103 protein-coding genes, 1 tRNA gene, 3 pseudogenes and 1 CRISPR repeat array (2 of these 108 running past the window's edge) are annotated in these 115,343 nt (G+C 52.9%); of the genes and pseudogenes, 75 read left to right on the top strand and 32 right to left on the bottom strand.

The features are described 5' to 3' along the window. From RI501_RS11260 to guaB, 3 genes are all read left to right on the top strand, one after another. A protein-coding gene (locus RI501_RS11260; protein WP_313822641.1) for an ArnT family glycosyltransferase crosses the window boundary here: on the top strand, window positions 1–1,581 show its 3' portion. Its footprint begins 81 nt before the window's first position; only the last 1,581 of its 1,662 coding nucleotides appear in the window; its start codon lies beyond the left edge, outside the window; the stop codon is at window positions 1,579–1,581. Beyond that, window positions 1,578–3,260: a 6-pyruvoyl-tetrahydropterin synthase-related protein gene (locus RI501_RS11255; protein ID WP_313822640.1), complete on the top strand. Its 1,683-nt coding sequence runs from the start codon at window positions 1,578–1,580 to the stop codon at window positions 3,258–3,260. Before RI501_RS11260 ends, RI501_RS11255 begins: the two co-directional genes overlap by 4 nt. A gap of 216 nt (window positions 3,261–3,476) precedes the next feature. Beyond that, entirely contained in the window at window positions 3,477–4,616 is a 1,140-nt protein-coding gene (gene guaB, locus RI501_RS11250) for an IMP dehydrogenase (RefSeq protein ID WP_313822639.1), read from the top strand. 145 nt (window positions 4,617–4,761) lie between these two features. Here the strand turns inward: guaB and RI501_RS11245 are convergent, their stop codons facing one another. Beyond that, window positions 4,762–5,328 carry a matrixin family metalloprotease gene (locus RI501_RS11245; protein ID WP_313822637.1) on the bottom strand — a complete coding sequence of 189 codons (567 nt, stop codon included), beginning with the start codon at window positions 5,326–5,328 and terminating at the stop codon, window positions 4,762–4,764. Between the two features lie 708 nt (window positions 5,329–6,036). Here RI501_RS11245 and croR point away from each other — a divergent pair. The 6 genes from croR (at window position 6,037) to RI501_RS11215 (ending at window position 14,390) form a co-directional block, all read left to right on the top strand. Next, complete coding sequence (gene croR / locus RI501_RS11240; RefSeq protein WP_313822634.1) at window positions 6,037–6,726, top strand: response regulator transcription factor CroR; 690 nt, start codon at window positions 6,037–6,039, stop codon at window positions 6,724–6,726. A gap of 10 nt (window positions 6,727–6,736) precedes the next feature. Beyond that, window positions 6,737–7,912, top strand: coding sequence for a sensor histidine kinase (locus RI501_RS11235; RefSeq protein WP_313823234.1), 1,176 nt, complete (start codon window positions 6,737–6,739; stop codon window positions 7,910–7,912). 62 nt (window positions 7,913–7,974) lie between these two features. Next, on the top strand, window positions 7,975–9,306 hold the full coding sequence (locus RI501_RS11230; protein WP_313822632.1) for a D-alanyl-D-alanine carboxypeptidase family protein: 1,332 nt from the start codon (window positions 7,975–7,977) through the stop codon (window positions 9,304–9,306). A gap of 433 nt (window positions 9,307–9,739) precedes the next feature. Then, on the top strand, window positions 9,740–12,982 hold the full coding sequence (locus tag RI501_RS11225; RefSeq protein ID WP_313823232.1) for a YhgE/Pip domain-containing protein: 3,243 nt from the start codon (window positions 9,740–9,742) through the stop codon (window positions 12,980–12,982). A 241-nt stretch (window positions 12,983–13,223) separates the two neighbouring features. Further along, window positions 13,224–14,027, top strand: coding sequence for an AzlC family ABC transporter permease (locus tag RI501_RS11220; RefSeq protein ID WP_396442525.1), 804 nt, complete (start codon window positions 13,224–13,226; stop codon window positions 14,025–14,027). 18 nt (window positions 14,028–14,045) lie between these two features. After that, a complete protein-coding gene (locus RI501_RS11215) occupies window positions 14,046–14,390 on the top strand; it encodes an AzlD domain-containing protein (RefSeq protein WP_313822630.1) in 345 nt (114 codons plus the stop codon). A 201-nt stretch (window positions 14,391–14,591) separates the two neighbouring features. After that, a CRISPR array of direct repeats spans window positions 14,592–15,412; the repeat unit is 28 nt; unit sequence GTATTCCCCACACGTGTGGGGGTGATTC. 157 nt (window positions 15,413–15,569) lie between these two features. On the opposite strand, the gene RI501_RS11210 is transcribed toward RI501_RS11215, so the two are convergent. Then, window positions 15,570–16,763, bottom strand: a complete 1,194-nt coding sequence (locus tag RI501_RS11210) for a class I SAM-dependent methyltransferase (protein ID WP_313822629.1) — start codon at window positions 16,761–16,763, stop codon at window positions 15,570–15,572. Between the two features lie 194 nt (window positions 16,764–16,957). Here RI501_RS11210 and RI501_RS11205 point away from each other — a divergent pair, with 194 nt between their 5' ends. The 8 genes from RI501_RS11205 (at window position 16,958) to RI501_RS11170 (ending at window position 24,607) form a co-directional block, all read left to right on the top strand. Continuing rightward, window positions 16,958–17,875 (top strand): hypothetical protein, encoded by a 918-nt coding sequence (locus tag RI501_RS11205; protein WP_313822626.1) that lies wholly within the window; start codon window positions 16,958–16,960, stop codon window positions 17,873–17,875. A 547-nt stretch (window positions 17,876–18,422) separates the two neighbouring features. Further along, a complete protein-coding gene (locus RI501_RS11200) occupies window positions 18,423–19,559 on the top strand; it encodes an ROK family protein (RefSeq protein WP_313822623.1) in 1,137 nt (378 codons plus the stop codon). Between the two features lie 179 nt (window positions 19,560–19,738). Beyond that, window positions 19,739–20,839, top strand: a complete 1,101-nt coding sequence (locus tag RI501_RS11195; RefSeq protein ID WP_313822621.1) for an AI-2E family transporter — start codon at window positions 19,739–19,741, stop codon at window positions 20,837–20,839. Between the two features lie 240 nt (window positions 20,840–21,079). Further along, window positions 21,080–22,540 carry a collagen binding domain-containing protein gene (locus RI501_RS11190; protein WP_313822619.1) on the top strand — a complete coding sequence of 487 codons (1,461 nt, stop codon included), beginning with the start codon at window positions 21,080–21,082 and terminating at the stop codon, window positions 22,538–22,540. Between the two features lie 166 nt (window positions 22,541–22,706). Next, window positions 22,707–23,399, top strand: a complete 693-nt coding sequence (locus RI501_RS11185) for a 2,3-diphosphoglycerate-dependent phosphoglycerate mutase (protein ID WP_057733565.1) — start codon at window positions 22,707–22,709, stop codon at window positions 23,397–23,399. A 261-nt stretch (window positions 23,400–23,660) separates the two neighbouring features. Next, entirely contained in the window at window positions 23,661–23,879 is a 219-nt protein-coding gene (locus RI501_RS11180) for a hypothetical protein (RefSeq protein WP_313822616.1), read from the top strand. 48 nt (window positions 23,880–23,927) lie between these two features. Continuing rightward, window positions 23,928–24,179: a hypothetical protein gene (locus RI501_RS11175; protein ID WP_045808046.1), complete on the top strand. Its 252-nt coding sequence runs from the start codon at window positions 23,928–23,930 to the stop codon at window positions 24,177–24,179. 218 nt (window positions 24,180–24,397) lie between these two features. Beyond that, complete coding sequence (locus tag RI501_RS11170) at window positions 24,398–24,607, top strand: DUF262 domain-containing protein (protein ID WP_313822612.1); 210 nt, start codon at window positions 24,398–24,400, stop codon at window positions 24,605–24,607. Between the two features lie 101 nt (window positions 24,608–24,708). Here the strand turns inward: RI501_RS11170 and RI501_RS11165 are convergent, their stop codons facing one another. Both RI501_RS11165 and RI501_RS11160 read right to left on the bottom strand, forming a co-directional pair. Beyond that, window positions 24,709–25,587 carry an IS3 family transposase gene (locus tag RI501_RS11165; protein ID WP_313823228.1) on the bottom strand — a complete coding sequence of 293 codons (879 nt, stop codon included), beginning with the start codon at window positions 25,585–25,587 and terminating at the stop codon, window positions 24,709–24,711. A 17-nt stretch (window positions 25,588–25,604) separates the two neighbouring features. Beyond that, window positions 25,605–25,856, bottom strand: coding sequence for an IS3 family transposase (locus RI501_RS11160; protein WP_002816285.1), 252 nt, complete (start codon window positions 25,854–25,856; stop codon window positions 25,605–25,607). Window positions 25,857–26,212: 356 nt separating this feature from the next. On the opposite strand from RI501_RS11160, the pseudogene RI501_RS11155 reads away from it, so the two are divergent. Beyond that, a pseudogene (locus RI501_RS11155) lies at window positions 26,213–27,560 on the top strand (APC family permease). Between the two features lie 548 nt (window positions 27,561–28,108). Here the strand turns inward: RI501_RS11155 and RI501_RS11150 are convergent. Both RI501_RS11150 and RI501_RS11145 read right to left on the bottom strand, forming a co-directional pair. Next, entirely contained in the window at window positions 28,109–28,510 is a 402-nt protein-coding gene (locus tag RI501_RS11150) for an aggregation-promoting factor C-terminal-like domain-containing protein (protein ID WP_313822609.1), read from the bottom strand. Window positions 28,511–28,839: 329 nt separating this feature from the next. Beyond that, window positions 28,840–29,373 carry a LysM peptidoglycan-binding domain-containing protein gene (locus RI501_RS11145; RefSeq protein ID WP_313822607.1) on the bottom strand — a complete coding sequence of 178 codons (534 nt, stop codon included), beginning with the start codon at window positions 29,371–29,373 and terminating at the stop codon, window positions 28,840–28,842. A gap of 441 nt (window positions 29,374–29,814) precedes the next feature. Here RI501_RS11145 and RI501_RS11140 point away from each other — a divergent pair, with 441 nt between their 5' ends. From RI501_RS11140 to RI501_RS11115, 6 genes are all read left to right on the top strand, one after another. Beyond that, window positions 29,815–30,993 (top strand): SpaA isopeptide-forming pilin-related protein, encoded by a 1,179-nt coding sequence (locus RI501_RS11140; protein ID WP_313822605.1) that lies wholly within the window; start codon window positions 29,815–29,817, stop codon window positions 30,991–30,993. After that, window positions 30,950–31,672 carry an LPXTG cell wall anchor domain-containing protein gene (locus tag RI501_RS11135; protein WP_313822603.1) on the top strand — a complete coding sequence of 241 codons (723 nt, stop codon included), beginning with the start codon at window positions 30,950–30,952 and terminating at the stop codon, window positions 31,670–31,672. Before RI501_RS11140 ends, RI501_RS11135 begins: the two co-directional genes overlap by 44 nt. Window positions 31,673–32,075: 403 nt before the next feature. Further along, window positions 32,076–33,308, top strand: coding sequence for an NAD(P) transhydrogenase subunit alpha (locus RI501_RS11130; protein WP_313822601.1), 1,233 nt, complete (start codon window positions 32,076–32,078; stop codon window positions 33,306–33,308). Between the two features lie 2 nt (window positions 33,309–33,310). After that, on the top strand, window positions 33,311–33,625 hold the full coding sequence (locus tag RI501_RS11125; RefSeq protein WP_313822599.1) for an NAD(P) transhydrogenase subunit alpha part 2: 315 nt from the start codon (window positions 33,311–33,313) through the stop codon (window positions 33,623–33,625). After that, on the top strand, window positions 33,622–35,037 hold the full coding sequence (locus tag RI501_RS11120; protein ID WP_313822597.1) for an NAD(P)(+) transhydrogenase (Re/Si-specific) subunit beta: 1,416 nt from the start codon (window positions 33,622–33,624) through the stop codon (window positions 35,035–35,037). The genes RI501_RS11125 and RI501_RS11120 overlap by 4 nt, the downstream gene beginning before the upstream one ends. A gap of 187 nt (window positions 35,038–35,224) precedes the next feature. Next, window positions 35,225–35,998, top strand: a complete 774-nt coding sequence (locus RI501_RS11115) for a hypothetical protein (RefSeq protein ID WP_313822595.1) — start codon at window positions 35,225–35,227, stop codon at window positions 35,996–35,998. Between the two features lie 198 nt (window positions 35,999–36,196). On the opposite strand, the gene RI501_RS11110 is transcribed toward RI501_RS11115, so the two are convergent. From RI501_RS11110 to RI501_RS11100, 3 genes are all read right to left on the bottom strand, one after another. Continuing rightward, complete coding sequence (locus tag RI501_RS11110; protein ID WP_313822593.1) at window positions 36,197–36,946, bottom strand: DUF4811 domain-containing protein; 750 nt, start codon at window positions 36,944–36,946, stop codon at window positions 36,197–36,199. A gap of 289 nt (window positions 36,947–37,235) precedes the next feature. After that, the gene (locus tag RI501_RS11105; RefSeq protein ID WP_313822591.1) at window positions 37,236–38,105 is read right to left on the bottom strand and encodes a DegV family protein; all 870 of its coding nucleotides are present in this window, start codon (window positions 38,103–38,105) and stop codon (window positions 37,236–37,238) included. A gap of 117 nt (window positions 38,106–38,222) precedes the next feature. Then, window positions 38,223–38,870, bottom strand: coding sequence for a DNA-3-methyladenine glycosylase family protein (locus RI501_RS11100; protein WP_313822589.1), 648 nt, complete (start codon window positions 38,868–38,870; stop codon window positions 38,223–38,225). Window positions 38,871–39,275: 405 nt separating this feature from the next. Between RI501_RS11100 and RI501_RS11095 the strand changes: the two genes are divergently transcribed. After that, entirely contained in the window at window positions 39,276–40,607 is a 1,332-nt protein-coding gene (locus RI501_RS11095; RefSeq protein WP_313822588.1) for an LPXTG cell wall anchor domain-containing protein, read from the top strand. 71 nt (window positions 40,608–40,678) lie between these two features. On the opposite strand, the gene RI501_RS11090 is transcribed toward RI501_RS11095, so the two are convergent. Beyond that, window positions 40,679–41,785: an ROK family transcriptional regulator gene (locus tag RI501_RS11090; protein ID WP_313822586.1), complete on the bottom strand. Its 1,107-nt coding sequence runs from the start codon at window positions 41,783–41,785 to the stop codon at window positions 40,679–40,681. 222 nt (window positions 41,786–42,007) lie between these two features. On the opposite strand from RI501_RS11090, the gene RI501_RS11085 reads away from it, so the two are divergent. Both RI501_RS11085 and RI501_RS11080 read left to right on the top strand, forming a co-directional pair. After that, on the top strand, window positions 42,008–42,784 hold the full coding sequence (locus tag RI501_RS11085; RefSeq protein ID WP_313822584.1) for an SDR family oxidoreductase: 777 nt from the start codon (window positions 42,008–42,010) through the stop codon (window positions 42,782–42,784). A 157-nt stretch (window positions 42,785–42,941) separates the two neighbouring features. Then, the gene (locus RI501_RS11080) at window positions 42,942–44,522 is read left to right on the top strand and encodes an FGGY-family carbohydrate kinase (protein WP_313822582.1); all 1,581 of its coding nucleotides are present in this window, start codon (window positions 42,942–42,944) and stop codon (window positions 44,520–44,522) included. 599 nt (window positions 44,523–45,121) lie between these two features. Here RI501_RS11080 and RI501_RS11075 read toward each other — a convergent pair. The 4 genes from RI501_RS11075 to RI501_RS11060 all read right to left on the bottom strand — a co-directional run bounded on the left by RI501_RS11075 (window position 45,122) and on the right by RI501_RS11060 (window position 49,808). Then, the gene (locus tag RI501_RS11075) at window positions 45,122–46,603 is read right to left on the bottom strand and encodes a glycoside-pentoside-hexuronide (GPH):cation symporter (RefSeq protein WP_313822580.1); all 1,482 of its coding nucleotides are present in this window, start codon (window positions 46,601–46,603) and stop codon (window positions 45,122–45,124) included. Between the two features lie 327 nt (window positions 46,604–46,930). After that, window positions 46,931–47,251, bottom strand: coding sequence for an ArsR/SmtB family transcription factor (locus RI501_RS11070; protein WP_313822578.1), 321 nt, complete (start codon window positions 47,249–47,251; stop codon window positions 46,931–46,933). Between the two features lie 36 nt (window positions 47,252–47,287). Then, on the bottom strand, window positions 47,288–49,141 hold the full coding sequence (locus RI501_RS11065) for a heavy metal translocating P-type ATPase (protein WP_313822576.1): 1,854 nt from the start codon (window positions 49,139–49,141) through the stop codon (window positions 47,288–47,290). Window positions 49,142–49,268: 127 nt separating this feature from the next. Beyond that, the gene (locus tag RI501_RS11060; protein WP_313822574.1) at window positions 49,269–49,808 is read right to left on the bottom strand and encodes a hypothetical protein; all 540 of its coding nucleotides are present in this window, start codon (window positions 49,806–49,808) and stop codon (window positions 49,269–49,271) included. A 216-nt stretch (window positions 49,809–50,024) separates the two neighbouring features. On the opposite strand from RI501_RS11060, the gene RI501_RS11055 reads away from it, so the two are divergent. The 6 genes from RI501_RS11055 to RI501_RS11030 all read left to right on the top strand — a co-directional run bounded on the left by RI501_RS11055 (window position 50,025) and on the right by RI501_RS11030 (window position 56,774). After that, window positions 50,025–50,936, top strand: coding sequence for an FAD:protein FMN transferase (locus RI501_RS11055; protein ID WP_313822572.1), 912 nt, complete (start codon window positions 50,025–50,027; stop codon window positions 50,934–50,936). Window positions 50,937–51,023: 87 nt separating this feature from the next. Next, the gene (locus tag RI501_RS11050) at window positions 51,024–51,632 is read left to right on the top strand and encodes an NADPH-dependent FMN reductase (RefSeq protein ID WP_313822570.1); all 609 of its coding nucleotides are present in this window, start codon (window positions 51,024–51,026) and stop codon (window positions 51,630–51,632) included. Window positions 51,633–51,648: 16 nt separating this feature from the next. Next, the gene (locus RI501_RS11045) at window positions 51,649–52,911 is read left to right on the top strand and encodes an NAD(P)H-dependent oxidoreductase (RefSeq protein WP_313822568.1); all 1,263 of its coding nucleotides are present in this window, start codon (window positions 51,649–51,651) and stop codon (window positions 52,909–52,911) included. 556 nt (window positions 52,912–53,467) lie between these two features. Continuing rightward, window positions 53,468–54,739 carry a serine--tRNA ligase gene (gene serS, locus RI501_RS11040; RefSeq protein WP_313822566.1) on the top strand — a complete coding sequence of 424 codons (1,272 nt, stop codon included), beginning with the start codon at window positions 53,468–53,470 and terminating at the stop codon, window positions 54,737–54,739. A 152-nt stretch (window positions 54,740–54,891) separates the two neighbouring features. Beyond that, entirely contained in the window at window positions 54,892–55,551 is a 660-nt protein-coding gene (locus tag RI501_RS11035) for a hypothetical protein (protein WP_313822564.1), read from the top strand. An 83-nt stretch (window positions 55,552–55,634) separates the two neighbouring features. Further along, window positions 55,635–56,774, top strand: a complete 1,140-nt coding sequence (locus RI501_RS11030; protein WP_313822562.1) for a glycosyl hydrolase family 8 — start codon at window positions 55,635–55,637, stop codon at window positions 56,772–56,774. Between the two features lie 159 nt (window positions 56,775–56,933). Here RI501_RS11030 and RI501_RS11025 read toward each other — a convergent pair whose 3' ends face one another. Both RI501_RS11025 and RI501_RS11020 read right to left on the bottom strand, forming a co-directional pair. Beyond that, window positions 56,934–57,884: a GH25 family lysozyme gene (locus RI501_RS11025; protein WP_313822560.1), complete on the bottom strand. Its 951-nt coding sequence runs from the start codon at window positions 57,882–57,884 to the stop codon at window positions 56,934–56,936. 140 nt (window positions 57,885–58,024) lie between these two features. After that, entirely contained in the window at window positions 58,025–58,957 is a 933-nt protein-coding gene (locus RI501_RS11020) for a reprolysin-like metallopeptidase (RefSeq protein WP_313822558.1), read from the bottom strand. Window positions 58,958–59,175: 218 nt separating this feature from the next. Between RI501_RS11020 and RI501_RS11015 the strand changes: the two genes are divergently transcribed. From RI501_RS11015 to RI501_RS10990, 6 genes are all read left to right on the top strand, one after another. Further along, window positions 59,176–59,745: a DNA-3-methyladenine glycosylase I gene (locus tag RI501_RS11015; RefSeq protein ID WP_313822556.1), complete on the top strand. Its 570-nt coding sequence runs from the start codon at window positions 59,176–59,178 to the stop codon at window positions 59,743–59,745. 3 nt (window positions 59,746–59,748) lie between these two features. Beyond that, window positions 59,749–60,879, top strand: a complete 1,131-nt coding sequence (locus RI501_RS11010; protein WP_313822554.1) for an exonuclease SbcCD subunit D — start codon at window positions 59,749–59,751, stop codon at window positions 60,877–60,879. Beyond that, window positions 60,880–64,047, top strand: a complete 3,168-nt coding sequence (locus RI501_RS11005) for an SMC family ATPase (RefSeq protein ID WP_313822552.1) — start codon at window positions 60,880–60,882, stop codon at window positions 64,045–64,047. Window positions 64,048–64,210: 163 nt separating this feature from the next. Continuing rightward, entirely contained in the window at window positions 64,211–65,194 is a 984-nt protein-coding gene (locus RI501_RS11000) for a choloylglycine hydrolase family protein (RefSeq protein WP_313822550.1), read from the top strand. A 13-nt stretch (window positions 65,195–65,207) separates the two neighbouring features. Beyond that, on the top strand, window positions 65,208–65,663 hold the full coding sequence (locus RI501_RS10995) for a GNAT family N-acetyltransferase (protein WP_313822548.1): 456 nt from the start codon (window positions 65,208–65,210) through the stop codon (window positions 65,661–65,663). Between the two features lie 186 nt (window positions 65,664–65,849). Next, window positions 65,850–66,779 carry an IS30-like element ISLpl1 family transposase gene (locus RI501_RS10990; RefSeq protein WP_313819825.1) on the top strand — a complete coding sequence of 310 codons (930 nt, stop codon included), beginning with the start codon at window positions 65,850–65,852 and terminating at the stop codon, window positions 66,777–66,779. Between the two features lie 97 nt (window positions 66,780–66,876). Here the strand turns inward: RI501_RS10990 and RI501_RS10985 are convergent, their stop codons facing one another. Next, on the bottom strand, window positions 66,877–69,129 hold the full coding sequence (locus RI501_RS10985) for a glycoside hydrolase family 3 C-terminal domain-containing protein (protein ID WP_313822546.1): 2,253 nt from the start codon (window positions 69,127–69,129) through the stop codon (window positions 66,877–66,879). A 411-nt stretch (window positions 69,130–69,540) separates the two neighbouring features. Here RI501_RS10985 and RI501_RS10980 point away from each other — a divergent pair, with 411 nt between their 5' ends. The 10 genes and pseudogenes from RI501_RS10980 to RI501_RS10935 all read left to right on the top strand — a co-directional run bounded on the left by RI501_RS10980 (window position 69,541) and on the right by RI501_RS10935 (window position 80,273). After that, window positions 69,541–71,181: a peptide ABC transporter substrate-binding protein gene (locus RI501_RS10980; protein ID WP_313822544.1), complete on the top strand. Its 1,641-nt coding sequence runs from the start codon at window positions 69,541–69,543 to the stop codon at window positions 71,179–71,181. Between the two features lie 114 nt (window positions 71,182–71,295). Then, window positions 71,296–71,844 carry a DNA-3-methyladenine glycosylase I gene (locus RI501_RS10975; protein ID WP_313822543.1) on the top strand — a complete coding sequence of 183 codons (549 nt, stop codon included), beginning with the start codon at window positions 71,296–71,298 and terminating at the stop codon, window positions 71,842–71,844. Between the two features lie 697 nt (window positions 71,845–72,541). Beyond that, the gene (locus tag RI501_RS10970) at window positions 72,542–73,345 is read left to right on the top strand and encodes a MetQ/NlpA family ABC transporter substrate-binding protein (protein WP_313822540.1); all 804 of its coding nucleotides are present in this window, start codon (window positions 72,542–72,544) and stop codon (window positions 73,343–73,345) included. Window positions 73,346–73,404: 59 nt separating this feature from the next. After that, window positions 73,405–74,458: pseudogene (locus tag RI501_RS10965) on the top strand (methionine ABC transporter ATP-binding protein). Beyond that, entirely contained in the window at window positions 74,459–75,142 is a 684-nt protein-coding gene (locus RI501_RS10960; RefSeq protein WP_313822538.1) for a methionine ABC transporter permease, read from the top strand. A gap of 499 nt (window positions 75,143–75,641) precedes the next feature. Continuing rightward, window positions 75,642–76,556: a DMT family transporter gene (locus RI501_RS10955; protein ID WP_313823227.1), complete on the top strand. Its 915-nt coding sequence runs from the start codon at window positions 75,642–75,644 to the stop codon at window positions 76,554–76,556. Between the two features lie 16 nt (window positions 76,557–76,572). Further along, on the top strand, window positions 76,573–77,202 hold the full coding sequence (locus RI501_RS10950) for a histidine phosphatase family protein (RefSeq protein ID WP_313822536.1): 630 nt from the start codon (window positions 76,573–76,575) through the stop codon (window positions 77,200–77,202). Between the two features lie 150 nt (window positions 77,203–77,352). Continuing rightward, window positions 77,353–78,042 carry a response regulator transcription factor gene (locus RI501_RS10945; RefSeq protein ID WP_313822534.1) on the top strand — a complete coding sequence of 230 codons (690 nt, stop codon included), beginning with the start codon at window positions 77,353–77,355 and terminating at the stop codon, window positions 78,040–78,042. Window positions 78,043–78,053: 11 nt separating this feature from the next. Continuing rightward, window positions 78,054–79,433 (top strand): sensor histidine kinase, encoded by a 1,380-nt coding sequence (locus RI501_RS10940; protein ID WP_313822532.1) that lies wholly within the window; start codon window positions 78,054–78,056, stop codon window positions 79,431–79,433. Window positions 79,434–79,601: 168 nt separating this feature from the next. Beyond that, complete coding sequence (locus tag RI501_RS10935) at window positions 79,602–80,273, top strand: phosphatase PAP2 family protein (RefSeq protein WP_313822530.1); 672 nt, start codon at window positions 79,602–79,604, stop codon at window positions 80,271–80,273. 159 nt (window positions 80,274–80,432) lie between these two features. Here RI501_RS10935 and RI501_RS10930 read toward each other — a convergent pair whose 3' ends face one another. Continuing rightward, window positions 80,433–80,648 (bottom strand): P8 family protein, encoded by a 216-nt coding sequence (locus RI501_RS10930; protein WP_313822528.1) that lies wholly within the window; start codon window positions 80,646–80,648, stop codon window positions 80,433–80,435. Between the two features lie 133 nt (window positions 80,649–80,781). Continuing rightward, window positions 80,782–81,165, bottom strand: coding sequence for a glycine cleavage system H family protein (locus RI501_RS10925; RefSeq protein WP_313822526.1), 384 nt, complete (start codon window positions 81,163–81,165; stop codon window positions 80,782–80,784). Between the two features lie 173 nt (window positions 81,166–81,338). On the opposite strand from RI501_RS10925, the gene RI501_RS10920 reads away from it, so the two are divergent. After that, a complete protein-coding gene (locus RI501_RS10920; protein WP_313822524.1) occupies window positions 81,339–82,373 on the top strand; it encodes a lipoyl protein ligase domain-containing protein in 1,035 nt (344 codons plus the stop codon). A 3-nt stretch (window positions 82,374–82,376) separates the two neighbouring features. Then, window positions 82,377–82,697, top strand: a complete 321-nt coding sequence (locus tag RI501_RS10915; protein ID WP_313822522.1) for a DUF7671 family protein — start codon at window positions 82,377–82,379, stop codon at window positions 82,695–82,697. Window positions 82,698–82,795: 98 nt separating this feature from the next. Here RI501_RS10915 and RI501_RS10910 read toward each other — a convergent pair whose 3' ends face one another. Further along, a complete protein-coding gene (locus tag RI501_RS10910; protein WP_313822520.1) occupies window positions 82,796–84,442 on the bottom strand; it encodes a peptide ABC transporter substrate-binding protein in 1,647 nt (548 codons plus the stop codon). A gap of 251 nt (window positions 84,443–84,693) precedes the next feature. Here RI501_RS10910 and mutY point away from each other — a divergent pair, with 251 nt between their 5' ends. The 5 genes from mutY (at window position 84,694) to RI501_RS10885 (ending at window position 88,606) form a co-directional block, all read left to right on the top strand. Further along, the gene (gene mutY / locus RI501_RS10905; protein ID WP_313822518.1) at window positions 84,694–85,824 is read left to right on the top strand and encodes an A/G-specific adenine glycosylase; all 1,131 of its coding nucleotides are present in this window, start codon (window positions 84,694–84,696) and stop codon (window positions 85,822–85,824) included. Window positions 85,825–85,837: 13 nt separating this feature from the next. Further along, a complete protein-coding gene (locus tag RI501_RS10900; protein WP_313822516.1) occupies window positions 85,838–86,158 on the top strand; it encodes a hypothetical protein in 321 nt (106 codons plus the stop codon). 16 nt (window positions 86,159–86,174) lie between these two features. Continuing rightward, window positions 86,175–86,780 carry an alpha/beta hydrolase gene (locus tag RI501_RS10895; protein ID WP_313822514.1) on the top strand — a complete coding sequence of 202 codons (606 nt, stop codon included), beginning with the start codon at window positions 86,175–86,177 and terminating at the stop codon, window positions 86,778–86,780. A 191-nt stretch (window positions 86,781–86,971) separates the two neighbouring features. Further along, on the top strand, window positions 86,972–87,175 hold the full coding sequence (locus RI501_RS10890; RefSeq protein WP_024746588.1) for a cold-shock protein: 204 nt from the start codon (window positions 86,972–86,974) through the stop codon (window positions 87,173–87,175). Window positions 87,176–87,400: 225 nt separating this feature from the next. Next, window positions 87,401–88,606 carry a metal-dependent hydrolase family protein gene (locus tag RI501_RS10885; protein ID WP_057730434.1) on the top strand — a complete coding sequence of 402 codons (1,206 nt, stop codon included), beginning with the start codon at window positions 87,401–87,403 and terminating at the stop codon, window positions 88,604–88,606. 106 nt (window positions 88,607–88,712) lie between these two features. Here the strand turns inward: RI501_RS10885 and RI501_RS10880 are convergent, their stop codons facing one another. Continuing rightward, window positions 88,713–89,129 carry a hypothetical protein gene (locus RI501_RS10880; protein ID WP_313822511.1) on the bottom strand — a complete coding sequence of 139 codons (417 nt, stop codon included), beginning with the start codon at window positions 89,127–89,129 and terminating at the stop codon, window positions 88,713–88,715. A 180-nt stretch (window positions 89,130–89,309) separates the two neighbouring features. Further along, window positions 89,310–91,100: pseudogene (locus RI501_RS10875) on the bottom strand (heavy metal translocating P-type ATPase). 169 nt (window positions 91,101–91,269) lie between these two features. On the opposite strand from RI501_RS10875, the gene RI501_RS10870 reads away from it, so the two are divergent. After that, the gene (locus RI501_RS10870) at window positions 91,270–91,851 is read left to right on the top strand and encodes a TetR/AcrR family transcriptional regulator (protein ID WP_313822509.1); all 582 of its coding nucleotides are present in this window, start codon (window positions 91,270–91,272) and stop codon (window positions 91,849–91,851) included. A 72-nt stretch (window positions 91,852–91,923) separates the two neighbouring features. Here the strand turns inward: RI501_RS10870 and RI501_RS10865 are convergent. Further along, window positions 91,924–91,997, bottom strand: a tRNA-Arg gene (locus tag RI501_RS10865). A gap of 107 nt (window positions 91,998–92,104) precedes the next feature. Here RI501_RS10865 and RI501_RS10860 point away from each other — a divergent pair. The 4 genes from RI501_RS10860 (at window position 92,105) to RI501_RS10845 (ending at window position 93,618) form a co-directional block, all read left to right on the top strand. Next, entirely contained in the window at window positions 92,105–92,410 is a 306-nt protein-coding gene (locus tag RI501_RS10860; protein WP_313822508.1) for a hypothetical protein, read from the top strand. A 99-nt stretch (window positions 92,411–92,509) separates the two neighbouring features. Then, complete coding sequence (locus RI501_RS10855; RefSeq protein WP_313822506.1) at window positions 92,510–92,659, top strand: hypothetical protein; 150 nt, start codon at window positions 92,510–92,512, stop codon at window positions 92,657–92,659. Window positions 92,660–92,756: 97 nt separating this feature from the next. Next, window positions 92,757–93,446, top strand: a complete 690-nt coding sequence (locus tag RI501_RS10850; RefSeq protein WP_313822504.1) for an NAD(P)H-dependent oxidoreductase — start codon at window positions 92,757–92,759, stop codon at window positions 93,444–93,446. After that, complete coding sequence (locus tag RI501_RS10845) at window positions 93,439–93,618, top strand: hypothetical protein (RefSeq protein ID WP_313822502.1); 180 nt, start codon at window positions 93,439–93,441, stop codon at window positions 93,616–93,618. The genes RI501_RS10850 and RI501_RS10845 overlap by 8 nt, the downstream gene beginning before the upstream one ends. A gap of 197 nt (window positions 93,619–93,815) precedes the next feature. On the opposite strand, the gene thiD is transcribed toward RI501_RS10845, so the two are convergent. Then, window positions 93,816–94,634 carry a bifunctional hydroxymethylpyrimidine kinase/phosphomethylpyrimidine kinase gene (gene thiD, locus RI501_RS10840; protein ID WP_313822500.1) on the bottom strand — a complete coding sequence of 273 codons (819 nt, stop codon included), beginning with the start codon at window positions 94,632–94,634 and terminating at the stop codon, window positions 93,816–93,818. Window positions 94,635–94,739: 105 nt separating this feature from the next. On the opposite strand from thiD, the gene RI501_RS10835 reads away from it, so the two are divergent. Both RI501_RS10835 and codA read left to right on the top strand, forming a co-directional pair. After that, window positions 94,740–95,036, top strand: a complete 297-nt coding sequence (locus RI501_RS10835) for a hypothetical protein (protein ID WP_313822498.1) — start codon at window positions 94,740–94,742, stop codon at window positions 95,034–95,036. Window positions 95,037–95,101: 65 nt separating this feature from the next. Next, on the top strand, window positions 95,102–96,343 hold the full coding sequence (gene codA, locus RI501_RS10830) for a cytosine deaminase (RefSeq protein ID WP_313822496.1): 1,242 nt from the start codon (window positions 95,102–95,104) through the stop codon (window positions 96,341–96,343). A gap of 102 nt (window positions 96,344–96,445) precedes the next feature. Here the strand turns inward: codA and RI501_RS10825 are convergent, their stop codons facing one another. After that, window positions 96,446–96,919 carry a hypothetical protein gene (locus tag RI501_RS10825; protein ID WP_313822494.1) on the bottom strand — a complete coding sequence of 158 codons (474 nt, stop codon included), beginning with the start codon at window positions 96,917–96,919 and terminating at the stop codon, window positions 96,446–96,448. Window positions 96,920–97,202: 283 nt separating this feature from the next. Here RI501_RS10825 and RI501_RS10820 point away from each other — a divergent pair, with 283 nt between their 5' ends. Then, complete coding sequence (locus RI501_RS10820) at window positions 97,203–98,084, top strand: ribonuclease H family protein (RefSeq protein WP_313822492.1); 882 nt, start codon at window positions 97,203–97,205, stop codon at window positions 98,082–98,084. 36 nt (window positions 98,085–98,120) lie between these two features. Then, window positions 98,121–98,585, top strand: a complete 465-nt coding sequence (locus RI501_RS10815; RefSeq protein WP_313822490.1) for a VOC family protein — start codon at window positions 98,121–98,123, stop codon at window positions 98,583–98,585. A gap of 64 nt (window positions 98,586–98,649) precedes the next feature. Here the strand turns inward: RI501_RS10815 and RI501_RS10810 are convergent, their stop codons facing one another. Further along, a complete protein-coding gene (locus RI501_RS10810; RefSeq protein WP_313822488.1) occupies window positions 98,650–99,690 on the bottom strand; it encodes a CdaR family transcriptional regulator in 1,041 nt (346 codons plus the stop codon). Window positions 99,691–99,958: 268 nt separating this feature from the next. Here RI501_RS10810 and RI501_RS10805 point away from each other — a divergent pair, with 268 nt between their 5' ends. The 6 genes from RI501_RS10805 (at window position 99,959) to RI501_RS10780 (ending at window position 106,929) form a co-directional block, all read left to right on the top strand. Further along, complete coding sequence (locus RI501_RS10805) at window positions 99,959–101,257, top strand: GntP family permease (RefSeq protein ID WP_313822486.1); 1,299 nt, start codon at window positions 99,959–99,961, stop codon at window positions 101,255–101,257. Between the two features lie 15 nt (window positions 101,258–101,272). Beyond that, complete coding sequence (locus tag RI501_RS10800; protein WP_313822484.1) at window positions 101,273–102,403, top strand: glycerate kinase family protein; 1,131 nt, start codon at window positions 101,273–101,275, stop codon at window positions 102,401–102,403. A gap of 75 nt (window positions 102,404–102,478) precedes the next feature. Next, on the top strand, window positions 102,479–103,084 hold the full coding sequence (locus tag RI501_RS10795) for a sugar O-acetyltransferase (protein WP_313823225.1): 606 nt from the start codon (window positions 102,479–102,481) through the stop codon (window positions 103,082–103,084). Between the two features lie 926 nt (window positions 103,085–104,010). Continuing rightward, the gene (locus RI501_RS10790; RefSeq protein WP_313822482.1) at window positions 104,011–105,600 is read left to right on the top strand and encodes a BCCT family transporter; all 1,590 of its coding nucleotides are present in this window, start codon (window positions 104,011–104,013) and stop codon (window positions 105,598–105,600) included. Window positions 105,601–105,763: 163 nt separating this feature from the next. Continuing rightward, on the top strand, window positions 105,764–106,222 hold the full coding sequence (locus RI501_RS10785; RefSeq protein WP_313822480.1) for a universal stress protein: 459 nt from the start codon (window positions 105,764–105,766) through the stop codon (window positions 106,220–106,222). Between the two features lie 122 nt (window positions 106,223–106,344). Next, on the top strand, window positions 106,345–106,929 hold the full coding sequence (locus RI501_RS10780) for an HAD family hydrolase (protein ID WP_313822478.1): 585 nt from the start codon (window positions 106,345–106,347) through the stop codon (window positions 106,927–106,929). Here the strand turns inward: RI501_RS10780 and RI501_RS10775 are convergent. Then, window positions 106,868–107,260 carry a DUF488 domain-containing protein gene (locus RI501_RS10775; RefSeq protein ID WP_313822476.1) on the bottom strand — a complete coding sequence of 131 codons (393 nt, stop codon included), beginning with the start codon at window positions 107,258–107,260 and terminating at the stop codon, window positions 106,868–106,870. The genes RI501_RS10780 and RI501_RS10775 overlap by 62 nt on opposite strands. A gap of 150 nt (window positions 107,261–107,410) precedes the next feature. Between RI501_RS10775 and RI501_RS10770 the strand changes: the two genes are divergently transcribed. Continuing rightward, a complete protein-coding gene (locus RI501_RS10770) occupies window positions 107,411–108,055 on the top strand; it encodes a DNA-3-methyladenine glycosylase (RefSeq protein WP_313822474.1) in 645 nt (214 codons plus the stop codon). Between the two features lie 43 nt (window positions 108,056–108,098). After that, window positions 108,099–108,956, top strand: coding sequence for a helix-turn-helix transcriptional regulator (locus RI501_RS10765; RefSeq protein WP_313822472.1), 858 nt, complete (start codon window positions 108,099–108,101; stop codon window positions 108,954–108,956). Window positions 108,957–109,027: 71 nt separating this feature from the next. On the opposite strand, the gene RI501_RS10760 is transcribed toward RI501_RS10765, so the two are convergent. The 3 genes from RI501_RS10760 to RI501_RS10750 form a co-directional block, all read right to left on the bottom strand. Beyond that, entirely contained in the window at window positions 109,028–109,822 is a 795-nt protein-coding gene (locus RI501_RS10760; protein ID WP_313822470.1) for a demethylmenaquinone methyltransferase, read from the bottom strand. 16 nt (window positions 109,823–109,838) lie between these two features. Further along, entirely contained in the window at window positions 109,839–110,630 is a 792-nt protein-coding gene (gene map, locus RI501_RS10755; protein ID WP_313822468.1) for a type I methionyl aminopeptidase, read from the bottom strand. Window positions 110,631–110,764: 134 nt separating this feature from the next. After that, window positions 110,765–110,944 (bottom strand): hypothetical protein, encoded by a 180-nt coding sequence (locus RI501_RS10750; protein WP_313822466.1) that lies wholly within the window; start codon window positions 110,942–110,944, stop codon window positions 110,765–110,767. A 350-nt stretch (window positions 110,945–111,294) separates the two neighbouring features. Between RI501_RS10750 and RI501_RS10745 the strand changes: the two genes are divergently transcribed. Both RI501_RS10745 and RI501_RS10740 read left to right on the top strand, forming a co-directional pair. Beyond that, a complete protein-coding gene (locus tag RI501_RS10745; RefSeq protein ID WP_313822465.1) occupies window positions 111,295–112,716 on the top strand; it encodes an MFS transporter in 1,422 nt (473 codons plus the stop codon). A gap of 197 nt (window positions 112,717–112,913) precedes the next feature. Beyond that, the gene (locus tag RI501_RS10740; protein WP_011373852.1) at window positions 112,914–113,834 is read left to right on the top strand and encodes an IS30-like element ISLsa1 family transposase; all 921 of its coding nucleotides are present in this window, start codon (window positions 112,914–112,916) and stop codon (window positions 113,832–113,834) included. A 79-nt stretch (window positions 113,835–113,913) separates the two neighbouring features. Here RI501_RS10740 and RI501_RS10735 read toward each other — a convergent pair whose 3' ends face one another. Further along, on the bottom strand, window positions 113,914–114,708 hold the full coding sequence (locus tag RI501_RS10735) for a hypothetical protein (RefSeq protein ID WP_313822463.1): 795 nt from the start codon (window positions 114,706–114,708) through the stop codon (window positions 113,914–113,916). 128 nt (window positions 114,709–114,836) lie between these two features. Continuing rightward, window positions 114,837–115,343 carry the 3' portion of a hypothetical protein gene (locus RI501_RS10730; protein WP_313822461.1) on the bottom strand. 348 nt of this gene lie beyond the right edge of the window, so 507 of the gene's 855 nt are visible here — the last part of the coding sequence; its start codon lies off the right edge, out of view; it ends in the stop codon at window positions 114,837–114,839.

Raw genomic sequence — 115,343 nt, 5'->3', positions numbered from 1 at the left:
GCGTTTTGTTCCTACACGTCACCGGCCTATTACTTTGACGTTTCACCCGACAACAACGCCTTCTTCACGGTCGGTAAGGCCATGATGCACGGCATCGTCCCATACAAAGACATTTTCGAGCAAAAGGGACCCTACGTGTACTTCTGGCACGGGTTAGCCTACCTGGTCTCGAACCGCAGTTTTCTACTCATTTTTGTGGGGGAAATTCTCACCTTAGCCGCGGCCATGATCTTGGTGCATCACTTGGCCCTCCGCTTACGAATGACGCCGCTAACGGCGTTTTTGACGGCGCTATTATCGCCGGTCCTTTTCCTCTACCACCCGTACTTTGACTACGGCGATACCGTGGAATTCTTTACGATCCCGTTGTTATTGTCTCTGGTCTACTTGATCGTGTTACTCGATCGCAAGGGCGCACGGGTGTCGCCCGTCTGGTTCGCCCTCCAAGGGGCCTTCGTGGGTCTGGTCTTCCTCTCGAAATACACGTTATTGGGGGGCTGGATCGCCTTTTACCTGATTTTAGGCGGGTATCTGCTAGCACATCGGCAGTGGCGTCACTTGGGGAGACTGGTTCTCTGGAGTGGTGGCGGCTTTTTGCTGACCACGGTGCCCTGGCTGGTGTACTTCCTGGCCCACGGGGCGTTAGGCGACTTCATTAACGTTTACATCCTGTTTAACACGCACGTCTACCTCACGTCGTCGGTCTCGGTCTTCTCCAATCTCATTCAGTCGGTGGTCTTATTGGCCCAGTTTTACATGGGCGACGTCCTCTTCTTCATCTTGGGCATCCTGGGAACCTTCGTGCTGATTTTTCAGACGGACTTACTCCAACAGCCCTTCACCAAGGCCCTCTATCTACTGGTCTTCGTGACGACCGATTTGCTAGCGCTGTACGGCTATCAGACGGACACGGTCTACCAATACTACCAATTAATCTACTTTGCGTTCTTCGTGCTGCCGCTGATTTACTTCGCCAAACTATTTTTTGATCGGGTTCAACTTCCTCGCTTGGAGGACCCGTTTAGCATCGTGGCCGTGATGATTCTCAGCCTGTTTCTGGTGTTGGGGGTGAACGGTAACGTCACCAAGTCGCGGCTCTTTCCCAATAATTCGTCGATTACCGAACGTCAAACGAAGGTCCCACAACAGCCCGCACAGGTTGAATTTGGGCGTCTAATGCGTGCCCGGACTCCGCAGCACCACCGGTTAACCCTACTGAATTACGGGTCGATCGACATGGGCTTTTATACGGCGGCGGGGGCTGTGCCTTCGTTGTATTATTTCCAAAACTACAACATTCCGCAGGCCGCCGCGCCCCAAATCTTACGGGAGCAGGTCAGTGCCATCAAGCACCAGCGCGTGGGGTGGGTGGTCCTGAACACGCCGCACGGGCGCTCCGTCCGGAATTGGCGGGGGTACGTGGGTAACGACGGTCGGATCACGGCGGGGAACCTCAATCCGGGGACGGCGACGTTGGCCGGTCCCTTGTACCGCCATTACCGCTTAGTGGCCAAGCACAGTCAAATCTTTGAGAGCACTAACGTGACGTACTGGCTCTTCCAGCGCAAGGTGGACCAATGAGCCGCTGGGGAGCGCGACACTGGCGGCTGCTAGAAAGCTTGGCGTTTCTAGGACTCAGCCTAATCTGGTTACTGCCCTGGGCCTTCTCCGGTCGGCTGTATCTTGGCGACGACCTGCAATTTCACTTGAACCGCCTGCAGGGGTTAACCCACTACATCGCGACGACCGGTCGGTGGTGGGCGGTGCCGCCGGTGACCACCGGGGCCTTTAGCGAGTGGGGGTATCCCATCAACCTGTTCTACCCGGCCGTGACGTTACTGCCGGCCGCCTGGCTCCACTTGGTGGTGAACGGGGTGACCGCCTACTACCTCTTCTTAGGACTGGTGACCGACTTGACGCTGGAACTCACGGCCTGGGTCGGTCGGCGGTTGTTGGACAGTCGGCTGGCCGGGGCCGTGTTAGCCGTCATCTATGGGTTTGCCCAGTACCGGCTATTGGACTTCTTCGTGCGGGGCGCGTTAGCCGAGGGGCTGGTGCTCGCGGTACTGCCCTTGGTGATTTATGGGGCCTACTGCCTGATTGCCGGGGATGATCGGCAATGGTTCTGGTTGGCCATTGGCATGGCGTTAGTGGCTTTAACCCACGTGCTGTCGGTGGTCCTGTGCAGCTTGGCCATCTTGGGCATGTTGGGCTTGTGGGGCCTGCGCCGCGACCGCTTAAAGGCCCGACTGGGGCACCTCGTCCTGGCTGGTGGGGCGACGGTCCTCCTGGCGGCGACGTTTCTGGTCCCGTTGGCTGAACAGCTCTACCGGTCGCCGTCCTTAGGCGTCATGCGCTATCAGTTGGCTCAAAGTGCGCTCCAACCGGGGCAATTCTTACGCGATACGCTTCAAAATCGGGTCACGTCGGACCATGTGGGCTTAGGACTAAGTCTCCTGTTGGCCAGTCTGGTGGCCGTGTTGGCTTGGCGCCGACTGCGCAGCATCGATCGCTATTTCCTGATTCTGGGCTGGGTCAACGTCTGGTTGGCGACCCGATGGTTCCCCTGGCGGCTCCTACAAGGTCCACTGGGAATGCTGCAATTTCCCTGGCGCTGCTTGACCCTGGCAACCTTCTTCATCGCCTTAGCGGGCGCACAGGGCATGGTGCAACTGGGACGTCCTAGCCGGTTACGAGAACAACTAGGGCTTCTGGTTGGGGTGACGGTCATCGTGGTGAGCCTTAGTCTGACCGCTAATCAACGGCTCTATCGACAAGTCGCGACCGGCCCGAAAATCGTCACGGCCACGACCTATCACGCGGCAACCCAACAAGCTGTTGACCAGGATGCCGATTACCTACCGGCCGCGGCCACGCCAACCATGGCGGCCATTCGTACCAAGTCCGTGGCGGTTATGAACACCCAGCCGAACGGTCAACGACCAAGTGGACTGCACGTGGTGTCGCGGCGGGTGCAACCGTTGGGTGTGAGCTACCGTATCCGGAGTCGCACGGCGCGCATCGTGAGATTACCGGTGATTTACTTTTACGATGACCGCGTGTGGGTGAACGGCCGTCCCCAGGATTTCTGGTTAGACGCCACCCGGGTCATCGCCGTGCAGCTGCGGCGGGGGATTAACCGGGTGACTTACCGCTACCACCCGACGGTCAGCCAACGGGTAAGCGGCTGGGTATCGTTGGTGGTCTGGCTCGGCGGACTCGGACTCGTCATCCGCTGGAGACGCCGACCTGAGCGTTAGTGCCCAACTACCGAAGCGACGCGGGGAAGCTGGTCAGGCCAAAGGTGGGGGAACTTCCAGTGAAAATATGGAGAACTGCCCCATTTTCATGAAAAACCATGAAAGTTCGATGAGAAACCTTGACCGACCAAGGTTTGGCTGGTACATTAGAGAACAATATCTCCCAGGATTCCTAACCGAGCCTGAGACTAAATCACAGAGGAGCGATCAACTATTATGTCTAATTGGGACACGAAGTTTGCTAAAGAAGGAATCACGTTTGATGATGTACTGTTAATTCCCGCGGAAAGTCACGTTTTGCCGGACGAAGTCGATTTGAGTGTCCAATTAGCCCCGAATTTAAAGTTGAATATCCCGTTCTTAAGTGCCTCGATGGATACGGTCACCGAGACCAAGATGGCCACGGCCATGGCCTACAACGGTGGGTTGGGAGTCATTCACAAGAACATGACCACCGCGAAGCAGGCCCAGATGGTCGCTGACGTTAAGGCCATCGAAAACGATGCCGCTCAGCACCCTAACGCCGCCGTGGACGCCAACAACCACTTGCTGGTGGCCGCTGCCGTGGGGGTCACGTCCGATACGTTCGAACGGGCTCACGCGCTGCTAGACGCCGGGGCCGACGCGATTATCATCGATACGGCCCACGGTCACTCCGCCGGGGTGCTGCGGAAGGTCGCTCAGATTCGTGAAGAGTTACCGGACGCCACGTTAATCGCGGGGAACGTCGCTACGGGTGAAGGGACCCGGGCACTGTTCGAAGCCGGCGTCGACGTGGTTAAGGTCGGTATCGGCCCTGGTTCTATCTGCACCACGCGGGTGGTTGCCGGTGTCGGGGTGCCGCAAATTACGGCCGTTTACGATGCCGCTAACGTCGCTCGTGAATTTGGCAAACCCATCATCGCTGACGGGGGCATGAAGTACTCCGGCGACATCGTCAAGGCCATGGCCGCCGGCGGAAACGCCGTGATGTTTGGGTCCATGTTTGCCGGGACCGATGAAGCGCCTGGCGACGTCATCGAAGATGGTGGGAAGAAGTACAAGTCCTACCGGGGCATGGGCAGTTTAGCCGCCATGGAAAAGGGCTCCAAAGACCGCTACTTCCAAGGTAGTGTCAATGAAGCCAACAAGTTGGTGCCCGAAGGTATCGAAGCCCGCGTGGCTTACAAGGGGAGCGTTAACGACATCATCTTCCAGATGATCGGGGGTCTACGTTCCGGGATGGGCTACACGGGCAGTGCGAACATTCAAGCGCTGATCGATAACGCCCAATTCGTTAAGATTTCTAACGCCGGCTTACGGGAATCTCACCCGCACGACGTTCAGATCACCAAGGCCGCACCTAACTACAAATAAAACTAACTACCAGCACCAGCTCACGGGTTTAGCCCGGAGCTGGTGCTTTTTTGCATTTTTGAAAAAATAGGTAAATTAAAACCCCCGGCAGGCATTCGGTCCTGACGGGGGTTCACATTCGGGATTTTAGAAAGTGGGAAGAAGCTTAGTTGTTGTAGGCTTGTTGTAAGGCAACCTTGTCTTGTTGTTCAATGGATGCGTACCGTTCGCTGGCGTACATCACACTGGCTTCGGACTTGGAGTGGCTTAAGCCTAAGGCGTGGCCAATTTCGTGAGTTGCCACGTTGGTCCGTTGAGTCTTGGTGTAGTTGTACTTGTTCAGTAACTTCTTGTTTAACGTCGAGGTAGCGGAAACAATCTGGTTGCTATCGCTCTTCTGGTAGTAAGCGTAGTTGGTGTAACCGGCTAAATCATCACCCTTAGTCTTCAAGCTGTTGGAGGAAGTCAACGTAATGTCGGCCTTTTCACCGCTCTTGGCAGGAACTAATTCAACAACGCCAACCTTGTTCCAGGACTTCACAGCGTTCTTCCAAACACCCTTGTAGTACTTGGAGGAAACATCGGTCTTGTAGGTGATCGTCGTGGTCTTCCAAGCACCCCAGGTAGGCGTCTTGGCATTTTCAGCGGCGTTAACCGACCCACCTAACGTGGTGAAGGCTAAAGCAAAGGTTGCGGAGACGATAGCGATTTGTTTGATGATTTGCTTAAACATGATGTTTAACCCACTTTCTAAAATTCCGAATGTTTTGATTTTCTAAATTCCTTATCCCTTTGAACAATGCTAGTATGCCTTGAAATCGAATTGATTTGTTCACACACCTAGTTGACTGTAGATAGTTTCGAGGGGACAATTTTTATGAAGTGGGTATAAACCATTAAAAATGACCCTTTAGACCCTTAGAAATAGTTACAGATAAGGGTTTGTGGTCAAAACCAAAAACCGGTTGTTTGCTATACAAATTTAGATTGTTTAAAATCCAATCCAAACCAGACTCCCCCAAAAGGTTTAGGGGAGTCTTGAATTTAAGGATCACCATAAAAAAGACGATTAAAAAAATAACGAACGTTTTGCGGTGGTTTATCGCCAGATAAGGGTAAATTGGTCCAAGGAGTGTGCGATTTTTCGTCCGGTTGTGACCGGCGGGTGACGGTTTTGGCCGGGGGCCGGTTTAGGGGGCTAAAGATTTTTTGACCAGTTTTGACGATTGATAGCGCCCCCGAACAAGTGCTGGGTCAGAAAAGGGGCGGCGGTGGCTAGACGGGGGTAATTAGTGTAAAATTAAGAACTGTTAAATTGCCTTACGCCTGAGTAAAGGTTCCGGGCCAAGCCGGATTGCCGGAAGAATTTTTGGTACACTAAGCTTAAATGCCGAAACTGACTGCTCGTAAGTGGGCGGTTATTGTGAAGGAGAACGTGAAGATGAAAATTTTAGTTGTCGACGACGATAAAGAAATCGCCCAATTACTCGAAATCTACATTAAAAACGAAGGCTACGAGCCCTTGACCGCATATAATGGTAAGGAAGCCCTCACCAAGTTACACACCACGCCCGATATTGCACTAATGATCTTAGACGTGATGATGCCCGAGATGAGTGGGATTGAAGTCATCAAGGAAGTCCGAAAAGACTCGCAGATCCCGATTCTGATCTTGTCGGCCAAGACCGGCGACATGGATAAGATTCAGGGCCTGATCACCGGGGCGGACGATTACGTCACCAAGCCGTTCAACCCGCTGGAAGTCATGGCCCGGGTCAAGTCGCTGTTGCGGCGGAGCCAGGACCAAGTGACCGACGATAGTCCCGACGTCTTAGACATTGGGACGCTGACCATTAACAAGGACTCCCACGAGGTCAAGACAATCACCGGTAAGACCGTCTCGTTGACCGCGTTGGAATTTGGAATTCTCTACCTATTAGCGAGTCACCCCAACCGGGTTTTCTCGGCCGATGAGATCTTCGAGCGGGTCTGGCGTCAAGAAAGTATCGTGTCCGCCAAGACCGTGATGGTTCACGTGAGTCACTTGCGCGATAAGATCGAAGAGGCCACGAACGGCGAAAAGGTAATTCAAACGGTCTGGGGCGTGGGGTACAAGATTGAATCCCACTAACCCCACCAGCATGAAGCTCACGACCCGTGAGAAAAGCGCCCTCTTTATGGAAGGCGTCGTCACGGTAATTCTGCTGCTCATGCTGAATTTGGCGCTCTTAGTTTTGATCGTTCAGGCCATCGAGAGTAATCCCGGACTGCGCGACGGGATCTTCATCATTAAACGCTCCGTGGTGTTAGGTCCCCATCACTACCAATTGTGGAGTTGGGAGAACCTCTTCATTGGCCTGATGATGATTGGTGATGCGTTGGTGGTGTGGTGGCGCTTGATTCGCCGCTACAAGCAAATGCAGTTGCACCATATTATTGAAGAGTTGCACTACATCGCCAACGGGCACTTCGACCACCGCATCCCGTTTCGGGTCAGTGGGGACGTGCAACGGGTGGTCGATTCGGTTAACGCGTTGGTCGATTCGGTCATTCATTCGATGGACGAGGAACGGGCGATCGAGAAGTCCAAGGACGAGTTGATTACCAACGTCAGCCACGATATTCGCACGCCGCTGACCTCGATCATCGGGTACCTCGGCTTGATTGAGGACAAGCAGTACAATTCGGAGACCGACCTGCTTAAGTACACCCACACGGCCTTTCTCAAGTCCAAGCAGATGAAGTCGCTGGTCGACGATCTGTTCGAGTACACCAAGGTACGTCAGACCGATACGCCCCTGAGTCTGACTAAGATCGACTTGGGCGCCATGCTGGAACAGCTGGCGGCCAGCTTCGAACTGGAGGCCCAGAAGAAGGGCATGGCGATCGGTGCCGATGTGGGCGAGACGCCATTGATGATGGAGGCCGATCCCGAGAAGTTGGTCCGCATCTTCAACAACTTGGTCAGTAACGCCCTGAAGTACGGGGATGGTGGTAAGCACATCAATCTGGTGGCGCGCCGCGTCTCCGAGGCCGAGCTGGAGGTCCGCGTGACCAACGATGGGCCGAAGATCCCCAAGGAATCCTTAGCCCTGATTTTCGAGCGGTTCTACCGCGTCGAGGAATCGCGGTCCAAGGAAACTGGCGGGACGGGGTTAGGCTTAGCGATTGCGCAAAGCATCGTGGCCCTACACGGTGGGTATATTTACGTCGAATCCGACGATGCCCTCACCAGTTTTGTGATTCATCTACCAACAGAACACGCGCACCCTTTGGCGGTGCCCCAGCGGTTAAAAACGGCGGGACCCACTGCTTAAGTGTGACTAAAAAATCAATCGCGGCAGCAGTCGCGATTACATAAGAACGGGAGAGTTTTGCTTTGAAACGTTTACGTCAATTCATGGTTGGGGTCGTCGCGGCCGTAACCTTACTTACGGGTGGCCTGAGTACCGGCGCAGTAACGCCTACGGTAACGGCTCACGCTGCGACAACGAGTACCACCAGTTCCACGGTAAACCTGAAGGCGAAGGCCGGGATTGCCGTGGACGCCACGACCGGCCAGATTTTGTACGAGAAGAACGGTGACCAGTCCTTGCCGGTGGCCTCGATGTCTAAACTGTTATCGATTTATTTGGTGTTACAGGCGGTTCACGCCGGCAAGCTGAAGTGGGACCAGAAGATCACCATCAGTAAGCCGATCGCCAAGATCGCTGAAGACACCGATTTGTCCAACGTGCCGCTGCGCGCGGGACACAGTTACACGGTCAAGGCCCTCTACCAGGCGTCTCTGATTTACTCCGCTAACGGGGCCATCGAGGCCTTAGGGAGCGCCGTGGCGGGTTCACCACACGCCTTTGTGACCCAGATGAAGGCCCAAGCCAAGAAGCTGGGGATGACCAACGTCAAGATTTACAACGCCTGTGGGTTGACCAACAAGCAAGTGGGCGATCTGGGCTACAGCAACGTTGCTGGTAAGGCCGAAAACGAATGGTCGGCCGCCGACCAGGCCAAGCTCGCCGTGGCGTTACTGGACAAGTATCCTGAAGTTCTACAGACCACCAAGATTACCAAGATGTGGTTTGAAAAGGGCACTAAGGATGCCACCAAGATGGAAAACTGGAACTGGATGTTGAAGGGCCTGACCGCGTCGTACACCAAGTTACACGTGGACGGGTTAAAGACCGGGACGTCGGATGCCGCCGGGGCTAACTTCACCGGGACGGCACACAACAACGGCAATCGGATCATCACGGTGGTCTTACACGCCGCGCACAAGTCCGAAACGGACCCGTCACGGTTCCAACAGACCCAAAAGATGATGTCGTACGTCTACAACAACTTCAAGACGGTGACGTACCACGCCGGCCAATCGATCACCGGGGCCAAGTCGATCACGACTCACGATGCCAAGGCCAAGACCGCGCAGACGGCGCTGGCCAGTGACGTGAAGCTCTGGATTCGTAACGACCAGGTGGCCAGCAACATCACGGCCAAGCCGCAATTGAAGGCGAGTCTGACCAAGGATAACGCCCTGGAGGCCCCGGTCGCCAAGAACCAGCAAATCGGGACTGCCAACCTTTCCTTGAAGGGGGACCAACTCGGCTTTTTGGGCAACACCAAGACGGTCAAGGTACCGCTGAAGGTGACCCAATCCGTAGAAAGGGCCAACGTCTTTGTGCGGATGTGGCGCTGGGTTGTGGCCTTGTTCTAAACGATTAGTGTTTCAACCATTGTTAAAATAAGTTAGGGGACCCCATTCAGGCGAAGGGGGTCCTTTTTTGTAGGCCTTTTTCCCAAGCGGGGACCCCCTGCGCCTAAAAGTTATGGTGCTAAGTTGATTAATATCAAGTTAATCACGAGGAGGATTCGGCATAATAGCATTAATGGCGGAGACATTCGGGCTGGTGTCCCGCGCCCACCGCGGCTTGAAGGCGACGCGCCAGGCAACGGTGTCTTTTTTTATAATTGGGTAAATTACCCGAAAACGTTGGTGTACCAAGTGTTTACAGTAATTAAAAGATAGTTGACGACCTGTTGCTTTTTTGACAAGTCAAGTATTAATGTGCGAATATACCTTATGATTAGCTGAAAACGCGCAATTTTTAAGGAAATTTTGAGGATAAAGGGAGTTGGAACTTTTGAAAATGGTGAAAGGCGAATGGAGCTATATTCGGCATAATCGGTTGATTTTGATTTCCGTTTTAGCAATTATGTTTATTCCATTCCTCTATAGTATTTTCTTCCTGCGGTCCGTTTGGGATCCGTACGGAGAAACCAGTAAACTGCCGGTAGCGGTGGTTAACCTGGATAAACCGGTGACTTATCAGGGGCAGACGTTAAACGTGGGTGACCAGACCGTCACCAACCTGAAGAAGAATCACCAACTGGGCTGGAAGTTTGTGTCTAAGCAACAAGCTGCCCAGGGGCTAAAGGACCGTAAGTACTACACGGTCATCACAATTCCCAAGAACTTCTCGGCCCACGCGGCCACGGCGTTAGACAAGCATCCCAAGAAGATGACGTTGACGTACAACACCAATGCATCGGCCAACTATATCGCCGAAGTCATGAGTGAAGTCGGCGCTTCTAAGCTGCAAAGCGAGATCAGTGCGAAGGTCACCAAGGCTTACGCTCAGGCGACCTTTAAGCTGGTCTACCAGGTCGGCAAGGGGATGGACAAGGCGGCCACGGGTTCCGCTCAATTGAAGGACGGGACCACGACCCTGACGGATGGGCTAAACACCTACACGACGGGGGTTAAGACGTTAAACAATGGGTTACAAACCATGAAGACGTCCGTGAAACCGTTAGCCACGGGGATTCAACAGTTAAACGATGGGGCCGCGACGTTGAAGTCCGGCCTGACCCAATACACTTCTGGTGTGGGCCAATATACGTCTGGGGTCAACCAATATACAGCCGGTGTGGGTCAATACACCTCTGGCGTGAACAAGTACACGGCCGGAGTGGGTCAGTATACTTCTGGCGTGAACACGCTGGCCAGTGGGATTAACACGCTGGGTGCCGGAATGCCTAAGTTGATTGACGGCACTAATCTGTTAAATTCTGGGGCACAGACGTTAAAGGATGGCACTTATAGGTATGTCGATGGCGTTTACACGTTGAACTCAGGGGTTAAACAACTGGGGAGTGGCGTGGGACCATTGGCAGATGGTGTTTCCAAGCTGTACACCGGGAGTAGCACGCTCAATTCTGGATTGTCGGAATTAAGTGGTAACTCTAGTGCGTTGAATAGTGGCGCTAGCGAGTTAGCCGCTGGGGCTTCAAAGTTTAATAGCGGTGTCGCTACGTTACGTTCAACTATCGAATCATATGTGGCGTCGGGAGCAACGCAGTTAAATCAAGTAAATTCCTTAATTGATGAAGTTAAGGCGTTAGAGGCAGCTGCTCCAGCTGGTGCTTCTGATCAGCTAAAAACATCTGTAAGTAACGTGGTTGCGGCTAAATCCGCTGTTGATGAAGCATCTAGCAGTGTGACCGCAGCAACATCACAGTTGAAGCAGGATGCAACAAAGTCGGGTTCAACCACGACTACGACGAACGCGACAACTGGTTCCGATTCTAGTTCAAGTGCCATTTCTAGTGCACGAGCTTTAATTAAAGAAGCTGAAGGTACGGATGATGCGACTAAATCCAAGGAGTTGTTGAGTAAGGCGGATGCGTTACTGGCTAATGCCGGCTCGTCACAAAGTGGGTCTACGACTAAGCAAGTGACGACTTCGTCAGCTAGCTCGGCAATTACAGCGGATGTGGCAGCTATTAGTTCAGCTCAACAAAAATTGAACGAAGCAACGCAGACGTTAGCCGCTCAGGTAGCAGGACTTTCTCAAAGCATCAGTACCGGGTCTTTGGGAACCGGTGGCAACTATGCCTTGGCTAAAGTCATTGCCGATGCGCAAACGACGAAAAACAACCTGACGCCAATGCTGGCTCAACTCAATGAATTAGCGTCTGCCAGTGGTCAAGCCAAATTGAAGGAACAACTGGATACATTGACAAACGGTGCTAATGGTCTCAGCACGGGTGCTTCCACGTTAAGCGGTAGCGTTAGTCAATACACGTCAGGCGTGGATAAGGCCTTCGCGGGGTCAACCTCACTGAAGAGTGGGCTCGGTAGCTTAAACGCTCAGGTGCCAACGCTTCAAAATGGGATTACCAAGATTATGAACGGGACGGCAGAGTTGGCCAAGAATGGTAAGACGTTGAAGTCTGGTTCTAGCCAACTTGCAAGCGGAACGGCTGAATTAAGCAGTAAAGCCTCTACCGTGGTTGCTGGGGTGAGTCAGTTGACGTCTGGCGCTGCCAAGCTCACGGCTGCCGGCAACACCCTTAACGCCAATACCGGTCAATTAACGGCCGCCGGCAACAAGCTGAACGCCAGCACCGGTAAACTGACGGCTGCGGGTAACCAGCTGAACCAAGCTTCACCGCAACTAAACAGTGGGGCCAGCCAATTAGCCGCTGGGACCGCGCAACTGAACAGCAAGGTGCCAACGCTGACCAGTGGGGTGAACCAGTTAGCTGCTGGCTCAGCACAATTGAACGCCAACAGTCCGAAGTTAGTTGCCGGGGCCAAGAAGCTGAACGCCGGGAGCGGTAAGCTGGCCAAGTCCCTGAAGTCTGGGGCCGACCAGATCAATAACCAACCACTGACTAGCAAGACGGCGGATATGTTCTCGTCGCCAACCAAGTTAGCCCACAAGAACTACAGTTACGTGCCGAACTACGGGCACGCCTTAGCACCTTACGTGCTGTCTGTGGCTCTTTACGTGGGGGCACTGGTCTTCAACTTCGCCTTCCCAATTCGGAAGGTGTCGATGGAAGGCGGCAGCGCAACGGGCTGGTTCTTCAGTAAGGTCTCGATTGGGGCCGTTGAAGCCTTAGCCATGGCCGTGATCGAACCATCCCTGATGATGTTAGGGGGCTTGTCGGTTGCCCACCCAGGACAACTGATCATCCTCTCAATTGCGTTCTCGGAGGCGTCGATGTTCATTGTCATGTTCCTGTCGATGCTCCTGGACAACCCAGGGCGGTTTATCGCCATGGTTCTCTTGATGCTGCAATTAGGGGGCTCCGGTGGGACCTTCCCAATGGAAGTCACGAACCACTTCTACAACGTCGTTCATCCGTTCTTACCAATGACTTACTCAATCCTCGGATTCCGGCAAGCCATTACGGACGGTATGGGCAGTGGTGTTGAGTGGCAAGCGGTCTTTGTCTTAGCGCTCTTCGTCATTATCAGTTTGGCACTCCTGTTCCCAACCATGCATTGGTTACAGAAGAAGCACCTGATGGGCGTTTCACAGTTAGACGATAACCAGAAGCTGCAGGCGGTTGAAGATCCAACCAGTAAGCGGCACTCCTAAACAATTAGCTTAATTAAAACGGCGGTGGACCTCTGGGGTCTGCCGCCGTTTTTGCATGATAGAGCGATGAAAAGTCACCGCAAATTTTCACAAAGATGGGGAACCAGGAGCGAAAAAGCCGTTTTGCCCCTTGATAATGTTCGGGTTACGGTATGAAAATCTTGTGAAACATGGTAAAATATCCTCGTGTGGTTTTATAACGCATTTCATATCTCAGAGTATTCGACGGAGGCAAACATTCTTGAATAAACGAAGGCCCAACCCCAAGCAAGTGCCTGATCCCAACGAACCCTTATGGCGGTCGACACTGCGGGTAGCCATGCCCCTTAACTTGAGTTACATTCCTATCGGGCTGGCTTGTGGGATTTTGCTCCACGCGGCAGGGTTCAATACCCTATTGACCGGATTAGTTTCCTTATTGATTTTCTCCGGTGGGGCACAATTTTTAATTGCCACGATGTTGACCATTAATTCCCCATTACTTTCAATTGTCTTGATGCTGTTTTTCTTGGAATTACGGTATGCCCTTTTAAGTTCGAGTCTTTCTCCATATTTAAAGGGTCAATCCAACCGCTTCTTATTTATCTTTGCAATTTCACTAAACGATGAAAACTACGCCATCAACTACCTTAAATTCGCCACGGATAAGAAGTGGACGGGTAAGGAAGCCCTAATGGTAGAACACTACTCGTTGCTGTTCTGGGCGATGAGTAACGTCATCGGGAGTTTGATCGGGAGCGCACTTAAAATCGATCTCGGCATCGTTAATTTCGCGCTGACGGCCCTGTTCCTCTACATGATCGTGATGCAGATCAAGAACCGGCTAACGGTGGTGATCTGCCTGATTTCCGGGGTGCTCGCCGCGGTCTGCATGATGATTACCAAATCAACGCTGGGGCTGGTGATTTCGACCATCATCTCCTCATTGATTGGGTTTGGGTTGGAGACGACGCTACGGAAGCGTCTGCCGGATAGTCACTGGTTTTGGAAGTTACGCAGCCCTGGGGCTAAGCAATCGGCGGTAGAAGGTTCGGATGGAAAATAAGGATGCAGGGAGAAGTTTATGAGTACAGTTAATACGTGGACCAGTACGCAGCATTTTTGGTTAATTATTCTCGGCTTTTTCGTTGCCTTCCTGCCGCGATATATCCCGCTGATGCTGTTTACCAAGCGTGAGATTCCAGAGTGGTTTAACGAATGGATGAAGTTTGTCCCCGTGTCGCTTTTTACGGCTCTGGTGGTTAAAGATGTGTTTATCGACAGTAAAAGTTACCAGCTGATCTTCACCCAGGTGCCAGAAATGTTGGCGGCGGTGATCGTCATCATCATCGCGTACCGCACGCGCTCAATGGCCATTTCCGTGATTACGGGACTGATTGGCGTGTTTCTGCTGTCGATGGTGATATAAAAAATAGTAAATCGTTATATCGGCATTATCCGCTTCTCAAGAGAAGTGGGTGATGCCTTTTTTATTAAAAATATAATTAATAGGGTATTCGTATCTTTGATTGAAAATAGAGCGCATTGTAGGTACAATTAATGAAAACAAGTTAATGTAAAACTGCAATAGACGAGATTTAGAATGCTGCTATGACGGCTTTTGTTTAGTGTATTCCCCACACGTGTGGGGGTGATTCTCTCCGGATTTTATTTTTCTACTAACGCTTGCTGTATTCCCCACACGTGTGGGGGTGATTCTATTAACGGGGTATACCCCCCACACCCTATATGGTATTCCCCACACGTGTGGGGGTGATTCTAACCGTCCCAGTAAGGCTATCAGGCTTTAATGGTATTCCCCACACGTGTGGGGGTGATTCTGAAGACCAGTGGGATAAGGTCGGTGTCATTGAGTATTCCCCACACGTGTGGGGGTGATTCTCAAGACGCCGTACGCCATCGTTAAACTGTCAGGTATTCCCCACACGTGTGGGGGTGATTCCGGCTACAGCCTCATCATTAATGGTCGCCAAGGGTATTCCCCACACGTGTGGGGGTGATTCCATGATTGTTGCCAAACTCATCAGGGTTACCGTGTATTCCCCACACGTGTGGGGGTGATTCCACTAGTAATTAGCACTAGCGTCTTGGAACCACGTATTCCCCACACGTGTGGGGGTGATTCTAATTGAAGCAGCACTCGCGGCTAGTCCAACAAGTATTCCCCACACGTGTGGGGGTGATTCTAGTAAGTTACCCCGTCAAAGGGATTATCGAACGTATTCCCCACACGTGTGGGGGTGATTCCCGCTAGGACGTGATTATGGGCACCCTTGGGACGTATTCCCCACACGTGTGGGGGTGATTCTACGCGACATGCCTGAATCCTTGACTTCAACTAGTATTCCCCACACGTGTGGGGGTGATTCCTAAAAAAGCTTACCCATTACGCTGATCAGACGGTATTCCCCACACGTGTGGGGGTGAGGAGATTGCACTAGCCGAAATTATCATTGGCCTATGTCTATTGTATATGGTCTTTTCTGTACTAACTGGTCATTAAAAAGCTTACCCATTACGTTGATCAGACGTAGTGGGTAAGCTTTTAGGTTGGATTACGGTCCGCGGCCGCAACCATTGACTCAATTTAGTCAGTTACTTTATCCGTTTCGGCGTACATGTAGTCCCGCGTCATCGGTAACATCCGGGCGGAAGGCCCCTTGGAAATCAGATACTGAATCACGTCGATATTACCGGATTTGAAGGATGCCGCACAGGCCTGTAAGTACAAGTCCCACATACGAACAAACTTATCGTCGAACATCTTGGCAACTTCTTCGCGGTGTTGGTTGAAGTTTTGATCCCAGATTTCCACGGTCTTTTGATAGTGCCGGCGCAGGGGTTCCATGTCATCGATTTGTAAGCCGTTTTCGATGATGTGGGTCGTGTTTTCCACCAGACCAGGCACGTAGCCACCGGGGAAGATCCACTTGTTTAGCCAGCCGTTGTTAGCGCCACCCTGTTGCCGGGTGATTCCGTGAATTAGGGCCACACCGTCGTTCATCAGGTACTTCTGAACGCAGTTGAAGTATTCGCCTAAGTTTTCGGCGCCGACGTGTTCGAACATCCCCACGGAGGTGATGTAGTCCCACTGTTCGTGGCCTAATTCTCGGTAGTCTTCCAACCGAACTTCGGCGACGTCTTGGAGACCCTCGTCGTTAATCCGTTGAGTCACGTAGTCGTATTGTTCCTGACTTAAGGTGATTCCCGTGACGTGTAAGCCGTATTCCTTAGCGGCCGTAAGCATCAACGTACCCCAGCCACAACCGATATCCAGGAGCGTTTTACCCGGTTGGGGGTTGAGCTTCTTGATGATGTGGTGGACCTTGTTGACTTGAGCGGTCTCCAGGTCATCGTCGGGCGTCTCGAAGTAGGCACACGAGTAGGTCATGGTGCTGTCCAACCAAAGTTGGTAGAAGTTGTTCCCGATGTCGTAATGGTTCTGAACGTCGGCCTTACTTTCCTTTTCGGTGTGCTTTTGCTTCGGTAAGAAGTGAATGTACTTCTTATTATGGAAGAAGCTGTCCGCATTTTCGTAGGCGGCCGTCAGCAGGTCTTCGATACTGCCGTCGATTTCAATCGTGCCGTCCATGATGGCTTCCCCCAACGCGATGGACGCGTTACGAGAGATTTCCTTGACCGGAATCGCCTGGTGGATGGTGATCGTGTTAGCGGGCGTGCCGGCCCCGTAGACGTCACTGGTACCGTCCCAGTAATTTACGCGGACGGGGATGTTGAAGGTGTGACTAAGAAACGTTTTGTAAAAAGTCTTTTCAAGCATGTCAAGGGTCCTTTCTGATTTGTCTTCCGATAAGGAAAACAGATTTACCACGCCATTATACGCCACTTCCCCTGGCTAACGTAAGGGGGAGGCTCAGTGTAACCGCTTAACCGCCAGCGAAGTTTGCAAATTTACCGGATTTACTAAACGGACATGGTATAATGAAACTACAAAAACCAGCGGAGGTCTTCACTTTGAAAAAATGGGTATGGGTCGTCGCGACAATCGTGGTCGCATTGCTCATCGGTGGCTATGCTTACTCTAACCACCACGCGACCGCGAAGGAATACCAAGCGGCAATGACTAACGGGCGGACAGCCTTAAAGAATAAAGATTATACGCAAGCCGAAAGCTACTTTCAGAACGCCTTGAAGCGGCGGCTGAACGATCGGACCGCGCAAACGTACTTAACGCAGACGCAACGGTTTGTGTCCGGGGAAAATGCCATGGACGCGCGTAAGTTTGGGCACGCCCAAACGCACTACCAGACGGTCAAGACCACCAAGAATGGCTCGGCGGTCCTGGTAAACCGCGCCACCAAGCGGCTCAAGCAGGTTAAGGTGATTCGGGCCAACGTCACACAGTTCAAACAGGTGTTGAGTAAGGCGCAAGACCAGAACCAGGCGTTAAATTATGGCGCATCGAACACCACGCTTGATGAATTGTTCAACAACCGTAAGTTCCAACAGGTCTACTACAAGAACCTGTACGCGCAAGCCTTAGCCTTACGGAAAGCTAACAATGCGGGACAGACCAGCGTGGTCACGAATAGTAGTAGTGCGGCCACCACGTCTTCGAGCACGGCGACCAGTTCGGCTAGCGACAGTAGTCAGGCAGCGAACAGCGGCAGTAACGGAGCGTCGCTGACGTCGTCGGAATCCGCGGCCGCCCAGAACTATCAGGGGTCGAACGAATACACGGTAACCAAGAAGCAGCAAGAATTAAACGGAAAGGTCATCACGGCCGGTCAGATTAGTTCCGCCCGGCAAACGATTAACGCTGCCGGTGGGCAAGCTGACGCCATGAGCGATCAGGACGTCCGGGTAGCCTTACAGCAGGCGAATAAGAAGGGCCTGTCGTTGACTAAGTACACGCAACAATATTTAAAATAAACAGCTAACGTCACTTGCGGGTGGCGTTTTTTGATGGGTGACTTAATTAACTAGGTGATTGGCGACGGCTTCTAATTAATCGTATGATAAACTAACCAGCGATTCAGCAGGAAACTGGACTATTTACGACTAAGTATTTACTTCCGGTTAATCAATTGATGGGTAATGTAGTTTGTAAGGATAGCTTACCAGCAGTTTGAAAGTTTTCTGACGGCACTTAACGTGATTTGACGCACAAAACGTCAATATTACCAGCGGTTTGGTGGGTATTTTACCACCTGGAAAGTCGGATTGACGGTGAGTCATTATTTACCCGCTATTGGTAAGGGAGGTTTACTATAGTAATAGGTCCACAAACCAATTACACTGTAAGGGGGGTAAGGTGGTGTGGCACCGGTTAGCCAGAACCGTGATGATCTTGGGGGGTCAAGCGATTCTACTGAGCCTTGAATGGGCGTAGCGTCGCGGTTAATCGGGGGTCCAACATCACTACCATATTATGATTATTAACAAACATATCATGCGGACGACGAACGAAAAGCAAGTATTGCAACAGATTGTCAATGCTGGACCAATTTCGCGGAGTCAGATTTCTCGGAACCTAAGCCTGAACAAGGTGACCGTTTCGGATATCTATAGCGAATTACTTCACGAAGGTTTGATTCGCGAAGTGGGTCACGGTGTTAGTACGCGGAATGGTGGCCGGAAGCCGGTGATGGCGTTACTCAACGTGGACTATGGGTACGTGATCAGCATCAACATCTTACGCCAACGGTTCACCATGTTGGCCTGTCGGTTAGATGGTAAATCAGAAGATTATACGAGTGTGTCGACGCGTAACGTGGATCTCACGTCCGTGCTCGACATGATTGAAGAACACATTCGGCAGATGATGGGTGACCGGGATACCCGGTTACTCGGGTTGTCCTTTGGCTTAGACGGTGTGATTTACGAAAACCAAATTTTAAACGCCGGACTGAACGGGTTGAAGGATTTTGACCTGGCAAAGTACTTCGGCGATAAGTTCAACGTGCCGGTGGTGCTGGAAAACTTGGCCAACGAAGCGGCCATCTTCGAACGGGACTTCTCCGGCGAAGGGGTTTACGAAAACCTAATTTCGGTCACCATCCGGGATCAGGTCAGCGCCGGTATCGTGACGAACGGTCACCTGTACCGCGGTCACCGCGGGGAAGCGGGGGTCATCGGGAAGTGTCCGTTGGCCGACCGCTATCAGGAACAGAATCAAGAGACCGTGAACCACTACGTTTCCGAGACCAGTGTGTTGAAGCGCATTATGGCCTATCAGAAGCTCGACCGGGTCGACGTTAACCGGATTCGGCGGGATTATCTGGGTCACCAACCAGAATTATTAGCGATTTTGGATGAATTCTCCTACTACTTGGCCAAGGTTTTGGCGAACATTTCTAGTGGGTTTGCGCCGGACGCAATCCTGCTGAACGCCCCGATTTTGGAACTCCTGCCCGAATTGATGGACGACATCCGTGGGTACGTCGATAAGTTGGCGATTCCGCGCAAGGCGCCGCTCCTCTTGACCAAGAACGCCAAGGAAGCTTCCCTGATGGGGGGCGCATCGGCGATTATTCACCGGGTCTTAGCCCTGGATGATCTCCAATTGACGTTTAGAAACGAGCGGCCGGTGGTCCTCGAACAAATTGAATCTTAGCACGCTGAAGTTTACAGTGGGGACCCGTCAAGTTTGGCGGGTCTTTTTGATTGGCCGACAGCAACGCAATTTTTAAGCCGCCCAACGCAATTGTCTAGGCTACCGCTGGGGAAATCCTTAGGGAAATGGGGGCGTTGCGGTATAATGAAAGCTGACTAAAAGAGTGGGGGGATTCGACCTTGAATTTATGGGAACGGTTTACAACGAACATTCGCTTACGCCGCTTCGTGGTGCTAGCTTTTATCATCCTAATCCTGTGGCTGGTCCGCAGCGAAATGAACACGATTCTACTGACCTTTATCTTTACCTTTCTGGTGCTTCAGCTGGTCAAGTTCGTCCGGCGGCACGTCAAGATTCCAACGCAATTGATTGTGGTGCTGACCTACGTGATCATTCTGGGGGGCCTGTATTGGGCCGTGACTACCTATCTGCCCCAGATCGTGACGTCGTCGGTCCACGGGATTGAGAAGCTTTACAAGTTTTACCAGAACCCGGACAACGACACTAACCAGATTGCCCGTTGGGTGACCAACTACATCAGCACCTCGGACCTGCTAGGACAGGTACAGAATGGGGCCAAGGTCGTTTTGAACTACGTTTCGACGATTGGTTCGTTCGGTCTGACGCTGTTCATGTCGATGATCCTCAGCTTCTTCTTTACCATTGAAAGCAAGCAGATGACGGCCTTTTCCCAACGTTTTTTGACCAGTACTTACGGCTGGGTCTTCCAGGATATCAAGTTCTTCGCCGATAAATTCATCAATACCTTCGGCGTGGTGTTGGAAGCCCAATTCTTCATCGCGATGTGCAACACCGTGATTACCACGGTGATTCTGGCCATCATGAAGATGCCGCAACTGCCAACTTTGGCCATCATGATCTTCATCCTGAGCCTGATTCCAGTGGCCGGGGTGATTGTATCCGTGATTCCGTTGGCCGTGCTGGGCTATTCGGTCGGCGGTTACCGCTACATCATTTACATCTTAGTTATGATTGTGGTGGTCCACGCGTTAGAGGCCTACGTGTTAAACCCCAAGTTCATGTCCAGTCGCACGGAGCTGCCCATCTTCTACACCTTCGTGGTGTTGTTGGCGGGTGAACAACTCTTCGGCGTTTGGGGCCTGATTGTGGGGGTCCCCATCTTTACCTTCTTCCTGGATATCTTGGGTGTGCGGCCGGTTCACGGCTTACATCCGGGGGTGGACGTCGAGAAGCTTCGCCAGTACCGGCAGACGCACGGGCGACGCCGACACCGTGGCGATGATCAGGATGACGACTAATTCAATCCCAAAACGGTGACTTTCTACGGAGAGCCACCGTTTTTTTGTGCGGTCCCACCAGTTCCAGCATAGTCAAAATGAAATTAGTTAGGCCCCATCAGTTGCCTAACCAGGGGGTTATCTATCGGCAAAATTATAATTACGGTTAATTTCGGCCTACGCTGAAGATGAAACAGATAGGTTAACCACTGGTGAAGTGTGGACTTTTACCAGATGGTTGCGACCAAAGGGGGAGTTCTAATGCGCAGATTACGTCAGGTCATCATGACGAGTTTGTCTGCCATGATTATGGGAATTATCCCGTTAGCCATCCCAGTGACGACACAAGCTGCCACCACCCCTACGGCTAATTGGACGGTCGATGTGAACGGCAATATCACCGGCCGGGATGCCAACAATTATCCTAATCAGCTGACTTGGAACGTCGGGTTCAACTCGACCGGTCAGGATTTGGGCAATGCGAGTTTAGTTAATACCTTGAGTCCGGGGCAGGCTTACGTCCCCGGCAGTGTCACGGCGACGACCGGGACCTTTAATGCCGATGGGTCCTTCAGTAGTACCGGTGGCCACGAGCTGACACCGACGGTTACCGTGAACGGCACCACCACGTTGGGTCAACAACTGACGGTGGCGTTTAGCGACGTGAACGCACCGGTCGCGGTTTATTACCGGACCACGCCTCAGGTCAGTGGGTTAAACGGTAACTGGATGGCGACGGCCGAAGTTGCCGGGCACGCCAGCACGAGTCAAATTAACTGGGACGGCCTGACCGACCCAGATCCGGTCAAGACGCCAACCAGTTCCTCAACGACATCCTCATCGAGTTCGTCGAGCAGCTCTAGTTTGACGACACCCGCGAAGACGCCGACTTCTTCTACCGTGACGAGTCACGCAACGACCACGGTCACCGTGGGCGGTAGTGGCATGACCGATGGTGCCGGTGGCGGCGTTGACGAAGATAGTTCGTCCAGCGAGCCCATGACCGATGGCGCTGGCGGTGATGTCGATGAAGATAGCTCTAACGAAATTGATAGTTCATCCAGCAGTCACATGACGGACGGCGCTGGTGGTGGCGTGGACGATTCTTCGGACGAATCCGCGGAATCCAGCAGTCTGCCGAGTGCTTCCAGCTCTGCGACGATGCCTAGCGAACCCAGCGTTTCGAGTTCTGCTAGCATGAGTAGCAGTTCGCAGCCAAGTCAATCGTCAGCACCGGTTACGGTACCAAGCGAGTCATCGAGTCAAGCATCATCGACGCCAAGTGTCACGGTGCCCAGCGCATCATCGAGTTCTGTAAGCAGCAGTAGTGCCGTTTCCAGTATGCCCGGGATCTCCAGCAGCGCGGCCAGCTCCAGTGTTGCTTCGTCCGGTCAGGGCGTGTTGGCACCGGGAATGAACTCGAGTTCGAGTGTTCAGCCAAGTCAACCGGTTGTCGGCGGTCAGGGCGCTACGGTTCCGGCCAACAACGGTACGGTCGCTGGGTTACCACAATCCGGGACCCAAGCGGCAATTGCCGGTTCACAACCAGCAACGCAACCCAACGCCATGAGCAGTGGGTCAGCGGTCAATGCCGCCTTACCTGTCACGGCCACGGGACGCCTGCCACAAACCAACGAGGAAGCTAACTACGCTGGCGTGGTCTTCGGTGGCCTGATGCTTATCGGGTTAGGCTTGGCATTTGTCAGTCGTAAGCAACCTTAATTTAAAATCAGTAAGCCAGATCGGGTGACCGACCTGGCTTTTTTGGTCCAATGAGAAGAAAACGGTTACCTAGCTAACTCCGGGGTTAAAACGGGAATAATGCTGAAATTTCCGGGGAGATGGTGTAAAATAACAGGGTAAAACTAAGAAGAAAGAGGTCTAAATAATGGCAAAATTAGTACTGATTCGCCACGGCCAAAGTGAATGGAACCTTTCCAACCAATTCACTGGCTGGGTTGACGTTGACTTGAGTGAAAAGGGTGTCGAAGAAGCAAAGGCTGCTGGGAAGAAAGTTAAGGAAGCCGGCTTGGAATTCGATTACGCCTACACTTCAGTTCTGAAGCGGGCCATCAAGACGTTACACTACGTTTTGGAAGAATCCGACCAACTTTGGGTTCCAGAAACTAAGACGTGGCGTTTGAACGAACGGCACTATGGCGCATTACAAGGCTTAAACAAGAAGGAAACGGCTGAAAAGTACGGCGACGACCAAGTGCACATCTGGCGTCGGTCCTACGATGTGTTGCCTCCACTGTTGAGTGCTGATGACGAAGGTTCCGCTGTGAACGACCGTCGTTACGCTGACTTGGATCCAAACATCATCCCTGGTGGTGAAAACTTGAAGGTTACCTTGGAACGGGTTATGCCGTTCTGGGAAGACCAAATCGCACCTAAGTTGCTGGATGGCAAGAACGTCATCATCGCAGCCCACGGGAACTCATTACGTGCTTTAAGCAAGTACATCGAACGGATCTCTGATGACGACATCATGGACCTCGAAATGGCAACTGGTGAACCAGTGGTTTACGACTTCGATGACAAGTTAAACATGACGAACAAGGTTAAGTTGGGCAAGTAATTGTCAGCTTAATTGAAGGCCGATCCGGCTTACGCAGGGTCGGCTTTTTCGTGGGGAAAAATCAGAGTGTGCCGCAGGGCGGTTAGCTGACGAGGATTAACGTCACTAAGGCGATTAGCTGGGGGTGGCTAATTGGCTTAGTGGGGTTAAGCGGAATCGGCTGCCCGGTAATCCCACGTTTCGCCACCGGTGGTCACTAATTGGTCACTTCTGGTCGTTTAATTTAGGTTACTTGGGACTATTCGAGGGAGGGCTCTTTGGATGTATGAGGTTGACGAACTACTAGAAGCTAAGCGTCAGATTGACTCAACGTTGCATAAGATTCAGGAGGTCGTGAAGACCCTTGAAGCGAAAGAGAATCCTAGTCGGTATAAATCCCAGCTGACTTTGGCGAAGCGACGGCTGAAAGCCTTTGGGATAGCTAACCAATTGATTGAAGACAAGCTGTCTGAGCTAGAGAGTACCCCCGGTAGGCACTAAATTAGCATTATTGATACACAACTATAAGAGAAGAAAAGAGATTTGAATTTGGCGACTAAAGAAGTTACGCAAGTTGAAATGATGAAGATTATCGCACTGTTCCGTAAGGAAGGTTTCAAGGGAGAATATGAAGACTTCCAACGAGTCAGTGGCACCGACCGTGAATTCTTTGTGGTCATGAGTAATGAACAAGGTATCAAGGCGTTGTTCCGCGCGAGCTTGATGTTGAACGCCGTGCAGTTCCAGTACGTGCTGGATGACAAGCATACGTTCGTGCAGGAAGACGCGGATGCTAGCTAAATAATTGAACTTTAATAGAGCAACCAAGCAATTAGGCTTGATTGCTCTATTTTTAATTTTCATCATAACGGTTCTTAATATATTGAGATATAATTAAAATGGTTCAATGTAATTTAATAAGAGAGTAGTTGGATTGGAAAGTAAATATTGAATATTAGTTTAATGTAAACGGTTACCAAAATATGACTGCTATAAAATCATTAGGGGGATAATTAACAATGGATATACATGCAGATCCACGTAGTATCGTAGATTTATTTCCGGTGTCAGAAAATGCTGCAATAAAATACAAAATTCCTTTATATCAAAGAGAGTACTCTTGGAGTAACGAAAATATAAGAGCGTTATTAGAAGATATTGATCAAGAAGAAGAAGGATATTATATTGGAAATTTATTGGTGAGAAATTGGATTGAAGTCAATATTTGAGACAGGTTTTAAGAGACATTCAGAACCGCGTTTACCTTCCATAGCTCAAATAAATCATTAATCGTGATTAATAACTTATTTGAACCATGGAAAGCATTAAATCAGGCGGCCATTTGGCTCGTAAGTGTTGCGATTTCAACTTGTAAGGGGGTCTGGTAGCCCAGTGAACTATGAATTCTCTTCCTATTGTAGAAAGTATGCACATATTCAAAAAGGACAGCAGCGGCAGTTTCATAATTCTCAAAGACCGGCACTGGATAAACACATTCCTTTTTGAGGGAAGCATGAAAAGATTCCATTGGTGCATTATCGTATGGACACCCCTTACGGCTGTAAGAGTGGCGGATATGTAGTTCTGTTAAACGTTGGTTGTAATCATCGCTGGTGTACTGTGATCCTAAGTCTGTGTGGATAATCAGGTCCCCAGTAATGGTTCGATTTTTAACCGCGCTTTCCAGGGTCTTTAAGACTAAATCAGTAGCCATCTTTTTTGAGAATGAATAGCCGATAATTCGTCTTGAGTGCAGATCCATGATGGTTGATAAGTAACACCAGCCATTACGCTTCGTTTGAATATAGGTCATATCAGCGGTCCATTTTTGATTTAAACCAGTGGTCGAGAAATCCTGCTTAAACAAGTTGGGACGCTGTTCAACCTTGGTTTTGGAAGCCGAAGCCGCTTTCCATTTATTGACGGTAACGGAGTGGATATCCAGTTCCTTCATGAGCCGGGAAATCCGTCTTGGGCTGCACCGACGCTGCAGTGGTTGAAGTTCCAGATTCAATTCATGGTGGATCTTCATAACGCCGTATCGCTGCTTGAATTCCGCAAAGATCCGCAGAATCCGTTGTTTTAAGTCCTCATCTTCGGCCCGGCGTTTTGAAGGCTTGGGGGATCGATAACGATAATACTGAGCTCTGGAAACACCGAGAATTCGGCACATCTTAGTTACCTGGTGGTGATGGCTTTCTTGGTGAATGTAATCAAAAATATTGGTTACTTCTGCGCAAGGAAGCCCAGGGCTTTTTTTAGGATTTCGTTCTCCTCAGACAGGGAAGCCAGCCGCTTTTCCATCGCTTTAATTTCGTCTGGCGATTTACCGGATTGAGTTTTGGCTTGGCCCTGGATCCACTTATGAACGGTTGAATAGCCAATGCCATATTCTCTGGCCAGTTGGGCGGCTGATTCGCCTTGTTTATATAGGTTGATGATGTTTTGTTTGAATTCTTTGTCGTAACGAGTTGGCATGTAAAAATTCCTTCCTTTTGAGAGACGATTTATTCATTATACGCTCTCTTAAAAGTTGTCTCAGGAATCAGCTTACATCCACCCGAAGACCATCACGATTAAGGAACGTGAAATCCGTTTATTCGTCATCGAAATTATCCTTTCAGTTGAGTTGGTAAAAAAGTTACTACAGACTACTATTATAGCGATTTTTCGCCAAGCATGGGAGCCGGATTTGACCCCGCGCAGGTTTTGCGTTGAAATCCCCCTTCCGGTCGGTTCTGATTGCGCCGGTCCCGGTGGTTCAGTATACTGTAAACTAACACCGTGCCGGTGGCAGTCGGCGCGGAGCTTGGAGAGAAAGAGATGGGGAAATCGTGAAAGAAACGTCAACGGTGGGATTGAACCGATCACTGGGGTTGTGGTCGGCACTCTCACTAGTCATTGGAACCGTGATTGGGTCCGGAATCTTCTTTAAACAGGCCTCCGTTTTACAAATGACGGGGTCGACCAACTTAGCGTTACTGGCCTGGTTGCTGGGGGGCGTAATTACCCTGGCGGACGGGCTAACGTTGTCCGAAATCGGATCACAGATTCCCCATACCGGGGGGCTGTACCAGTACATGACCCACATTTACGGGGAATTCTGGGGCTTTATGTCCGGCTGGATGCAAGTGATCGTCTACGCGCCTTCGATCGTGGGCTCAATTGCTGGGTACCTGGGCTTACTGATGGTCAACTTCTTTGGTATCAGTTCCTTCTGGAAGGCGCCCATCGCGATTATCACGATCGTGTTAGTTGCGGTCCTCAACATGTTAGAGAATCGGTACGGGGCGACGTTTGCCATCGTGACCACCATCTGTAAGCTAGTGCCGATTCTGGTGATTATCGTGTTCGGCCTGTTTTTCGGTAACCAAAGTGCGCTGGGGGAGACCATCACCAGTGTGCATCAGAGCATGGGCAACTTCGGGGTCGCTGTGTTGGGGACCATCTTCGCCTATGATGGCTGGATCCTGATTACCAACCTGGGGGGGCGAAATCAAGCGCCCCGAAAAACTCCTACCCCTGGCCATTATCCTGGGGATTACGATCATTATCGTGCTATATCTCGGGGTGACCTACGGCATCTTCCGGTCGATGAGTGCCACGCGAATTGACGCACTGGGGGAAAACGCCACGGCCTACTTTGCCACCAGTGCGTTTGGCACCTGGGGTGGCCGGTTGATCAATATTGGTATCATGATTTCGATCATCGGTGCGCTCAACGGGAAGGTGATGAGTTTCCCGCGGATCTACTACGCGATGGCTGCCAAGCACCAGTTGCCATTTGCGAAGTACCTGGGGCGCTTGAATCCCAAGACGCACACGCCGGTGGTGGCCACGTTGACGCTACTGGTCTTAGCGACGGCGATGATTCTGACCATTGACACGGACCGCTTGTCGGAATTGTGCATTTTCGTGATGTATAGTTTCTACATCGCCGCGTTCGTCGGGGTCTTTATTCTCCGGCGCCGCCACGAGGGACAACCAACCGGTTTTCGAACGCCGGGGTATCCAATCGTGCCCATCTTTGCCATTTTGGGGACCGGTTTCGTGGTTATCAGCGAGTTGTTTTCCGATTTCACCGGGGCCGCGGCTTCGATGATCGTGATCGCGTTGGGAATGCCGCTCTACTATTATTTGAAACGCAAGTACCGGGACACGCACGACCCGGATGTAATTTAATCAGTTAAAATAAGCGCTCTGGATGACGGTAACTAGTCATTCAGAGCGCTTTTTAGAGTAACTGGTTAAATATAAACCGTTTTCAGCCTGTTAATTAATACCAACTAGAATTTTTTGATTGAAATACTAAGCTATTCGTGTATAATAAGCATTACAATAATATTGTGTGCAACTTAATTGCGCATTTAAAATTAACGATTGTTGTTTAGAGAAAAGGAGTTGCCAGTATCACTAGTCAAAAGCAGAACATCTCGATTGAAACTTGGACCCATGAGCAATTGCCCCTCTTAGGACACGACGCGAGCGCGTGGCACTTATTTGCTACCTCGGCGGAACAGGACGTTTTTCTGTTTCAGAATAACACCAAGGGTCTCCAGGTTAGCGTTTATCAACATCCAAACGGTGACTATGAATTGGGCCGCATCTGGGCTATCTAAAATTGAAACGTGTTAGCGGCGACGACTTTCCTCGGAAAGGACGTCGCCGCTTTTTTAGTGAAAAAAACGCCACGGCGCAAAGTCCGTGACGTTGGGGTAATGGCGAAATTTTTAGTACCAGTGGTGACTCTGCCAGAATTTCTTGGCCTTGGTCCAGGTGCCGTAACGACCAGCCACGTATTTGTTGGCGGTCTTTTCTTGGTTGACGGCGGAGTAGTTACCGTGGAGGTACGACTTCAAGAGTTGGTAACGACCGTAACAATTCCCGTTACGAGCGGTGTAGCTGTACCGAGATTCGTGGTAGGCGATCCACTTCTTGGCGGCCTTTTGTTTCTTGGACAACGACGCGTTGATGGCCGCGATTTGTTTCTTTTGCTTAGCGGTTAATTTGGTGGCCGCTTGGGCCGTTACTGTGGCTTGTGTGCCCAGGCTAGCCGTAACGTCCGTGGCCATGCCGAAGGAAAAGCTGAATAGTAATAAGAATGCTGCAAGTTTTAGTTTAAGTTTTGACATATTTTTAATAACTCCCATATCTGTTAATCATTACCTAGTAGCTTAACCGATGAATGTTGCAGTTTGATTAACAGGGAGTTACTACGGGATTAAGCCGATATCATAATTCTGTCGGCTAAGCGACCAGAAAGCGGTCTATTTGGTTAATTTTACGGAAAATTAAGGGTCGGAATTAATCCTGCTAAATGGTGGTCTGACGGGGATTGACGTTGGTTAGCTGACCGGTAAAATCCCGTATATTACAAAATAATAGCGAGGGGGCATTGCGATTTAGTCGACAATTGAAAAAGTCAGCGTGCCGGGGCACGCTGACTAGGACTAATTCTGAATTAAAGGGACCAAGCGGCTAAGCCCTGGGCCTGGTAAAGACTAACGGCGGCATCGACTTGTTCTTCAACGGAGCCGCTGGAGATGTGCATGTTTTGAAAGAGCCCGTACGCGCCACTGGACGTGTTACGAACGTTGGGTTGCCAGTTGGATTCTCGTTGGATGATGGTGTTCCAAGTGGCGGCCGGAACGCCGGTCCGCGACGCCATCTGATCTAAGACGTAGCTTTTCAGGTTCGCGCCGGTGTAAGTCGTGGTTGTGGATTTAGACGTCGTGGAAGTCGTCTTGGCGGTCTTGGCCTTCGCGGTGGTGCTTAGCGTTAAGGTCTGACCAGCAACGAGGGCGTGGTGTTGAATGTGGTTGGTCTTTTCGAGGGTGGCCATTGACAGGTTGAACTTTTGGGAGATGGCCCAGACCGAGTCGCCGGATTTCACCGTGTAGGTCTTAGTGGCAGCGTCGGCGTTGATCGAGCCGAACAGGAACAAGCTAACGGCGGCAACGGTAGTGGTCATGAAAGTCGTAATTAATTTAGTCAAGAGACACCCTCCTATAGGTGATTGGTGAAGTCGTGAGTTCAGATGAATCGTTGGCGGAACGCCCGCCTTTAATGTCTCCGAGTTTACCGGGGTTGTGTTACTGCCGTGTATCGCCCAGATTAAGAACTGACGGCAAATTTCGGTTAATTGTCATTAGTTTGTCATATTCGATAGTTAAACGGTCGAGTGATTCAACCAAATGTTGGATGAACCGGTGGCACCGCTGAACGGCAAAACGCAACCGGTTAGGGACTAAAGGACTTAGTTGCGCCACATGATTACTCAAACCAGAGGGTAATGGAAGAGGGCGAGTGTCTTTTCTAGACGGCATCGCTCTATAGTAGAAGTGGTAACGAGTGGGTCCGTCAGGGATTTGGACGAAGGAGATGAGGTCCCTTAAGGGTCAAAGGAAGTTAGATTGAACCAAGGGAGGAATGTCTTATGCGGAAGTTGGTTACAACCATCGTGGCCGGCATCGTGGCGTTACTCGCTGGATTGATGCTGGCCGCCCCCGTGACGTCGCACGCGGCCGTGACCGTGAGTGGTCTGGCCGCTGGGGATGCGACGGTTACGGATTCCGCCGGAAGTACCGTCACCAGTAATTCCGAATTTAGTAAGTGGGAAAATTACGAAGCTAGTTATAATTGGTCGATTCCAGACGACGTGTCGATTGCTAATCAATCGGCCTCGGTGACTTTGCCGAACGGGTTAGTCGCGGCGAACGATACCACGATCCCGTTGACCGCTGAAGATGGGACCGTCATCGGGTCCTTTACCATCAAAGCCGGTGAGACGACGGGGACGTTGACCTTTAACGAGGCCGGCGAAAATGCCCGAAACCGGAAGGGCACCTTGCAGTTCTACGTCAAAGGCACGACCGATACCAAGCCAACCGATAACAATTGGAAAGTAAACAAGGTTGGCTGGGTCGGCAGTAAGGCCCCGGATGGGACGCCAACGGCTCTGACCTGGAACGTGGCCTTTAACGCGGGTAGTCAGAATATCGGCACCGTCACCGTCACGGATACCTTAGGCCCGAATCAGACCTTTATCCCGGGCAGTGTGACGGCGAATACCGGTTCCTATGATGCCAGTGGGAATTTCGTCAGCAACGGGGGTAAGTTGACCCCGACCGTTTCCCAAAGCGGCCAAGAGATCACCTTTACCTTTGCTAATGTCACCACGGCCGTGGATATGACGTATCAAACGAAGCCAAACATTACGGGTGGTAGCCAAACCTGGACCAATACGGCTTCATCTAACGGTAGTTCCGTCACCGCCAACATTGCGTATGGTGGTAGTGGCACCGGTTCTGGTCAGGGCTATGGTAGCGTGGTTCTAACCAAGACGGGAACCGACGACGTCGTCTTACCCGGTGCGGAATTTGAGTTACGCGATAGTACTGGTCAAGTGGTCCAAGCTGGCTTAGTCACGGATGCGAACGGCCAGATTACGTTAAATCGGTTACTTCCGGGCGATTATACCCTAGTGGAAACTAAGGCACCGGCCGGCTATGAGTTAAACACCACCGCGATTCCGTTTACCATCCACGGAAGGTGGCACGGCGGTTGGTCAGTTGCACGAAACGGATCAGGCGACGACTACGCCGACCCCTGGTGAACCAGGAGAAGGCGGTAGCACAACGACGCCACCAACCACCAATCCAAGCGAACCGGGTAATGGTGGCAGCGGTGTAACGCCACCAACCACTAATCCCAGCGAACCAGGTAACGGCGGCAGTGGTGTGACGCCACCAACCACCAACCCGAGCGAACCAGGCAACGGCGGTAGCGGTGTGACGCCACCAACCACTAATCCCAGCGAACCAGGCAACGGCGGTAGCGGTGTGACGCCACCAACCACCAACCCGAGCGAACCAGGCAACGGCGGCAGCGGTGTGACGCCACCAACCACCAACCCGAGCGAACCAGGCAACGGCGGCAGCAGTGTGACGCCACCAACCACTAACCCGAGCGAACCAGGTACCGGTCATCCGGCTACCACACCAAGTGTTTCGACTCCTGGCGCGGCGCCAACAACGGGAACTGGTTCCACCGGAAGCTTGACCAATGGTGGGGGTGCCGCTGGTTCAGTAACTGGCGGTGCCACCGCCGGCACAGCCACGGCGAATGCCGGCGTGGCTGCTGGTCAGGGACCAACCGGTTCGTTAGGGTCCACGGCCCACGGTACGTTGCCACAAACTAACGAGCAGGCTCACGGCTGGCTCACCATCGTGGGAGTCGTCACCTTGCTTCTGAGCGTTAGCGGCTGGACCCTGTACCGGAAGTTGAGAGTCTAAGTGCGAGATTGTGAACAGTGTGCAACGAGATAATTGCGACGGGCAATTGTCTCGTTTTTTGTTGGTCTAAATTAAGGTAGAAAAATATTTTCAGAAAATTTTTTGACGGGGATAGCCATTGGGATGCTCGAGAAAATAGGTAGTAAACGATTGGGTTGTGAAAACGCTATCATTTGTGCAACGGGTTGTCGTTGCGTGCTCATAGGGTGGCGCACGAATGACAGAGTATCGATTGTGTCCTAAGGAGTGGTGCTAAATGGTTTGAACGTGGCAACCCCCAACCACCGGGATTGGTGAATTATAGAAAATGACTTTCTATAATTCTGATGTCTAACCATTGTTTTGCGCGATTAATTGCTTTATAGTGGAATTGTGAAGAATTTGTTAAAAGGAGATGTGTGGTATGGCAATTACCATTTCGGCTTTGAAAGAGGCGCCGGGTGAAAACCGGGTCGCCCTGTCACCGGATGTTGTCCGCAAGATGGTCAAGAGCGATTATCAGGTCTTGATCGAAAAGAACGCGGGTCAGCAGGCCTTCTACCAGGATTCCGCGTATACGGATGCTGGGGCTCAGGTAGTGGATCGGAATACTGCGGTTGAAAAAGCGTCGATTATTGCGACGATTGGTCAACCCGGCGACAATGTCGTGGATCACTTACAAGCGGGGCAAACGTTATTAGGATTATTGGCACCGCTTACAGACTTGGAGTTTGTTAAAAAGTTAGCGGCCAAAAAGGTTAATGCGCTGGCTTTCGAACTCCTACCACGGACGGTTTCACGGGCCCAAACGATGGACGTTTTAAGTTCACAGGCCAGTGTTGCGGGATACAAGGCGGCGCTCTTGGCCGCAGATAAGTTCACCCGGTACTTCCCAATGATGATTACCGCCGCTGGGACCGCTAAGCCTACCAAGGTGCTAGTCTTAGGGACCGGGGTTGCGGGACTCCAAGCGATTGGGACCGCTAAACGACTCGGGGCCATGGTTTCCGGGTACGATATTCGACCAGCGTCACGGGGCGAAGTGGAATCCTTAGGGGCGACGTTCCTGACGACATCCGTTTCGGCCACCGGTGAAGGCGGTTACGCACGGGCCTTGACGCCGGAAGAAACCGCAAAGCAACAGGAAGAGTTAGCCGGATTTATTGCGGAAAATGACGTGATTATCACGACCGCTCAAGTGCCTGGACGGCGGCCACCATTGTTGGTTACCCAGGATTCCGTGGACAATGCTAAGCCTGGGACGGTCTTCATTGACTTAGCTGCCAGTGAACTGGGCGGTAACGTGGCTGGTTCTAAGGCCGACGAAACGGTTACCACGCCAAACGGCGCCCAGATTATCGCGGCTGGCGATATGGCGAGTCAGTTGCCAGCATCGGCTTCCGACATGTTTGCCAAGAACGTGCAAGCCGTCATCAACGATATCACTAAAGACGGTGAACTGGTCTTTGATGTTGACGATGAGGTGGTCGGTGAATTACTGGCGACCTACCAGGGTGACATCATCAGTAGCCGTGAACGCTCCGCAATGAAGTTGCCGGATCGGCATCCCGAACCAGCGGAAGCAACGACTGATGAAGCCCAATCGTCCGCTGCCGATGACTCCTCCGAAGAATCCAAGACTAAAGGAGCTGATTAGTCATGAGTGAAGAGTTATTTACGAATTTAGCTATTTTTGTATTGAGTCTATTAGTTGGGTTTGAAGTTATGAGTAAGATTCCTGCGACGCTACAAACGCCCATGATGTCTGGGGCCAACGCCATTCACGGGGTCGTTGTTGTGGGGGCCTTCGTAATCGCGGCCGAAGCCAACAGCTGGCCATTCTACATCTTAGCCTTCTTAGGGGCCTTCTTCTCGGCGGTTAACGTCGCGGGTGGGTACACCGTCACCGACCGGATGCTGGGCATGTTTGACCGCAAGCCGGCCGCTAAACAAGGGGAGGCTGATCGCAAATGAGTGCATTACAAACGGTATCAGCATTAATTTATCTGATTTCAGCCGTCTGCTACGTTCTCGGGGTACATATGATGCGGTCACCAAAGACCGCCCGGCACGGGAACGGCTTATCGGCCATTGGGATGTTCTTAGCCGTCATCACGATTATCGTGACGATCATCGTGGAAGGCACCATCGACAGTGTCGGCTGGATCGTCTTAATCTTGGGCTTAGCACTCGGGATTCTGTACGGGATGGTCAAAGCACGCAAGGTGCCAATGACCGATGTGCCACAATTAGTTAGTTTATTTAACGCCGTTGGGGGCGGGGCTGCCGCCGTTATCGGGATCTTCGATTACCTGTTGAAGGGTGATGGCGCGACCCTGAGCTTGGCCTTCTCGCTACCCGTCTTTCTGGACGTGGTGATCGGGGGGATTACTTTCTCCGGGTCATTGATTGCCACGGGGAAATTATCCGGGAAAGTTCCCGGAAAGCCAATTACCTTCCCGGGGGCCCGCTTACTGAACATCATCGTAGTGGTTGCCATTTTGGTTTCGGCTTGGTTCATGATGGCATCGCCAACTAACGTCTGGTACGTTATCTTGGCATTGGTCATGAGTTTAATTTTCGGGCTGTTGATGACCTTACCAATTGGTGGGGCCGACATGCCGGTCGTGGTTTCCCTGTTGAACGCCTTCACTGGGTTGGCCGTGGCCTTTGCCGGGTTCGTCATCAATAACCAAGTCTTGATCATCGCCGGGGCCTTAGTTGGGGCCGCCGGGACCATCTTGACGCTGCAAATGGCTGATGCCATGAACCGGTCCGTGGCCAACATTTTGGCCGGGGGCTTCGGGACTGGCGACAGCGATGCAAACAGCACCGCCGATGCCGTGCCCGTCGACGTCAAGGAAACTTCCGCCGACGATATTGGGTTGCAGTTGGCTTACGCTCACAACGTGATGATCGTGCCCGGGTACGGGTTAGCCGCCGCTCAAGCACAACACGAAGTTGCCGAATTGGCGAAGGTCTTGACGGATAAGGGTATCAACGTCGACTACGCGATTCACCCGGTTGCCGGGCGGATGCCAGGGCACATGAACGTGCTGTTGGCCGACGTGAACGTGCCGTACGAACAGATGAAGCAACTGGACGATGCCAACCCGATGTTTGAAAACACCGACGTGTCGTTGGTCATCGGGGCCAACGACGTTACCAACCCGTTAGCGCGGGAAAGTGGCAACGAAATCTCCGGAATGCCAATTCTGGACGTCGACAAGTCGAAGTCCGTGGTGGTTATCAAACGGTCGATGAGTACCGGGTATGCCGGGATTCAAAACCCGTTATTCTCCATGGATAACACGCAAATGTTCTTCTCCGATGCCAAGAAGGGGTTACAAGACATTGTGGCCGCCACGAAGCAGTATCTGGAGTAAACGTTAACCGAATGAAAATGGGCCGTCACCTGATGGGGTGGCGGTCCATTTTTTGACGGATAAAGTGCAGAAACGAAGGAAGTCTGCATTTTACTAACCTTACCCAATCGCCTAATATTATCTTGGGTTAACGATTATCCTAGTAATCAGTTAAGCTAAAATTAGATACATAAGGGGAGTTGCTTTGATGTTTAAACAAATGGTTCGCGGTACGGTCATGGCTTTGGCAGCGATGACCTTCGTCACGGTCGGGTTGAGTTCAACCCAATCAGCGCAAGCGAAGACGACCAAGGGGATGGCTAGTTTTACCCGGCAGGCTAAGGAAAAGAACTTTACGATTCGGGCTAAACGGCCCCTGAAAGTCTACCTCTACGGGGTTAACAATAAGCCCTACTTGACCACGCAAAAGCAGGTCAATAACTTGAATCGGCAGCACTACGCTGGGCACAAAAACTGGAAACGGGTGGTGACGATTAAGAAGGGAAGTCAACTTTCCCTGGCGTGGAAGGTCATGGTTCGAAACGGACAGGACTACTTTAATGTCTCCTCCAAAAAGTTCCCCGGAGGTAAGGGGGCCTTTCATGCCGTGGCGTTGAACAGCCGCTCGCAGTTTAAGATCGTGAAGTGGTCTTGGAGAGATCCGAATAAGCATTTGAAGCTTAAGGTCGTCCCATTACAGAAAATGACGACGGCTAAGGCCTATCAGATTGGACAAAAGAGTGGTGTGATTGCTGACACTAAGTTATCTAAACTAGATAAATTAGTGATGACCACGCGGACAGCCAAGAAATTCGTGATGGTCGAGTATATGAAGACGGACCGGGGGATCGCAACGCAATACACGTTAACGCGGCCGGACAAACACCATCTCAAAGTTCGTTCGGTGGCCGGTTCGATGAAGACGGGACACTTTGTGGCGGATAAGAACCCGTGGGTGGAAAGTAAAACCTTAAAGTTCTAGTGAGACTTGCCAGAACAGCTGTCAGCTAAAAGTGTCGCAATTTCTACTCTGGTAGAAACCGCGACGCTTTTGTGTGTTATGGGTAAAACACCAGCTGAGGATGGCGTAAAGTCGGATAGGTTCTTAATGAAGGCCAGTAAAGGCCCCGTTGACCGGTGATTAACCGGGAACGGGGCCTGATCTTTGGTCGTACTTCTTCTATTCTGCGGGTTGTTGCTGGGCTTGTTGGGCCAGCTGGGCCGCCCGTTTTGGTGCTTGTTTCTGAAGTTCTTGGGTGACAGCGCGTTGAGCTTTAGCGGTGATTTGTCGCCGTTGCGCCGCAGTGGGGTGGCTGATGGCGGCTAATTGTTGTTTGACGATCTTGGCGACCGCCTCGCGTTTGGCCTGCCGCACCCCCTTGGCCTGTTCCTTAACGGCGGCTTTCAGCCACTGCGTTTGCTTCGGCGTGAGCGTGACCCACCGGCTAGGCAACTCAAAGGTGTTTTGCTGGCGAATTAACGCCGTGTGCCGGCCGGGATAGGTAAACATCGCCCGCCAGAACCGAGAACGAAACTGCCAGCTGGTTGTGGTGGTGGTTAGCGTCGCCGTAGTGGTGTGGCCGATAACGACCCGATTACGAGTTTGGGACGTGGCCGCGGTGGTCTGTTGCCGGTTCGTCGTGGTTGAACGATAAGTATAGACTCGTTGGTTACGCGGTCCCTTGCTGGGCTGGTAAACCAGGACATCGAGGGGATCGGTTGAAGCAATTGAAGCAACGGAATTGGTGTGAGTGGTGGTCACCCGGTGCATTCCCCAGTGCTGCTGAGCGTTACCTACCAGGCCCACCGTGGCCCCTAGGAGGATCACCAAGCCCAGACCGCCGACCAGGAGGCGCACCAGTCGGGTGGTGGGGACGAAGAAACCACCGAGGGCAAGGAGAATTCCGAGCACTAAGCTGATTAGGACCATGGCATGACCTCCTGAAGATAGTTTGGGCGTCCCTCAGTCGTGATGGGCTGCCAAGGGCAACTCCTGATTAACGCCGATGGTTAATATAGGTGTATTATAAACTATTTATGCTTGAAAACAAATCGTTTGCATCGGTTAATTGCGTGCGGCCAGCCAGCTGGTGACCCAGACCAGCCCGGAAAACTTGGGGTTAGTCAAAACCCATTATCGAAAAGCAACGCGTTGCACTTTAAGGTTAGGGGAGACCCGCCTCGCCAGGCGACCTGTCGATTATCAAGGCAGGTTGCCGTTAGTTACGGTCCGTTAGTCCGGTCACGAAGACCGCCACGCAGCCAAACCCAGTGTGACAGGCAATCGTGGGACCAATCGGGCCAATACGCAGGTCGGCGGCGGGGTATTGCGTCAAGACGGCGTCCCGGACGCGTTTGGCGGCGGCCCAATCGCCACTAGTCGCAATCAGAACGGGTTGACGAACGTCTTGATGGAGCGCAGCGGTGACCTTGTTCGTGAGGGCGGCCAAGGCGTGGTGGCGGGCCCGAATCTTATCGACCACTCGTAATTTCCCCTGAGGATCGACGTCTAAGAGGGGTTTGATCTGCAGCAAGGTGCCCACCGTGGCGCTCGCCCGGGAGATCCGGCCACCATGGTAGAGGAACTGCAGACTATCGACGGTGAACCACTGTTGGAGCTGTAGTCGGTGGGCGGTCAACCAGGCTACCGTGGTATCGAGGTCATTTCCCGCCGCTTGTAAGTGGATGGCTTCGAGGAGCAGTCGACCTTCGCCGGCACAGGCGGCCAGGGTATCGACCACGCGGATGTCGGCATCCGGATAGTCTTCGAGGAGCAGGTCGCGGGCTAGTTCGGCGTTATGAAACGAACTACTGAGACCGCTAGACAGACCCATGAACAAGATGGGGGTTCCAGCCTGGACGTAGGGCTTGAAAAAGGTGACGTATTCACCGACATTGATGGCCGCCGTGGACGGCTGAACGCCCTGTTTGAGTTGGGTGTAAAAGTCTTCTAATTGCTGGTTATCATCGAGATCACTGGCGATGGTGTGGCCGTTAACCGTGAAATGAAACGGGATGACCGCCACGTGGTGCGCCTTCAATGTGGCGCCCGCAAGACCGCATTCGGAATCAGTCAAAAGTTGAAACATCGTGAATCACTTCCAATTTCTTAGGCTACTTCTAAGTATAGAAGCTTCCGGCCCCCGGGTAAAATCTCCTGCGCCATTAGCGTTAGTGAACGGCACTACCAGCGAATGAAGATAAGCCTATTTGAAGAGGTGAAAGGGCGTCTTGGTGAGCCCCCGATCGAGGGCCACGTAAAGGTAGCGCGCGGCAATCGACGAATAGGGTTGCCACTTATGACACTTCTTCTGGACGGCCCGCGCCGTGTAATCGGTGGTTTTGTACACCCAGCCGTATCCCTGAAGAAAAGCGACGTCTTCGTAGGGTAAGATGTTGGGTCGATCCAGCGCGAAGATTAGATACATCTTGGCCGACCACCGTCCAATCCCTTTGACGGCGGTCAGCTCCTGCATGATGGTGGCGTCAGGTAACGTTGCGTAACGGTCAAAGTCCACGGTTTGATTCAACACGGCGGTGGTTAAGTTGCGGATATAGCCGACCTTCGAGTGGGAGATGCCAATCCCCCGAATGGTGGCGTCGCTGAGTTGGGCGATGGTCGGCGCGGTCAAAGGGCCGGCACACTGGTCCAGGAGACGTTGGGTTAGCACAGCGGCCACCTTATTGGATAACATTTGGCCAATGATTTGACTCACCAGAAAGCCGTAACCGTTGTCGGCCAGTCGGTACTCCAGTGGTCCCACCATCTGAATGGCTTTGCCGAGGTGCTTGTCTTTTGTCTGTAGGTATTGAATGGCCGGTGATTGGCCGTCCAAGCGTCTCAATTCGCTCATTCGGATCACTCCTTAGGTTGCTTACATTATATGTCCGCTAGCGGTGGGTGGCGCTGAAAAAGACCGTTGGTGGGCTGGAAGGTGGCCGGTAACGATTGTTTGATGGGGATGATGGTTCCCTCGTTGCCGGTCTAAAATCGGATTCCCGGAAAAAATCAAGGATGATGCAAATATAATTTTTTCGTTACTCAGTCCTTGCGTTAACCGAAAGTTAGACCAAGAGATGTGCTAGATTAGTTTTTAGTGAAATAATTAACGTGATGTAGTTGCTGGGAAACTAATGAGCGATTTAGCAGTGTTTCGGCAAACGTTGTTGATTTAACTAAGCAGACGGGAAGTTTAATCTCTTACGTATATTCATGCTACGTTGTGGGTGTTAGGAGAGAGCGATTGGAGGAATTAGATATGCGTAAGTTTTGGAAAATCTCTTTGCTAATGGTTGCCGGCTTGGCGACCCTTTTCATGGGGCCACCAATGATTGGGCAAGCTAAGGAGCTTGCCGCGACTGGCTTGGACGCCGCTAGTGCGGTGATTAAGAACAGTCGGGGGAAGGTCATGACCCATACGGAAGTCTTACCGGAGGATCAGGCCTATACCGTCAACTATAAGTGGCGGTTACCTTCCTATACGCCACTTGAGGCCGGGGACACCATGACGGTCACGGTGCCCGCAAATGTGAAGATTCCTAAGGACGACAGTTTTGAAATGACGAACCTGTACGGGAGTGCCCCAATTGGTCACTTCTTCATCGCGGCGGGTTCCCATACCGGGACGGTCACGTTAAATAAGTTAAACAGTAATTCGTTTAATCGGCACGGGTTCATCCGGTTGGACGTGGTTGGTGCTGGGCCAATCACCGAACCCGAAGAACCTGGAACTACCGAACCAGGGGTCACGGAACCAACGGAGCCCGAAGAGCCTGGGACCACTGAACCAGGGGTCACGGAGCCAACGGAACCCGAAGAACCTGGGACCACTGAACCAGGGGTCACGGAACCAACGGAACCCGAAGAACCTGGGACTACTGAACCAGGGGTCACGGAACCAACGAATCCCGAAGAACCCGGGACTACCGAACCAGGTGTGACGGAACCAACGAATCCCGAAGAACCTGGGACTACCGAACCAGGGGTCACGGAACCAACGAATCCCGAAGAACCCGGGACTACTGAGCCGGGCGGTGCTGGTGTGATGCCAGGTGAACCTGGCACGCCGACGGAACCCCAAGAACCTGGGGAGTTAATTCCTGGTGGTGGCGACGGTGCCGGTGGATTTGAACCGGGACCTGGGACGACAACACCAACTGAACCTGGCACGACGCCGGGTGGTGCTGGTGCAACGCCAACTGAACCTAGCACGACCGAACCGGGAACCACTGAGCCGAGCACGACGACGCCAGGTGGCGCTGGTGCAACGCCAAGCGAACCTAGCACGGCCGAATCTGGGACGACCGCACCCGTAACGGGGACCACGCCAAGCAACCAGATGCCCGCAACGGCTGGTCAGGGCGCGATGCCAGCGAATGGCACGACGGCTAACGGCAGCACCGCGACTAGCGGATCGACTGAATCTGGCACGACTGGTGCTGCGGCACAGCCGAGCTACGACGCTAGCGGCCATCACGTTACGGCAGCGACATTACCACAGACTAACGAGAAGCATTCCCCAGTGGCGGCAGTCATTGGCTTAGTCGCTTTGGTTGGTTTAGGGTTAGTGCCATTGAAGCGGTTCTTCTAAGCGAGACAAGTAATCTAAAAACGATTAGATGATCAGGATTGAAGCCTGATTGTCTAATCGTTTTTTGTCGCCTAAATGTTTTCGATGAAACTTTCCATTAACGGAATAGCAGCACCGGTAGCCACTGGATGGGTTAAAACGGATCCTAGGCGCAGGTACGGCCGGTCTTCCGGAAAGGCCGTCAGGTTGGCGATGCGCTCCTTAAGCTGGGCCAAGGTCTGTTGGTTGATGAATTGCAATAACTCCCCGGCAATCACGATACGGTTGTCGAGGAACATATGAAAGTTATTGATGGCTTCGGCGAGGTCGTCCAGGTAGGTTTCCCACCGCGCCCGGTTAGCCTGATTCTGCGCTAAGCTGGCCATAAAATCGGGTAACTGCTCGTCGGCGTGGAGCAACGAACTAATGGAGACGTAGGTTTCGATGCAACCGTGCCGACCGCAGTAGCACAGCCGGTCGCTGTTGGCCACGAAGGTCACGTGTTCCATGGTCCCACTGCGGCCCTGTTCGCCGGAGTAGATGCGGTCATTAATCATGATGGCCGTGCCGAGATGTTCGCCGATGGACAGGTAGATGGTGTCCTTGTGGTCGTCGGACTGATCGTGTTCCGCATAGGCCACACAGTCGGCATCATGGAAGAACGAAACTTTATAGGGGAGAAACTGTTCGAAGCGGACAGTCTTTAACCCCGTGCAATCCAAGATTTTGCCGTACAAAACCGTTGTGCGGTCGTAGGAAATTAAACCTTGGATGCCCACGCCTAAGCCGATGACCTGTTCGTCCACGAGACCGCAGTCCGTGGCGAAGCTTTTGATCCAGGTGGCCAGTTGTTGAAAGTAGTTGTCGTCATTCGAGTAATCCAGCAGCAACTTATCGGCCGCAATTTCGGCACCCTTTAAATCGATGGCGGTGATGGTCACATAATTCTTGAACATTTCCAGGCCTAAGCAGACCCGCTTGCGGGCGTAGACCGAGTAGGCGACGGCGCGCCGGCCAACTTGGGATTTGAACTTCCCGTCGTTGCGAATCAGGTCGTTCGCCATGAGTAGCTTCAGATTATGGGTCACCGTGGGGAGACTGAGGTTTAATTGAATGGCAATTTCTTGTTTGGAAATTTTATCTTGATGGTAGATGAGTTGAAAGACTCGCGAATAATTATTGGTAATATCGTTTGCCATGTGTGCGCCTCCAATACCGTTATTATACCTAATCGCAACTTGTTTTGTAAAATTGAAGGCTTGTTTTATAAAATAGTTTTCTAAAATCGTTGACAGCGGTTACATCTGGATATATGATTAAGGAGCATTAAGGAAAACGATTTTACAAAACTACTTATTATTTTGCTAAACGCCCTTAATGCCACTTAAATTAGTTAATCAATTACTTAGGAGGCAACACTAATGGGGATTCTAGATCGAATGTCACTCAAGGGTAAGAAGATTTACGTGACCGGCGGTGCGCAAGGATTAGGTAAATCCATGGCCACTGGTTTAGCAGAAGCTGGGGCCGACCTGGCCATCGTGGACATCAACGCTGAAAAGTCACAAGCCACGGCCAAAGAAATTGCGGACGCCACGGGCCAAAAGGTCATCGCGGTACCAACCGACGTCACCGATCCCGACCAAGTGCAAAAGATGGTCGAAACGGTGGTTCAGGAATTGGGCGGCTTAGACGCTGCGTTCAACAACGCCGGCATGTGCTTAAACATCCCCGCCGAAGATATGTCCTACCAGGACTGGTTGAAGGTTGTTAACTTGAACCTGAACTCCGTCTTCCTCTGCTCGCAAGCGGCTGGTCGTTACATGTTAAAGAATGGTGGCGGTTCCATCGTGAACACGGCTTCCATGTCCGCACACATCGTTAACCGGCCACAACCACAATGCTCGTACAACGCCACTAAGAACGGGGTTATCCAATTATCCAAGTCCTTAGCAATCGAATGGGCCAAGAAGGGCGTGCGGGTGAACACCATTTCCCCAGGTTACATGGGCACCGACTTGACGTTAAGCTCACCAGACTTGAAGCCATTGATCAAGACTTGGAACGACTGGGCACCGCTTGGGCGCTTGGGTCGACCGGATGAATTACAAGGAATGGCCGTTTACTTGGCGGGTGACACCAGTTCATTCAGTACCGGGGACGACTACTTGGTTGACGGGGCCTTCACCGCTTGGTAAAGTGACCACGTTAACTCACTGAAGGTGGCGATCGTGCGACTATCGTCACCTTTGCGTTTCTTCAGGCGTGTGATGGATTGATCAAATGGTCGGTTCGGGCGGAAGCTACACACACCTATAGCTTTGAAAAACGGCATTGCCGAAGGAAGGTCTACTCATGAAATATTTAATTGGAACGGATATTGGGACGTCAGGGACCAAGAGTATCTTGATGGATACGGCAGGTCACCTGATCGCACAAGACTTAGAAGAATACGACGTCCTCACACCCAAGCCGCTGTGGGCGGAACAATGGCCCAGCGTCTGGGTCGATGGCTTAAAGAAGTCCATCCAAAAGACGGTTGAAAAGGCCGGCGTCGACCCGCACGATATTAAAGGGGTCGGTATCAGTGGTCTGTACGGGGGCTCCGGGATCCCCGTTGACGAACACATGCAGCCGGTTCGGCCTTGCCTGATCTGGATGGACCGCCGAGCCGAAGACGAAGTTGCCTGGGTCAAGGAACACATCGACGGCGACCGGTTGACCGAAATCACCGGGAACGACGTGGTCGACCCGTATTACGGCTACACTAAGATTCTCTGGATTAAGAACCACGAACCCGAGAACTGGAAGAAGACGCGGATGTTCCTGCCGCCTTCCAACTACGCGATTTATGAATTGACCGGTAAGGTGGCCATTGACCACACCGCCGCCGGGAACTTGGGTGGGTTCTACGACGTCAACACCAATACCTGGTCCAAGGAAATGCTCGACGCCATGGGTGTTCCCGAAAGCATGATGCCGATGCCCATCGTTGACTCCACGACCATCGTGGGGGGACTGACCGCCGCTGCCGCTAAGGAACTGGGCTTACTGGCAGGCACGCCCGTGATTTCCGGTGGGGTCGATGTCGGAGCCGCGAACGTCGGCATGGGCGTCTTCAAGCCCGGCAAGTACGTGGCCGCCATTGGACAATCCATGAATGCCGCGTTGGTTAGCGAAAAGCCGATTAAGGGCCAGGGCCTGATCGTTTGGCCGTACCCCTACAAGTCGGAAAACTTGGTCTACAACTTCTCCGGGTCCGCTACGGCCGGCGCCATCACTAAGTGGTTCCGGGACACGTTCGCCCAAGAAGAAGTGGCCGCACAAAAGGCCGGGGGCGATAACGCCTACGTGGCCTTGAACAAGGAAGCTAAGAAGTTAAACATCGGTCCGGGGAGTGAAGGCCTGGTCGTTCTGCCATACTTCATGGGTGAACGGGCCCCAATCTGGAACTCCGACGCCAAGGGCTTGATCTTCGGGTTGTCGTTGGTCCACACCAAGGCTCACATTTACCACGCCTTCCAGGAAGCCGTCTGCTACGCATTGCGGCACAGTATCGAAAGCACGGGCCGCGACCTGGGCGATTACATCATCATCGCCGGTGGGGTCACGAACTCCAAGGACTGGGTCCAAATGTTTGCTGACGTAACGGGTTACGCCGTTCGGACGCCAATCGAAGACGCCGAAGCTAACCTGGGTGACGTGATGTTGGCCGGTATCGGCACGGGCATCCTCGATGTCGACGACGTTCAGAAGTGGCAGGTTCTCGGCGACCCAGTCGAACCGAACGCTAAGCGCCACGCCGTATACAACCAGTACTACACTATGTACCGGAAGCTGTACCAGGACTTAGTCGGCGACATGCACGGCCTCACGAAGCTTGCTAAGCTAGACGCCAACGTGGCCAGCGATAAAGCCCCCGTTAGTGCCAAATAGGCTTTGGTTCCCACTCGTATCTTTTTAACTACATTCATAAAACCCTAAATCAATAGGCCTCATCCGGACGTGCTGATCCGGATGGGGCCTATTTTTAGTGGGTCCGGTGGGGTAAGTTGGTGGGGCCTAGGTGGTCGTTACTTAGTTACTTTTCAGGGCCTTCATGCGTTGCTGGGTGGGCCCCCTAAAGGGCAGACGCAGGTATCCAGCGGGGAAAGTGGGAAATTAAGGCGGAGAGAAGACGATTTTATAGTGGTCGGGACGTTAAGCTAGTTTGGGGTTACGGGACTGGAGAGCCTTCATGGACTAGCAAGTCATCAATTAAAGGTTATCAAAACGAGTGAACTAGGGTTGGGACTCTTCGTAGGCGTGTCGCTGGTGATTAGCAGGTACTGATTAGTGGGATCGGTCATCCTGAAGGGTAATGACCAGACAGTACTGGGGGCAGGCTTAGCGTCTGTGGCAAGCTACTAGTGCTAGACGAAAACGATTAGCAACGTCTGAGGGGGCTTAGCTATGCTACTAACAGCGACATAACGATTAGATGGACACCAAAAACCGCCACCCAGCTCACAGACTGGATGACGGTTTTTAGAAGGTTAGTTGTGCGAGTTGGCCATTGGTGTGGCCGAGGTCACGTGGGTGGTTTGTTGCGAATCGGTTAAGGTTGACTTAGGCGTGGCAGCGTCTTGTTTTTCCAAACGCTTGCGCAGCTCCTTAACGATTTCGGCGTGCTTAGCTTCGGTCAGCGTGACCTTGAAGAAGAAAATCACGGCGGCGATGATCAGCAGCACGATGGGAATGTAGAACATGAAGGTGTTGAACTTAAAGATCCCGGCGGCCGAGATGTCACTGGGTTTGGCGTTACCCGTCATTCCGACGGCCACGGCGACCAGGCCCACGACCCCGTTGGAGGCGGCGCCGGCTAATTTATCGATCAGTGGTCGGATGGACAGGGTGACCGATTCGTTTCGCGTACCGTTGACTAGTTGCCCGTATTCGACACTGTCGGTGATGGTCATCAACGTGGCCAAGAAAATCAGCGGGTACGGGAAGAAGTAGCAGGACACGGCGACCAGTACTAGGGCCAGGTTCTGCCCGGCAAACAAGAAGATCACGTAGCCAATCAGCATAAAGGCGATACCGGCAATGTAGATGGCTTTTCGCCGAATCAGGCGCTCAAGTAACGGATAGATGGATACGGAGAGCACGCCCAGCACACAGGTGATGACCCCGACCCAGGTGTAGGCCGCCACGTTGCCCAACCGGTAACGGAAGTAGTACATCAACAGGGATTGGGTGACCACGTAGCTAAAGGCAAACAGGAAGTAAGATGCCGCGATCCACAGGAGTTGCGTGTTGTTCTTAATGGCGTTAAAGATGGCCTTTAAGTTGGTGTGTTGGGTGTTCTTCCGAATCAGGTTGTCCTGTTCCTTGATGTTCAAGCAAGTGATCAACGCCCCACCGGAACACAGTAAAGCCACAATCAAGACGTAGCCGAACCAGCCGGCGTGGGTCTGTTGCCCGTAAGGGACCTTCGAGAAAACGTGGGAGAACAACAGGATGGCGGGCGTGATGATCACAATCACGATTTGGGCGCCCAGCGTCGATCCCAGTCGTGAAGCCGTTCCGAAGCGTGTTCGAACTTTGGTGTCGATGCTGATGGCGGGTAACATCGACCATAAGGCAATGTCACTGAACGAGTAGAAAACGTCGATTACTAAGAAAGTAACCGCTAACAAAATCAGGTACAGGGTTGGATTGTTGAACGCCAGACCACCGTAATCGGAGAATAAAACGATTAGACCGATGGAGGCCACGAGGGAGCCAGCCATGATCCACGGCCGAAATTTGCCCCAGCGTGTTTCGGTGTTATCGACGACCCCACCAATCATCGGGTCGAACATGATTTCACCAATCCGAATGACCACGACAATGAGGGTCACCAAGCCGACCATCTTTTCGTCGGCCCCACTGGTAAAAAGCTGACTGGTGAGAAACATCATGAAATAAATGCTTAACGTATTGTAGAAGGCATCGTGCCCGAAAGTGCCAAACGCATAGGCTAAGTACTGCTTCATTGGAATACACTCCTCCGTTAGATTTGAAATCTATTTTAAAAAATGCCTTTATAAAATGTATTAACGAATAAAGTATAGCTGGTGGGTCACTATTCTGCAAGCGTTTTCAACTAATTATTTTCTTCACAATTCGACGGCTGGTCGCTGAATTTAGTAGGGGTTTACTAAAACAGTGAGGGTACGCAATAGTCTAGATTTCGCGGCTAGATCGTGTCGAAGCTGGTGACCATGGGCTCTTGAGTGTCGCAGTGGTCTCACCAAAATTGAGACAAAATGGGACAGAAAAAACGACCCGAACTAGCGTTGGCTAGTCAGGGTCGTCTAAGATTAGGCGTCTTCCAATACATGTTTTTTGGTCAGTTCGAAAATCTGAATGACGTGTTGGTCGGTGACTTGGTAGTGCATTTCGCGCCCCACCCGTACGTTGGTGACCAGGTTGAGCTGACGCAAGGTTTGTAGGTGATGGGAGACCGCCGATTGACTGATATTCAGCCGGTTGGTGATCTCTCCGACGCTAAGCGATTGGTGGGCAATCAACAGGATAATCCGCATCTTGGAGGGATCACTGATTGCCTTGAAAATGGAGAGGACCGGACGTAACTCGTTGTCGCTGGGCAACGTCGGGTCGAGCGATGGATCGGTCGGCATGCTGCAACCCCCAATGGTTTAAAGAATTAAGCTGCCTTATTTAAACATCAATAAGCGTAAGCCGTTTAAGATCACGAGCAGGGTACTCCCCTCGTGAACCACTACGCCCCAAGCGATGTTGGTAATGCTTAAAAAGTTCAGCACAATTAATAATACCACGATTGCCAACGCAAAGATAAGGTTTGTCCAGATGATTTGGTTTAACCGTTTGGATAAGCGGTGGGCGTAGGTGAGCTTGGACAGGTCGTTTTGCATCAGCACGGTATCGGCCACGTCAATCGCCACGTCGGTTCCGTCGCCCATGGCTACGCCGATATCGGCCTTGACCAGGGCGGGGGCATCGTTAACGCCGTCGCCAACCATGGCCACCGTGGCGTAGCGTTGCTTCTGCTGGTCGATGATGGCGGCCTTATTCTCCGGTAAGACGTTGGCGGCGACCTCGTCCACGCCTAGTGCGGCCCCCACGGCCTGACCTGTGAGCTGGGCGTCTCCGGTGATCATCTGGGTGTGAATCTGGTGTTGTTTGAAGTAATCGATGGCCGCTTGCGACGCTGGGTTCGGGACGTCCATCAGGGCCAGTAACGCTTGAACTTGGTCGTCGACGGCCACGAAGATCACGGTCTTGCCCGCCGCAGCGAGTTCATCGCTACGGGTTTGCAGGGCAGCGGGGACCGTTGTAAAACTGGAGGGTTTCCCGATCCGGACGGTATGACCGTCAATCTGACTTTCCAATCCCTTACCTAATTGATTGGTGACGGTGACGTCAAGCGATTGGGTGGGGGTGAAGTGCGCGACAATGGCGGTGGCCAGGGGGTGGTTACTTTGCTGTTCCATCGCTACGATTTGGTTAGTAAGTCGGTCAGCGTTGACGCCCGGTACGAATTCGGTGTCGGTGACCGTGGGCTTTCCGGCCGTCAGGGTCCCCGTCTTGTCGAAGGCCACGGCCTGTAACTCGGCTAACTGATTCAGGTAGGCGCCCCCCTTGAAGAGGACTCCGTGACGGGCCAGATTCGACAGTCCCGATAAGGTTGCGGGAACCGCGGCAGCGGCCAACGCACACGGCGAGGCCGAGATTAGAAAGACGATGGTCCGGTAAAGACTGGTGGGTACCGACCAATGAATCAGGAAGATTCCTACCAGAAAGACCACCGGTAATAGTAGTAAGACGGTCGTGACGTAGAGGGGTTCGAAGCGCTTGATCTTCGTGGCGGTCTTCCCCAAGGATTGTTGGGAGTCTTGAACTAGCTGGAGGATCTTAGCAAAAACCGTGTCCTGGGCATCCTTGGTCACCACCATGTCGAAGGTTGAGTCGCCATTGATGGTACTGCCGAAGACGGTGGCATCGACGGTCTTTTCTTGGGGGATACTCTCCCCGGTAATGGCCGCTTCGTTCAACGTGGCCGTTCCCTTAATGATGGTGCCATCGGTCGGCACCTGACCGCCGTTTAAGACCTGGAGTCGATCCCCTACGGCGAGGTCGGCCACGGGGACCACCTCGATCGCCCCGGTGGTGGTGTAGCGGCGGGCCGCCACCGGATTTAAGTCTAAGAGAGCCGTGATTTCGCGTTGGCTTTTACCCTCGGCGTATTCTTCTAAGAAATGGGCGCCGGCAAAAATTAGGATCAACAGGGCGGCCTCCTCGAAGCTACCAATGAGGATGGCCCCCAGCGCGGCCAGAAACATCAAGATGTGAATGTTGGGGGCAAATTTATGTTGGGCCCGACTATCGGTCACGGTTTCAATCAGGCCTTCGATAACGATGTGGTAACCGGCAAACAGCGTAGCGGCTAGGAATCCCAGAGACCGGCTAATGCCGGGAAGAAAGAAGCTGAGACCGAAGAGCAGAAGTCCGACTAGGTAGGCGCTGGGCGCAAGCTTTTTGGTGGGCATGTTAATTCCTCCTTTTTTAATATCTATGTATGCTCATATGTTAATCTATTTATATCATGAAACCGGTTATTTTGCAATACAAAAAGCGCGCAGGGGATCGAAATCCGCTGCGCGCATAGAACTTGGTTTAGAAAGTGACGGAATTAGTCAGGGGCAGGGCGATGCTGAAGATTAGCAGGCTCAGTAATAAGGGGAGACTGAACTGCCGAATGTTTGCTAGTAACGAAAGGCCCCAGTGCTTGAGGTAACCGCCGCCTTGCTCCCAGTGATTATGATTAATAATCTCGCTGGTCATCAGAATGGCGGTATAGAGTAAGGCCAGAAAGGCGCCAACGAAGACCAGGTAGGCGAGGATAACCAACAAGTTACCGGTCAGAACCACGGTGATGAATTGGTAGACGGCCACGATGGCGATGGTCAGACTGATAAAGGACAGTAACGTGATGGGCCAACGCATGGGAATGGTCGAGAAAACCAAGAATAAGACAATGACCCGTAGCCCCATGAGGACGCTGGCCAGAAAACCGTCGAGCGTCAGGGCGTGTAACGTAATGACGTGGGGTTCCAGCAGGTGTGAGAAGCCTAAGGTCAAGAGAATAGCGAATAAGAACACACACCAGCCGATGAGAATCCGGGTAGTGAAACGAGAAATCTGTAATTTAGCCATGGTAAACTCCTTCAGCGGTCCTCAATGGTGGGACCTAGTAAATGTCATCTATCCATAAAGATAGGCTATTGGCTAGAGTTCGTCAACTTTGGCGGAATCTACGGGGGTGAAAAAAGCGGTGGTTGCGTGCCGTAACGGTGTGGTAGTGAAATCGTTATCATAATACTTTAAATTCGCACTAAATTCGGGTACGATAACGGTGAAGGAGGTGGTGGCATGCCTGTGGCCACTCAAGTGGTGCACCTGATGGGCACCGTGATTACACTGACGATTACGCACCGGCAACCGCAACCCGTGTTGACTGAGGCCGTTCGTCGGTTGAAGGTTTATGAACATCGATTTAGTGCGAACGATGAAACGTCGGAATTGATGGCTATCGCGCACCAAGCCGGTCAGCGACCGGTGGCCGTGGATCCCGAACTTTTTGACCTGATCCGGATTGGCCGCGATCACAGTGCCAATACGGCCGAACACTTAAATATCGCCATTGGCCCGTTGGTGCAAACCTGGCGAATCGGCTTTAACGATGCCCGTAAACCCAGTGATGCCGAGATTCAGGCTGCGTTACGGCTGACGGATCCGGCGGCCATAACGTTGGATCCACGGCACCTGACCGTTTATCTGCAACGACCGGGAATGACCCTGGACTTGGGAGCCATCGCCAAGGGCTACGTTGCCGATCTCCTCCACGACTATTTCACGACTGTGGGGGTCACGGCGGGGCTGATTAACCTGGGTGGCAACGTGGTGGTCTTCGGTCCGCAACGGCAACACGCCGATCAGCAATGGCGAATTGGCATCCAGGATCCGGGGAAACCACGGGGGCAAAACCGGCTGGTGATCCGGGTTCGGGACAAGTCGGTGGTGACCTCCGGAATTTATGAGCGGCAATTACACGCCGCTGGGCATACTTACCACCACGTTTTGGATCCGGTGACCGGCTACCCGATGCCCACCGAGATGGCGAGTGTCACCATCATTTCGGCCCAATCGATCACCGGTGAGCTTTGGACCACCCGATTATTCGGACAACCCGTGGAAGCGGCAATGGCGCAATTGCGGCAAACGTCGGGGATCGATGGCATAATTATTACTCAGACAGGGCAACTTTATTCCACAATTTTGTGAAAATATTGCTATAGTATATAAAAGCGTTTACAATGGAGCTAAGCGGTGTGCGCCGCGAATCCCCAAAGTTTAAAGGAGCGGTCTATAATGAATAAATTTGTGGCAATGGTTGGAACCAACGCAAAAGTGTCCACCAACCGAACGTTACTCCAGTTCATGAAGCGGCATTTTGCCGATCAGGCAGAAATTGAACTCATGGAAATCACTGATCTCCCGTTGTTTAACAAGCCCGAAAACAGTCCGGTTCCCGCGCCCGTGTTGGCCATGGCCCAGGCGATTGACACGGCTGACGGGGTCATTATCGCGACCCCCGAATACGACCATGCGGTCCCTTCTGCGCTGATGAATGCGTTGGAATGGTTATCTCACCGGGTTCACCCGTTCGTGGATAAACCCGTGATGATCGTTGGGGCGTCGTACGGCTCACTGGGGTCTTCCCGTGCGCAGGCCCACCTGCGGCAGATTCTGGATTCACCGGAGCTGCGCGCCCGCATTATGCCGAGTTCCGAATATCTCTTGGGGCATTCCCTGGACGCATTTGACGATCAGGGGAACTTGAAGGACGCCGATAAGGTCGCTCAATTGGACGGCCTATTTAAGGACTTCCAAACCTTCGTCGCGGTGTCAGGACAACTGAACCACGCCAAGGATCTCAATCAAAAAGACACGAAAAACTTCGACTGGAATAAGCTGTAAAAGGAGCGGAAAACGCATGAAATTAGTAGGAATTGCTGGCTCAGTAGCCGATAAATCATATAATCGAATTCTCTTAAAGTACATGGCCACTCATTTTAGCGACTTAGCCGATATTGAAATGTTGGACATTAAGGACGTGCCGCTATTTAACGAAAGCGATGACCAGACCGAAAGCGATGCCATCCAATACTTGAAGCGCAAGATTGAAAGCGCTGACGGGGTCGTGATTGCGACGCCGGAACACAACCACACCACCACGGCAAGTCTTAAGAGTGTGATCGAATGGTTATCCTACAAGATTCACCCGTTGGACGGGAAACCGGTCATGATCGTCGGCGCTTCCTATTACGATCAAGGGTCGTCACGGGCACAATTAAATCTGCGGCAAATCCTGGAAGCCCCCGGGGTTAACGCGGTGGTCTTGCCGGGTAACGAATTTCTGTTAGGCGAAGTGAAGGATGCCTTTGATGAAAACGACAACTTGAAGGATTCCGGAACCGTTAACTTCTTGCAGTCCACCCTTCAAAAATTCGTGAAGTTTGTGAAGGTAATTAATACCTTGAATCACCCGGAGGACACCGGTGCGGAAAGCGAAGACTTGAACGCAACCGGTAAGATTGCGACCACGGTCGAGGGCGTGGACATGGCGGCGCCGGATTGGGTGGAACAGGCCGCTGAAAAGACGCACGCGGCTGCGGGTAACGACTACGTCAAGTTGGATCGGGGGTTACTGACGGTCGATCAATTGAACGCCTTTCTGAACTCGATGCCATTGGAATTAACCTACGCCGATAGCAATAATCAATTTATCTACTACAATAAGATGGCGCCGGCCGAGAAGATGTTGGCTGCCCGGACGCCGGACCAAGCGGGGAACCCACTCGCGATGGTTCACCCGAAGAACGCCCGCGTGGTTAAGCACGTCAAGGAAGTCATTCACGCCTTGCGGACGGGGCAAGTGCCAGAAGTCAGCATGCCGGTTCCGGGCAACACCGCGGACAAGTACATCGTGCACAATTACCGCGCCATGCACGACGAACAAGGACACTACATGGGAGTCAACGAATACGTTCAAGACATCATGCCGACCATCAAATGGTACTTAGCCAAGACGGGACAAAAGCTTGAGGGGAACCCCGATGCCACGACCAGTGCGTCGGTCAACGCGGATGCTCCCGCAGCAGACACCACGTCAAGTGCGTCCGTCGATGAAGCGGCTAGTGAACCCGCCGAAGCCCCGGCGACGGATGCAGATTCTAGTGCGTCCATCAACGATTAAGTCGATTACTCGGATTTTAACAAGCAGTAGGAAGTTTCTCGATTTTTCCGGGAATTTTCTTGCTGCTTTTCCATTGCTCGGGGTGACTTTGAATGACTCGCGCCAAAATGTGCGGACGCAGGCAGCGGTTCCGCTTGCCGTCGTTAGTCCGGCCGGTTACTTTAGTCAGTAACGTCTGCTGGATTGGTCCGCGCCCAAGGACTGCGACCGTCGACCGGCAATGGCGGCTAGCCATGGTTTGACAAACGTCGGGAAGCGGCGGTACATTAGACGTAGATATTGAAAGCGCGAACATGGTCGTTAGTAGACTTCGGCCGGTTGTCCAGAGAGCTAAACGGTGCTGCGAGGTTAGCCAACCTAAGAAGTCGAATCCCCGACCTAAGCGCTTGTCTCCGAGCGAAGGAGACACGGCGAGACGTTATCCTCGTGAGCGGACCCTCATTTAGGCCCGAAGTTGGGTGGTACCACGTTAATGTGTTGAGCGACGTCCCATGACCGGTGATCCGGTCGTGGGGCGTTTTTTTAGTATCGTTTGTCAAGAAAGGAAGTTTTGTCAATGTTAGATCCTAAGTATGTTCGGACTCATGCTGAAACGGTAAAGACGAAGTTGCAAACGCGGGGCGTGGACCCCAACGAAATTGACGAGTATTTGACCCTCGATCGGCAAAATCGGGAGGCGATTACCCGCGCCGAAACACTCAAAAAGCAGAAAAATGAATTGAGCCGGCAGGTGGGTCAGGCCGATTCCCAATCTGCGGCGGGCCAAGCCTTGATCCAGCAAGTGAAGGCCTTAAATCAGGAGTTGAAGTCGACGGAGGCGGCGCAAGAAGAGGTGGCCGAACGGCTGCACTACATCGCGGTGCGGCTCCCCAATCTGCCGGCGGACGGTCTTCCCGTGGGTCCCGACGAGAATAGTGACGTCGAAGACCGTAAGTGGGGCACGATTCCGACCTTTGACTTTGCCCCCAAAGCCCATTGGGAATTAGGGGAACGGCTGGGAATTCTCGATTTTGAACGGGCGGCCAAGGTTTCCGGGGCCCGGTTCGTCTATTATAAGGATGCCGGGGCACAGTTGGAGCGTGCGCTGTACTGCTTCATGCTGGATCTGCACACCCAAAAACAAGGGTATCACGAGGTCATTCCACCGTATCTGGTTAACGCCAAGACCATGTTTGGCACGGGTCAGTTTCCGAAGTTTAAGGAAGACGTGTACACCGTGGAAACGACGGGCGAAACCTTAATTCCGACGGCCGAAGTGCCCCTGACTAACTATTACGCCAACGAAATCTTGACCGAAGATCAGTTGCCAACTTACCTAACGGCCATGACGCCGTGTTTCCGGTCTGAAGCCGGGAGCGCTGGCCGCGACACCCGGGGATTGATCCGCATGCACCAGTTTCACAAAGTTGAGATGGTCAAGTTCTGCCGGCCTGAGGATTCTTACGATGAATTGGAGAAGTTGACCGACAACGCCGAAGAGGTCTTACGGGAACTGGAACTGCCGTACCACGTCATTACGTTATCGACCGGGGATCTAGGCTTTTCGTCCGCTAAGACTTACGATATCGAGGTCTGGATGCCGGAACAAAACGTTTACCGGGAAATTAGTTCTTGCTCCAATTGTTTAGACTTCCAGGCCCGCCGAGCCATGATTCGGTACCGCAAGGCCGACGGGACCGTGGCGTACGTTCACACGCTCAATGGTTCTGGCTTGGCGGTTGGCCGTACGGTTGCGGCGATTCTGGAAAATAATCAGCAAGCCGATGGGACCGTTAAGATCCCGGCCGTTCTACAAAAGTACATGGGCGGTTTAACCGTCATTCAATAATTACTTCACTGCGAGTGGAAAATAGGTAAATTGGCTACCGCTAGCGGCATTAACGCGGAATGTGCTGACACAGGAAGTGGCGGTCGAGCGGGGGCGGAACATGGTAAACTAAGGACAAATCGCCATTAAGTCGTTTGTGAGGAGGAATTGTCATGGACTTACCCATTGCGCAAGATTACCTATTATTAACGGAAAAAATTACGAATCGGCCCGTGCTGCGGACCCGGTTTACGGCCCAAGCCTACCTGGTCTTGGCCGCGTTTCTGGATCTGCGGGATCAGCGGCTGTTGATGATCAACGAACAGCACGTGGCGGTACCTAGCGAACCACGTTTGGAGGCGGCCTTACCCGCCAGCTTGCAGATGATTGCTCAGCGATTACAAGCCGCGCGAGCGCAAAGTGACCAGACCGAAGATGTGTTCAAATTGTTGGTTAGCTGGAAACTCGCCAACGCCATTTATGACACGATCGGTCCGGAACTGGAACAACGGGCGCTAGTCGAGAAGGTTATTTTTCAAAATAACCTGATGCCGCACACCATCTACGTCCCAACCGCCGCGGCAAAGCAAGCGTTAACGACCCAACTCGTCCATGAGCTGCAGACGCAAACGCTAACGCCAGCCCATCGGGATTTATTAGTCATTTTCCAACAACTGCAGGCATTAAAGTGGGTCTTACCCGCCGAGCAATTGGCAACGGTGGACGCACAGCTGGCGGCCCAACCCGGCTATGTCCAGATTCAAGCGTTGACCGCAATGGCGGCTCACCGGATTACCATGCGGAAGTTCGAATTAGATTCCTGGTTAAGTTAGGCCATCCGGGGAAAGTTGACCGGTGCGCTGTGACGATTAACGGTGCATACTAGTCGTAGAGAACCGGGAAAGGACGGATCACCATGCAGCGACGAAGATTAGGAAAATTGAGCGGCCTAGTCGGGTTAATTGGCTTAGCGGTCTTAGGGGGCTTGCTGGTCGGGCCACCTAGGACTGCGCAGGCTAAAACCAGTCAGGCGGTCACCTGGTATCGACAGTGGCAACGGGCCTACGTTGGGGGCAAGACCCAGAAGTACGTCCGGATGAACGACGGCCAGGGGCCGACCCGTGCCGTTTCGGAAGGCCAGGGGTATGGAATGTTAGCGGCCGTCTTAGCGGCCAAAAAGGGCGTGAACTCGCACGCGACGTTTAATCAATTTTACCGGTATTATCGGGCCCACCGGATTGCGGGTAACTTACCGTTGATGGCGTGGCAACAAAACCGGCGTAGCGGCAAGCTGACTAGCGTTGGGGGTGAACGCAACAGTGCGACTGATGGGGACTTAGACATTGCCTACGCTTTAATTCTGGCCGATCGGCAGTGGGGAAGTCGGCAGATAAATTATCGTCAAGCGGCATTGTCCTTGTTGAAGGCCATTAAAGCCCACGAAATTAACCCCACGACCCGCTTGCCCTTAATGGGAAATTGGGCAACGAACAGTTATGATCGCAGTAAGTTACGGACCAGCGATCTGATGCCCGGGTACTTCCGGACGTTCGCGAAGTTTACGGGGGACCGCAGTTGGCAGACGGTCGCTAAGCGTAGTCAAACGGTGATCCGCCGGTTGAGTGCGCGCCACAAAACGGGACTGTTTCCCGACTTTATTCGGGTTAGCGGTAAACGGCTTAAGTTCACGACCGTTAAGCCCGGTGAGATCGAATCGGGGACCGATAATCAGTACGGTTATAATGCTTGTCGGGTGCCGTGGCGATTGGCGAAGACCTACCGCCTGACTAAGGATGGCACCACTAAGCGAGCGTTGGCCAAGCAACTAGCCTTCTTCAAGCGGAAGAAAATCGTGACGGCGGTCTATACATTGAGTGGAAGAGCCGTCAACGGTTACACGAACCCGGCGTTTACCGCACCGGTCTACTGGGGGGCTAAAACCCTCAAAAAGACGGCCTTGCAGCACCGCTTACAACGTCAGTTGCCCCGAAAGATTCAAAAAAAGAGCTATTTCGGCGCCACCCTCCAGGTGTTAACGGCCTTGCAATCGGCATAACCATGGGGTTAGCAGCAAGAACCAAGGCGCATTAAACATTAAATTGGCCACCATTTCAACGAAGGAATGGTGGCCAATTTAACGTTGCCGCAGGGGGATTGCTTTGAAAAGTACTAAAAAAGCCGCTCACCGTGGTGAACGACTTAGTTTAGATCATGATTAATAGGTGGAGACGTAAGCTTGGTTGGCCGTGACGTACTTGCCATTAGTTAATTGGAACCGGTAAGCGCCCTTGCTATTCTTGGCGATGGCCTTAACGGCTAACTTAGACCCCGTAGCGACCTTAGTGCCCCGGTGAGCCTTGGTGAAGCTGGTTGATGAGTATTCATAAACCGCCTTCTTGGTCTTGACGCCCTTCACACCGCTGACTGTGGTGTAGTAAGTGGCCTTCGAAGAGCCGTGGGTCGCGCTACCACTGAACCAACTATTAACTACGGACGGCTTTAATGCCTTGTTCAGATCAACGTTGCCGCTGATCCCGGACACGCGACCGGTACTGGTGTATTGCCAGAGGTCAATGGTGACGCCCGGAACGCTAGGCTTAACGGAACTGTACTTGGCGATCCAAGCCCCGTCAAACTTTGAGAAGTTTAACTTGTGAGCGGTCGCGTAGTATTCCCCGGCGTACATAATCAACGGCTTGTTGGTCAGCTTCCGCATGGTCTTCAACCAAGCGTTCACGTAAGTCTGTTCGGATTTCGTCGCCGAACTCATCCGCTTTTCTTCGTCTAGAACAAAGAACTTGGTGTGCTTGTTACTGCGCTTATAAAAATCCTTGGCTTCTTGTTGGGCATCCTTCACGCTGGTGAATTCCGCGAACATGTATTGACCGAATGGGACGCCAGCCTTGTAGGCACCGTTGGCGTTGACGTTACGCTTGGTATCAACCATGTAACCAGCGTCGCCCTTACTCCCGTGTTGCACTCGAATCAGAGCGTACTTTAAGTCCTTAGATGCCTTCGTCCAGTTAATATTCCCTTGGTATTGTGAGACGTCGGCAATCTTGGAGCCCGCCGCACTGGCGGTCGTGGTGTTGAGACCAATTCCCACTGCCACAACGGCTGCCATGGCGGCTAACCCGATACCGAATCGACGTAACTTATTTTGCATAGAAATCCTCCTCAGTCTTCATCGACTTCATTGTACACGGGATTGGCGCAAAGGAGGTTACCGCAAATTTACAATTGATTACAGTTCGATTGCAAAGAAAAACCCACCCCGGACAAAAAACAGGGGTGAGTTCACGGAACTTATTTGTGTGCAGCCACGTAAATCTTTAAGGCGAGTTGTGCCCGGGCCTTATCGGTCGCCGTGACGGGGTTATAACTCTTCATCTTGGTCGTGACTTGCTTATAGCTATAAACCTTGTTGGTGCCACTCTCGTAGTACATCAAATCCTTGGCGTTGGGCGAGTGATCCAGCCCCATGGTGTGTCCGAATTCGTGGGCAATCGTCCCGGCGTATTCGTACATCCGTCCTTGGGCGGCCACGGAATTGTTGATGGCGGTCAACGTCTTGTTGACGGACTGAAAGGCCTTCAACCCCTCCGCAACCTTGGTTTCTTCCTGTTCTAACAACGCACTGTAGTTATTAGCAGCGGGATCGACTCCCTGAGCGGCCAGGTTCTTCTTGGCAGTACTGGTAATGGTGGTATTGTATTGCTTATAGAAGGCGACCTGGTAAGGTTCACTCATTTTCTGAGCAATGTCTTTTTTGGCGTCTTGGTAGTAGGACCACCGAACTTGAACCTTCTTGGTTCCTGGCGTCCACCAGGCATCGCTATTATCGCTCTTGGATGCCTGCGCATGGGAGACCGAGAACGTGAGGGTGTGGTTCTTCTTCGACCCCTTCGTAAATTCTTTCTTACCGAGCTTGTGGTTCCAGTAATCCATCGCCAACTGGACACTCTTCTTGAGTTGCTTATCGGACGTATTGACCCAGACCACGGCCTTACCGTTCTTCTTGAGGGCCGTTTGGGCGTCGTAAACCAACTTGTACTTCTTGCCCAGGGTCTTGGCGTGTTTCCGGTAGTAACTGTTGCTCTTCTTGAGGACGCTGGCCGAGGGTTTAACGCTGGCGGCATGGGCCGTCACGGTGCCACTCACGGCGATGGGCGTCACTAAGAGGACAGCCGCGGCTGCCGCAAATACTGAGCGGACCTTGAATCGTTGTGCGGTACGCATAATAGATAACCTCCTCAAATCCCCAAAACATTTATAGTTGACAATAGCATATGACTTTCCCCGGGGAGGGTCAAGCAAAACAGCTGCGAACTTTATCCAGGAAATTCCCCGTTTAGCGGGCATGGAGCCGGTTTCATGATGAATTGATAGGGGAATGTATGTTCGTTTTGACGATAATCTGGTATAGTAAAGGTAACGATTTTTAAGGAGGAATTGAAATGGTCACACGGTGTCCTTGGGCGGAACAATCTCCCAGTTTGCAACGCTATCACGATACGGAATGGGGCCGGCCACTGCACGATAATCAACAGTTGTTCGAACTGTTGTGTTTGGAAACTTATCAGGCGGGATTGAGCTGGCAAACGGTTTTAAATAAACGAGCGGCATTTCAACGGGCCTTCTATCACTATGATTTGGCACAAGTGGCGGCCATGACGCCGGCGGATCTCGCGCAACTACGCCAGGACGCTAGCATTATTCGTAACCGATTGAAGTTGGCGGCCACGGTCAATAACGCCCAGGTAATCTTGCACTGGCCGGCCGGAAGTGACTTTAGTACTTGGCTGTGGGCCTTTGTGGGCGGTAAACCAATTCGCCACCACTTTACAGCCGCCGATCAGATACCCGCGACTACGGACTTGGCACAGCATATTTCCCGGGAAATGAAGAAACGCGGCTTTAAGTTCGTGGGTCCCACGACCGTGTATTCCTTCTTACAGGCGGCGGGGCTGGTTAACGATCACTTGGTGAGTTGTGATTGGGCCCCTGAACAGCGAAAGGAGTATTAGGATATGCGATTTTTACATACGGCCGATTGGCATATCGGCAAGAAATTGCACGGGTATGACTTGTTGACCGAACAGCGGGATGCTTACCGCCAGATTAAAGCAATTGCGTTGGCCGAACAAGTGGACGCAGTGGTCATTGCGGGGGATTTGTACGACCGGGCTTTGCCGGGAGAAGACGCCGTGGCGGCGTTAGACCAGATGTTGGTGGATCTGAATCGGCAAGAACACCTCCCCATCTTAGCCATCAGTGGCAATCACGATTCGGCGGTTCGCTTAGGCTACGGTCGGGAATGGTTCGCCAGCACGCACTTTTATCTGAAAACAACGGTGGCAGAAGGGTTGCACCCGGTGACGGTGGGCGATACCCAGTTCTTTCTGTTACCCTATTTTGAACCGTTCGCGGTACGCCAATTATTCGATGATCCCGAGATTCGGACGGTGACTCAGGCCATGCAGCGGTTGGTCGGTGAGATGAAGGCAAATTTTGATCCAGCCAAGAAGCACGTCTTAGTGGCGCACTTTTTTGCGGCGGGCAGTCAGCATAGTGATTCCGAAACCCTGGTCCAGGTCGGCGGACTGAATGCCGTCCCCACCGACCTGTTGCGCGATTTCGATTACGTTGCGTTAGGCCATTTACACCGCAAGGAAGCCTTACAAAGCGAACCGACCATGAAGTACAGCGGGTCGCCCTTAAAGTTCTCTACAAGTGAGGCGGCCGATACCAAGGGCGTATGGGTGGTCGATACGGCCACGACGCCGGTGACGGTGACCTTTAAGCCCCTTCAGCCCCTTCACGACCTGGTAGTACTGCGGGACAGCTTTGACCACTTGATGGATACGCAACGGGACTATCCGGTGACCAAGGCGGATTTTGTGGCCATTGAGTTAACGGATACGACGCCCATCTCAAACGTGATGCAGCGACTGAAGACGCGGTTTCCCCGGATCATCGAGCTTACGCGGGTGAACCAATTACAGGTGACGCCCAAAGAACTGACCCCCCAAGAAACCCAACGTGATCCGTTGACGCTAATGGACGACTTCTTCACCCAGGTGACGCAACACGACTTAACGGTCCAGCAGCAGGCGTGGGCCAAGGAAACTTTGCGAGACGCTGAAAAGGGGGATGCTTAGATGACACCACTTAGTTTACATCTTGAGTTCTTCGGTCCGTACCGGGATACGACGGTCGATTTTACGAAATTTACGGCGACCCCGTTGTTTCTGATTAGTGGGAAAACGGGAAGTGGGAAAACAACCATTTTTGATGGGATGTGTTACGCGCTATTCGATCAAACGTCGGGAACCGACCGCGAGGCGACCGCGATGCGTTCAGACTTTGCGACGATCCACGATCGAACCCGAGTAACGTTTGAGTTTACCCACCGCGACCGCCGCTACCAAATCGTGCGTGAACCGGCGCAAACCCTGGCAAAGAAGCGGGGAACGGGGGTGACCCCCGTGACGGCCAGTGTGACGCTAACCGTGTGGCACAACCAGGCCGAAGAGCGGCAGCTTACCAAGATTGGGCAGGTTCGTGAGTTTTTACAGGACCTCCTTCAGATGGATGGGAAGCAATTTGCTCAGATTGTGCTCCTGCCTCAGGGCCAGTTTCGGCGCTTCCTGGTGGCGGATAGTGATGCCAAGGCACAAGTCTTAGAGCAACTTTTCGATACGGAAATCTACGCACGTTGGGCCGAAAAGTTAAAGGCCAAGCTCCGTCAAAGTCAGCAGGCCAATCGTGCGGCCCTGGCAGAACTGACCCACGTGCAAAACGAGCTACAGTGGGATTCGACGAATCAAGCGGCGGCCGCGGATCTGCAGAGTAATCACCAAGCCGACGATTTGTTAAAGTTGATGGCGCAACAACAGGCGACGACCCAAGCTCACGAGCAGGCAACGTTAACCCAGCTGACGACCGCGCAACAAGTGGTTACCCGCCTAACCAAGCAAGAAACGCAAGAGGAACAGTTCCTTGCTGATCAACGACGGTTGGCCGCGGCGCAAACGACGCAAGCAACGCTAATCCAGCGTGAACCGGCAATGGCCCAGCTGCAGACGAAGTTAGCCGAGTTGGAATGGGTTCAAGGAATTCAACCGCACTGGCAGGCTTGGCAGACGGCGCAAGCGGCTGTGAGCCAGCGTCAAGCCAGTCAACAACAGCAAGCGCAACGGGTGACACAGGCGCAGGATGACTTAACCCAAGCCCAAGCTGCTCAGCAAGCCGCGGCGGATCTGCCCGACCAGTTAACGGCACTCCGGGATCAGTTGGCGCGTCAGGCCACCGTCAAACCACTTTACCAACAAATTGCCGCGTTACAGGACCGGCAAACGGCCGCCCAAACAGCTCAGCAGCAGACGCAAGCGGCCGTCCAGCGCTTAACCGCCGCACTACAGGCAACCGCGGCGGCGCAAAAACAGAACCAAGCAATTATTGCGCAACAGGGAACTTGGTATGATCAAAGCCAGGCGCGGCAGCAAACAGCAACGACTTATTCGACCTGGCAACAACGGCTTGCTCAGCTTACCACGGACCGGCAAGCCCTGAAGGATCAGGCCGACCAGCTTACCGACCTCCAAGCACGAGTCACGGTGGCCCAGGATACCGCCGACCAGGCTCAGGCCACCGCAGAAGAGCGGTACCAGGCCCGATTACGGTCCCAGATTGCGGAGCTAAGTGCGCAATTAACGCCGGGGAGTCCGTGTCCCGTGTGTGGGGCAACGACCCACCCGCATCCCGCAACTCATGAGGAAATACCGCCGGTGACGGCTACCCAAGTCAAGCAGGCGCAGCAAGCGGCCACCCAGGCCCAGCAAACCGCCACTCAATTGGCGACTCAGTTGAGTCAAGGCCAGACCACGTTGGCTCGGGACCAAGCGGCCTTTCAAACGGCACTTGCCACGTTACGGCAAGCAATGGTGTCAAGCTTGCCGGTGACGACTGAAACGCCGCTATCGGAGCTAGTGCAATCCCTGACGCAGGCCCAGGATGCGAATCAGCACGAACTCGACCAGGTTAATCAGCAACTGGACCGGGGACGCGCGGCCCAAGCACAACTGGATCGTCTCCAAACGACGGAACGGGCACAGCAGGCAGATTTAACGCAAGCCCAAGCGGCGGCCCAGGCGGCTCAAACCCAATTGGATCGGTTGGATGCCCAGCTGACGACTCAACAAGCCCAATTGCCGGCCGATGCCTTAACGTTGCACGAGTTTAATGAATTAGAAGAAACGCGGCAAGCCCGCTTAGCCGCACTACAACGTAAAGCGGATACCTTACAGCAGCGGGTAACCCAAGCCACGCAAGCCCTAGCGGTAGCTAAGAGCGAGTCGCAAACGGCGACCCATGAGCTGGAACAAAGTGTGCAGCAAGTCGCGACTACCCGGACCACGTTAACACAAGTTCTAGCTAAGCATGAGCTGACCTTAACGGCCACGACAACGGCGACGTTGACTCAGCAGTTAGCCGAGTTGGCCCAGTTGCCGACGTACCGGCAACAACTACAAACCTTCCGAACGGCGCGCACCCAGAATAATGCGACCATTGCCGAACTGCAACAACGCTTGGCCGATCGCCCGCAGCCAGATCGGGATCAAACTCAGACCGCCTTGGCTGCGGCGCAGAAACGGGTGGCTCAGTTGCAGGACGAACGCTATGCGACCCATGAACGGTGGCAACGGAATGCGACGTTGGTCAGTCGATTGCAGCAACAACTGACCAATCAAGCCACAGCCTTACAACAGACTCAGGAATTAGACGAACTCTCGGGTGTGATTAATGGTGATGGGCCGAACAGCAAGTTAGGTCTGGAACGTTACGTGTTACAAACCTACTTACGCCAGATCTTGTTGGTGGGGAACCAACGTCTCCGGCAACTGACTAATGGCCGCTATCAGTTCGTCATCGACGACACGCCTACAGCCGCGAAGAAGTATTCGGGTTTGGAAATCAACGTCTACGATGACCATGTGGGTGAGCAGCGAAGTGTTCATACGCTTTCGGGTGGAGAAAGTTTCATTGCCGCGCTGGCGTTGGCCTTAGCACTGGGGGAGGTCATTCAACGGACTACCGGGAGTGTGGACGTGGATGCTTTGTTCATTGACGAAGGATTTGGCTCACTGGATGAAGACGCGCTAATGACGGCGCTAGAATCCTTGGAGACCGTCGAGGGGCAGCATCGAATGATTGGCATTATCAGTCACGTCAGTGAACTTCGCGCCCAGGTCCCCAACCAGCTACAAGTGATCGCGCAAGGCAACGGCGAGAGCCAACTTAAGTATCAGATTCGTGAAAACGGGTAAAAATGAGCAGATAATTCTACGCTCCCCTAAAACGTTAAAGGGCGGTACGAAGGCATTTCTTCGCTTTTTGCGAAAATGGTTATATAATTAACGATTATTCGTGCAAAACTTCTAAAAAGAGGGTAAAATGGTCCAATAATTAATCAGAAATGGGATGACCAGAATGTGTACCAGTTTGACGTATGAGAATAGCCGCGGGGACCACTTTTTAGCCCGGACGATGGATTTTGCCTTTGAGTTGGATGGCCGACCGATGTTTATGCCGCGGCGCAGAACGGTGAAGGGGGATGCCGGTGACTTTACCACAACTTATGGTTTCGTGGGCGCCGGGCGGAACCTGGGGCACGAGACGTTCGTTGATGGCGTTAACGAGAAGGGATTGGGCGTTGCGGCCCTCTACTTCCCCGGAAACACGGCATACGTTGACCAGGCGGCAGCGGATAAATTAGGCTTAGCGCCCCACGATTTCACTGCCTGGGCGCTCGGCAACGCCGGCAGTGTTGCCGAATTAGGTGAACTCGTGAAGACGATTCAACTGGTGAACGTACCGGTGGGACTGCTGCAAGTGGTGACCCCGCTACACTTTATCGTGAGTGATACGACCGGAGCAACGGCGGTCCTAGAAGCGACCAGTCAGGACTTGCATCTGATCGACAATCCGGTGGGCGTGATGACCAATTCGCCAGAGTTTGGCTGGCATTTACAAAACCTCAGTAGTTACGGAACCCTTACGGCCGAGAAACGCCCGCTGAACCAGTACCTAGGCTACACGCTAAAGACCCAGGGACCGGGAACGGGGGCGTTAGGCTTACCGGGTGATTACACCTCGCCATCCCGATTCATCCGAACGGTTTTTGCCAAGCACTTTAGTCAACGGCCTGCCGACAAGCCCGGCACGCTTAACCTACTGCAACACCTCTTGGATAGCGTGACGATTCCTAAGGGTGTGAAGCTTAAGAGCGACGGGACTAGTGACTACACGCAGTATCGTGGGTACATGAGTCTCGACGACCGAACCTACTATATGGAACCTTATGATAATCAAGAACTCCAAGAGTTAGCGTTAACCGATGAGTTGTTGGAAAACTGTGACGAACCCACGGAGTTCCCACTAAAGCACGAGGTACACGTGCATTCACTCAACTAGAGAAGGCGACAACATGTTAACTTACCAAGCAAAGTCCTTTGCTCAACTGACCACCCAAGAATTATGGGCCATTTACCAACTACGAACGGCAGTCTTCGTCGTGGAACAGGCCTGCGCCTATCAGGAAGTGGATGCGCTAGACCAGACGGCCGTGCACCTGATGGGGGTAGCCCCCGACGGTCAGCTGCAGGCGTATGCACGGTTGATTCCGCGCGCAGCGAACCACGTTCAGATTGGGCGAGTCGTCGTGGCCACTACTGCCCGTGGGCGGGGAACCGGCCGGGAATTGGTTACCCAGGCACTGCAGACAATTCGGCAACAGTGGCCCGCCGTTCAACAGATCGACATTGAAGCGCAGGCGTATTTGCAGAAATTTTATGCGTCGTTCGGGTTTCAACCCGTGAGCGACGTGTATCTAGACACGGGGATTCCCCACTTGGACATGATCTTGCCCGTGACGCGGAACTAGCCGATCGCTGGCTGGTAGCCCGGTGACGGGGATTCGGTTTGACTTTGCGACCGGAGTGCTTTTTCAACAATAACAAAGTAGATGTTTGGTAGATTGTAAAATTAATCCGAACGCTGTTCGGACAAAAAAGATCAGCTTCCTTTAAAATGGTGTTTACCACAAACCCATCTTTTAGGAGCTGATCTTTTGTCTAGTATAACCTATTCCGAACGAATTAAAATCGAAACCTTTTGTGAACTAGGGCTGTCCAATATCCAAATGGGCGTTCGGCTGAACCGATCACCGTCAACAATTTCTTATGAATTATCTCGATGTCAACCTTATCAGGCTGAATTAGCACAAACAGATGCCGAATACAAGCGATCACGATGTGGTCGGAAAACTAAGCTGAGCGATGAGTTAAAGCAAAAAATTCTCAACCATTTACGTCTAAGCTGGTCACCAGGAATGATTGCTCACGAATTTAAACTAGCTACTAAATCTATTTATAATTGGCTAAATCAGGGGAGAATTGATTTCTCCTTGAATGATCTACCTGAACATGGCGTACGCCAACGGCGTAACGTTGACCAACGATCCAAATATAATCAATCTTTGGGGCGATCAATTGAACAGCGTCCCATGATGATTAATCAACGTAATCGCATCGGCGATTTTGAACTAGATACAGTCGTTGGTCCTCGTGGGCATAGTAAGGCAGTTTTATTAACTTTAATCGATCGAAAATCACGGTTCCTTTGGGCATACCGGTTAAAAGATCGAACGACAGCGAGTGTTAATGAAGCACTGACTAAGTTCCTAACAACTTTTAATGGACCGGTGCACAGTTTTACTGTGGACCGTGGTACTGAGTTTAGTGGGCTAGTATCATTTGAATCACAATATGGTATTAAGACCTATTACTGTCATGCTTATACGCCAGCTGAACGTGGTAGTAATGAACGCTTTAATCGGAATTTACGTTATTTTTATCCTAAGGGGACTCGTTTTGAGCACATTAGTGCTCAAGATTTAACGACGACGTTACTCCAAATTAACCAGCGACCGCTTAAAATACTCGACTGGCAAACACCGTATCAGGTTATGCTGACCAATTTGTCCAAAAATTCGGATTAAATTTGCAATCTACCGTTTAAAAAATAGTTTACTCAAAACGACCATTATTCCTGGAGTTGGAATAATGGTCGTTTTAAGGTTAAAACACATTATGACGTTAGTGGTCTTGATTAGCCTGACGAATAAAGGCCTTGATTGGCTTATCCGGCGTTCCTAAGGCGATGAGCGCCCGGAGTGGCATGTTTAAAAACATGCGGTTATGAAAGGCCGCTGGTTGGCCATCGGCAGCTAACTCACTGAAGAAATTGGCGGGAACGTCGGGTTGTGATAGTGGCGTAATCACGGTTCGTTGGAATAGCCCGCGCAACCGGGGGTCACCGATAATCCGGTACAGGTAGCTTTCCAAGGACACCGGTGCCGGGGCGTTCTCGAAGTTCATGGTGAGCTTGGTCTGAACCCGAATATCACGGGAGGATTCCCCAATCATCACTTCATAGTCGCCGGTATCGGCTTGCCAGCGGTGTTTCCGTTCGCGCCACCAACTGAAGTCTTGGCGGTTAAGGTGCAAGGTAACGGACTGAGTCTCACCGGGGGCCACGGCTAGCTTGGTAAAGGCCCGCAGTTCCTTGGTGGGCATGGGGGCGTGGGAGGCATGGTTAGCCACATAAAGTTGGGGAACCGCCTTACCGGCCCGTTGACCGGTATTGGTCACATCGAAGGTGATGGTTGCCCCGTGAGCGTCGGCCTTGGTGGCTAAATTAGTATATTCGAAGGTGGTGTAACTCAGGCCGTGACCAAACGGGAAGAGCACGTGCATTTCGTGGGTATCGTAGTAACGGTAGCCCATGAAGATGCCTTCAGAGTAGTATTCATGATGCGGATCCTGGCCAAAAGTTGGGGCCATGGGCGTATCCGCTAATTGAAGTGGGAAGGTTTCGGTTAAGTGGCCGGAAGGATTGACCTTCCCGGTAAGAATATCCCAGGTCGCTTCGCCGACGGCTTCCCCGGCCAAGTAAGTTTCGACGACCGCGGCCACATTTTCAATCCATGGCATTTCCAGGACGGAACCGTTCTGCAGGACCACCGTGGTGTGAGGATTAATCTTGGCTAGGCGGCCAATCAATTCCGTTTGGTTTTCGGGTAAGAGAATATCGATCTTATCGAACCCTTCGGACTCCTCTTCGGCCGGATAACCAGCGAAAACCACCACGTGATCGGCCGTCTTGGCTGCCGTAAGGGCGGCGTCGGCCAGTTGTTCGTCGGTTTCGTCGTCGGCTAACCGATAACCCGGGTAGTAGGTGGCGCTCAGCCCGCTGTCGGCTAGCGCGTCCAGTGGCGTTACCAGGTGTGTGGGGTTGACGTGTGAACTGCCTGCCCCTTGGTAGCGGGGATGCTGGGCCAGTTCACCCACGACGACCAACTTACCAGCCTTAGCGGGTGTCAACGGCAATTCGTTTTGATTGTTTTTCAGGAGCACGATACTATCGTCGGCCAACTTGCGGGCAAACTGGTGATGGGCGGCGTGGTCGTAGGTTTTCGCCTGGGGAGCCGCCTGACAGTCCTGAATCAGGTGTAGCAGGTGACGAACGGACTTGTTCAGCGTGCCTTCGTCCAGTTCCCCGGTTTCGACGGCCCGCACGATTTCATCGATCGATGCCTGACCCTTCCCCGGCATTTCCAGATCCAGGCCGGCACTTAAAGCGGGGGCGTGATGCGCCACGGCTCCCCAATCCGACATCACGGCACCGTGGAAGCCCCATTCGTCACGCAGAATGTCCCGTAATAGGTAATGGTTTTCCGAGTTTAAGACCCCATTAATCCGATTATACGAGGCCATGACGGTTGCGGGTAAGGCCTGCTTAACAATGATTTCAAAGGTTTTAAGGTAAAGCTCGCGCAGCGTTCGTTGCGACATATCGCTGGAAGCCGTGAACCGTTGATTCTCCCGGTTATTGGCAGCGAAGTGCTTTAAGGCGACGCCCACGTGTTGGGATTGAACGCCTTGAACGTAGGCGGTACCAAGCTTTCCGGCCACCAGCGGATCCTCGGACAGGTACTCGAAGTTCCGGCCGCCCAACGGAGAGCGCTTGAGGTTCACCCCGGGACCCAGGAGCAGACTGATTTGCTCTGCGCGGGCCTCAATCCCCAGATGTTCGCCTAGTTGGCGTAGTAGGTTGGTGTTCCAGGAGCTAGCACTGAGGGCTGACGATGGGTAGGTGATGGCCTGAATCGAGTCGTTGAGGTTATTGGTCTGGGTGGTTTGTTTCCGCAAGCCCGACGGACCATCCGTCATCATGAGGGCGGGAATCCCCAGGCGATCAATCTTCGCGGTGTACCAACTCTGCTTTCCCGAAACCAAAGCGGCCTTTTCTGGCAGCGTCAGGGCTGCCAGCGTCTTTTCGATGTCCATACGTTCAAATCCTTTCTACTGAGTTCAGCTAAACCCAGTATACCGTTTTCGGGTCGAAGATGTTACTGCGGAGAGGACTTTCCCCGGTAAAAAAATCGTAACCGTTGACAAGCGGGACAAAGTAAGTTACTTTTAGAAAGTGCAATCGAGACGATCATAAATTTTAAAGGAGGGGACTCACGAATGTTAACCAACGCAATCCAAGTTCAAGGGTTTGTTGCCGCATGTTGCGAATGTAACGTGTGCCTTTTGCGTTGCGTTCATTCGGGATCCCCGGCAAACTCGTAGCCTTACATAACGACGAGTGTTTCTGTCAACGGGTGTTTCTCCACGATGAACGTGGGGGGACACCCGTTTTTTGTCGTCAGCGGTTGCACGCCAAATTGAGGAATGAAAGGGAGAGTGTTAGGTATGAACAGATGGACGAGTTTAGGATTAGTCACCGCAGTCGTGGCGTTAGGAGTGGGGCTCGCCGCTTGTGGGAAATCCACGACCAGCGCTCAGCCCAAGCAGGTGTTGAAGTTGCCGGCGACCGCGCAATTGTATACGATTGATTTAGCTAAGGCGACCGGTTATGGCCAGACGGGGAACGTGTTTGAAAGCTTCTACCGGCTAGGCAAGGACGGCAAGGTGGCCCCGGGATTGGCCGACAAAGTCCAGGAATCTAAAGATCAAAAGACCTGGACCTTCCACATCCGCGACAACGCTAAGTGGAGTAACGGCGACAAGATTACCGCCAAGGACTTCGTGTATTCCTGGCGGCGGACGTTGACGCCGGCCACCAAGTCGACCTACACCTACTTGTTCTCCGGCATCAAGAACGGCGATAAGATTATCGCCGGGAAGATGAGCCCTAATAAAATTGGCATTCACGCTAAGAATCAGCAGACCGTGGTGGTTCAGCTGACCAAGCCGATGGCCTACTTCAAGATTTTGATGGCCTATCCGCTGTTCGCCCCCCAAAACGAAAAGGTGGTCAAGCAGTACGGTAAGAAATACGCCACTAAGTCGCAATACATGGTCTACAGCGGGCCGTTCAAGATTGAAAACTGGAAGGGAACCAGTAACACTTGGTCGTTCGTGAAGAACAACAATTACTGGGATCACAAGGTGGTTAAGTTGCACAAAATCAACTATCAAGTGGTCACCAACCAGCAAACCGGGTTGGGACTCTACCAAAACAAGAAGCTGGATTTAGCCCAACTGACCAACGAACAAGTCAAGAATTACAAGAACGATGCCGAATTCAAGGAATATCCTTATTCCATCATGATTCACCTGAAGTATAACTTTAAGGATACCGACGCGACTAAGCGGGCGGCTTTGAGTAACCGAAACTTGCGGCAAGCCATCGCGTTGTCCATCAACCGGCAACAGTTGACCAAGAAGGTCTTAGGCGACGGGTCCGTGACCCCGACTGGCTTTGTCACCAGTGGTCTGGCCAAGGATCCCAAGACCGGCGAGGACTTTGCTCAGCAACAGGCCGTCAAGAACACCACGACCTATAACCCGACGTTAGCTAAGCAGAAGTGGCAAAAGGCGCTCAAACAGTTGGGGACTAAGGAAGTCAAGTTGAGTGTTCTGGCCGGGAACGATGACCCGATGGCCAGTACCGTCACCCAGTACCTGAAGGGGCAACTGGAAAAGACGCTGCCCGGGTTCAAGCTGAATATCCAAAACGTTCCGGCACAGGTCGCCCAACAACGGTCGCAATCCGGCGACTTTGACCTGTACCTGTCGCACTGGGGCGCGGACTTCAACGACCCCATCTCCTTCATGCAGATTCCGCTGAGTTCTAACTCGTTGAACTACGGTCAGTGGTCCAGTAAGACCTACGACCAACTGATCGCTAAGGCACAAAACCAAGACGCCGCTACGCCAGAAAAACGGTGGCAGGACATGGTTCAAGCCGCTAAGCTGTTGAATACGGAGCAGAGCTTTACGCCGCTGTACCAAGCCAACTATGCTTACCTCCAACGTTCAACGGTCAAGGGTGTGATTCACAACACGGCCGGCACGCAGTGGAGCTACAAGTATGCTTATATCAAGTAGGTCTGGCGGTGCTTCTGACTGGCCCGGACGCGCTGAACTCTTAAGACAGGCGCTAGCCTCGACGACAAGTCTTTGCTGGACATGGTACACTGAAAGCCGGAGGAGGGGATCACGATGACCATTGCCGTTGACGACGGGCACCAGTGGTACACCAATGGCACGAAAGAGTACGATGCCTACTTTGGAACACCGACCCATGATGATCACATCTTGTTTGAGCTCATGACTGTGGGTGTCTTCCAGGTGGGTCTCAGTTGGCAAGCCGCCGCTAGTAAGTTACCCGTCTATCGCCGCGTCTTTGCGGGGATGGACATTGCCCAAGTGGCGGGCTTTGATTTAGAAATCGACGTGGAACGCATTGCCCGCGACGATGAGATGATTCGTAACGTCCGTAAAATTCGGGCCACGATTCAAAATGCCCGGGCGATTACCCAGATTCAAGCCGAATTCGGTAGCTTTGCCGACTACCTGTGGCAATTTGTGAACGGCACACCGTTGCTATTACCCGTGGTGACGCGTGACGAAATTGTCAATCAATCGACCATCGGTTCCGCGGTTGCGAAGGATTTAAAGCGCCGCGGATGCAAGTTTGTGGGCCCGGTGGTCACGCACATGTTTCTAAAGGCGGCCGGTATTTTGCAGGATCAGATTTTGGATGAGTAGGAGAGTGGGACAAAAGGCGATCAGCTGGTGAGCATTAACATCGTAAGACGGACAATCCTGAATTTGGATTGTTTGGCTTACGGGGTTAAGCGGAACCAGCTGCCTTTTGGCGCACATTTCGACACCAAATATTCGGAGACACACGAAGCCTGAGCTTTTTTCAGACTCGAGGTAAGTATCTGAAATTTAGATGAGAATTCTGACTTGACTGAGAACGATTTCTTCAAGGCTGGCGGGGGGTTCGCAGCCAAACGCCGGTCTGACGCGTTTTGATATAAATAAATTTATTGTCACTTCAGCTTGACACCGAATTAAAGTTGCATTAGACTTACTTGTAAATTAAGTGATTGAAAACAATGTGATCAGGAGAGTAACCACCGGTAATGGTTTGATAGAGAGCCCGCGATTTGCTGCAAGCGGGTAGCCCACGCCGGGGTGAAGATGGCCTGAAATGAATTGGCGTTGCTGAGTTCGTTTAGAATGAGGTGACGATGACTGGCACTCATTACCGTGCACGCACTTCCCGGGGTTCCGGTGAGTGTTAATGAGGAGCCGGCCGTCAAACGCTGACTTAAACTAGAATGGTACCACGACAAGTTCGTTTCTATTAACTTAGGAGCGGACTTTTTCTTTTGGTCCGATTTCAATCACTGATCAATTAGCAATGATTATTTTGAGGAAAAAGGGGATTTTATTAATGAAGCAATTTAAACGATTTGCCTGGCTATTTTTATTATTGATTCCGTTGTTAATCGTCGCAGGTTGCGGGAAGTCTAGCTCGAACAAGACCATCAAGGTCGGCATCATGGGTTCCGACGAGAAAATTTGGAAGCCCATTAAGACCAAATTGGCTAAGGAAGGCGTCAACATCAAGCTGGTCACCTTTACGGATTACAACCAACCCAACGCAGCGCTGACCAACCACGAAATCGACATCAACTCGTTCCAACACACGTTCTTCATGCAAGCTTGGAACAAGGCCCACAAGACCAACATCGTATCCATCGGGAAGACCGTGCGCGCACCCCTACGGTTATACTCCAAGAAGGTCAAGAACGTTTCGGCCATCAAGAAGGGTGACCAGATCACCATTCCTAACGATTCGACCAACGAAGGCCGGGCTTTACACTTACTGCAATCCGCTGGTTTGATCAAGGTGGACAACAAGGTAGAACTGCCAACGCCTAAGAACATCACGGAAAACAAGCTGAAGTTAAAGATTACGCCGGTTGATGCCGCCCAGACGCCACGTTCCTTATCGGATGCGGCTGGTGCCGTGGTCAACAACGAATTTGCGGCCGAAGCGAAGTTACCGAACAACGAATGCATTTTCAAGGAAAAGCTGAACAAGGCCTCCATTCCGTACATCAACATCATTGCGGCGAACAAGTCTGACAAGAACAACAAGACCTACCAGAAGATCGTGAAGGCTTACCAAAGCGAATCAACCAAGAAGTTAATCAAGAAGTACTACCACGGTTTATCCGTGCCAGCATGGTAACCGTAATCCCGTGGCGTTAAGTAAGAATTACCGGCATAGCGAGTAAGGAGAATGCGATAGTGACCAAAGATACGATTATTCAGTTAAAGGATGTTGACGTTACCTTCCATAATAAGGGTCAAACGGTGCAAGCCGTAAAACACGTCTCGTTAGATGTCCAGCGGGGGGACATCTACGGCGTCGTCGGGTATTCCGGCGCCGGGAAGAGTACCCTCGTCCGGGTGATTAACCGTCTTCAACGGCCCACAGCCGGGCAAGTTATCGTTAACGGCCAGGACATCCTCGCCATGAAGGCCAAGGATTTACGCCAGGCGCGAACAAAAATTGGGATGATTTTCCAACACTTCAACCTGATGAACGCCCGGACCATCGCCGATAACGTGGATTACCCGCTCAAGGGGGGAAAGTTGACCCACGCCCAACGCAAGGAAAAGGTCGCTAAGTTATTGGACCTGGTTGGGTTGAGCGAAAAGGCCAACGACTACCCCGCACAACTGTCGGGGGGCCAAAAGCAGCGGGTCGCCATCGCGCGGGCGCTGGCCAACGACCCCGAAATTTTAATCAGTGATGAAGCCACCAGTGCCCTGGACCCCAAGACCACCACGGCAATCTTGGAGTTACTCAAGCAATTGAACAAGGACCTGGGCTTGACGGTGGTGTTGATTACCCATGAAATGGAAGCCGTCAAGGAAATCTGCAACAAAGTGGCCGTGATGGAAGACGGCGAGATCATCGAACGCGGTGATTTAGTCACCATCTTCAGCGAGCCCAAGCAGAAACTGACCCGCGACTTCATCAATACCGCCACGCAGATCGACCAAGCGCTCGACAAGATTTACAAGCAGGCCAACGCGCTGGGGTTGGACGACCATCCAACTTAAGTACGTGGGGGCCAGCACCGATGCGCCGCTAATCACCGAGCTGTTCAAACGTTACCAGGTGGTCTCCAACATTCTGTACGGGAACGTGGAAATCCTGCAAGACACGCCGCTGGGGAACCTGGTGGTGGTCATGGCCGGGGAACCCGACCAGTTGGACCAGGCTTGGCAGTATTGCCGGGATGCCGGAATTCAAGTCACGCAACTCAATCCCAATGATTCGGAGGTGGCCTAGTTGAAACTCTTTGCCCAATATTTTCCTAACGCGGTGACCATGAAGAGCGATTTTCTCCAAGCCGCCGGCGAAACCATCTACATGACCCTGTTCACCGCGATTATCGCGGGGATCATCGGGATGGCCATCGGGGTCGGCTTAACGGTTACCCAACCGGGTGGAATCCTCGAAAATAAGGTCGTCTATAACATTCTCGATAAACTGGTCAACCTGTTCCGGTCGATTCCGTTCGTGATCTTACTGGCCGTCATCGCGCCGGTCACCCGGCTAATCGTTGGGACGGCGATTGGGACCACGGCGGCCATCGTGCCGTTGATCATCGGGTCCGCCCCGTTCTACGCGCGGCAGATTCAAAACGCGTTGGCCGAAGTTGACCGGGGCGTGATTGAAGCCGCCGAAGCGGTCGGTTCCGGGCCCATCGCGATTATCTTTCGGGTCTACCTCAAGGAAGGGCTGGCGGATATCATCCGTTCGTCCGTCCTAACCTTGATCAGTCTGATCGACCTGACCGCCATGGCCGGTGCCATTGGTGGGGGTGGCTTGGGGAACCTGGCCATCAACGTCGGGTACAGTCGCTTTGAAGGGGACGTGACCATCCTGGCCATGTTGATCATCCTGGTGATTGTCTTTGCGATTCAGCTATGCGGGGACTTACTGGCCCGCCACGTGGACCACAGCGCCTAGCTTTAAGTTAACAGACAAGACGTGATCTTAGCGGATCACGTCTTGTCTGGAAAGCTTTTTATAACGAAATTTATATTTGGTTACGCGTCGTGCTAGTTGGTTAGAAAATAGTGGTGACATTGACTTGTCGTTCTGGCGGGGTGTTTGTCCGTGCTGAACATGAAAAAAACATTGACGCTGCTCTACTACGGTGGCAGTTAAGTTTAAATGGCGGGATCATCACCATCGTTAAGATTGCTGGAGCTCAGATGGGCTCGAAGTCGTGCCCACGGTCGTCACGGCCCAGCTGAGCGGAAGCAAGCGACAGCTCCGCTCAACCAGCACTAGGCTTCTTCGATTACATTTTTTATTCCATCCGCGGTTAAATAAATTATTGAAAAAAGTATCCGTTTGTTAGCAAATTTTAATCATGATTCGTTAGAATTAGAAAATTAAAAATGGTGAACGAAAGCGAGGATTTAGCGCGTTGAAAACAGTAAATACACCGACCGGCAGTATCATGAAGGGAATCTTCTGGGCGACCGTGGCGTCGACCATGTTTGGGGTTTCCGGGACCGTGTTACAGTTTATCTCTCAGGGTCAGGACATCCCGGCCAGTTGGTTCTTATCCGCTCGAACCTTGGGCGCCGGAGTTGTTTTGTTGCTGATTAGTTTGGTCTTATATGGTAAGAAAACGTTCGCCGTCTTCGGCAGCTTACGCGAGATTGCCTGGTTAGTGGCCTACGCCATCATCGGGCTGGGGGCCAATCTGTTGACCTTTTACATGTCCGTGCAGACCGGGAACGCCGCCGCATCGACCATCCTGCAATACTTAAGCCCCTTATTTATCGTTTTGGGGAGTTTTCTCTTTAAGCACGAGCGGCCGTTACGGAGCGACATGATCGCCTTTGCTGTGGCGATGGTGGGGGTCTTTCTGGCCATCACCCGGGGTAACATTTCGCAGTTGGCCATCCCGTTAGATTCCTTGTTGTGGGGGATTGGCTCCGGGATCACCGCGGCCGGTTACGTGGTCTTACCCCGGACGCTGGTCAGAGATAACGGTCATTCACCCATCACCGTCTTGGGTTGGGGAACGTTGATCGCCGGGATCGTCTTTAACCTCAACCATCCGGTCTGGGTCAACACGCCACCGTTGACCACCGGTTTACTGGCGTCCATGAGCACCGTGATTCTGGTGGGAACCATCTTACCGTTCTCCCTGTTGCTCTACAGTAGTCACTTTGCGCCGTCCGACGTGATCAGTATCGTGGACGCGACGCAGCCCGTGATGACGTTTGTCTTGTCGATTCTCTTCTTAAGTCTTAAAATTACCCTAGCTGAAGTGATTGGTTCCGTCCTGGTCATCGTGGCCATTTACCTGTTACAACGGGGGCGGCGGAAGGTCACGACCGTTTTCGAAGAGTCAGCGAACTAACCGGGAGGGCGATAGGATGACAACGATCGATTGGGTACGCCACGGTCAAACGCACGCTAACGTGAGTCACATAATTCAGGGGCAGCTGGATACAGCCGTGACGCTGATGACCAGTACGGGAGAACGACAGGTGCAGGATCTGTTAGCGCACCTGGAATTGACCGATTACAACCGCATTGTGGTCAGTCCGTTGCAACGGACCCGGCAAACCGCGGCGATTCTGACCACGGGGTCGGCGGACACCTTACCGTTAACTTTGGATCAGCGCTTGGTCGAGGGTGACTACGGTGATTGGACGGGGCAGTCCACCGCCGAGTTACAGAAACGCTATCCGGACGCCTTCGATCCCTTGACCTACGAGGTTTTACCGGACTGGTTGCCCCGCACCGGGGGCGAGAGTTACCGTCAAATTCAGGCGCGCGTGGGCCAGCTGGTGGCCGAATTAGTGGTCGATTATCCCTACGAACACATCTTAGTGGTGAGCCACGGCTTGACCATTAAGCTAGCGGCGTTACTGATGTTAGGATTGGCGACGTCCCAAGCCCTTCCCGAACCCCGTAACGCCAGCCTGACCCGCATGACCGTTGATCCGGCTACCGGACACCGGTACCTGCGGGGCTATAGTCTCACCCGGTTGGGTCTTTAAAATCTCAAATTTCATGAATCGCAATCTCTGATCAGAGGTTGCGGTTTTTTTAAGCTTGGACGGAAGTTCTTAAGGTCCGTTAGCAATTGCGTTTCTCGTGGTTATCCGCCTTATAATTAATCCAAGACATGAAACATGGGGGCAATAATAATGACACATACTATTTTAATCGTTGAGGATGAGGAGGCCGTGATTACCTACCTGACTAGTGAATTACAGTTCGAAGGGTACACGGTGTTAAACGCGACGGACGGTCCCGCGGCGTTGGCGACTTACGAGAGTCATCGGGGGCAATTGGATTTGGTTTTACTGGACTGGATGTTACCCGGGTTAGACGGACTAGAGGTCCTGCGCCGGATTCGCAAACGCGATGATCTGCCGGTGATCATGATGACCGCGCGCGACTACGTGGGGGATAAGGTCGCCGGCCTGGACACCGGGGCCGACGATTACATCACGAAGCCGTTTGATATCGAGGAACTCTTGGCTCGCATCCGGGTCATCTTACGGCACCAACGGGGACAGCAACGCCAATCGCAACAGTTGCGGGTGGCCGATTTAACGCTCGACACCACGGCCCGGCAGGTGTTACGCCACAACGGCATCATTCAGTTGACCCAGCGCGAATACGATTTATTGCTCTGCTTGATGCAACATGCCGGCCAAACGCTGACGCGCGACGAGTTGCTCGATACGGTGTGGGGCGTGGACTTTGACGGCCAGCCCAACATCGTCGACGTTTATATTCGCTATCTACGCCACAAGGTCGACCTGGTCACGCCACACCTGATTCACACGGTGCGGGGGGTGGGCTACGTGCTGTCCGCCGACTACCGGTAGGGGGTGAATGGATGCGTAAACGATTAACCACCGCGCAGGAGATCCAACGACGTTTCTTAATCATGTTAGTGGCCCTAACCCTTTTGATGGGGTTGGGCGTCGTGGGAACGGTCGGCTATCAGTTGGTCAAGCAACAGGAACGGACGTCTAACCAGGTCGTTGCCAGCCTGAAACGGTCCATGACCGACCGGGAGCCCGATTGGCAGTCCTGGGATTGGCACCTTTGGCGTCAGAATAGTGCCATCGATACCCGCCGGACCTACGTGTTGGCTAGCCGCCAGGGTAAGACGGCCAAGCACTATTATTCACCCAATACTCGGGGGTTCCTGCGGGCAACTCACTACAATATTCCGTTCTTCGAAGCCCTAACCTACACGCCGGGCTACGGGGTTACCTATTACCGGTCGGGGTCGCGAGCCCACGTGGTCTTTGAGACCTGGGTCAGTCTGGAGCCAATTACCAGTCTGTTGTGGTCGATTATCGGGGTGGTTGCGGCCGTGGCGCTCCTGATTCTCATAGTGGGTTGGGCCTACGTGCGGGTGACCGCCCGTAGCATTACCCGGCCCCTCGCCGGTCTCAGTGACGCCGCCCGCCAGCAGGCGCAAAGCCCGCAAACCAAGGTGGCCTTGCCGGTCCCGGACCAGCCCTTTGAGGTGCACCAACTGGCTCAAAGCATCAACGTCCTGTTGGGGGCCATCAACCAACACACCCAGCAGGAGCGTGAATTCATTTCCAACGCCGCCCACGAGTTACGGACGCCGATCACCGCGATTCGGGGGCACGTCCGGTTGGTCCAACGGCGTGGGGACGCCCATCCTGAAATCGTCCCGCGGTCGTTAGGCTTTATTGACGACGAATCGGCCAAGATGCAAAGCTTGGTCAACAGCCTGTTAACCTTGTCGCGCGCCGATCGGGGAATGCTGCCGCTGACAAAAGTTGACTTGGTGGATCTGGTCCGGGCAACGTTGACGGAGAAACGAGCGGTCTTCACGCAACCACTGGCTTATCAGGGCCCGGCCACCGTGCAGGTCACCGGGGACGCCGCCAGCGTACAACAAATGATCAGCGCGTTACTGGATAACGCCGGGAAATACGCGCCCGCGACCTCGCCGATTACTGTCCGGGTGACGGCCACCGCCTCCGTGACGTTAGCCGTGGAGGACCAGGGTCCCGGCATTGCGGTCGCGGATAAACCCAAAATTTTTGAACGCTTCTACCGGGCCGACGCGGCCCACAATCATAAAGTCGCCGGGACCGGCCTGGGATTGGCCATCGTTGCGCAATTAGCTAGTCTTAATCACGTGACGGTCACGGTCGAGGACAACCAACCCACGGGCAGCCGCTTTATTCTGAACTTTCCGACCGCCGATTCTGAAAAATTCTCAGATTAATCTCTTTTCGCATGAGTGGTTAGGGATGGAGCAAGCGACTATGATAGAAACTGTTCTGTAACACAGTGTTTTTGAGGGGCGGCGATACGGATGCTGGGAAGTCTACAGTTAGGCATTTTACTGGTGACGAGTGTGATCAGTTGGTTAGCGAGATAGGGGGCGGCCACGATGGTGTGGCGACGAGAACGTGAAGAATTAGCGTTAAGTTGTTTTGGCTTATTGGGGATTTTAGCGTTACTGGCCAAGTTTCGGTTCGCGTTACTGACGGCCGGCGACCAATGGGGATTGGCCGCCGTCACGGCGCACCTGGCGCCCGGGGGGACCAAGTGGTTTCACGCCATTTCAACGCTGGGTAGTCCGGTTATCACCGGGACGCTGATCATGGGGATCGCCGCCAGTGCGTGGTGGCATGGTGACCGGCACCACGCGTGGTTTTGGGGCAGCGTCTTACTGAGTGGGGATGTGGTGGCTTGGCTGGTCAAACAGCTGATGGTGCGTCCTCGGCCCACCCTGCCGGTGCTGGCGGATGGTGGTTACAGCTTTCCCAGTGGACACGTCTTTAGCGCCATGCTATTGGCCTTGGTGCTGTGGCAAGTCTTACGGCACCAACTGGCTGCGGGCCGGCTGCGCGGGAGTTTAACGGGATTAGTGGGCTTGGGGGTGCTACTGATTCTGATCTCGCGATTAGTCTTACGGGCCCATTATCCCAGCGATACGGTCGCCAGTCTCTTGCTGGCAACCGGTTGGTGGCTGCAATGGCAAGTGGGATGGCCATTCTTGGTTTTATGGCGCTACCGTTATTTAGGACGACATGATGGTCAACGGAGTAGGGGACATTAAACTTAAGGTTGCTTGGCGGGCGTTGATTTAGTCCGTCAACAAAAAAATAACGCGTCAGCTGGACCGGGGAAATTCCAGTTGACGCGTTGTTTTTAATTTTAGTTGACGATAAAAAAATAACGTCCCCCGTAAGGACGACGTTATTTTTAAGTGAGCCGGTTACTTCTTCAGATTTTCTTCGACGTAAGCCTTGACGTCAGCGTCAGACTTGGCATCGATCTTCTGCATCGAAGCTTCAGTTTCATCGGTGTTGTGACCATTGGATTCCATGAAGTGATCCCAAAGGGCGTCACGAACAGGAATAGAATCCTTGGACCAGTCAAAAACTTCGTCCATCTTTTCATCCAATAAAGCGGTCTTAAATACAACAGCCATAACCATTACCTCCAATTAAAAATTGGGTCAGTGTAGCTCAGTTGATTGGCATGGGTACCACCGGCTTCAGTTCTCATATTAGTTCATTTTCGCCAAAATGGAAACTAATTTATCTAGTTTCTGGTGAGCTTGGTCAGGCGACCTGTAAATCTAAGATCCAGTTGTCTGCCTGGTGTTTAGGGCTGATGGCGTTGGGATCGGCGACCAAGGCCTCGTTGACGCGAGTGACGGTGCCGGCGTAAGGGGTCTTAAAGTTCTCAACCGCCTTATCACTTTCGACTTCTAAGATGTCGTCGTTGGCTAACAGATCATCGTCGACCATGATGGGCAGGTCCGCAAAGCTAATGTCACCAATTTGTTCTAAAGCGTCGCTCGCTAGGCCTAAGCGATAGTGTCCGTGGCCCCGCTGTTCGATCCAAACGCCATCCTTAATGGTCATGGCGGGGGTGGCGGTTGTGGTACGGTGCTGCCACCACTTTTTGAGACGTTGCCAGATGGAACGGTTCGGTTCGGTCATTGTTATCTTCCTCTCGGTTTGTGAATTTAGCTCTAGTATACGGATTTATGGAACCGCTGACAACCATCGACCTTTCTAAGTGCCAGGGGAGTTGTTGGGGGTCGGTGCTTATGCTAAACTGAGATTAAATTAAGCGCTGCCTTGTGAAAAGGCACGAAGGGAGCTGCCCAAGGATGTTTTTGATCGATACGTCGCGTCAGGGCCAAGTGGTCACCGATGCCATTGTAAATCAATCCATTGATAATTATCTGGTCAACGATTTGAAGTTACCCGGTCACGGGCTGATGATGTACGTCAACCAGCCGGCGGTGATCGTGGGGATTAACCAAACGGTCGCGGCCGAGGTGGACTTTCAATATCTCGCCGACCACCAGGTTCAGTTGGTACGACGGACTTCTGGGGGCGGTGCCGTGTACCACGATGAACGTAACTTGATTTTTGAGCACATCGTGAATGGTGATCCGCAAGATGGCTCGAAATTTGGCGACTACACGGTCTTTGCCCAACCAATCCTGCAGGCCTTGAAAGCCATGGGTGTGACGGACCTAGCTATCAGTCAGAAGAGTGCCTTAACGGTGGCTGGCAAGAAGTTCTCGGGGATGACCATGTTTAAAAACGGGGACGGTTACGCGGCGGGGGGCACGATCATGTACGATCTGAACGTCGATGCGGCGCACGCGGCACTATTACCGGCCGGTGACCGGTCGCACCGGGGGGTCGCCTCTAACCGAGTGCCCATCACCAATCTGCGGCAGTATCTAGCGCCGGAGTATCAAAACCTTGATATTCAGGCTTTCCGGGAAGCGCTATTGTGCCACGTGTTTAACGTTAAACGGTTGGACCAAATCGACACCTACCACTTGACCCAGCAGGATTGGGCCGTGATTGATCAACGCCTGGCCGAGAAATACCGTACGGATGCCTGGAATTACGGGGCCAATCCGGGATTTCGCCAGTATCAGCGATTAACGCTGCCTACCGGCGATTTACACGTGAACTTCACCGACCAACGGGGAACGTTACGCCGGGTTGCCCTCTTCGGAACGGTGGGCACGCCCTCACAGTTGGCAGCGATTGCTGACCAGTTAGTCGGGGTCGCCACGACACCGGCAGCCGTGACCGCGGTATTGACCCAACCAGCCGTTACGGCGGTGCTGGGGCAGGCGGCCGTGACACCATTAATGACGACACTAACCAAGGAGGCCTAGGGCGTGGCGAAAGCAAAGTATGAAGTAAATCAGTACCTGGGAGTACCGGTGGAAGCCGATGCTTCGGGACACTATCGGATCAAGCGGGAACCGGACGGTGATTTTAAGCTGCATTCCTGGCGGACCGGGCGGCACAGTGAGGGCAAGTACCGGGGCGCCGGGCAGATCTTTTTGACCGAGAACAACCTGAAGGTAGCGGTAGTAGCCGCTTACCCGGTCGCCTACAAGGATCGACACGGGTACACGCCGATGCAACGCCTGACCAGTGAATTTATTGATGAGACCGTGTTACGGGTGGCCCAGTCGCGGTTGCCGCAATCGTGAATCGTGACTGTCCCCAATTAAAAACGAGTCCTCGCAGAATGGGATGACCGTCCTGCGGGGGCTCGTTTTTAGTTGCGCTCAGTGGTTCTAAGTACCCGTTACTTGACGAAATAGGCTTCCTTAAAGTTCGATTGGGTGCCGACGGTGTTGAATTGGACACCGTTGAGGTGCGGGTTGATTAAATAGGTGCTGGCCGGCTGGAACAGCGGGGTGACCCCCTGGTGTTGCATCAGGATACCGTCCGCTTTTAACAGCGTTTTCCAGCGGCGATTGTTAAAGGAGGGGGCGTTGCTGGCCTGAGCGACCAAGTCATCGTAATCGAAGTTTTGCCAGTGTCCCGTGTTAGCGGTGCTGGTGGAGGTGTACAGCGAGAGCATCGACAGCGGGTCGGCGTATTGGGCGCGTTGCGTTGCCAGATTCAGATCGCCAGTCAGGGGAGCCGAGTGGAATCCCCACTCCCGGCTCTTCAACTTGATGGTCAGGCCGGGGAGAATCTTTGTGAGTTGCTGTTTTAAGTGTTTGGCGAGACTGTGACTATTAATGGCATCTAAGTAGCTTAACGAAAGGGTCACGTGCGTCAGGCCCGCTTGCTTGAGTGCGGCCTGCCAGTCGCGCTGGGCTAACTTAGGTTGGTATTTCAAGGTGGCTTGGTGGGGCTGGCTAGCCGCAAAGTCGGCGGTTCCCCGGACGCCGCGCGACAGCCCAGCCGGGACAATGCCTTGGGCGGGGAGAGACGCACTGCCGTAGGTGGCCTGGCCCAACTGTTTGCGGTTGATGGCGTGGGAAATGGCTAGTCGGGCCCGGCTTTGCGTGAGGAGTTGATTGATTTTGGCATTGGCGCCATTCCGGCGATAGGTCAGGAGAATCATTCGAGAGTACGGGCGCGCGGTGTAGGAGTCCTTGTGCTCGTAAGCCTTGATGTTGGTCTTGGTCAGCAACCGGACTTCATCGAGTTTACCGGACTGGTAATCACGCCAGGCCCGGGCCTGACTGTGGTAGACGTTGACGTTGATGCGGGTGAGATAGACGTGTTGGCGGTCCCAGTAATGAGGATTCGGGACCATGTGCCAATGTTGACGGGTATCGCCGTGGCTGCTGACCATGAAAGGTCCCGCGTAGACCTGATATTCGGGCTTGGTAGCGTACTTCTTACCGAATTTTTTAGCGATGCGTTGATTCTGAGGACCAAAGAGGGGGTACGCTAGGCGTTGGGGAAGTTCAGCCATGGGATGGTCAAGCTGTACGATCAGCTTGAAGCGACCTTGTGCTCGGACTCCTAGCTGATTAGCGGGAAGTTGACCGGCCAGAATTTGTCGCGCATTCTTAATACCGCGAAAGAGGTCGGCATCGGGGGCCTTGGTTCGTGGGTTGAGGGCCCGGCGCCAAGCATAGACAAAGTTTTGTGCGGTAATTAGGTCGCCATTACTCCAATAAGAGTCCTTCCACAGCGTGAATGTATAAGTTGTTTTAGCGGCATTGACCTTGACGCGGCGGGCGAGGGCGAGTTGGGCCTGACCGTCACGGTTGGTTTGATAGAGGCCCTCAATCGTGTTGTTCAGGCGGCCAAATTGAGCCATTTTGTCGGTGTCCAGGGTGGTGAGGGGGGTCTCCGTGGCTAAATCAAGCGTTTGCCGCTTAGCCATGACGCCCTTACTATCACTGGTCGAGTTAACGGTGGTACTTTGCGTGCAGCCCGTTAATCCGCCAAGCAGGATGATTAAAATTGGGATAATCCAGCGTTTCAATGTTGACCCCTCCGATATCTATAGACAGCTTCCTGTTTGATAATAGGGGAGCAGCATAGTGGCGTCAAGCCCTAGTTGAGGGCCGCGACTTGTGATGGGCCGGGGAATTCGCTAAAATTAAGAAAATAGTTATCCGTTGGACGGGATTCGTCCTTAAAAACGCCGTATGTTGAGACGAATCAAAAGTGGGTTGGAACGGCAACACTCAGCCTTGGCGTTTAACGGATTGAATAGTTATTGGAGGGATGCTCATGGAAAAATGGTCAACCACGACGATCGCCGATTTTCGGCACACGTTGCTGGCCTGGTACGACCGGGAGGGCCGCGACTTACCCTGGCGGCATGATCAGGAACCCTACCATGTCTGGGTTAGTGAGATCATGCTCCAGCAAACACAAGTGCAGACGGTAATTCCGTACTACCAACGCTTTATGAGGGCTTTTCCGACGGTAGAAGCGCTCGCCCAAGCCGCCGAACCGGACCTGTTGAAGGCTTGGCAGGGGCTAGGCTACTATTCTCGAGCCCGTAACCTACAACGAGCGGCTCAGCAACTGGTTACCGACTATCACGGTCAGTGGCCCCGGACTGCGGCGGCCTTACAGGATTTGGTCGGCATCGGTCCCTATACGGCCTGTGCGATTGCCAGTATTGCCTTTAAAGAGGTGGTGCCCGCCGTCGATGGCAACGCGTTTCGGGTGTTTGCCCGGCTGCTACTGATTGATGAGGATATTGCCCAACCGAAGACGCGACAGATCTTTTTCGACGCAATTCAGCCAATCGTGGATCCGCAACGACCGGGGGACTTCAATCAGGCCATTATGGACTTGGGCTCCAGCTACATGACGGCGAAAAACTCCGATCCGGCGCATTCGCCGGTCCGAGAATTCGATGCGTCGTATCGTGATAACCGGGTCCTCGAGTTTCCGGTCAAAACCAAGAAGCCGCGCCCCCGGCTGATTCCCTATTATGGGTTATTGGTCCAGTCACCAACGGGAGAATTGATGGTCCAGCGAACTAGTCAACAAATGTTGACCGGCTACTGGACCTACCCACTGGTAACCAAGGCGGAGCTGCACCCCGACGATGCCCCAGAACCTACCACGTTAGCCGCCGATATTGCGGCACTAGAGCAGCAGTGGGCGCGCGACTACCACTTGCCGGTGACCTTTCAGTCATTAGGCGGTCAGCCCGTTAGCCAGACCTACACGCATCAACGCTGGCAGGTGAAGTTATTGGTAGCGCAGGTGCCCAGCGCCTTAGACCTGACCTATTTTCCGGGCGAGTGGGTGCCACGTGAGCGGGTGAGTGCGTTGCCACTACCGAAGGTTCAAGAAAAGATGATGCGTCGTTGGGCGAAGGCTCGTTCGGCGGTTAACGAATAGGGGGAATTTACTAATGCCAACCATTTTTACGATTTTAAAATTCGTTTCTGTGAACCACCGACCCATGGCGAGTTCCCAAGTGATTGTGACCGATGCGGCGGGGAAACCCAACGGATTACTGAGCGATCTCGTTCATGATTTAATTAATGATGCGTTATTATTTGTAAACTTGGCGGAGCTAGACACAGCGGCGGACTTAATTGCCAAGTTGCGTGAACACACGCCGCTTCCCGCCGACGTGTTGGAAGAGTACGGCAAGATTTTGAATGAGCCCTGCTTCGGACTAAACGTCGCTCCCCAAAAGGATACGATTGAAATTGTGGTTCACCGTTAGGCTGGGGGGATCGCTGATGAGTGAGTTAATTGAAACCATGCCGGGGGCCAATACGGCACCCCCGGTCTTGCTACTCCAGGGAACGGGGGGGACGAATCGCGAAATCTTAGAATTTGGCCGTCGTTTGGCCCCGCAGAGCCCCTTACTCACAATTGCCGGTCGGCAGGGAGTGGGGGCCCAGCGACAGTACTACACGCAAACGGCGAGTACCCCGGCCCAGCCGGCTCAGGTGGACCGGGAATTGCGTTGGGTGGTTGCCCAGGCCCAACTCGTGTGCCGGGAGCATCACTGGGACGTGACGCGGTTGGTGACGGTTGGGTACTCCAATGGCGCGGCGTTAGGGGCCTACGGTGTGCGGCGGGGGCTGCTACCCGGGCGGTTAGCCTTGTTGTTCCACCCACTGTGGTTGACCGTCGCGCAACCGCTCGCGGATCCGCAACGGGAAATCTGGCTATCGGCGGGTCAGCGAGATCCGCTAGTCAGCCCAGCGACCGTGCAAAAAATTGCGGGGGCCTGTCGGGACTTGGGGATGAGCGCCACGGTCGACGTGACCGGGGGCACTCACCAGTTGACGCCCCAAGAAGTATTGGCGGCTTATCAATGGTTAACGGACCGATTATAGGAATTAATCGCGATTTCAGCAAATATTTAGGATTTCTCATTTGCTATTCTGGGCAATACCTGTTATCCTATGGTTAATGTATTTATGGTTCGGAAGTTTTAAAGGCTCGACGTTCTTTAAGAATGGCTCCTTTTTACCCCAGCTTTCAAATGCAAATATTATTGCGCTATGCGCACGGAGGTTTCATTCTTATGGAACAAGGTACTGTTAAATGGTTCAACGCTGATAAAGGTTACGGCTTCATCACTTTGGAAAACGGCTCTGACGTTTTCGTTCACTTCTCTGCTATCAACAGTGAAGGCTTCAAGACTCTTGAAGAAGGCCAACACGTATCCCTTGACGTAGAACAAGGCGATCGTGGCCCACAAGCTGCTAACGTTACGGTTGTTGACTAATTTACATTAGCCTATAGCCAAAAAGGTCACCATCTTCGGATGGTGGCCTTTTTTCGTTGTTTGGTCAACATTAAAAAATAATGAGTCTAGGTAAACTTAGACAGTAATGTTGCAATACCAATAATAGTTAGGTGTGTCTATGCTGATGCTGCTGAAACACAATTGACAATTATGAGAAGTTCTCTTAGAATTTGACTAATCACTGCATTCAAGGGAGACTTGTCCATGACGAAAACTTTTTTACACGCCCAGCTCTTTAATGGCGTTGACGACCACTTGCAACCCGATACTTACCTGACCGTAGATGACCACGGCGTCATTACGGCCCTCGGCACGGGAGTTCCGGCAACCGTGGCGGGGGAAACGATTGATTTACAGGGCAAGGTCGTGATTCCCGGCCTGATGAACGTCCATACGCACATCATGAGCGGGCCGGCGGATCAACCCGGCGACCACTTGTCCGAAACGGAAGTGACCTACCGGGCGTTAAAGAATTTAAAGGCGTTATTGCACGACGGCGTGACCTACATCCGGGACTGCGGGTGTGCGTTTGGCGTGGACATCAAGTTATCGCGCCTGCAAAAGGCTGGCGAACTGGGAGGGACCGAAATTGACGGTTCTGGGCGCCCGATTTCCATTATCGGTGGTCACGGGGACGAACCCCAGGGACTCAACGGCGAAAGCAATCTGGGCCACCTGGTGAATTCCGCCAGTGACGTGCGTCGGGCCGTCCGGGAAAACTTCAAGCTGGGGGCCGGCAACATCAAGGTCATGGCGACCGGGGGCGTGATGTCCGCTGACGACGAGGTCGACGACACGGAACTGACCGAAGAAGAAATTCGCGTGGCCGTCCAAGAAGCCCATAGTAAGCACATGACGGTGGCCTCACACGCCCAAGGCAACCGGGGAATTCAGTTATCGCTTGAAGCCGGGGTGGATTCCATCGAACACGGCATCTACATCGACGCCGACCAGATTCAATTGATGAAGGATCAGGGGACCTACCTGGTACCTACGCTCAGTCCCTGCGATAAGATCGACCGTTACGGCAAAGGCATCGTGCCGGATTACGTCTACCGCAAGAACGCCGGCGTTAAGGAAATCTTCTACAAGAACATGCGCATCGCCCTGAATTCGGGTATTAATTACGCCGTGGGGACCGATGCCGGGACGCCGTTCAACGGCTTCACCACCGGGACCACGGACGAAATCGTTTTGATGACGGAAATGGGGCTTACGCCGTACCAGGCCTTATTGGGGGCGACCCAAAACGCCGCAAAGCTCATGCAGATCGATGACCGTTACGGCACGTTAGCGGTGGGAAAAGTGGCGGATTTGGTGGTCCTAGACGCCGATCCGTTGACTGACATCCACGCGGTCCAACAGCCTGATAAACAAGTTTATAAAAAAGGTGTTCTGGCCGAAGACTAGAACTGTGACGCGTTCCCGGAGTTGGGGAATGCGTTTTTTGTCGCCCGCCCCCTAATAAAAAACGTCACCCTGACGGAGATCTGCCCCGTCAGGGTGGCGCTTTCGATTAGAGGGAGTTGTGTCGGTGACTGACACTGCCAATCAGAACGATTGCCGGTGCCAGCAACAAAATGAGACTGAGCCGCCCCAGTGCCGGTAAGAACCGGACTTGGTGCGGGTCGTAGTCTTCTAAGGGCATTAAGGGGAGACCTGCGGCGTAGATGGCGGCGCGAGGTCTCGGCGCGGTGGGAGTCGCTACCGGGTGCCGGGCGAGTAGTCGAGTGGTTAACTGGTGAACGTAGCGGTCCGCCAGTGGGAACAGCCCGTAGCACAAAAGCCAATACCACGACAGCGGTGACCAGTGCCAGACGAAGTGGCCGACGACAAACTGGCAATTCAATAATAGAAGCACGCCGACTAACGGTAACACTTTCAAATACGACTGCACAACGGTGGGCAACGATTGAGTTTTAACCGATTTCATAAAAGACGCCCCCTAGATTGGTTTACCCTGAGCATAGGCGTTTATGGTCAGCATGAGTGGCTGGACTCTTGCGGGGTGACCGGTTGGTGCGGCCACTATGGCAACGGTCACTGATTGATGATTGGGCGCAAAGAAAAACTCGCCACTGGAGTCAGTCGCGAGTTTGGGTAAATATTGGGGTTAGCGGTCCGTTCTGGCCCGTAAGGCGTAGAGAATCGTGATGGTATCGACGGCTTCCTGGAACAGGGCCCCGATGATGGCGGGGATAACCCCGAAGCTGGCAATTAACATCAGCCCAGTACAAATGGCGATCCCGATCAGAACCGACTGCCGGGCGATGCGCATGGTATCCCGCGAGATCTGAACGGCGGTGCTGACCCGGGTCAGGTCGTCCTTTAAGACCACCGCATCGGCGGATTCACTGGCTGCGGTAGCCCCGTGGGCCCCCATGGCGATCCCCACGTCGGCCGTCACCAGTGAAGGGGCGTCGTTGACCCCATCGCCCACCATGGCGACGGGGCGCTGGTCGGCAGGAAGTTGCCGCAACACACTGATCTTATCGGCCGGTAGACACTCGGCGTGCACCTGATCGATCCCCACTTCACGCGCAATCTGGTGGGCAATGGTGGGTTGATCCCCGGAAATCATCAGGAGGTTGTTAATGCCGAGCCGGTGCAGGGTGGTCATGGTCGTGGCCGCTTCCGGCCGAACCCGATCGGTAAAGGTCACACACCCCACGTATTGATCATTAACGGAGACGTAGACGGCGGTTTGTTGGACCTTTTGAATAGCAGCGGTAGTGATGTAGCTGGCTTTGCCGGCACGCACCGTTTGCCCGTCGATGGTGGCCTGAATTCCGGCCGCCGTGGTTTCCGTCACGTCGCTAGCCGGTAATAGGGCCTGCTGGTTAGCGGCTAGTAATGAGCGCGCCAACACGTGGTTAGAGTGTTGCTCAACGCTGGCGGCAAGCTGCAGCAGCCGCGCGCTACTGAGATCCGCTTGGGGTAAGACGCTGGCCACGACCAGGTTACCTTGGGTGATGGTTCCGGTCTTATCGAAGGCGAAACTACGGACCTGGGCTAACTTTTCTAGCGTGGTCCCGGTCTTAACGATGATCCCGTTTCGACTGGCCCGACTCATGCCGGAGACCAGTGCAATCGGGGCGGCTAAGATTAAGGGTCACGGGGAGGCCACGACCAAGACTTCGGCAACGCGCACGGGGTCGCCGGACAGCCACCAGGCAATCCCAGCGATGAGGTAGGCGCCTAAGGTAAAGGGCACGGCGTACCGATCGGCCATTCGCACAAAGTGGGCCGGTTGATTTTCGGCCTGTTTGACCAAGCGGACGATGTTTTGGTACTGACTGTTGGCCGCCGTTTGGTCGGCTTGAATGTGAATGGCGTGCTCACCGTTGATGGCTCCGGACATCACGGTGTCGGTCGGTTGTTTATCGATGGGGCGCGATTCCCCCGTCAAAGAGGATTCGTCAACCGTGGTCGTTCCCTGCAAAATCGTCCCGTCGACGGGAATGGCTTCCCCCGGTTTGACCAGAAGTTCCTGACCAACGGTGACGGCATCGATGTGAATGTCCGTCAGAGAGTCTCCCGTGACCAGGTGGGCGTCTTGGGGGGAATTAGCCAGGAGGCTCTGCAGCTCGGTGTTGGCCCGGTGAGCGGCGAAATCTTCTAGCGCGTCTCCCCCGGTCAGCATTAATAGGACAATGAGGGCGGCCCAGTATTCTCCTACGGCCAACGTAGCGATGGCCGCCGTAATGGCGAGGAGGTCGACCCCAAATTTACCGGATTTTAAGGTCTGGACCATGTCGACGAACATGAGTAGGGCAATCAGACTTCCGGCGATAATCAGGATGCCGGCCGTCCACTGGGGTTGCCGCAAGATAAACTGACAGATTAGTGCGGCTACGCCGGCGATCAGTACCCCCCATAGTCGTTTATAATTGGCGAGTTTCATGTGTCTCTCCTCCTAATATGAGCCCCATCGCGAGAGTCATTGGTGTTGCCCATGAAGTATTTACCCTCAGTATAACAAATTTTTTGCTAGGCGTATTCCGGCAAGTTAACGGGTACCCATGGTACACTTAACTTAAACGATGATCTTTAGTGAAAAGGAGCTCGATAGGATGGCGACGAAGCAAGAAACGGATCAGCGTATCTTGACCGCCTTTTCGGAATTAGTTTTAAAGTATGGTTACCATGGGACCACGACGCGCAAAATTGCGGACCGAGCAGGGGTCAATGAGAGCACGGTTTTTCGGCACTTTCAAGATAAGCACCACCTACTGGACCGACTGATTAGTCTCTACATCGACGACATTGATGAAATTAACGAGACGTTCCAAATTGACGGTAACATTGAAACGGACCTGCAACGGGTTGCGGAACTGTACGCGGACTTTATTCAACGACACCAGGCAGTTTCCCTATTGGGGGTTAAAGAGGGGAATCAATTCCCCGAGATCCGCCAGGCGGTGAAGAAGTTACCCCTACAATTTCAAGCATCGCTGACTAACACCTTTAACAAGATGGTGGCTAGTGGGGAGATTAACGCGCAGGTTAATGTTTCCCAAGAGGTCAGTAACTTTATCCTCATCAACTTCGGGAATGCGGTGTTTAATGACGTTTACTCGTATGGCGAACTGGGAATTCCGTTGGACCGTTTCGTCCGCGAAAACATCAAGACGTTTGCCCAGCATTTAAAATAAATGAACGCAAAAAAAGCGCCCGGAGATCGTTCCGGGGCGCTGAGTGGGTCACTTGATGCAGTTAATTAACGATGTCGCAAGAGAGGTTCGAACCCTCGACCTACGGTTTAGAAGACCGTTGCTCTATCCAGCTGAGCTATTGCGACAAAACCACTCACAGTCATTTATTATAGAGAAGCCGTTGCGCCGTGTCAATCGCGAGTCGGAAGCGAACTTGGCGTGTTGCCAAACCGCATGAAGGGGGGCCAAAAGGATGACGCTGGTGCACATTGTGGCGGAAATCGTGGTCTTCTTCGCCGCCATTAGCCTGATTTACTATTTCTTTCAGATTACCCAAGCGCAGGGCGACCGGCGCCGGAATTTGATGTACGTGGGCGTCGCCGTCGTGGTGTTATTAATCGCCTATCCCGTTTCGAACTTATCAGGGAAAAAGGACGTTAGCCCAACCAACCAGATTTCCAATCAAGTTAAGAAGGTTAAAAAGCACCGCCAGGACCGACAACGGGAGTCTTCTCGCCACTCGGAATCGACTACCCAGTCGGAGCACGCGGGGCAATAATTCTCAAGAAAATCTAATTTTTAGTGAATTTCCCTTGCAATCTTTCTGTAACATTACGATAATATATTTGTAACCTAATGTTGACGGGGGGAATTTCTGATGATGGCTGTGTTGATCATTTTGTTGATTATCTTGTTCGCTGCGGGAGGGCAATTGTACCTCAATAATTTAGCGGCCTTTCGGAAGAAGAGTAAGCATCTGGCCGGTCGCGACCGCTTCTCTGATCATTCCAAGCAACGATTAAGTTAAAACCCGAGGCTTGCAAGCATTGACTTGTGGGCCTTTTTTGGTGGGAAAAACCGATTTCTATGCTACAGTAAATGCAATTGTAAAGGAGTTGACCAAGATGCAAACGTTGGTATTGGTGGCGCACCCCCACTTGGCGGATTCGACCACCCAGCAGTTTTTTAAGGCGAGTTTGCCGGCTGATGGGGTGACGTACCGGGTGCTCGACCAGCGGGACTATGATGTGTCCCAAGAGCAAGCGGCCTTGCGGCAGGCGGACCGGATTATTCTACAGTTCCCGTTGTACTGGTATGCCGCTCCGGCGAGCCTGAAACACTGGGAGGACACCGTTTTGACCCGTACCTTCGTCTACGGCGATCACCGATATCCCTTAGCGGATAAAGAACTGGGAATCGTGGTGACCACGGGCATGCCCGCTCAGGCCTTTCGGCGTGGCGGGACCGAAAACGTGACCCTAGACGCCCTGATGGCGCCCTTAGCAGCCCTGGCTCACCGAGCGAAAATGAGTTGGCTGCCGATCTTTGCGGTCCACCAATTCAACTACTTAGACGAGCCCCAAAAGTTACGCCTGGTGGTGGCCTATCAACGCTACCTCACGCAATCGGCGCCGGACACGCTAGCCAATCGGCAGGCTTGGTTTGCGGCGCGGTTACCGGAGAAGGTGGCCCAACTTAAGCCGGCCGACCAGACAACGGGGCGCTTGATTGCGACGACGGTGACGCAACAGGTAGACACCTTGGCAGAACTCATGGCCACGTTAGCCATGATTAAGGAGCAGGACGATGACTGATAATCAGGCGTGGTTACATCAACAGATTCAAGCGCTGGCGCAACACCAATCAAGATTCACGGACCGGGCTTTCTGGGTGGCGTTGGCGCAATTGGTAGACGAACAGGCCCGGCGGCAAGACCAATTACAGGGAGAAATTGACGGGCGGACCTGGCGACCGGACAAATGGTAAGGAGCGCCACCGCGGGGAACCTAAGGTGGTTGGGCAGCCGTCGCCTTGAAAATAGCAACGAGTCTGGGACAAAAGTCTCAGACTCGTTGGTGTCACCAAATATTTTTTTGGAGGGAACGAAACGGGGGCTAAAAGGCAGCTGGTTCCGCCTTACGGCTCGTCGTTTACGCTCACCAGGCCCACTCTTAAGTGGCCAGTTAATCGTAAGTTCGATTTTGGGCAGCCCAATGGTTGATGGGGCCAAATTTATGACCCACGTCAATGGGGGTCCCAATTGCGGTGTTGACGAAGGTCTTCGCAATCGTAATGGCCCGCTTCATTGGCGTCCCCTTAGCCAGCTCAGCGGTAATGCAGGCTGACAGGGAATCCCCGGTCCCGTTAACCCGGTCCGTGGCGTGGTAAGGCTGGCTTAACCAGAAGCTGTCGCCGGATTCTAGCAAAACAAAGTCGCGGACGGCGGTTTGGTTGGTCAACGCGTGACTCCCCTTAGCGACAATGTTTTTGGCCCCCATTTGTTGCATCTGGTGCGCCGCGGCCACGATGTCCGCATCACTATGAATCGTCGTTTCGGTGATTTTTTCCACCTCATAGAAGTTTGGCGTGAGGACCGTGGCTAGGGGCAATAGTTGCGTCCGTAACGTTTTGAAGGCACTTTCCTCTAAGAGTTGGTTCCCGTGCTTGGTCATGATGACGGGATCGACCACTAGGGGGCCGAAGTCGGCAGCCTGGTAGTTGCGGACCACGTCGGTGATGAGTTCGGAATCGGCCAACATGCCGGTCTTGGCGGCCCGAATCTGGTAATCGTCAGCTAAGTCTTGGAACTCTTGGTTGATGAAGTCCGTGGGCATCGGTACACTCGCGTGGATACCGTATGAATTGCCGGCCACGCAGGCGGTGATTACGGAAGCACCGTAAACGCCACGGGCAAAGAACGTATGTAGATCAGCTTGCATGCCAGCACTACCATCACTATCGGAACCGGCGATGGTTAGCGCTTGTGGGTAAGTATTTGTCATCTGAATGTCTCCTCCTTAGGAAAATCCCAATTAGCCTAAGGATAGCATGGAACGTTGAAAATGTACGAAGAGTTGTTTCAGAAACGTCGTGAGGGGATGAAATAAATGTCGCGACAACAATGGCGAGGGTTAGTTTGGGGGCTACTTGGTCTTTTAGCGGGTATTTTTGCCCTGAACGGGGCCACGGGTTGGGCGTACCGCATTCTGGGTCACGAGCCCCTAACTTTATCGCTCGGTTTGGGGGGATGTGTGATAAGCTTAATAGGAATCGTGAAGGCGTTTCCCCATCAGTCCAATTGGTGGGTGGCGTGGCTAGTGGTCGCCGGTTGGGCGGCCGCCTTAGGTGCGTTAGCCGATGGCTTACTCTTGTGGTTCGGCCAAACGGTTTCGGGATTTTACTAAGTCGGGTTGCAACGCATCTACAGGTGTGGCGACGGACATACCCGTTTCAGGAGGAAGAAGTAGATATGTTAATTCAACAAGGATTGATTGAAAACGCAACTGATCCACAAGATATTCGGATCGAGGACGGTAAGTTCACCGCCATTGCGGCCCAGCTTACGCCCAAGGCCCACGAAACGGTCATCGACGCTCACGGCAAATTAATTATCCCGCCGTTCGTCGATCCGCACGTGCACCTGGATAGTACCATGACGGCAGGGGATCCCGAATGGAACCAGTCCGGGACCCTGTTCGACGGGATTCGCATCTGGGGGGAACGTAAAAAGACGTTGACCCATGCCGACGTCAAACAACGGGCGCGGCAGGCGCTGGAACTGCAGGCGTCCCACGGAATTCAGTTCGTTCGCTCCCACGTGGACGTGACCGACCCGAACCTGACGGCACTAAAGGCGTTGTTGGAGGTCCGCGACGAGGTCAAGGACTTCATCGAACTCCAATTGGTGGCCTTTCCTCAGGACGGTATCTTGTCGTTCCCTCACGGCAAGGAATTGATGGAACAAGCTGCCAAGCTGGGGGTCGACGTGATTGGGGCCATTCCGCACTTCGAGTTCACCCGGGAATACAGTGTGGAATCACTGCATTTTGCGGTCGACCTGGCGCAAAAATACGGCAAGTTAGTCGATGCCCACTGTGACGAGATTGACGACCCGGCTTCCCGCGGATTGGAGACCTTGGCCACCTTGGCCTACGAAACCGGGTTGGGTGACCAGGTCACGGCCAGTCACACCACGGCCATGGGATCATACAATAACGCTTACGCCTACAAGTTGATGCGGTTACTGCAACTTTCCCACATCAACATGATTTCTAACCCGTTAATTAACACCCACTTGGGCGGTCGGTTCGACACCTATCCGAAGCGCCGCGGCTTAACCCGGGTTAAGGAACTCAACGAGGCCGGCGTGAACGTGGCCTTTGGGGAAGACGACATTAAGGACCCGTGGTACCCGATGGGCGATGGTAATATGCTTGACGCCCTGCACACCGGGATTCACGTAACCCAGATGATGGGGTATGACGACATCTTGAATTCGTACCAGTTCGTGACGACTCACGGGGCTAAGGCGATGCACGTGGGTGACCACTACGGCATTGCGGTGGGGAAGCCCGCCAATCTGGTGATCATGAACAGCGATAACTTCTATAACGCGTTGAACACGCGCGCCGAAGTTCTGTATTCGATTCACCACGGACGCGTCATCGTGCAGACCGACCCGAAACAGGTCCACTTAAACTTAACCAAGTAAACAAGTTCCGCCGGAACCGCGGACCCGTGCAGTTGCTCGGGCCCGCGGTTTTCAGCTGTCAGCAGAAGGGTAAACAAAAAACGTCCCGGAAATCCGGAACGCTTACTTTTTCAGATGTTTGGTCTTCTTCACCGTAGAAACCGAGGGCTTCTTGGGGGTGGCGACGACCTTTTTCTTGTCGTGGTGTTGGGTGCGTAACTGTTCTTTTAAACGTTCGATTTCCTCAACGTGGTGCGTCTTCCATTCCTGATAGGAACTGGTCGAGTCGGTGTCGGTGGGCTTTAGGCCAGTATTTAGCCAGAAGCATGCTTCGGACAGGCTGGGGAAGTTATGAATCCACAGCGTTTGTCCGTTATCGGAATCGAAGGCGACGTAAGAACGAAAATGTTTCTTTAAGAACGTATGACGTCGAATCTTAAAGGCTTCCCGTTTGCGTGTGAGCCGATAGTCTGGCAAGATATACTGGCCGGAGAGTGCGAGCTGGGGAAAACGTTCACCCCGTTGGTCACGTTGGTCTTTTAACATGGCCCGGGCTTGGTCGACGGTGATAAGTGTTGCACGGATAGGACTTTCCATAAAAACCCCCTTAAAAGTTTGGACAGGATAACACATAAATTACCCGCCGGTCAGTAAAATCCTTCTACATACTAGGTTAGCATAATCCCTACATGATGAAAACAATTTCCCCCTCTAAGTTACCCATTCTTAAGGTTCGTTGCTTACCGAAAAGGCGGTGGTAACAGGACTAATTGGCTAGTTGAATGGTAACGGCTTCATGATTTTGGTAATACTCAATTTCGTCGAAGTGCGGGGAAAGTATGGTAAACTAGCTAAGATTAGTGCGAAAGCGGGGAATAGGATGGGACAAAAATATTATGCGGTTCGTCAGGGTCGTCAGACCGGAATTTATCGAACCTGGCCGGACGCCCAAAAACAGGTTAGTGGGTATCCGGGCGCGCAATACAAAAGTTTTCCGACCCTAGCAGCGGCTCAGGCCTTCCTGACCGGGGTAACGACTCCCCCAACACCAACGACGACGGGGGCTCCCCAGTCACGGGCAACCGGTTCGGCAGCTCCCGCCGAAATCACCGTTTACACGGATGGTGGTTCGCGGAATACGGGCAACGTCGCGGGCGGCCACGTCCGGACTAGTGATAAGGCTGCTTGGGCTTACCGAATTGAGTTGGCCGATCAGGTGGTGACCGATTCGGCGGGCGAATGGGGCGCCAGCAATAACCGCATGGAAATCATGGCGTTCTTACGGGCGCTTCAGCAGTTAAACCGGCTGGGGCAAGCGACCCGGTCCGTGCAATTCGTGTTGGATTCCCGGTACGTGTTAAACGCGGTGACTCAGGGCTGGTTAGCGGGGTGGAAACGGCGCGGTTGGAAGCGCAGTGCTGGTCCGTTAGCCAACGCCGAACTGTGGCGGCAGGTTGATCAGTTGTTGCCCCAATTTACGCACCTCACGTTTCACTGGACCAAGGGGCACGCCACCAACTCCGGTAACGTGTTTGTCGATCACCTGTTAAACCAAACCATGGATCACATGACGACGCCGGGGGTGACGCCACCGGTGACGGGCCCCGTCACGACGGCGAAGACCGCGCCTACGTCACCGGCCGCAGCGCCTCAGGCTCGGACGAACCGGCAACCGGCCACCCCCGCGAGTCACCAAACGGTGGACCGGTCGGTCGCGGCGATTCGCCAGATTTTACGGGACGCGGGCGTCAGTGACGACTAGTAACGACCAGACTAAAAAAGTAACGAGGTACCGATGATGCAAGCAAAGTTAATTCCCTATTTGGAATTTGAAAATGCCAAGGAGGCCCTGGCCTATTACCAGGGGGTCTTTGGTGCCACTAACGTCTACCGCATCAGTCCAACGGCAGAAGAGGCGGAACAATACGGACTAGAACCAGACGTCGACCTAGAGCAGTTGACCATGCAAGGTGGGTTTCAGCTCTTAGGCTTAGATGTTCAATGTGCCGATGCGTTGATGGGACAACCCACGTCGTCCACGTTAATTTCATTAATGTTGGTCGTTGATGAGGACGATAGCGAGGGCGTCAAGGAATTGATGGCGCTGTACCAGCGGTTGATCAAGTCCGACGTGAAGGTGATTAACCCGTTTGCGGACCAGACACAGGGTGGCAAGATGGGCCAAATCGTGGATGCCTACGGGATTACCTGGATTCTCCGGGAGTCTTCGTCGCTAACCATGAATCCGCACGTTGATGACTAGAACTAAAATAAGATGTCATTAAAACTGCTAAGACGGTTCCCTTAAGGGGTCGCCTTAGCAGTTTTTAGTTTGTCGTCCGAAAGTAGAGTAGTCCTAAGTAAAGCTCGAAGCGTTCCAGGTCTTGATGGGGGTCGCGGCCAAAATAATCCTGCAATTTATGTAACCGGTAAATTAGGGTATTGCGATGGGCGTGGAGGACTTTGGCCGTTTGGGTCACGTTACCGTTGTGAGCAATGTAGACGGTTAACGTTTGGATGAGCTCCTGACCCGTGGCGGTACGGGCTAGCTCACGAAATTGGGTAACGAGGGGGTCTAAGGCCAGATGGCCGTCTAACAGAAGTTGTTGGAAACGGATCTGGGAAAAATTAATGAGATCCGGGCGGTGAAGTTGCTGGTTAAGGTGGAGGGTTTGACGGGCCTGTTGAACCGACTGGGCGGGGGTTAGGGCGGTTTCGCCAATTCCCAACAAAATATGGGCGGTGCGCGCGTAGGTCGTTAACCGTTGGACGGTAGCCGCAGTGGTGGTTAAGACAATGGTAACTTGAGCGGTCAACGAAAGCCGCAGATCGCTAGCCTCGAGCAGGGTGGTCGGTAAGTCGGACGTGGCCAGGGCAATGGCTTGGCGGGGTAAGGTTAAGTTCAGGTGTAGTTGATGGGCGGCCAGGGTTAGCTCGGTGGGGAGGGGCTGGCCGACCGGCACATTAATCCATTGATAGAGCAACCGTTGGAGTTCGTTTTCCCGTTGTTGCTGGCGTTGGTTATCCTGGCTTTGTTGCAGGAGCAGTTCGGTGGCCACGCGGAGGAGAGAAGCTAAAGGGGTCACCTTGTCGGGGTCGCCGGTAATCCCAATCACGCCGACAATTTGTTGATTGAAGAAGACCGGCATATTCACGCCGGGTTGGCCGTGGTGACCGTAAGCGTGGTACATCGGCAGTGTTTTTTGCTGCTGAATCGCCTTGACGGCGCCGACGTGCAGGGTGTTTAACCGCGTCACGTCGCCACTAGCGATGATATACCCCTGGTCGTCCATCATATTGACGTTATAGGGAATCTGGGCCATCATCTTGTTCACGATTGTTTGAGCCAGATCGGCACTAAGTTTCACGAAAAATCACTCCTTATGCGTTGCGTTGACATAGTGACGAAAAAGACGGCTAATTTTTGGACACTATGTCCATTGTACCGGTCAATCAAGATGGGTAAAGTAAAAAGCAGTCAATGGTTGCTCACTAAATAACATGTTCCTTATTGCCCTGATAAGGAACGAATAATGGTTAGCTGGTTAGAAATTGTAACCGATTACTTTACTGTTAATTATGCCAAAATTCAGATTAGTGGGGAACCATCAATGAGAATTAAAGGAGCGATAGAGCATGGCGGTTTCAGTCAGTTGGTGGGGTGCTTTGATCGGATTAGCACTAGCGATTATTTTAATTTTACGAAAGTTGAATCCGGTATACGCGTTACTTTTGGGGACCATTGTGGGCGCGTTGATTGGTGGGGCTAATTTAACCCAAACCGTGAACATTGTGGTGACGGGCTCACAAAGCGTGATGGGCACCGTGGTTCGGGTGTTAGCAGCCGGAGTTTTTGCCGGAGTCATGATGGAATCCGGGGCAGCCAACGCCATTGCGCGGGGGATCGTCACGAAATTTGGGGAGAGCTTGGCGATCTTGTCGCTGGCCTTAGCGACCATGATTATCACGGCGGTGGGCGTCTTCATTCCCGTGGCGGTGCTGATCGTGGCCCCCATTGCCTTAGAGGTCGGGAGTCGCATGCAGATTTCTAAACTGGCCTTGCTAGTGGCCCTATCTGGTGGGGGGAAGGCGGGAAACATCATTTCGCCGAATCCCAATACCATCGCGGCGGCCCACGGCTTCAACGTGGAATTGAGTCAACTCATGGTGGCGGACTTTATCCCGGCGGTCTTTGGGTTAGCGGCGAGTGTTCTATTAGCCACGCTTCTGCGACACCGGGGACAAATTGCGACCATGGCCGATATTACGGCCAATCAAGACCAGGCCGCGCCGACGGGGACGTTGCCCTCACTTAAGTCGGCCATTGTGGCGCCAGTACTGGCCATTGTGTTGTTACTCCTGAACCCAGTGGGCAACGTGCTCCACGTGCAGGTGTTGGAAAAGTTTGAGGTCGATGCCATGTACATTCTACCGCTGGCCGGACTGGTAGGAATGCTGGCGATGCACCAAGGTAAGCAGGTGCTGGCTTACACTAAGGCGGGGATGACCCGCATGACGGACGTCGTACTGATCTTAATCGGTGCGGGGGCCATTGGGGGCCTGATTACAACCTCGACGTTACCCGCTGCGATTGTCCATCTGATTAAGGTTTCGGGAATTTCTGGGACCTTCTTAGCGCCAATCGCGGGGATCTTGATGGCGGCTGCCACGGCTTCCACCTCTACGGGGGTTATCTTGGCGACGGGTTCCTTTGGCAAAGCCATTTTGGCCTTTGGCACGGCACCGTTAGCCGCCGCTGTCATGGTTCATACTGGGGCGACGGTGATCGACCACTTGCCACAAGGGAACTATTTCCACGTGACGGCCAACGCCATGAATATGACGTTGAAGGACCGGATGCACTCGGTTCCTTACGAAACGTTGGTCGGGTTGACCATGACGATTGTCGGCGTTGTGATGTACACGGTCTTTTAGAAGGGATGGCACACCATGAAATTTGTGATTGCACCAGATTCATTTAAGGGAAGCCTGACCGCCCAACAGGCGGCTCAGGCGATTGAAACGGGTCTAAAACGGGTCTTTCCCACGGCCGATTACGAGTTGGTTCCGATGGCTGACGGGGGCGAAGGCACGGTTCAGTCGTTGGTGGATGCGACCCACGGTCATTTTGCGACGGCTCAGGTGCTGAATCCGTTGGGCCAGGTCGTGGAGGCGACCTACGGCTTCTTAGGCGATCAGGCCACCGCGGTGATTGAAATGGCTGCGGCGAGTGGCATTCAGTTTGTTAATGAGCAGACTAAGAATCCGTTACGAACGACGACCTATGGGACGGGACAACTGATGCTTGATGCCATGCACCAGGGGGCTCGAGAAATTATCATCGGAATTGGTGGGAGCGCCACTACGGATGGTGGTCAAGGGATGGCCGAAGCGCTAGGCGTGCGGTTCTTAGACGCCCAGGGTCAACCGATTAAGCGGGGTGGCGGTGGCTTAGCCGACCTGCAGACCATCGACCTGACGGGAATTGATCCACTAGTGGCCCAAACTAAGATCCACATTGCGTCGGATGTCACGAATCCGTTAGTGGGCCAGACGGGTGCCGCCGTGGTTTTCGGACCACAGAAGGGGGCCACACCGGCGATGGTGGCGACGCTGGATCAGAATTTAACACACTATGCGGCGGTGATTAAACGCACGGTCGGTCGTGACCTGGCCGCCTTCCCGGGTGCGGGAGCAGCGGGGGGCCTTGGTGCGGGATTACTGGCCTTTACGCCGGCCGAAATGGAACGGGGCGTGGAGATTGTGGTACGCGAAACGCATCTCAAGGAACGAGCCCGGCAAGCCGATTACGTGTTTACCGGCGAAGGGGCCATCGATTTTCAGACCCAGTACGGGAAAACCCCGATGGGAACGGCACAGGCGGTTAAAGCGGTGAGTCCCGAAGCCAAAGTTATCGGCTTAGCGGGCAACGTGGGTGCCGGGATTGACCAGTTGTACGGGCTCGGCATCGATGCGATTTTTGGCATCTTACCGGGAGTCGTCACCCTACCCACGGCGATGCAGACGGGGGCCGACAACCTCGCACGTACCGCGGAGAACATTGCACGGGTACTAGTCTAAGGGGCCGTTCACTAACGGTCCACTTCGGCAGGGCGGGGGAAAGTGGTATGATGGCCCCAAGAGGAGTGATGTTAGATTATGGCAACAGAACGGGAAAAGATGACGGCGGGTCAGCCGTATAACCAATTCGATCACGAGCTGATTGCACGGCGGACGGCTGCGCGTAAGCAGTTACGGGCCGTTAACCAGTTAGATGACAACGACGCACGCAATCAGGGGTACCGGCAATTGATTACCGATACCGGCGACGACTTCTTCGTGGAAGCGGGTTTTAAGTTCGACTATGGGTGGAACATTCATATCGGTGACCACTTCTACGGTAACTACGACATGACCTTCCTGGATACCTGTCCCATTACCATCGGAGAACACTGTTACTTTGGCCCCAACATCGGTTTGTACACCCCCGTGCACCCCTTAAACGCAATGGCCCGGGTGGCCGACGTGGAGATGGGGGCGCCCATCACCATTGGCGATAACGCTTGGTTAGGTGGCCGGGTCACGATTCTCCCCGGGGTCACGCTGGGCAATAACGTGGTCGTCGGCGCCGGATCCGTGGTGACTAAGTCATTTGGCGATGACGTGGTGATTGCCGGCAACCCGGCCCGGGTGATTAAAGAAATCGATAACGGGGCAACGGGGGACGCAGCCGCTAAAGCCCAGTGGCCCAATGCTTTTTAGTTGCCGACTAAACGATAGCGGGCAACTTAAATTCTCATCAAATTCTTAGATTCGTATCATGATAGGCACTGAAATCGTTTTCTTTGCCCGAAAATGGCGGAAACCAGTTGTGCCGTTTTACTAATCATGCCGTCCGCGTATAATAAAACGTGGATATTGCTTCACAGGAATGCAGTCGGAGCGGCTGTTTAGGCGCTTAGCGTCGGACTCGTGGGACGACCCGGTTCGGCGCTTTTTGTGTATCTTGGGAAGTAACGCTCTGAACAATGGTGGTTCAGGCTAATTATGAGGAGGTAATTGATGATTTCTAAATTCAACTAAACATCTGCTGGTTTTTTAACCAGCAACGTTTCGAATGCGGTTATCATTTAAGATTACCGAAGATTGGCTGGGAAGTGATCCCGGGGGTCATTGGCAGTTCTGCCCGGATGACCAACTCATTGGCGTTTTGCCAATCGTGAGGCCTCAACTTGCGACGCCGTGGTGCGTCAGACGGCTCGGTGACCCCAGATCAGTTCCCGTAGGCACTAATTTTAGTTAAGAGGCTTCTCATCAGTATCTTGCACTGCAGGCCAGACCGAAGAAGGAAGGAAAATCTGCTACTGATTTTAACCTAGCGAAACTAGGCTGAACGTGCAAAAACTCTATCAGTGATGGTGAACCCGTCGCTGCGCCCAACGAAGTGTCGTCAAAGCTTCGTTAAAAATCTAGAGATACTGAAAACTTTGTGCGGCAATGCGCCGCCAACAAAGCGCTGTACCGGTTGCTAGCCGGGAATTTACGCTTGTGGACTAGGCACTCAGTTGTACAGGATACAATTTGACCAGTGCCAACTAGGACGAAGCAAGAAATTCTGGAACTTAAACTGAGTCATCAGTAGCAGGATTTTTATTTTAGCGCGAAAAAATATTGATAAGTTAGTGTTCGTGCCAACGTTTGTCTTGTTTGCCATTGCGTCCGTGATCTTCATCATGGGCGGGGATCGGCTGCAGGCGGTGTTGGGCTCACTGCTCAACTGGATTGATACCCAGATGTCGTGGGCTTATCTGTTGGTCTATGCGATTAACTTTTTATTCTTTATGTATCTCGCCTTTGGAAAGTTTGGGAAAGTTAAATTAGGCGGCCCCGACGACAAGCCACGTTACAGTAGCTTTCAGTGGGGGAGCATGGTGTTCGCCACGGCGATCGATGCCAGTATCTTGATGCTGTCCATCGTCGACCCCTTACGGTACTTACAGCACCCGGCCTTCGGGTTGAAGCCGTTCTCTACGGCGGCCTACGGGGTAGCGCACATGTACGGTCAGTTCAACTGGGGCCCCATGGCGTGGATGATGTTTGCGCCGGCCACCATCGCGATTGCCTACGTCTTATTCGTTAAGCACGGTAAGGTTCAACGGGTTAGTGCCGCCATTACTAGCCTGCAAGGTGACAGCCGTGGCAAGAAGATTGCCCGGCAGGTCATCGACTTCTTAGTGGTCTTCGGGATCATGGGGGGCATTGGTTCCTCCGTCGGGATGGAAATTCCGATTATTTCGAAGGTCTTGAGTCGTTTGACCGGGGTTCAAGATAACCTGGCGTTAAAGATTGAGCTCTTTATTATTCTGTTTATTCTGTTTGCCGTCACGGTCTTCCACGGGTTAAACGGGGGGATCGACCGGTTAAGTGCCGCGCACATCTGGACGGCCTTAGGACTCTTGGCTCTGATTTTGATCATTGGACCGACCGTCTACATCTTAAATTCCGAAACCAACAGTTTGGGCTTAATGGCCCAAAAGTTTATTTCCATGTCCACCAATACCTTGCCCAACGGGGGAGATTCCACGGCTCAGCAGGAGACCATCTTCTACTGGGGCTGGTGGTTGTCTTACATGCCCGTCATGGGACTATTTATCGCCCGCATCTCCAAGGGCCGGACGATTAAGCAGGTCTTGGTCGGCATGCTGACTTACGGGGCCCTAGGGTGCATGAGCTTTTATGCCATCTTTGGGGGCTACTCCCTGTGGCTCCAACGGACCGGAGCAGTGAACTTGGTCCACATCTTAAATACGCAGGGGCAAGCCGCCGTGGTTGCCACGGTGATTGCCACCTTGCCGTTTAAGATGATTGTCTTGGCCCTGTACTGCATCTCGTGTTTCATCTTCTTGGCCACCACGATTTCGTCGTCGGCGTTTATCGTGTCGTCGTTTACCAGTCTCCACTTGGACGACGGGCAACAACCAAGTCGTTGGAACCGGATGATCTGGGTCGTGGTCTTCATCGTCTTCTCCTTCGGGATTGTGATGGTCGGGGGCTTCAAGACCGTGCAAACCGTGTCGACGATTGCCGGTTTCCCGCTGATGATCGTCTGCCTGCTGCTGATTCATTCCATCTGGCACATGTTAACGGCTAAGCCAGCACCGGCGAAGGTTACCGAACCGGTTATGGTACCCAAGCCAGTTGTGATGCGGCGGATTACCGTCGAATTACCACGGGCCGTTCGGGGACCGATGATTTTGTCGCCGGATCACGCGCGGTAAGTGATTAGTTTTAAAGATTAAAATCAAACAGCAGTCCGAGGGCCAACTTTCGGACTGCTGTTTTTGTTAACCTCAGCAATTTTACCTTAACCAGGGCGTCGGTTGCGTTTCCGATGAAGCTTGTTATAATGAGACCAGAGATTGTGACGCCAGGAGGGGTTTTATGCCAGACGAAAATTACCGGCCGTTGTTCTTCCACCGAATTTTGGTGACCATTGATGAAGATGATCGGCCGTCGACCGCCCGCGCTTTTCGATTTGCGCTGACGATGGCCCGCGATTACGGGGCGGAGCTCGGCATTACGTCGGTGTTGGAAAATGACGATATTAGTATCTACGAATCGTTGATGCCGGATAAGGTTCACCAGAAACGTCAGGAATTGCAAGACGTGGTTAAAGGGTACGCGGCCAAGGCGAAGGATTTTGGCGTTGAAAACGTGCGGCCCATTGTGGCGGAAGGCGGCGACGTGGACGACGTGATTCTCCAACAGATCATTCCGGATTTTCAACCGGATCTGGTGGTGTGCGGCGCCGACGTGGATTTCGCTAGTCACGGCCATCCCGGAGCCATCGGGTTACGCTTAGCACGCAAATCCGACGTCTCCGTGATCGTCATCCGGTAACACAACTATTAGATTAAGTCACTTAAAAAAAGCGTCAGCGGTGAAGGCCGTTGGCGCTTTTCGTATTTTAATAGGTGTATAATAAGACCCATTAATACCCGGCATGACGAGGGGAAATTTCGATGATCACCATTCATGGTTTCTTGTTTGATTTACACGGGGTTATTGCGGACTCTTGGCAGTACCACCTAAAATCATGGCAAACTGTGGCACAAGAACTGGACATTCCCTGGACCACGACGTTAGCGACCCAGCTGCCTGGCATGAGTCGCCAGGATTCGCTGACGGCCATTCTGGCTTCCGGCGGTCGGGAAAATAGCTTGACCCCGGCGCAATTTCGGCAACTGACCGAGCATGAAAATGCCCTGTACCGGCAATTCGTGGCCGCGATGACCCCGGCGAACCGGTTGCCTGGAGTGACCGCCTTTCTCGCCGAACTACAACGAGCCGGCTATCCGTTAGCCCTGGCCTCAGCGTCGACGAATGCTGCGGCGGAGCTCTTAGGGCTGCCACCTACCGCGTGTGTGGCCTTTGAGGACACCGTGACGGGGGTGCAGTCGGCGAGTGCGGCTGGGTGTGTGACCATTGGCATCAACGCGACACCGCTGGCCCCCGTAGCGGCGATGTTGCCAGGAACGGCTGCGCTTAGTCTTGCAGCCGTGCGGCAGGTACTTGCCCCGCAAGTTGAGCTTGCAGAAAGGCTTTAAGCACCACGGCTTGGTTGTGGGTCTCGTCCTTGGCTCCGTACAGTAGGATGACATCTTGCGTGGTGAGTTGGGTGGCCAACTGCTGCAGGAAAGCGGGTAAGGCCGGATTGGCGTTCAGCTCGGCTAGGTAGCGAGTTTTAAATTCTGGAAACTTGGCGGGGTCGTGGTTGAACCATTTACGCAGTTCGGTGGACGGGCCGATTTCTTTGTCCCAGTGGTCCAAATGAGCGTTAACTTTGGAAATCCCGCGGGGCCATAACCGGTCGACTAAGATGCGGTACCCGCTGAGATCGGCGGGCTTAGTGTAGATTCGTTCTAACTTTAGTGCCATAAAAGCATCATCTCCTAGTCCTTATTCTACCGTTTACGACGGGGGATGCAAAGGCGAAGGTAGACCGGCAGAGGACTGTACTAAGCTCGGGTTTGTTGCGGAATTGATTGCGGGGCAACATTAATTGGATAATTGGAAGGAAGGTTAGCCATGGCAGCGATTGGAGACTTTTACACGGGCCGACCAACCCCGGAGATTGCGCGCGACCTATTGGGGCACGAACTGATCTATGAGACGCGCGCGGGGCTGATGAGCGGCTGGATTGTTGAAACCGAGGCCTATCTGGGAGAACAGGATACTGCTGCTCACGCCTTTAAAGGGCGGCATACGGCGGCCAACGCTGCATTGTACGACGCGCCAGGTACCATTTACATATACGTCTTGCGGGGATACTACATGCTGAACGTTGCCGCTCAGCCGCAGGGGACGCCCCAAGGGATCTTGATTCGGGGAATCGAGCCGCACCGGGGATTGGAATTAATGCAGATTCATCGAAACAAACCGGTGCCGAACGTGACCAACGGACCAGGGAAACTGATGGCGGCGCTGGGCATTCACACCAAGGCGTTGAACCGGACCATGCTGGGGGCGCATAACCTGTTCATTACCCCGACGGCCACGCGGCTGCCCCGCCAAATCGTCTCTTCGGCGCGAATCGGCGTCAGTGCGGGGAGTTGGCACGACCAACCCCTCCGGTTCACGGTTGCGGGGAATCCATTTGTCTCGGCGAGTCGTAAACGGGACTGGGACCGTGGCCAGCATGGTTGGCAATCAACTGGTAATCTTGTACACTGAAAGTATAAGTCCAAAACCATTTAAGGGATGAGGAAAAGACAATATGAACGTAGATATTTTCATTGAAACCCGCAAGCGGATGCACCTGTCACAAGAACAATTGGCGCAGGGAATCTGTACGCAGGCGACCTTAAGTAAGTTTGAACGTAACGGGAAAGTCCCGTCGTTAAAAATTTTGTTACAGTTATGCGATCGCTTGGAACTCACCCTCGACGACCTATTCCCCGTCAATCAGAGTGGTGATTCTAAGCGGGCATTGATTTTGGAATCGGCCGAAACGCACCTGCAGCAAGAGATGTACCCCATGGTACACGCCGACTTAGAAAAATTAGGCGACCCCGCTAACGATTCGGTGACCTTCCAATTACGTTATTACTTTTTACGGGGGTACGCGACGGCCCTGTCTCACGGGAGTGTCAGTGATGCGCTGTACGACTTTTCGCAAATTTTGAACCGGTTAGACGAGGGCCATCACTCGATGTATGCGATGTTGGCCTACACGGGGACGGGAATTGCCTACAATCAAGTCGACGACGCCAAACGGGCAGAGTTCTATTTTAACAAGGTGTTCGGGGAAATCCGGAAGCTATCGTTTAAGACCCGCCATAGTATTTGGCGGGCCCTAAATATCATTAACTACACCGCCGAGTTCTACAGTCAACAGGGCGATTATGAGACTAGTGATGATCTGTTAGCTTACGGGGTTAAAATCTGTGCCCAGTATCACGTGACCTTTTATCTGGCTCGGATCATCCTCCGCCGGGCCCTTAATCGGCAGCAACATCATGCCGATCGTGCCGTAATTCAGCAGGATCTAGATGATGCGGCGGCGTTTGCGCGACTGAACGATAATCAGCATGTGCTGGGGCTCATTCGCGACGCCGAAGCGACGTTGGACTAGGGTAGTGGTCGCAACCGACAATGCCCGCTAAAGACAATTGAAATCGTTTAACGCAAAGGTGTCCCTTGTTCCTAATTCAGGAACAAGGGACACCTTTGCGTTTTAGTAAGCATGAGTGATCGGGGCAGTCGGGTCAGGCGGTCGGCCGGCCGGGGTTTCACCCCGAAGTGGACGGCCGCCGCTCCCAGGTTGAACCGGGTGAAGTGAACTTGAATCAACCCGGCTTGGGTGAACATGGCGGCGAGTGTTGAAGCCGACACGAACTCGTGAGTAGTTCGCTGCAGGTACTGGTAGGCTTGGTAGTGGTGGGCCACCACCCGGCCCATCAATGGCACTAAGTGACCGAAGTAGACTTGCCAGCCAGCGTGAACCAGCGGATTAGTCGGCTGTGAGGTTTCTAAGCAGACCACCTGGCCGCCGGGCTTAACTACCCGCGTCATTTCGTTTAAAACCCGTTGGGCGTCCGGGACGTTGCGCAAGCCGAAACCGATGGTGACCACGTCGAAGTAGTTATCTGGGTAGGGCAGGTGCATGGCATCACCGGTCTTCAGCGTAATTTGGCTTTGCAGCTGAGCCGTAGCGACCTTTTGGCGAGCGACCGCTAGCATCTCAGAGCTTAGGTCGAGACCGACCACTTGGCCGCTGGGACCCGCCGCTTGGGCTAATGAAATAGTCCAGTCACCGGTACCACAACACAGGTCGAGGGCGGAAACGCCCGGGGCCACGTGCATGGCGTCCATGACCCGTTGGCGCCAAAGCCGGTGGGTGCCCAAGCTAATAATGCTATTCATCTGATCGTACTGGGGCGCAATCTGATTGAACAGGTGCGCGACACTTTTTTCGGACGTGTGGTTGGTTAACGCCATCGTGGCCGCCTCCTTGTTAGAGATACTTGGCGTCGAATTCGGGATCCTGGGACGTTAAGATCTTCGGACCATCCTTGGTGATGGCCAGGGTGTGTTCGTACTGGCAGGATAGTGACCCGTCGGCCGAAACGTAGTATTCCCAGGATTTATCGGCCGTGGGCTTGGATTTGATCTCCCAAGTCCCCAAGTTAACCATGGGTTCGATGGTGATGGTCATGCCCTCGCGCAAGCGTAAGCCGTGGCCCGCTTCGCCGTAATGGGGGACGTTAGGTTGTTCGTGCATGGTTGGGCCAATCCCGTGGCCAATCAATTCTCGCACGTCACCCATGTGGTTTTGGGTTTCGACGTAGTCTTGAATAGCGTGGCCGATATCCCCGATGCGGTTGCCCACTACGGCCTGGTCAATCCCCAGGTATAGGGCTTTCTTCGTCACGGCCATCAGGCGTTTGGCGTCGTCACTAATCTCGCCAACCGCGTAGGCCCAGCAAGAATCGCTTTCGAAGCCGTCCAGGTTGACGGTCATATCAACTTTGACCACGTCGCCGTTCTTTAAGATCAAGTTCTTTCGCGGGATGGCGTGGGCCACTTCGTCGTTGACGCTGACACAGGTGGCGTACTTGTACCCCTCGAAGCCCTTTTCGGACGGTTTAGCGCCGTGTTCTTCGATGTACTTGTTCGCAAATTCTTCGATTTCCCAACTCGAGATGCCGGGCTTGATGAGCTGACGTAAGCCCAAATGGACACCGGCCAAAACGGCACCAGATTCACGCATTTTTTCGATTTCACGAGCTGATTTAATAGTTATCAACGTGTTACCTCCTCTAAATTAAGTGACACTTCTAATTTACACCCAAATTGGCAATTCGGCGAACTTGGGACGATGTTCGGGAGCCAACGGCGAAAAACGAGGGCGAGATGGTGGTCTCGCCCTCGCTAGCTGTTCTATTCGGTTTTAGTTAATTGTGTGATGTCACCAGCATCGATCTTCTTTAAGATGTGCTTGGCCTCTTCGATCCGGGCATCGCAGAGGAACCGCATGGAACTGTTATGATCCTTTTCTGCTTCATTCATTTGTTCGGTGAGAAAGTTGATTTCATCGTGTAAATAACTTACTAAGTCCATGGCTTGCCCTCAATTCCTTTAATTTACCAGAATAATTTCTATTCCCAATAGACTATATTGTACCAAAAAAGCCCGGAGAAGTAACTTATCGTGCCGCTGGCGGTCAGAACGTTTAACTCGTCAAAAATTAAATTGCTAGCAATTTAATTTGCGAAGGTTCACCCCCCACCGCGACATGGAAATGGTGGTAAAACCCAACGGGGTCAAGGAAAATAATCGGAAGAAGGGGGGCTAAGTCACCGGCCGAACTAGGGGCGCGGGCGGGGGTTACGAGTTTACAGAAATCAAGAAAAGGGTTACGATGGAATAGTTAAGAACAGTTCTAAACTAGGCAAAGAGGAGTGGGTAAGATGGCAGAGACACAACCAATTGATTTGAAGGGGCGGCCGTACAATCATTTAGCGTTCATTTGGACGTTGTTGGCCGGGACGTTTACCATGTCCATCAGTCAATCATCGCTATCGACGGCCTATCCGACATTGATGCACTACTTCAACATTCCCGCGTCGACCGTGCAGTGGTTGACTACCGGGTTCATGTTGGTGATGGTGGTCATGATGCCGGTCAGTCCGTGGTTGTTGAATAATCTACGGTTCCCGGTTTTGTTCATGAGTATGCTGGCCTTATTCGATGTGGGAACCTTCATCATTTACCTCGCCACCAGTTTTCCAATGATGATGCTGGGGCGGGTGATGGAAGCCATGGCCGTCGGGGTGATGTTCCCGTCGTATCAGACCGTGATGTTACGGATCACGCCGGAAGATAAACGGGGTGGCGTGATGGGCTTTGCCGGGTTGGTCATGGGGTCCGCGTTAGCCGTGGGTCCGATCATTTCCGGAATCGTCTTAAAATACACGACTTGGCAGGGGCTCTTCGTGGTCTTCATGCTGATTATTACGGTGGTCTTCGTCCTGTCGCTCAAGACCATTAAGGACGTCATGCCCCAGCACACGTCACGGTTGGATTATCTGTCCGTCGTGGGGAGCTTAGGCTTCATCGGGATTCTGTACGTGGTTAACCAGATTGGTAAGGCTGGCGTCAACTGGGGGCTGCAAGGCACCCTGTTGGTCGTTAGTCTGTTACTGGTCACGTTCTTCGTTTGGCGGCAGTTCCACGTTGACACGCCGTTACTGGAATTACGGGTGCTCAAGACCTTTAACTTCGACTTGGCGGTTTTGTTGACCGGGACATCCTACATCGCGCTGATCGTGGTGACGATTATCTTTCCGTTGTATTACCAAACGGTGCTGGGGTTATCGCCGTTCGCCTCTGGGATGTCGCTAGTTCCCGGGGCCGTCTTGCTCAGCCTCTTAAATCCGGTGACCGGGCACTTGGCCGATAAGATCGGCTTCAAGGGCACCATGTTGACCGGGATGGGCATGATTGTCGTCGGTTGGGCCTTGCTGGTTCTAATGCCGGGTAAACAACCCCTGTTCAGTATGATTCTGATTGCGGCCCTGATTGAAGGGGGCAACGCCTTTGTCATGATGCCCGCCGTTACGTTGGGGGCTAACTCGTTACCCGATAATCTGATTTCACACGGGACCGCCGTGATTACCACGGTGCGGCAAATTCTGGGATCGACCGGGGTCGCTGTGGCGACGTTAATCTTGGCCATGGTCACGGCCAGTCACAAGGCCACGACCACGGCGGCTAACGCCAACTTGGCGGGCTACCGGGCGGTCTTTATGACCTTCCTGGTGGTCTCTATCGTGGGCTTCATCTTCGCGGCCATGTTACGGGATGGGCGCAAGACTAAGGCACAGGGTTAAACCGATGCTTCAGGTCATTACCAGGCTGGTTCGGCAGTGCGTTGACCCGGCAACGCAGTGGTGACGAGGCTCAAATCAGTCACTCAATGAAAACAACCTGGCAAATTCTATAATTAATCCGAACAGAAATTAAAAAGCCCAAAGCAATCACTTACAATGGTAGTAGCTAATTCCAACCAATATAGGGAGTGATTACTTTGGGTACATCTACTTTATCACGTTTTCAACGTGGCGCACTAGCACAACTGGTCAATGAGGGGAATAAATCTTACCAAGTAATGGCTGACGCCTTAGGCGTCGCCAAAGCTACGATTAGCTATGAGTTGGACCGGGTTAAACCTTATGATCCAGAATTAGCTCAGCAAGATGCAGATCGCAAAAGGCGGAATTGCGGTCGTCGTTCGATGCTGACGGCAGCATTAGCGACTTTAATTACCAATCACTTACGATTAACCTGGTCACCAGAAACCATTGCGGCCGCTTATAACTTGAGCACTGCGTCAATTTATAATTGGCTTAATCGTGGCTGGCTCCCCTTCAAATTGACTGATCTACCCAATCGGAATGTCCGCCAGCACCGAGTGAGCGAAAATCGTGGGAAATTTACAAGTGGGACTTCCATCGAACAACGGCCAACAACTGTTAATCAACGGTTAGCTTTTGGTCATTGGGAAGTAGATACGGTGCTTTCTAGTCGAAGTGAGTCACGATCATGTCTGGTTACATTCGTAGAACGTAAGACCCGACTTCTATGGGCCATCAAAGCCCCTAATAGAACGGCTAAGGCTCTAAACACCGCCTTTGGCAAGTTTATGGGGGCCTTCGGTCCCCAAGTAAAATCCATTACTGTTGATCATGGTAAAGAGTTTGCCAATTATCAGGCCTTAGAACAGGATTATCAGATCAAAGTTTATTTTTGCCATCCATATTCACCATGGGAGCGAGGTTCCAATGAATATTTTAATAGACGGTTACGCTGGTTCTTCCCGAAAAAGACCAATTTTAGCCAAGTAACGACTGATGAGATCCTAGCAGCACTTGAACTAATTAATCAACGACCATTAAAAATACATCATCAACAGACTGCCATTGAAAGATTCCGGGCTTGTTCGGATTAAACTTGTAATTTGCCACCTTAAAAAAGCCTCCATTCGGCGCCGATGCGCTCAATGGAGGCTTTTTAACTGACTGTTGGGTTTAATCGCCGGGGCCATCGTTGCCCAGTGGGGTGAAATAGGCGTGACCGCCGAGCGTGTAGCGGCTGTAGAACCAGCCGGCTAAATCGTTATCACTGTTTCCTGGATTGTGGATGGGACGGTGGTTGTTGGTTAACGTGAGGCGGTAGCGGGCCGCCCCCGTTCGCCGGACGTGTTTCGTCGTGAGCCCGGGAAGCTTAGTTTTGAAGTACAAGTAGCGCGTCCCGGACTTGGTCACCTTAGTCTGCTGGATTTTCGCGTGAAGCGTGGGGGTGACCTGTAGCCGAGCGGTCGCTAGTACCTGCTGATTGGGTTTATAACGGTCGAGGTAACCATCGGCAGTCAGTTGAATCCGGTTAGCTTCCTGGTTGTCTGCCGCCCGGGTAATGGCCGCCTGGCTGTGACCGGGATAGAGGTTGCCATAGCTATAGGTTGGTAGAAACGCTGGCCGTTTGACCTTGACCAGCGTGCGGGACTTTAGGGTGGTCATCTCCCCCGAAACGGGAATATAACCCTGGCTGATCAACGGCTTAAGCCGCCGATAGCTGAGCAGAGAAGCGTCTAATCGATAGTTAGCACCAGTTTCGTGTTTGGCGGCCAACGTCACCCCCTTAGGGAGGGTGAGCGTTTTGGTCTTGGCACTTTGGTGGCTGTGAATGGACGTGACCATCACGTGGAGCTTGGTGGTCCGGGTCGTGCGGTAATGTTGCGCGATGTGTAAGAACAGTTTATCGGTCGAGGTATTGCCGATTTTAACGGTGCCACTGGCGGCTTGTGCGGAGCTGGAAGCACCCATGAGTCCCCAGCCCAGTAGGCCAGCCATCAGACCGAGTATTAGTTTGCGGATAAGATCATCTCCAAAAAGTTGTTAATTAATCGTCTGAGCCGGTGGTTTCGGGGTGCGGTGGTACTTAGAGGGGGGCATTAGTCGCCGGACCCGTCGTTACCTAGTGGTGTGAAATAGGTTTGCTTGCCTAAACGGTACAAACTGTAAAAACTACCGGCCCCGTCATCATCCGAATTTCCCCGTTGGTAGATGGGCTGATGGCGGTTGGTTAGCGTGAGACGGTAGCGAAAGTTCCCCGTTGAACGGATGTGTTTAGTGGAGATGCCCGCAACCTTGGTCTTGAAGTACAGGTAGCGCGTGGCCCCCTTGACCATGGTTTTTTGAATCTTGGCACTGCTCTGGGGACGTAGCTGTAAGTGCACAAATTGGTTGGCCTTTGAGTTGGTGGCCACGTGACGTTCGAGGTAACCATCGGAGGTCAGGAGGACTTTGGGGCCGGCCTGTTCACCGAAAATGTGATTAATGGCTTGAATGGTTTTCCCGGGGTAGAGATCCCCATAACTGTATGCCGGCAAATAGGTGGGCCGAGTCACCTTGGTTAGGGCGTGGGCACTGGCTTTGATTCTGCCGTAGAATTGATCGGT

The organism is Levilactobacillus zymae (assembly GCF_032190635.1).
GTDB classification, from domain to species: Bacteria; Bacillota; Bacilli; order Lactobacillales; family Lactobacillaceae; genus Levilactobacillus; species Levilactobacillus zymae_A.
This window is presented reverse-complemented; position numbering and strand designations above follow the sequence as displayed.

Excerpts from the sequence above, each read along its gene's own strand:
- RI501_RS10805 (WP_313822486.1), top strand. The coding sequence starts at position 99,959 with ATGGCGGTTTCAGTCAGTTGGTGGGGTGCTTTGATCGGATTAGCACTA.
- RI501_RS11185 (WP_057733565.1), top strand. The coding sequence starts at position 22,707 with ATGGCAAAATTAGTACTGATTCGCCACGGCCAAAGTGAATGGAACCTT.
- RI501_RS10895 (WP_313822514.1), top strand. The coding sequence starts at position 86,175 with ATGAGTGAGTTAATTGAAACCATGCCGGGGGCCAATACGGCACCCCCG.
- RI501_RS10800 (WP_313822484.1), top strand. The coding sequence starts at position 101,273 with ATGAAATTTGTGATTGCACCAGATTCATTTAAGGGAAGCCTGACCGCC.
- RI501_RS11100 (WP_313822589.1), bottom strand. The coding sequence starts at position 38,870 with ATGAGCGAATTGAGACGCTTGGACGGCCAATCACCGGCCATTCAATAC.
- RI501_RS11255 (WP_313822640.1), top strand. The coding sequence starts at position 1,578 with ATGAGCCGCTGGGGAGCGCGACACTGGCGGCTGCTAGAAAGCTTGGCG.
- RI501_RS11115 (WP_313822595.1), top strand. The coding sequence starts at position 35,225 with ATGTTTAAACAAATGGTTCGCGGTACGGTCATGGCTTTGGCAGCGATG.
- RI501_RS11125 (WP_313822599.1), top strand. The coding sequence starts at position 33,311 with ATGAGTGAAGAGTTATTTACGAATTTAGCTATTTTTGTATTGAGTCTA.
- RI501_RS10780 (WP_313822478.1), top strand. The coding sequence starts at position 106,345 with ATGATCACCATTCATGGTTTCTTGTTTGATTTACACGGGGTTATTGCG.
- RI501_RS11140 (WP_313822605.1), top strand. The coding sequence starts at position 29,815 with ATGCGGAAGTTGGTTACAACCATCGTGGCCGGCATCGTGGCGTTACTC.
- RI501_RS11035 (WP_313822564.1), top strand. The coding sequence starts at position 54,892 with ATGGACTTACCCATTGCGCAAGATTACCTATTATTAACGGAAAAAATT.
- RI501_RS11095 (WP_313822588.1), top strand. The coding sequence starts at position 39,276 with ATGCGTAAGTTTTGGAAAATCTCTTTGCTAATGGTTGCCGGCTTGGCG.
- RI501_RS10980 (WP_313822544.1), top strand. The coding sequence starts at position 69,541 with ATGAACAGATGGACGAGTTTAGGATTAGTCACCGCAGTCGTGGCGTTA.
- RI501_RS10995 (WP_313822548.1), top strand. The coding sequence starts at position 65,208 with ATGTTAACTTACCAAGCAAAGTCCTTTGCTCAACTGACCACCCAAGAA.
- RI501_RS11105 (WP_313822591.1), bottom strand. The coding sequence starts at position 38,105 with ATGTTTCAACTTTTGACTGATTCCGAATGCGGTCTTGCGGGCGCCACA.
- RI501_RS11005 (WP_313822552.1), top strand. The coding sequence starts at position 60,880 with ATGACACCACTTAGTTTACATCTTGAGTTCTTCGGTCCGTACCGGGAT.
- RI501_RS10925 (WP_313822526.1), bottom strand. The coding sequence starts at position 81,165 with ATGACCGAACCGAACCGTTCCATCTGGCAACGTCTCAAAAAGTGGTGG.
- RI501_RS11225 (WP_313823232.1), top strand. The coding sequence starts at position 9,740 with ATGGTGAAAGGCGAATGGAGCTATATTCGGCATAATCGGTTGATTTTG.
- RI501_RS11020 (WP_313822558.1), bottom strand. The coding sequence starts at position 58,957 with ATGCGTACCGCACAACGATTCAAGGTCCGCTCAGTATTTGCGGCAGCC.
- RI501_RS10870 (WP_313822509.1), top strand. The coding sequence starts at position 91,270 with ATGGCGACGAAGCAAGAAACGGATCAGCGTATCTTGACCGCCTTTTCG.
- RI501_RS11190 (WP_313822619.1), top strand. The coding sequence starts at position 21,080 with ATGCGCAGATTACGTCAGGTCATCATGACGAGTTTGTCTGCCATGATT.
- RI501_RS11025 (WP_313822560.1), bottom strand. The coding sequence starts at position 57,884 with ATGCAAAATAAGTTACGTCGATTCGGTATCGGGTTAGCCGCCATGGCA.
- RI501_RS11110 (WP_313822593.1), bottom strand. The coding sequence starts at position 36,946 with ATGGTCCTAATCAGCTTAGTGCTCGGAATTCTCCTTGCCCTCGGTGGT.
- RI501_RS11120 (WP_313822597.1), top strand. The coding sequence starts at position 33,622 with ATGAGTGCATTACAAACGGTATCAGCATTAATTTATCTGATTTCAGCC.
- RI501_RS11085 (WP_313822584.1), top strand. The coding sequence starts at position 42,008 with ATGGGGATTCTAGATCGAATGTCACTCAAGGGTAAGAAGATTTACGTG.
- RI501_RS11000 (WP_313822550.1), top strand. The coding sequence starts at position 64,211 with ATGTGTACCAGTTTGACGTATGAGAATAGCCGCGGGGACCACTTTTTA.
- RI501_RS10860 (WP_313822508.1), top strand. The coding sequence starts at position 92,105 with ATGACGCTGGTGCACATTGTGGCGGAAATCGTGGTCTTCTTCGCCGCC.
- RI501_RS11215 (WP_313822630.1), top strand. The coding sequence starts at position 14,046 with ATGAGTACAGTTAATACGTGGACCAGTACGCAGCATTTTTGGTTAATT.
- RI501_RS11070 (WP_313822578.1), bottom strand. The coding sequence starts at position 47,251 with ATGCCGACCGATCCATCGCTCGACCCGACGTTGCCCAGCGACAACGAG.
- RI501_RS10735 (WP_313822463.1), bottom strand. The coding sequence starts at position 114,708 with ATGGGTGCTTCCAGCTCCGCACAAGCCGCCAGTGGCACCGTTAAAATC.
- RI501_RS11060 (WP_313822574.1), bottom strand. The coding sequence starts at position 49,808 with ATGGCTAAATTACAGATTTCTCGTTTCACTACCCGGATTCTCATCGGC.
- RI501_RS10880 (WP_313822511.1), bottom strand. The coding sequence starts at position 89,129 with ATGAAATCGGTTAAAACTCAATCGTTGCCCACCGTTGTGCAGTCGTAT.
- RI501_RS10890 (WP_024746588.1), top strand. The coding sequence starts at position 86,972 with ATGGAACAAGGTACTGTTAAATGGTTCAACGCTGATAAAGGTTACGGC.
- RI501_RS11055 (WP_313822572.1), top strand. The coding sequence starts at position 50,025 with ATGCCTGTGGCCACTCAAGTGGTGCACCTGATGGGCACCGTGATTACA.
- RI501_RS11065 (WP_313822576.1), bottom strand. The coding sequence starts at position 49,141 with ATGCCCACCAAAAAGCTTGCGCCCAGCGCCTACCTAGTCGGACTTCTG.
- RI501_RS10760 (WP_313822470.1), bottom strand. The coding sequence starts at position 109,822 with ATGGCGTTAACCAACCACACGTCCGAAAAAAGTGTCGCGCACCTGTTC.
- RI501_RS11015 (WP_313822556.1), top strand. The coding sequence starts at position 59,176 with ATGGTCACACGGTGTCCTTGGGCGGAACAATCTCCCAGTTTGCAACGC.
- RI501_RS11245 (WP_313822637.1), bottom strand. The coding sequence starts at position 5,328 with ATGTTTAAGCAAATCATCAAACAAATCGCTATCGTCTCCGCAACCTTT.
- RI501_RS11090 (WP_313822586.1), bottom strand. The coding sequence starts at position 41,785 with ATGGCAAACGATATTACCAATAATTATTCGCGAGTCTTTCAACTCATC.
- RI501_RS10885 (WP_057730434.1), top strand. The coding sequence starts at position 87,401 with ATGACGAAAACTTTTTTACACGCCCAGCTCTTTAATGGCGTTGACGAC.
- thiD (WP_313822500.1), bottom strand. The coding sequence starts at position 94,634 with ATGACAAATACTTACCCACAAGCGCTAACCATCGCCGGTTCCGATAGT.
- RI501_RS10945 (WP_313822534.1), top strand. The coding sequence starts at position 77,353 with ATGACACATACTATTTTAATCGTTGAGGATGAGGAGGCCGTGATTACC.
- RI501_RS10930 (WP_313822528.1), bottom strand. The coding sequence starts at position 80,648 with ATGGCTGTTGTATTTAAGACCGCTTTATTGGATGAAAAGATGGACGAA.
- RI501_RS11235 (WP_313823234.1), top strand. The coding sequence starts at position 6,737 with ATGAAGCTCACGACCCGTGAGAAAAGCGCCCTCTTTATGGAAGGCGTC.
- codA (WP_313822496.1), top strand. The coding sequence starts at position 95,102 with ATGTTAATTCAACAAGGATTGATTGAAAACGCAACTGATCCACAAGAT.
- RI501_RS11050 (WP_313822570.1), top strand. The coding sequence starts at position 51,024 with ATGAATAAATTTGTGGCAATGGTTGGAACCAACGCAAAAGTGTCCACC.
- RI501_RS10770 (WP_313822474.1), top strand. The coding sequence starts at position 107,411 with ATGGCAGCGATTGGAGACTTTTACACGGGCCGACCAACCCCGGAGATT.
- RI501_RS11075 (WP_313822580.1), bottom strand. The coding sequence starts at position 46,603 with ATGAAGCAGTACTTAGCCTATGCGTTTGGCACTTTCGGGCACGATGCC.
- guaB (WP_313822639.1), top strand. The coding sequence starts at position 3,477 with ATGTCTAATTGGGACACGAAGTTTGCTAAAGAAGGAATCACGTTTGAT.
- RI501_RS11210 (WP_313822629.1), bottom strand. The coding sequence starts at position 16,763 with ATGCTTGAAAAGACTTTTTACAAAACGTTTCTTAGTCACACCTTCAAC.
- RI501_RS10845 (WP_313822502.1), top strand. The coding sequence starts at position 93,439 with ATGACTGATAATCAGGCGTGGTTACATCAACAGATTCAAGCGCTGGCG.
- RI501_RS10835 (WP_313822498.1), top strand. The coding sequence starts at position 94,740 with ATGTCGCGACAACAATGGCGAGGGTTAGTTTGGGGGCTACTTGGTCTT.
- RI501_RS10975 (WP_313822543.1), top strand. The coding sequence starts at position 71,296 with ATGACCATTGCCGTTGACGACGGGCACCAGTGGTACACCAATGGCACG.
- RI501_RS10850 (WP_313822504.1), top strand. The coding sequence starts at position 92,757 with ATGCAAACGTTGGTATTGGTGGCGCACCCCCACTTGGCGGATTCGACC.
- RI501_RS10855 (WP_313822506.1), top strand. The coding sequence starts at position 92,510 with ATGATGGCTGTGTTGATCATTTTGTTGATTATCTTGTTCGCTGCGGGA.
- RI501_RS10785 (WP_313822480.1), top strand. The coding sequence starts at position 105,764 with ATGCCAGACGAAAATTACCGGCCGTTGTTCTTCCACCGAATTTTGGTG.
- RI501_RS10935 (WP_313822530.1), top strand. The coding sequence starts at position 79,602 with ATGGTGTGGCGACGAGAACGTGAAGAATTAGCGTTAAGTTGTTTTGGC.
- RI501_RS10825 (WP_313822494.1), bottom strand. The coding sequence starts at position 96,919 with ATGGAAAGTCCTATCCGTGCAACACTTATCACCGTCGACCAAGCCCGG.
- RI501_RS10900 (WP_313822516.1), top strand. The coding sequence starts at position 85,838 with ATGCCAACCATTTTTACGATTTTAAAATTCGTTTCTGTGAACCACCGA.
- croR (WP_313822634.1), top strand. The coding sequence starts at position 6,037 with ATGAAAATTTTAGTTGTCGACGACGATAAAGAAATCGCCCAATTACTC.
- RI501_RS11150 (WP_313822609.1), bottom strand. The coding sequence starts at position 28,510 with ATGTCAAAACTTAAACTAAAACTTGCAGCATTCTTATTACTATTCAGC.
- RI501_RS11010 (WP_313822554.1), top strand. The coding sequence starts at position 59,749 with ATGCGATTTTTACATACGGCCGATTGGCATATCGGCAAGAAATTGCAC.
- RI501_RS11045 (WP_313822568.1), top strand. The coding sequence starts at position 51,649 with ATGAAATTAGTAGGAATTGCTGGCTCAGTAGCCGATAAATCATATAAT.
- RI501_RS11180 (WP_313822616.1), top strand. The coding sequence starts at position 23,661 with ATGTATGAGGTTGACGAACTACTAGAAGCTAAGCGTCAGATTGACTCA.
- RI501_RS10940 (WP_313822532.1), top strand. The coding sequence starts at position 78,054 with ATGCGTAAACGATTAACCACCGCGCAGGAGATCCAACGACGTTTCTTA.
- RI501_RS10970 (WP_313822540.1), top strand. The coding sequence starts at position 72,542 with ATGAAGCAATTTAAACGATTTGCCTGGCTATTTTTATTATTGATTCCG.
- RI501_RS10920 (WP_313822524.1), top strand. The coding sequence starts at position 81,339 with ATGTTTTTGATCGATACGTCGCGTCAGGGCCAAGTGGTCACCGATGCC.
- RI501_RS11160 (WP_002816285.1), bottom strand. The coding sequence starts at position 25,856 with ATGCCAACTCGTTACGACAAAGAATTCAAACAAAACATCATCAACCTA.
- RI501_RS11080 (WP_313822582.1), top strand. The coding sequence starts at position 42,942 with ATGAAATATTTAATTGGAACGGATATTGGGACGTCAGGGACCAAGAGT.
- RI501_RS10820 (WP_313822492.1), top strand. The coding sequence starts at position 97,203 with ATGGGACAAAAATATTATGCGGTTCGTCAGGGTCGTCAGACCGGAATT.
- RI501_RS10955 (WP_313823227.1), top strand. The coding sequence starts at position 75,642 with ATGAAGGGAATCTTCTGGGCGACCGTGGCGTCGACCATGTTTGGGGTT.
- RI501_RS11030 (WP_313822562.1), top strand. The coding sequence starts at position 55,635 with ATGCAGCGACGAAGATTAGGAAAATTGAGCGGCCTAGTCGGGTTAATT.
- serS (WP_313822566.1), top strand. The coding sequence starts at position 53,468 with ATGTTAGATCCTAAGTATGTTCGGACTCATGCTGAAACGGTAAAGACG.
- mutY (WP_313822518.1), top strand. The coding sequence starts at position 84,694 with ATGGAAAAATGGTCAACCACGACGATCGCCGATTTTCGGCACACGTTG.
- RI501_RS10985 (WP_313822546.1), bottom strand. The coding sequence starts at position 69,129 with ATGGACATCGAAAAGACGCTGGCAGCCCTGACGCTGCCAGAAAAGGCC.
- RI501_RS10815 (WP_313822490.1), top strand. The coding sequence starts at position 98,121 with ATGCAAGCAAAGTTAATTCCCTATTTGGAATTTGAAAATGCCAAGGAG.
- RI501_RS11170 (WP_313822612.1), top strand. The coding sequence starts at position 24,398 with ATGGATATACATGCAGATCCACGTAGTATCGTAGATTTATTTCCGGTG.
- RI501_RS10750 (WP_313822466.1), bottom strand. The coding sequence starts at position 110,944 with ATGGACTTAGTAAGTTATTTACACGATGAAATCAACTTTCTCACCGAA.
- RI501_RS11130 (WP_313822601.1), top strand. The coding sequence starts at position 32,076 with ATGGCAATTACCATTTCGGCTTTGAAAGAGGCGCCGGGTGAAAACCGG.
- RI501_RS10775 (WP_313822476.1), bottom strand. The coding sequence starts at position 107,260 with ATGGCACTAAAGTTAGAACGAATCTACACTAAGCCCGCCGATCTCAGC.
- RI501_RS10765 (WP_313822472.1), top strand. The coding sequence starts at position 108,099 with ATGAACGTAGATATTTTCATTGAAACCCGCAAGCGGATGCACCTGTCA.
- RI501_RS10950 (WP_313822536.1), top strand. The coding sequence starts at position 76,573 with ATGACAACGATCGATTGGGTACGCCACGGTCAAACGCACGCTAACGTG.
- RI501_RS10745 (WP_313822465.1), top strand. The coding sequence starts at position 111,295 with ATGGCAGAGACACAACCAATTGATTTGAAGGGGCGGCCGTACAATCAT.